This window comes from Streptomyces sp. NPDC046759 (assembly GCF_040645475.1).
Classification (GTDB): Bacteria; Actinomycetota; Actinomycetes; order Streptomycetales; family Streptomycetaceae; genus Streptomyces.
On sequence record NZ_JBEYYJ010000001.1, the window covers coordinates 284,222 to 395,852 of the forward strand.

Here is a 111,631-nt window from a genome sequence, read left to right on the forward strand (position 1 = left end):
AGGTGAGCGACCCGGCGATGGCCGAGGCCGAGCAGGTGCTCGGTGGCGAGCCGGGCTCCGCGCTCGTCGTCCCCGGCGACGACGTCCACGCCCTGCGGCCGGGGCTCGCGGGCGCCGGCCACGACCACCGGCATCCGGCGCGCCAGAGCGCCGAGACCGCCCGCGTCCGGGACCGTGCCGACGATCACCAGTCCGTCGACGCCGAGGTCCAGGAAGGGTTCGGCGAGGTCGTGCCCCATCCGCCGGTTCAGCCGGGCGTCGGCGAGCAGCATGTGCAGACCGGCGGCGTGCAGCGGGGAGTTGAGGCCGTCGAGGAGGTCGACGAACCACGGGTTGCGCAGATCGTCCAGGAGCACGCCGACGGTGCGGGTGCGCTGTTCGCTCAGGCTGCGGGCGGCCGCGTTCGGCCGGTAGCCGAGGTCGCGCACGGCTCGCAGCACCGCCTCCCGCTTGCCGGGACTGACCGGTCCGGAGCCGCGCAGCACGAGCGAGACCAGCGACTTGGACACCCCGGCCCGTTCGGCCACGTCACGGATGGTCGGCGGTCTCATGGCATGGACCGTTCCATGCGGCGTGCCGCGCTGTCAAAGGGTTGACACGCCAGCCATGTCCGCACAAAGGTGACCAGGCGAGAACATGGACCGGTCCAAGTAGCCCGGGAGGGCTGTCATGGTGGATGAGCTGGGCGTCGCCGTCGTCGGGTTCGGCTGGATGGGCCGGGTGCACGCCCAGGCGTACGCCCGTCTGCCGCACCACTATCCGCGGCTCCCGCTGCGCCCCCGGCTGGTCGCGGTCGCCGAGGAGGTGCCGGGGCGGGCGGAGGCGGCCGCGGAGCAGTTCGGGTTCGCCTCCGCCACCCGCGACTGGCGCGAGGTGGCCGCCGACCCGCGTGTGCGGGCCGTCAGCATCACCGCCCCGAACTTCCTGCACCGGGAGATCGGCGTGGCGATGGCCGAGGCCGGCAAGCACATCTGGATCGAGAAGCCGGTCGGACTGACCGTCGCGGACGCCCGCGCGGTCGCCGACGCGGTCGCCGAGGCCGGCGTGCAGGGCACGGTCGGCTTCAACTACCGCAACGCGCCCGCCGTGGAGTCCGCCCGCGATCTGATCGCCTCCGGCGAGATCGGCGCGGTGACCCACGTCCGCATCCGGCTGTTCAGCGACTACGCGGCCCATCCGGACGGCGCCCTGACCTGGCGGTACGAGCGGGCGCGCGGCGGCAGCGGGGTGCTCGGCGACCTGGCCTCGCACGGCGCGGACCTGGCCCGCTTCCTGCTCGGCGGCATCGTCTCGCTCACCGCCGACACCGCGGTCTTCCTGCCCGAGCGTGCCCGGCCGGACGGCGCCACCGCCGGCCACGCCCTGGCCTCCGGCGGCGAGCCGGGCCCGGTCGAGAACGAGGACTACGTCAACTGTCTGCTGCGCTTCGCCTCCGGTGCCCGCGGGGTGCTGGAGGCCTGCCGGGTCTCGGTCGGCGAGCAGAACAACTACGGCTTCGAGGTGCACGGCACGAAGGGAGCCGTCTTCTGGGACTTCCGGCGGATGAACGAGCTGGCGGTGAGCCGGGGTTCGACGTACCAGGACCAGCCGGTGAGCACGGTGTACGTCGGGCCCGGGGCCGGTGAGTTCGCGGCGTTCCAGCCGGGTGCGGCGAACGCGATGGGGTACGACGACCTGAAGGTGATCGAGGCGTACCGGTTCGTGCGGTCGGTCGCGGAGCGGGTGCCGTACGGCACGACGCTCGCCGACGCGGTGCAAAGTGCGGCCGTGCTCGACGCGATGACGCGGTCGGCCCGGACGGGTTCCTGGGTCGAGGTCGAGGGTGGCTGAGGGCTCCCCCAGGGGCAGGAGCCGTCGTCATGCGTCCGCTGCGGCGTCGTGACCGGCCGCGCCCACACGGCGGCGGCCGCACGTCAGCACAGCCCCGCGCTCCTGAGGGATGCTGTCCTGCCCAGCGCTTCGACGCCCGCCGCCAGCGCGTCGGCCACCCGCCCCGGTGGGTTGTCCGTACCGCCGCTCGTGCGAGCCGGGAGGGGAAGTTCCACCTGGACTCCGCCGAGCGGGGTCAGGTTGACCGGGTTTCTGGGGTGCACGCCGCGCAGACCGGAGGGGATCGCCGTCAGGTCGGTGACGGCCGGGAAGCGCGGGGCGTGGGCGGTGAGCGCCTCGGCGAGGACCTGGGCCGCCTCCCGGTGACGTCCGCCGAGGAAGACGGAGTGCGGCGCCTCGGGCCGCATGTGGCCGTGCAGGGACACGGTGAGACGGACCCGTTCGAGGAACTCCCGCAGCAGAACGCAGTCGTCGGCCGCCATGCGCGGCGACGGGATGTGTACGGGCCGCCGGGCGCCCGGCTGGGTGAAGACCAGACTGGTGGCACCGCAGCGACGGGCCACCGTCTCGGCGAGCTGGGCCGTGCCCCCTTCATTACTGCCGTGCAGGGCGAGCAGCCCGATGCCGCCGCGGCCCGGTACGAGGGTCGCCACCATCGGCACCCCCTCGATCTCCACTTCTTCGGTGCGGGTCATCGCTCCCCCTCAGACGTCCGTCGGCGCGGGCATGTTGTACGGCGTGACGACCTGGATCGCCGACGGCAGCAGCGGACCGGCGGGCGGCAGGGCGCCGTGGAAGCGCATCACGGCGTGACAGGCCTCGCGTAGATCATGCCGCAGGTCGTGGTGGAGCACGGCGGACAGGCGGTGTGCGCGCAGCAGGCGGGTGTTGTCGTGGTCGAGGTCGTGGGCGATGAACACCGCGCACTCCCGGCCGAGGTCGGCGAAGGCCCGCAGGGTGGCGTCGTTGCCCCCGCCGATGGAGTACACGGCCCTGATCTCCGGGTCCCGTTGCAGGGCGGCGCGGACGAGGTCGTACTGGGTGGCGTCCAGGCCCTGCCCCTCGGTGATCTCCACCAGGGTGCGCTCGGGGTGCCGGGCGCGCATCACGCTCCTGAATCCCATCTCGCGCTCCTCCTCGTTGCGGAAGAAGCCGCTGCTGAGGCTGGTGAGGACGTTGCCGGGCCGGTCGCCGAGCCACTGGCCCATGAGATACGCGGCGGTGGCGCCGGCGGCCCGGTTGTCGCTGCCGACGCAGCCGATCCGGCCGCTGGCGGGCAGGTCGGTGACCAGGGTGACGACCGGGATGCCCGCCGCGGTGAGCCGGGCCACGGCGGCGGTGACCTCGGGGACGTCCGGCGCCTTGAGGATCACGCCCTGCGAACCGCGCCGGGCGATCCGGTCCAGGGTCCGCACCTGCTCGGGTGCCGGGCCGGTCTCCCGGAAGTGGAAGCGCGAGCGGACCACCGCCGGACGCAGCCCGGGCAACTCGGCCTCCAGGGCGGCGCGTACGGACGTGGTGAACCGCTCGGGCGCCTGCACCACGATGTCGACCATGAACGTACGGCCGACCAGTCGCACCTGGGTGCGCTGCCGGTCGAGGTCGGCGATGGCCCGGTGCACCTCCTCGGCGGTGCTCTGGCGCACCCCTCCCCTGCCGTTCAGCACACGGTCCACCGTGGCCTCGCTCAGACCCGCCTGACGTGCGATCTCCCGGATCGGGAAGGGATGACCCATGGACCGGCTCCTTGAGGGGTTTTTGATGGCCTCATGCTGGTTGTTCGAGGGGTTTGTACTGACAAGAATGACAGGGCCGCGTCGCTCGTGTGGGCTGAAAGCCCGTGATCGAAAGAGGGACACCGATGTCCGTCGCCTCCGTGCCAGGCCGCGCCTGGCTGTCCGAACAGGACTGCGACCTGGACGCCTTCCGCGCCCTGATCGACCGCACGACTCACCTCGCGGACTACCCGCACGCCGCCTCGGTGACGGGAAACGTCCTGGTGTACGAGGGCGAGCGGCTGCGCACCGCCGGGGACCGCGACGCCCTGCGGGCCGAGCTGGTGCGGGCGTTCGCCGACGGCCCCGGCATCGTCGTGATCAAGGGCGCCTGCCCGGACCCGTCCGTGGTCGACCGGCTCACGGCCGTGTTCGAGGCGCTGATCGCCGAGCAGCGGGCCTCGCGGGCCACCACCGGCGACCACTTCGCGAAGCCGGGCGCCAACGACCGGGTGTGGAACGCGCTCGAGAAGACGGCCCTGTACGACCCGGAGGCGTTCGCCGACTACTACGCGAACGACGTCCTGGCCCTGGTCTGCGCGGCCTGGCTGGGCCCCGGCTACCAGGTGACCTCACAGGTGAACGTGGTCAACCCGGGCGGCGCCGGCCAGACCGCGCACCGGGACTACCACCTCGGCTTCCTGAGCAACGCGGCCGCGGCGGCCTGGCCGGCCCATGTGCACCGGCTCTCGCCGGCACTCACCCTGCAGGGCACGGTCGCCCACTGCGACATGCCCGTGGAGTCGGGCCCGACGCGGTATCTGCCGTACTCGCAGCTGTACGAGCCGGGCTACCTGGCCTGGCGGCTCCCGGAGTTCCAGGCCTACTTCGAGGCACAGCACGCACAGCTCCCGCTGGCCAAGGGCGACGCGGCCTTCTTCAACCCGGCGCTGTTCCACGCCGCCGGCACCAACCGCACGGCGGACGTGCGGCGTACGGCGAACCTGCTCCAGGTGTCCTCCGCCTTCGGGCGCGCGATGGAGACGGTGGACCGGGAAGCCGTGGCGAACGCGGTGTTCCCGGTGCTGCTGCGGCGCGCGGCCGAGGGTGCCGGCACCGAGTGGCTGGAGAACGTGATCGCGGCGAGTGCCGAGGGCTACCCCTTCCCGACCGACCTCGACAGCGACCCGCCGGTCGACGGTCTGGCCCCGCCGGCGCAGGCGGACGTGGTGCGGTGCGCGGTGCGCGAGGAGTGGACCCCGCAGCGGCTGCGCGCGGAGCTGCGGGCCGGCACCGAACGCCGCGAGAGCTGAGGGAGGCCGGGGACGGGTCATGGAACTTCACGGCGGACTGCTTCGGGAAAAGATCGTCCTGGTCAACGGCGGCAGTCAGGGGATCGGTGCCTCGATCGCGCGGGCAGCCGTCCGGGAGGGCGCCGTCGTGGCGGTCACCGGCCGCCGTACGGAACCGGGTGAGGCGCTGGTCGCCGAGCTGGCGTCGGCCGGGGGCAGGGCGATGTTCGTACGCGCCGATCTGGCGGACGCCGGGCAGGCCGGGGCGGCCGTCGCCGAGGTGGTCGACGTCTGGGACCGGATCGACTGCCTGGTGAACTCGGCGGGACTGACTGCCCGGGGGACCCTGCTGGACACGACGCCGGAGCTGTTCGACGCGCACATCGCCATCAATCTCAAGGGGCCGTTCTTCGCGATGCAGGCGGCGGTGGCCGACATGGTGGCCCGCAAGGCACCCGGCACGATCGTCAACATCATCACCTCGTCGGCGCACGGCGGCCAGCCGTTCCTGGTGCCGTACGTCGCCGCGAAGGCAGGCCTGGCAGGCCTGACCCGCAATGCGGCGCACGCCCACCGCTGGGACCGGATCCGGATCAACGGCCTGAACATCGGCTGGACCGCCACGGAGGGCGAGGACGCCACCCAGCGCGCCTTCCACGGCGCCGGCGACGACTGGCGGGAGCAGGCCGCGGCGAAGCTGCCGATGGGCAGACTGGGCCGGCCGGACGAGATCGCCGACTTCGTGGTGTTCCTGCTGTCCGACCGGTCCGGGGTGGTCACCGGGTCGGTGATCGACTGGGACCAGAACGTTCTCGGCGGACTCGACTGAAAGGAACCAGCCCGCCGTCCGGCGATGCAGGACGAGCCCGAAGGACGAACGGGTCCGGGGCGGAGCCCCGGCAACAGAAACCTCGCACAAGGAGCTGCGGAGCACATGCGCATCGGAATCCTCGGCCTCGGCCGCATCGGCGCCTTCCACGCCGAGACCCTCTCCGGACTCGACGCCGTCGAGTCCCTCGTCGTCGCCGACCCGTTCGCGGACGCGGCCAAGGCCGCCGCCGAGCGGTTCGGCGCCGAGGTCGCGGACTCCGCGGAGGCGCTGCTGGCGGCCGGGGTGGACGGCCTGGTCGTCGCGGCGGCCACCGACGCCCACCCCGCGCTGATCCGGGCCGGCGTAGAGGCCGGCGTCCCCGTCTTCTGCGAGAAGCCGGTCGCCCGCAGCATGACCGAGGGCGTCGAGGTGCTGCGGGCCGTGCAGAACAGCGGCGTGCCGATCCAGATCGGCTACAACCGCCGCTTCGACGCGGGGTTCATCGCCGCGCGGGCCGCCGTCCGGGCGGGCGAGCTGGGCGCGCTGCACACGGTCCGCTGCACCACTTTGGACCCGGCGCCGCCGCCGGCCGCGTACATCGCCGCTTCCGGGGGCATCTTCCGCGACTGTTCCGTGCACGACTTCGACATCATCCGCTGGGTGACGGGACGTGAGGTCACCGAGGTGTACGCGGTCGGCGGCAACCGGGGCGCCGACTACATCAGGGCGGCGGGGGACGCCGACACCACCGGCGCGATCCTCACGCTGGACGACGGCACCCTCGCGGTGGTCTCCAACTCCCGTCACAACGCCCGGGGTTACGACGTGCGCATGGAACTCCACGGCTTCGCGGACTCGATCGCGGTCGGGCTGGACGACAAGCTTCCGCTGCGCTCGGTCGAACCCGGCGTCACCTTCCCGGCGGGCATCCCGCACGACTTCTTCATGGACCGCTTCGCAGAGGCCTACCGCGCCGAACTCACCGCGTTCACCGAGGTCGTCGCCGGCACTCGCCCCTCCCCCTGCACCGTCGAGGACGCCCTGGAGGCGGGCTGGATCGCCGAGGCCTGCACCCTGTCCCTCCGGGAGCACCGCCCGGTGACGCCGGCGGAGGTCCGGCAGGGGTGAACGGCCGAAGAGGCGCCGGGCGTGCGCCCGGCGCCTCACGCGTGTCTCAGCCGCAGTACCGGATCAGCCACTCGTCCGGGTTGTAGGTGTCCCGGGCCGGGTCGGGTGTGGTGGCCGGGCGGGTCTCCACCGTGTCCTCCGGGCGTATGCGCTTTGGCAGCGAGCCGAAGCGGGCGCGGCGAAGGACCGCCGCCTCCGCCGTGTCCTGCGCACTCTCGCGGGGTTCCCTGCGCTGCGTCATCTCGTCCTCCCGTCTCCGCGGGCGTCCCCCGTCATCACCGACAACGCCGCGTGCCCCCGGTTGGTTCCCGGCCACCCCGGATCCGAATCCGTCGTGGTTGCGCAGGAACCCGGGGGCACGCGCCGGGGTGTCAGGCCCCGCAGGACCGCAGGAACCGCCGTGTCCGCACGGCGATCGGCAGCGGCTCGTCCGGCTCGCACGGGTACATGTCCTGCTCGACGATCGCGAACAGCTCCACACCCAGCCGCTGTGCCGCCTCCAGGACGGGTCCCAACTCGGGCACCCCGGCGGGCGGTTCGCACATCACTCCGCGCTGCACCGCCGGCCCGAACGGCACCTCGTGCGCGATCACCTCGGCGAGGACGTCCGGGTCGACCTGCTTGAGGTGCAGATAGCCGATGCGCTCGCCGTAGGTCTCGATGAGCTTGACGCTGTCCCCGCCGCAGTAGGCGTAGTGCCCGGTGTCCAGGCACAGGTTGACCAGCTCGGTGTCGGTCGAGTCCAGGAAGCGTTCGACGTGTTCCTCGGTGTCGATGTGGGTGTCGGCGTGCGGGTGGACCACGATGTCCAGGCCGTACGTCTCCTTGACCTCGTGGCCCAGCCGTTCCATGCCCTTGGTCAGGTGTGCCCACTGCTCGGCGGTCAGCTCCGGCGGCTCCAGGATCTCGGCGGTCTTGTCGTCCCGCCAGAAGGAGGGGATGACCACCAGGTGCCCGGCGCCCGTCGCCCGGGTGAGTGCGGCGACCCGGCTGACGTGGGCCCAGGTCTCCTCCCAGACGGACGGGCCGCGGTGCATGCCGGTGAAGACGGTGCCCGCCGAGACCCTCAGGTTCCGCCGGGCCACCTCGTCCCGCAGGCGCGCCGGGTCGGTGGGGAGGTAGCCGTAGGGGCCGAGTTCGATCCACTCGTAGCCGGCCTCGCCGACCTCGTCGAGGAAGCGTTCCCAGGGCACCTGCCGCGGGTCGTCGGGGAACCAGACGCCCCAGGAGTCCGGGGCCGAGCCGACCCGGATGCGGTCCAGCGGGGTGGGGGTGGCCATGGTCAGGGCGTCCCTTCCGCAGAGGGAGCGACCGGTGCGGTGAGGTCGCTCTCTTCCGGGAGTTCCTCGGTGTCGACGCCGCGAACCTGGGCCAGTTCGTGCTTGAGGGCGGCGAGTTCGGCTCCGCCGGCCATGTGATTGGTCAGTTCCTCCAGGCTGACCTCGCTGCGCGAGGCGGACAGCTCGAGGGTGCCCAGGCGCAGGACGCTGAAGTGGTCGCCGACCATGTAGGCGTGGTGGGGGTTGTGGGTGATGAAGATGACGCCGAGACCGCGGTCGCGGGCGGCGGCGATGTACTTCAGCACCACACCGGACTGCTTGACGCCCAGGGCCGCGGTGGGCTCGTCCAGGATCAGGACGCGGGCGCCGAAGTAGACGGCGCGGGCGATCGCCACGCACTGGCGCTGGCCGCCGGAGAGGGTGCCGATGGGCTGTTCCAGGTCGTCCAGGACGATGCCCATGTTGCGGAGCTCCTCGTCGGCCGTGGCCTTCATCCGGGCGATGTCCAGCCGGCGGACCGGCCAGGGGCCCTTCGTCATCTCCGAGCCGAGGAAGAAGTTGCGCCACACCGGCATCAGCGGGACGGTGGCCAGGTCCTGGTAGACGGTGGCGATGCCGCGGTCGAGGGCCTGGCGCGGGCTGGAGAAGCGCACCGCGGTGCCGTCGACGAGGAACTCGCCCTCGGTGTGCTGGTGCAGCCCGGAGATGATCTTGATGAGGGTGGACTTGCCCGCGCCGTTGTCACCGAGGACGCAGGTGACCTGGCCGGCATGGACCTTCAGGTCCACGCCGTGCAGGGCGCGGATGTTGCCGTAGGACTTGCCCGCCGCGCACAGCTCGACCAGCAGCCCGTCCGGGGCGGGCGGCGTGTCCTGCACGACGGTGCCGTGGGTGTGGTTGTCGGTCATCGCTCTACCTCCGGGTCGCCGTGCGCTGGACCCACAGATTGATCAGGACGGCGCCGAGGAGCATCACGCCGAGGAAGGCCTTGAACCAGTCGGGGTTCCAGCCGGCGTAGACGATGCCCTGGTTGACCATGCCGAACATGAACGCGCCGAAGACCGGGCCGATCGCGGAGCCGTAGCCGCCGGTGAGCAGGCAGCCGCCGATCACGGCCGCGGCGATGTAGATCAGCTCCTGGCCCACGCCCTCACCGGACTGCACGGTGTTGAAGGAGAACAGGTTGTGCATGCCGACGAACCAGGCCCCGAAGCCGACCAGCATGAACAGCGAGATCTTGGTGAAGGTCACCGGGACACCCACCGCCCGCGCGGACTCCTTGTCGCCGCCCACGGCGAAGATCCAGTTGCCGTACTTGGTGCGCAGCAGCACCCAGGTGGCCAGGGCGGCGAACACCAGCCACCACACCACCGTGATCTTCACCTGCACCCCGCCGACGTCGAAGGACGACGCGAAGATCTTCTTCGCCTGGTCGAAGCCGTCCATGTCGCTGATGTCGTCGGTGGCGACATTGCCGGTGACCCACTTGGTCACGGCCAGGTTCACGCCCTGCAGGATCAGGAAGGTCCCGAGGGTGATCAGGAAGCTGGGCAGCCCGGTCCTGACCACCATCCAGCCGTTGAAGAATCCGATCGCGAGGGACACGACCAGGGCGACGATCACGCCGGTCCACACGTTCAGGGTCAGCTGGTAGCTGACCATGCTCGCGGTGAGCGCGGAGGTGATCACCGCGACGCCCGCGGACAGGTCGAACTCGCCGCCGATCATCAGCAGCGCGACCGGCAGGGCCATGATCCCGATGGTCGAGGACTGGTAGAGGATCGTGGCCATCGAGCTGCCCTGGCGGACCGAGGGCGCGACGATCAGGAAGAAGATCAGTACGGCGGCGGCACCGAGGAAGACACCCACCTCGGGGCGGGCCAGCAGCCGCAGCGCCAGCGGGCGCCGCGCGGTGCGGCCGTCGGTCTCCTTGGTGCCGGACGCCGGCGGCCCGCCGAGGGCCGGCTCAGCCTGCTGGGCCATGCTCATCACCGGGTCCCCTTCGCGGCGAACTCGGCGATCTTGTCGACGTTGGACTTGTCGACGAAAGCCGGGCCGGTCAGCACCGGCTGCTCGCCGCCGCCGCTGAAGTTGCCGTTGTACTTGTAGAGCCAGAGGGAGTCGACGGCGAGGTAGCCCTGGAGGTAGGGCTGCTGATCGACGGCGAACTCGATCGAGCCGTTCTGGACGGCCTTCACCAGGTCCTTGTTCAGGTCGAAGGTGGCCACCTTGGCCTTGCTGCCCGCATCGCCCACCGACTGCACCGCGGTCAGCGCGAAGGGGGCGCCGAGGGTGACGACGGTGTCGATGGAGCTGTCCTGCTTCAGCTTGGCCGTGATGGTGGACCTCACCGACGGCATGTCGGTGCCGTTCACGTACAGCGTCTCAGTGGTGCCCTTGAACGTCTTCCGCACGCCGTCGCAGCGTTGTGTGAGGCCCACGTTGCCCTGCTCCTGGATGACACAGGCGATCTTCTTGGCACCGGTGGTGTTCAGCTTGTTGCCGAAGGCCTCGCCGGCCACGCTCTCGTCCTGCCCGAAGAACTCCAGGAGGCCGAGCCTCTTCCAGTCGCTCAGGCCGGAGTTCAGGCCCACCACCGGTATGCCGCCCTGCTCCGCCTTGCCGATGACGCCTTTCATCGCGTCGGGCTTGGCCAGGGTGACCGCGATGCCGTCGACCTTCTGGTCGATCGCGTTCTGCACCAGGTTGGCCTGGTTGCCCGCGTTGGGGTCGGCGGAGTAGACGAGCTTGATGTTGTCCTTGGCCGCGGCGGCCTCGGCGCCCTTGCGGACGGTGTCCCAGAAGGTGTCACCGGGCGCCTGGTGCGTGACCAGGGCGACGGTCATGCGAGGGGTGTTGGCCCTGCCCGCCGAGGCGTTCTGTGCCGCCTCCTCGGCCTTCTTGCCGCCGTGGCTGCTGGCGCAGCCGGCGAGAGTCAGGGCCGCCGCGGCGGCCACCGCCACGGCCGGGGCCAGCCTGCGGAAGCGGTAGGGAGAAGAGCGGTCCATCTTTCCTGCACCTCACTGTGCGTGCGACGGGGGAAGGGACGCTGTTGCGTTGGGACGGGATCCAAGTCCCTGACGGGCCCACTGTCAATACTTTGTTAAGACATCATTTCACAAGCAGGTTCGAATGTAAGTACAAACCATTGACACCTGCACCGTCCCGGACCTACACCTGAGAGGCATGAGCCCAGTACACCGCACCCCACGGCGAACGGCACCGGGTGATCGTGCGCTCGACTCCCTCGCCTTCACACTGGACCGCACCAGCCCGGTACCGCTCTACCACCAGTTCGCCCGGCAACTGGAGGCGGCCATCGAACGCGGCGGGCTGGCCCCGGGCGATCTCCTGGGCAACGAGGTCGACCTGTCCGTACGACTCGGCCTGTCCCGGCCCACCGTGCGCCAGGCGATCCAGTCCCTGGTCGACAAGGGTCTGTTGGTGCGCCGGCGCGGAGTGGGGACCCAGGTCGTCCACAGCAAGGTCAGGCGACCGCTGGAGCTCAGCAGCCTCTACGACGACCTGGAGTCGGCGGGACAGGCGCCGACCACCCGGGTACTGCGCAACGAACGGATCCCGGCCGACGCCGAGGTGGCGGCGGCCCTCGGCGTGGCGGAGGGCAGCGAGGTCGTCGTACTGGAGCGGCTGCGCCGCACGCACGGCCGGCCCGTGGCGTTCCTGTGCAACCACCTCCCGGCCGCCCTGCTCGAACTCCCCACGGACCGGCTGGAGTCGACGGGTCTGTACCGCATGATGCGGTCCGCCGGGATCGTCCTGCACAGCGCCCGTCAGTCCATCGGCGCCCGCAGCGCGACGGCCGAGGAGGGCGCCCTGCTGGACGAGGAGGAGGGCGCGGCCCTGCTCACCATGCGGCGCACCGCGTACGACGTCACGGGCCGGCCGGTGGAGTACGGCAGCCACGTGTACCGGGCCTCGCGGTACGCCTTCGACTTCCAACTGCTGGTCCGCACCTGAATCGCTGGTCAGAACCCGAAGCGGAACCACCCGTGTTCACACAGCCCCCGCGGCCGTCCGTGCCGTGGGGGCTGTCGGCTTCACGCCGGGGCGAACACGCAGGTAACGATGACGATTACGTTTCGGGCAAGAGAGAGCCCAGTGAGGACCGACCTATTGACGCATGAGCGGAGTTGGGGCTGTTATTACGCCACGATGTTCGGTCGAGTTGGTTTCTGATCGGTTTCGAAAACCTTTCGGCGATCAACTCATCCCCTTGACCGAGCCCTGTATTCCTCAGGAGCCGCCATGCGCCTCTCCCCCTCCGGTCTTTCCCTCCCGGGTCCCAGCCGTCGTTCCCTCCTGCGCACAGCGGGCGGTGCCGCCCTGCTCGCCGGTGCCGGCATACCCCTGCTGTCCGCCTGCGGTGGCAGCGGTTCCTCCTCCGACCCGAAGACCGTCACGCTCGGCTCCAACGCCTCGGACGCCGTGCCGAAGAAGGCGTTCGCGAGCGTGTACGCGCAGTTCAAGCAGCAGTCCGGCATCACGGTCGATGTGAACACGAAGGACCACAACACCTTCCAGGAGCAGATCAACTCGTATCTGCAGGGCACGCCGGACGACGTGTTCAACTGGTTCGCCGGCTACCGCATGCAGTTCTTCGCGGCCAAGGGTCTGGCCTCGCCGATCGACGACGTGTGGCAGAAGATCGGGGACAACTTCCCCGACGCGATGAAGAAGCTCAGCAAGGGCGAGGACGGCAAGTACTACTTCGTGCCGTTGACCACGTACCCCTGGGCGATCTTCTACCGCAAGAGCGTCTTCCAGCAGCACGGTTACAAGATCCCCGCCGGCTGGGACGAACTGGTCGCCCTGTGCAAGCAGATGAAGAAGGACGGCCTGGTCCCGATGGCCTTCGGCGACAAGGACGCCTGGCCGGCGATGGGCACCTTCGACCAGATCAACTTCCGCCTCAACGGCTACGACTTCCACGTCCAGCTGATGGCCGGCAAGGCCTCCTGGACCGACGCCAAGGTGAAGGCCGTCTTCGACCACTGGAGCGAGATCCTCCCCTACCACCAGGACGGCTTCATGGGCCGTACCTGGCAGGACGCCGCGCAGGGCCTGGTGTCCAAGAAGGCCGGCATGTACCTCCTCGGCTCCTTCGTGGCCCAGCAGTTCACCAACAAGGCCGACCTGGACGACCTCGACTTCTTCCCCTTCCCGGAGATCAACTCCGCCTACGGCCAGGACACCGTCGAGGCGCCGACGGACGGCTTCATGGTGAGCAAGTCCCCGAAGAACCACGACGGTGTGCTGAAACTGCTGGAGTACCTGGGCACCCCGGCTGCCGAGGAGCTGTACCTGAAGACCGACCCCAGCGTGGTCGCCGCCTCCAGCAAGGCGAGCACCTCCGCCTATTCGGCGCTGCAGAAGAAGGCGTTCGACATGATCGGCAACGCCAAGACGCTCACCCAGTTCATGGACCGCGACTCCCGGCCCGACTTCACCTCCACGGTGATGCAGCCGGGCCTGCAGAAGTTCCTGCAGAACCCCAAGGGCGTGGACAGCCTGCTGTCGTCCATCGAACGCCAGAAGAAGCAGATCTTCGCGTCCCAGTGAGCGGCCCGATGACGACCGATACGACGACGAAGACCCCGGAGGCGGCCGCCGTGCCGCCTCCGGGGCCCGCGCTCGATAAGAAGCGGGCCACGCGTGGCCACCGGCGCCTGCTGACCCGCCGCGACCGCATCACGCTCGCCGTGATGGCCGGCGTGCCGACGATCCTGCACGTGCTCCTGGTGTGGGTCACCGCCATCGCCTCGATCTTCCTCGCCTTCACCACCTGGGACGGCATCGGGTTCGACTCGATCAAGTGGGTGGGCCTGGACAACTTCAAGCAACTCTTCAGCGACAACCCGCAGTTCTGGCCGGCCGTCCAGCACAACGTCATCTGGTTCGTCGTCCTGATCCTGATCCCCACGCCGTTCGGCCTGTTCCTGGCCGTGCAGCTGGACAAGCGGATCCGCTTCAGCCGGGTCTACCAGACCGCGTTCTTCCTGCCGGTGGTCATCTCGATGGCCTGCATCGGCTTCGTCTGGCAGCTGGTCTACAACCCGGACACCGGACTGATCAACAGCATCATCGGGGCCAACAAGCCCGGCCACTACATCGACTGGATCGGCGACCCCCACCTGAATCTGTGGGCGGTCCTCATCGCCGCGTCCTGGCGGCACACCGGCTACATGATGATCCTGTACCTGGCGGGCCTGAAGAGCGTCGACCCCTCGCTCAGGGAGGCCGCCGCACTGGACGGCGCCAACGAGTGGCAGACGTTCAAGAGCGTCATCTTCCCGACCCTGCGCCCGACCAACACGGTCGTCCTGGTCGTCACCATCATCGAGGCGCTGCGCGCCTTCGACCTGGTCTTCGTCTTCAACAAGGGCGCCCAGGGCACCGAGTTGCTGTCGATCCTGGTCACCAACAACATCATCGGCGAGTCCAGCCGCATCGGTTACGGCTCCGCCATCGCCGTCGTCCTCCTGGTGATCTCCCTCGCCGTGATCATCCCGTACCTGATCGCCACCTTCCGGAAGGAGCGGCGCGCATGAGCAGCACCACCCTGCCGCTGAAGCGGCGCGCCCCGATCCGCCCGGCCCGGATCGTGCTGCACGTCTTCCTCTCCGGCACGGCGCTGGCCTGGCTGGCGCCGCTGCTGTGGGCGGTCTTCTCGGCGCTGCGGCCGTACGGCGAGACCAGCGCCAAGGGCTACGTCTCCTGGCCGGACAAGCTGACCTTCGAGAACTTCACGAACGCGTACCAGCAGTCGGACATGCTGCACTACTTCGGCAACACGCTGATCATCTCGGTGCCGGCCGTACTGCTGACCCTGTTCCTGTCCTCCTGCGTGGCGTTCTACGTCGCCCGGTTCGACTTCCGGCTCAACCTGGCGCTGCTGCTGGTCTTCACGGCCGGCAACCTGCTCCCGCAGCAGGTCATCATCACCCCGCTGTACCGGCTGTACCTGCTGACGAACCTGCCCGGCATCACGCAGAGCGGCAAGCTGTACGACTCCGCCCTGGGTCTGGTCCTCATCCATGTGGCGTTCCAGTCGGGGTTCTGCGCGTTCGTGCTGAGCAACTACATGCGTTCGCTGCCGCACGAGCTGACGGAGGCCGCGCTGGTCGACGGCGCCTCGGTGTGGCGGCTGTACTGGCAGATCACGCTGCCGCTGTGCAAGCCGGCGATGGCGGCGCTGGCGACCCTGCTGTCGATCTGGATCTACAACGACTTCTTCTGGGCGCTGGTGCTGATCTCGACCGGTCAGAACATGCCGATCACCTCGGCCCTGAACAACCTGTCGGGCCAGTACTTCACCGACCCCAACCTGGTCGCCGCGGGCTCCCTGCTGACCGCGATCCCGACCCTGGTCGTCTACTTCGCGCTCCAGCGCCAGTTCGTCAGCGGTCTGACCCTGGGCTCCAACAAGGGCTGAGACGCCCGCCCAGTGGTGGCAGTGGCAGGCGGGTGCCGAGCAGTGGCACTCGGCGACGGTGCCGCACGCGGGCCCCGGCAGCCGGGTCCGGCAGGGAGCCCGCGGCCGACGGTGTGCGCATGCCGACGACGGTCCCGGGATGGCGGAAAGGCCGCTTCGGATGTCTCCGAAGCGGCCTTGACCTGCGCATTCGCAAGTCGGGACGACAGGATTTGAACCTGCGACCCCTTGACCCCCAGTCAAGTGCGCTACCAAGCTGCGCCACGTCCCGATGCGCTCACTCACGGTGACCCGCGTGATCGCGCGAACAGCACTTTACCCCACGTCCGTGAGTGTGCCGAAGAGGGCCCGGGCAGATCCGGGGACAATCGGTCGTATGACGAACGCGGGTGCATCGGACGCGAGGGACCGGGACGCCGACGGGCGGGCGCGCAACGCACGGCCCCGGGACGGCCTCGGCCGGCCGCTGCCCTACGGTGCCGAGGGCGTCCCACGGCAGCCGGAGGGTGTCGTGCGGGCCCCGCGGGAGACGGTCGTGGAGGCGCAGGCCCTGCTGGACGCGGGCAGGCCGTTCCACGCGCACGAGGTGTTCGAGGACGCCTGGAAGGCCGGCCCGGAGGACGAGCGTCCGCTGTGGCGGGGACTGGCCCAGCTGGCCGTGGGGCTCACGCACGCGGCGCGCGGGAACGCCGTCGGCGGAGCGCGGCTGCTGCGGCGGGGGGCGGGGGCGCTCGGCACTTGGGAGACGCAGCAGGGCGAGGACCGGCCGTACGGGATCGATCTCGCCGGGCTGGTCCGGTGGGCTGGGGAGCTGGCGGGGCGGGTGGAGGGCGGTGAGCGGCCCGTCGACGCCCGGGACGAGGCGCCCCTGCTCCGTTCCTGACGGTGCCTCGGTGCCGCCCGGCGCGGGGCCCGGGCGGCCGGTGCGCCCGCTGTCGGTGGCATGCGGCAGACTCGGGGCGTGCGAAAGATTCATGTCATCGGTATCGGCGCGGGCGACCCCGAGCAGCTGACCCTGCAGGCCGTCAGGGCGCTGCGCGGCACGGACGTGTTCTTCCTGCTGGACAAGGGCGAGGTGAAGAGCGATCTCACCCAGCTCCGCCGGGACATGCTGGACGCGCATCTGCCCGAGGGGGCGTACCGGGTGGTGGAGGTCCGTGACCCGGAGCGGGACCGGGAGGCGGGCGGGGCGGCGTATTCGCCGGCGGTGGAGGACTGGCGCGGCGCCCGGGCCGGTATCTACGAGCGGCTGATCGCCGAGGAGCTGGGCGAGGACGGCACCGGCGCCTTCCTGGTGTGGGGCGATCCGGCGCTGTACGACAGCACGCTCGGGATTCTGCAGGAGGTGTCGGCGCGCGGGGCGGTGGCGTTCGAGTACGACGTCGTGCCGGGCATCAGCAGTGTCTCCGCCCTGGTCGCCCGGCACCGTACGGGACTGAACCGGGTGGCCCGGCCGGTGCAGATCACCACCGGACGGCGGCTCGCCGAGGGCTTCCCGGAGGGCGTCGACGACGTGGTCGTGATGCTGGACGCGCACCAGGCCTTCCGGCGGTACGCCGAGGAGGACATCGACATCTACTGGGGGGCGTACGTCGGCACCCCGGACGAGATACTCGTCTCCGGCCCGATCGCCGAGGCCGGTCCGCGGATCGAGCGGGTGCGGGCCGAGGCGCGCGAGCGCAAGGGCTGGATCATGGACACGTACCTGCTGCGCAGAAACCCCGGGGACCGGTAGCGCCCGAAGGGGCGCGGCGCTGTACCGGCAGGCGGCTCCGGCGCGCGGGCGCGGCCACTTCCTATCCCAGCCGCTCCAGGACGCCGGCCACGTCGGGCACCGCTGCCATCCCCGGCGGCAGCGGCGGCCGGCGTACGACGACCACGGGCACGGCGAGTTCGCGTGCCGCCGTCAGTTTCGGGGCCGTGGCCTCGCCTCCGCTGTCCTTGGTCACGAGGACCTCGATCCGGTGGGCGCGGAGCAGTTCCGTCTCCTCGGCCACGGTGAACGGTCCACGGGCGAGGACGACTTCGGTGGCCGGTGGCACGGGTGGTTCGGGCGGGTCGACCGAGCGGACGAGGAAGTGCAGGTCCGTCAGGTGGGCGAAGGCGGCGAGACCGAGGCGTCCGGTGGTCAGGAAGACCCGGCGGCCGAGGGCGGGCAGCGCGTCCGCGGCCGCGGCCAGGGACGGGACGTCGTACCAGCGGTCGCCGGGGCCCGGTCGCCAGCCGGGGCGGCGCAGCACCACCGCCGGCACTCCCGTGGCCGCCGCCGCGCGGGCGGCGTTCGCGGTGATGGCCTCGGCGAAGGGATGGGTGGCGTCGACCAGGGCGTCCACGTGGTGGGTGCGCAGCCAGTCGGCGAGGCCCTGCGCCCCGCCGAAGCCGCCGGTCCGTACCTCGCCCGCCACCGCCGCCGGCCGCGCGACCCGGCCGGCCAGGGACGTGGTGACCCGGGTGCCGGGCCGGGCGGCGAGAACGGCGGCGAGGCGGCGGGCCTCGGTGGTGCCGCCGAGGATGAGGACGTGCGCGGGCATAGGAGTGAGCGTACGAGGTGCTACGGGGCCGTCCGGCGTCCGGGCCGCTACGGTCGGTGCATGGAGTCCGTGCGTGCCGTGCTGATCGACATCGACGGTGTCCTCACCGTCTCCTGGAAGCCGCTGCCCGGTGCGGTGGAGGCGCTGCGCAGGATCCGCGCGGCCGGGCTCGGTGTGGCGCTGGTGACGAACACGACTTCCCGGACGCGGGCGTCGATCGCGAAGACGCTGAGCGGGGCCGGGTTGGAGGTGAGCGCCGGGGAGGTCCTCACCGCGCCCTCCGTGACCGCCGCCCACCTGGCCGAGCACTTCCCGGGCGCCCGCTGCGCGCTGCTCAACAGTGGGGACATCGCGGAGGACCTGGATGGGGTCACGCTGGTGGACGACGATCCCGAGGTGGTCGTGTTCGGCGGCGCCGGGCCGGAGTTCGACTACGCGGCGCTCAACCGGGTGTTCGGGTTCGTGCAGCGGGGCGCGCGGCTGGTCGCCATGCACCGGAACCTGTACTGGCGGACCGACGCCGGGCTGCAGCTGGACTCCGGTGCCTTTCTGCTCGGGCTCGAGCAGGCGGCCCGGGTCGAGGCGGAGGTGACGGGCAAGCCGTCCCGTGCGTTCTTCGGGGCGGCGCTGGCCCGGCTGGGGGTGGGCGCCGGACGGGCGCTGATGGTGGGCGACGACGTGGAGTCGGACGTGCTCGCGGCCCAACGGGCCGGCCTCACCGGGGTGCTGGTGCGGACGGGGAAGTTCCAGCAGGAGACGCTGGACGGTGCGAGCGGCACACCGGACCACGTGCTGGACTCCTTCGCGGACCTCCCTGCCTTGCTGGGGCTAGCGCAGTAGCAGTTGCACTCCGCCCACGATCGTGGCCGCGATCACGAGTTGTTCGAAGAGCCGCTGGTTGATCCTGTGCACGGCCCACTTGCCGAACAGCGCACCGGGTACCACGAACACCGCGAGCGCGGTGTCGAGGAGCAGCGAGCGCCCGTCGATCAGGCCGAGGGCCGCGCTGAACGGCAGCTTCGAGACGTTCACGACGAGGAAGAAGAACGCCGACGTGCCGAGGAAGCCCAGCTTCCGGAAGCCCGCCGACAGCAGATACATGGACATCACCGGGCCGCCCGCGTTGGCGACCATCGTGGTGAACCCGCCGAGGACGCCGTAGGAGCGGGCCTTGGCGCGGCCCGCCCGGGTGGTCACCGCGTCCGGTGCCGCCCCGGCCCCGGTCCGGCGCCGCCGCCCCACGGTCACCCCGGCCATCAGCAGCAGGATGGCGCCGATCGAGGTCCGTACGATCCCGTCGTCGGCCCACATCAGGAACAGGGTGCCCAGGACGACTCCCGCCGCGACGGCCGGGAACAGCCGCCACAGGGTGGGCCAGTGGGCGTGCCGCCGGTAGGTGAGGACGGCGAGCACGTCGCCGGCGATCAGGACGGGCAGCAGGATGCCGGTGGAGGCGCGGGCCGGGAGGACCGCCGCGAAGACCGCGAGGCTCACCGTGTTGGCCCCGCTCACGGCGGTCTTGGAGAAGCCGACGAGCAGGGCCGCGCAGGCGAGCGCCGCGAACCCCCAGCCGGATATGTGCCAGAGCGTCATCGTGTTCATGCGGAGACCGATGCTATGTCCGGACAACCCTCCGGCGTAAGGACTGTCTCGCCCGGTGACCCCTGCCGCCCGCTACGACCGGTCGGCGTAGTGCGCCCGGAGTTCTCGCTTGAGCACCTTCATGCTGGGCCCGAGCGGCATCGCGTCGGTGAACTCCACGCGCCGCGGGTACTTGTGCCGGCCGAGGTGCTCCTTGGACCACTCGGTGATCGCCGCCGCGTCTGCAGCGGCCCCCGGCGCCGGTACGACGACGGCGCAGACCTCCTCGCCGTGCAGTTCGTCGGGCAGGCCGATGACCGCGACCTGGGCGATGCCGGGGTGGCGCATCAGGACCTCCTCGACCTCCCTCGGGTAGACGTTGTAGCCACCGCGGATGATGACGTCCTTCTTGCGGTCCACGATCCGCAGGAAGCCGTCGTCGTCCTTGGTGCCGAGGTCGCCGGTGCGGAACCAGCCGTCGACCAGGGCCTCGGCGGTGGCCTCGGGCCGGCCCAGATAGCCGGAGAAGACGTTGTGGCCGCGAATGACGACCTCGCCCAGCCGGCCGGGCGGCAGCAGCTCGATGCGGCCCTCCACCTCGGCGCGGGCGATCTCCACGTCGATGCCCCACAGCGGATGGCCGATGGTCCCGGCCCTGGTGCCGAAGACGGGCTGGTTGACGGTGGCCGTCGGCGAGGTCTCCGACAGCCCGTAGCCCTCGTAGACCTTCGCCCCGAAGGCGTCCTCGAACCGATCCAGTACGGCGACCGGGAGCGAGGCCCCGCCGGAGACGCACACGCGCAGGGCGGGCAGCGCGGCGGCGTCCGCCGCGGCCGCCGCGAGGGCGACGAACATGGTCGGCACGCCGTGGAAGGTGTTCACGCCCTCCCGCACCATCAGCTCGATGGCGCGGGCCGCGTCGAAGCGGGGCAGCAGCACGAGCGTGGCACCCGCCCGCCAGGTGGAGTTGAGCGACACCGTCTGACCGAAGGCGTGGAAGAGCGGCAGCGCGCCGAGGGCGATGTCGTCGGCGCGGATGTCGTTGGCGTCGAAGGCGTTGACGGTCGCGTTCATCACGAGGTTGAAGTGGCTGAGCACCGCGCCCTTCGGCACGCCGGTGGTCCCGCTCGTGTAGAAGACCACCGCCGGGTCGTCGACGTCCCGGGTGACGTACGACGGCAGCGGCTCGGCGTCGGCCGTCAGCTTCTCGAACTCCTCGCCGAGCACGGCCACTTGGATGCCGGTGGCCTCGGCGGCGGCGCGCCCGGTGGCCGCCTGCCCGGGGTGGACGAGCAGCAGGTTCGCCCCGCTGTCGCGCAGGACGTGCTCGACCTCGCCGGCCGACAGCAGCAGATGAACGGGGACGACGACTCCGCCCGCCGCGGCGATGGCGTAGTAGGCGACCGGGAACTCGGCGGTGTTGGGTGCCATGAGGGCGACCCGGTCACCCGGCCGCACGCCGAGGCCGGTGAGCGCGCCCGCCTGGGCCAGCGCCTTCTGCCACACCTCGGCGAAGGTGAGCCGCAGTTCGCCCTCGACCAGGGCGGTCTTGCCGGGGCGACGCCGGGCGTTCTCGGCGAGGATGGCGGCGACGGACAGGGTTGCCATGGAGTGCTGCTCCGTTTCCTTGCTGCGGCTCGACTGACCAGATCCCCCCGTGGGAAAAGCGCTAGTGCCTCTCGACCAGCACCGCGCTCCCCTGCCCCACGCCCACGCACATGGTCGCCAGGCCCCGCTCGGCGCCGGTGCGCCGCATCCGGTGCAGCAGCGTGGTCAGGATGCGGGCGCCGGAGCAGCCGAGGGGGTGGCCGAGGGCGATGGCGCCGCCGGTGGGGTTGACCAGGTCGGGGTCGATGCCGAGCTGGTCGACGCAGGCCAGGGCCTGTGCGGCGAACGCCTCGTTGAACTCGGCCTCCTGGACGTGTCCGATGTCCCAGCCGACCCGGGCGAGCGCCTTGCGGGTGGCGGGGACCGGGCCGATGCCCATCACATCGGGGTGGACCCCGACGGAGGCGCCCGCCACATAGCGGCCCAGGGACTCCAGACCCAGTTCGTTCAGGGCCTCCTCGCCGACCAGCAGCAGCCCGGCCGCACCGTCGTTCATCGGCGAGGCGTTGCCCGCCGTCACCGTGCCGCCCGGGCGGAAGACCGGCTTCAGCCGTGACAGCTTCTCCAGCGAGGTGTCCTCGCGGACGCACTCGTCCTGCTCGACCACGATCCCGTCCGGGCGCTCCACGGCGAGGAGTTCGTCGTCGAAGTGCCCGTTCTTGCGTGCGGCGGCGGCGAGCCGGTGGCTGCGCAGCGCGAAGGCGTCCTGCCGGTCACGGGAGACGCCGTACCGCTCGGCGACCTCCTCCGCGGTCTCGCCCATGGACAGCAGACCGTGCAGGTCCTTCATCGCCGGGTTGACCAGGCGCCAGCCGAGCCGGGTGTCGTGGGTCTCGATGCGCTGCGGCAGGCCCTCGTCGGGCCGGGGCAGCACGAAGGGGGCACGGCTCATGGATTCGGAGCCGCCCGCGATCACGATGTCGGCCTCGCCGGCGGCGATGGTGCGGGCGGCGGCGGTGACCGCTTCGAGGCCGGAGGCGCACAGCCGGTTGACGGTGGCGCCCGGCACGGACTCGGGCAGGCCCGCGAGCAGGGCGGCCATGCGGGCGACGTTGCGGTTGTCCTCGCCGGCCTGGTTGGCCGCGCCCCAGTAGACGTCGTCGATGCGGGCCGGGTCCAGGGCGGGCACGTCGGCCACCAGGTGGCGGATCACGGTCGCCGCCAGGTCGTCGGGCCGCACGCCGGACAGGGCTCCGCGCAGCTTGCCGATGGGGGTGCGGCGGGCGGCCGCGAAATGGACGGGACGCACGGCTTCGACTCCTGACCTATGACTGGCCTACGACGCTGTCGGCCAGCGGACCACACAGACACTTAATTAGCACTGCTAGTTTTCGACTATAGACCTCCGACCCGCCCGCTGGGAAGATCCCCCGAGGCCCTACCACGTCACCCGGAGGAGACATGCCCCACGTCCGCGAGCACACCCTGGACGGCACCCACGGCCTCGTCGCCGTGCGTGAGTGGCCGCATCCGGCACCCAGGTACCTGGCCCTGGTGGTGCACGGATACGGCGAGCACGCGGGCCGGTACGACGAGCTGGCCGCCGTCCTCACCGGGCACGGGGCGGCCGTGTACGGGCCCGATCACACGGGCCACGGCCGCTCGGCCGGGGAACGGGCACTGATCGAGGACTTCGAGGACGTCGTCACCGATGTGCACGCGGCGGCGGACCTGGCCCGGGCCGCGCACCCCGGCCTGCCGCTCGTCCTGGCCGGACACTCCATGGGCGGGCTGATCGCTGCCCGCTACGCGCAGCGGTACGGCGCCGAACTGAGCGCACTGATCCTGTCCGGCCCGGTGATCGGCGCCTGGGAGCTGCCCGCCCGGCTGCTGGCCCTTCCGGAGATCCCGGACACCCCGGTCAGCCCGGCCGCGCTCTCCCGGGACCCGGCCGTCGGCGCCGCCTACGCCGCCGACCCGCTGGTGTGGCACGGGCCGATGAAACGGCCGACGGTGGAGGCGTTCGCGCGGACCCTCCGGACCGTCGAACAGGGCGGTGACGTCGGCCCGCTGCCGCTGCTGTGGCTGCACGGGGACGACGACCGGCTGGTGCCGCTGTCCGGCAGCCGGACCGGCGTCGAGCGGCTGGCCGGCTCCCGGCTGACCGAGCGCATCTTCCCCGGGGCACGCCACGAGGTGTTCCACGAGACGGACAGGAAAGAGGTCTTCGCGGAGGTGATCCGCTTCCTGGACCGGTCGCTGTTCCGCTGATCAGGGCTGTTTTGTTCGCCCGGGCGCGGGGCACCCGCCCTTTCGGACACGACGTACGCACCGGACGGAAGACGTACGCACCTGACGGAAGGGGACGGACACAGCATGACGGTGGTGAGGAGCACGCTGCCCGAGGAGGCGCTCGGTGTCACCGGGACCGCCCTGCAGGAGACCCTGGTCGACCTGCTCGGACTGTCGCTGGTCGGAAAGCAGGCGCACTGGAACATCGTGGGCCCGCGGTTCCGGTCGATCCACCTCCAGCTCGACGAGGTGGTCGCGGCGGCCCGCGCACACTCCGACACGGTCGCCGAGCGCGCCGCCGCGCTGGGCGTGCCCCCGGACGGCCGGCCCGAGACCGTCGCCGCGACCTTCGCGCTGCCCGGCGCCAAGGAGGGCTGGCTGCGCGACAACGAGGTGGTGGAGCTGATCGTCTCGGCGCTCGACGCGGCCGTCGGCCGGCTGCGCGAGCGGATCGCGGCCACGGAGAAGCCCGACCCGGTCACCCAGGACCTGCTGATCTCCATCACCGCGGACCTGGAGAAGCAGCGCTGGATGTTCGAGGCCGAGAACCACCCGGGCGACAACGCCTCCAGCTAGAACGACACCCCCGCACGGAAGGGGAAACCATGGCCGACGCCCTCGAACTCGACGCGCTGTGGGAGGACTTCCACCGCGTGGTGAACATGACCTCGGCGGAGCTCGCGGCCTGGCTCAGGGTCCGCGACGCCCACGAGCAGACCGAACCCCTGCCCGAGGACGCGGGCACGCCGACCGGACAGCATGTTCTCGCGATCCTCCAGAAGCGCCGCACCGACCTCACCGACGACGACGTCCGCCTGATGCACAGGGTCGTCGACACGGTCGCAGACCTGGTGGACATGGAGAACGAACCGGAGCCGGAGACGGCGCCCAAGGACACCCGGCGCCGGCACCGGCTGATGACGCTGGGCCACGATCCGCTCAAGCCGTAGCCGTGAACCGCGACGAACGGGTCCTGCACGAGCTGCTGTCCGCGCACGGGCAGACCTACGCCGAGGAGGCGGGCATCCGCCTCAAGGACGCCCCGCAGCCGTTGTACCGGCTGCTCGTGCTGGCCCTGCTGCTCAGCGCCCGGATCCGGGCCTCGGTCGCGGTGGCCGCCGCGCGGGAGCTGCACGAGGACCACCTCGACAGCCCGCGCCGCATGGCCGACGCCGACTGGCAGCAGCGGGTGGACGCGCTCGGCCGCGGCGGCTACCGGCGCTACGACGAGCGCACCGCCACCCAGCTCGGCGACGGGGCGGAGCTGTTGCTGGACCGCTGGGCCGGGGACCTGCGCCGGCTGCACGCGGAGGCGCACGGCGACACCGGCGAACTCAGGCGGCTCCTCCAGGAAGAACCGGGCATCGGCCCGGCCGGCGCCGACATCTTCCTGCGCGAGGTCCAGCGGGTGTGGCCCGAACTCGCGCCCCGCCTGGACGACAAGGCGCTCTCCGGGGCGCAGCGGCTCGGGCTGCCGAAGGACCCGGAGAAACTGACGCGGCTCGCCGGGAGGACCGAACCGGCCGTCCTGGCCGCCGCGTTGGTGCGCGCCGCGCTCGACAAGGGGGTGGTCGACGACTGTCTGCGCCGCGCGGCATGATCGTGTCAGACTGCCGCCCGCACGTCCCGGACGACCACCGGGACCAGCCGAGCGGAGGAGCAGCACGTGACGGGGACCGGGCCGGCCGCACAGCACATCGACACCACACGGCCGCATCCGGCCAGGGTGTACGACTGGTTCCTCGGCGGCAAGGACAACTACCCCGTCGACGAGCAACTGGGCCGCAGCATCACCGCGATCGACCAGGGAGCCGCACGGGCGGCGCGCGCCAACCGGGCGTTCATGCACCGCGCCACGCGCGCCCTCACCGAGGAGGGCATCCACCAGTTCCTGGACATCGGCACCGGCATTCCGACCGAGCCGAACCTGCACCAGATCGACCAGTCCGCGACGCCCGGCGCGCGAGTGGTCTACGTCGACAACGACCCGATCGTGCTGGCGCACGCGGGCGCGCTGCTGCGCGGCACACCCGAAGGCGTGACGGAGTACGTGCAGGCCGATGCCCGCGACCCGCGAGCCATCCTCGAACAGGCCGCCCACGTCCTGGACTTCGGCCGTCCGGTGGCCCTCTCGCTGATCGCGCTGCTGCACTTCGTCGCCGACGAGGACGGCGCCCACGAGCTCGTCTCGACGCTGGTCGACGCGCTGGCGCCGGGCAGCTTCCTGGTGCTGTCGACGATGACGGGCGACTTCGAACCGGAGAACGTCGAGAAGGGCATCGCCGCGTACGCCGCGGACGGAGTGACCCTGGTCGCGCGTTCCCGGGACGAGGTGGCCGCCTTCTTCCGGGGACTCCACCTCCTGGAGCCGGGTGTCGTGCCGGTGGACACCTGGCGCCACGAGGTCCCGGACGGCGCGGGACCGGTCTCGCTGTACGGCGCGGTGGGCCGCAAGCCCTGACAGCGGCCCCCGCCCTACAGGCCGAGGACGCGCGAGATGGTGCGCAGCACCCCGTTGTCGTTGTTGGACGGGGCGAGGTGGCGGGCCCGGCGGACGACCTCGGGATGGGCGTTGGCCATGGCGAAGGACCAGTCGGCGGCGTCGAGCATCTCCAGGTCGTTGAGGTAGTCGCCGAAGACCATGGTCTGCGCGGGCGTGATGCCGAGCGCCCGCTGCAGGCCGCGCAGCGCGGTGCCCTTGTCTGCGGTGCGGTTCATGACGTCCACCCAGTGCTCGCCGGAGACGACGACCCGGTGGGTGCCGGCGTACTCCGCGAGGGCCGGGGCGGTGGAGTGCTCGGCGGGCCCGAAGTCGAACAGCGCGACCTTGATCACATCGTCGTCGACGGCGGTGACGTCCTCGACGATCCGGTGCTCGACGTAGTACTTGCGCACCTCCGCCAGGAACGCCTCGTCATGGCGCTCGACGTACGCAGCCCGCTTGCCGCACACCACCGCGCCGACGTCCACGCCGTCCGCCGCCAGCCGCCGTACCGTCCGCGCGATCCCCGCGGCCACGGCCGGCCGGAGGGTGTCGCAGCTCAGCTCCACGCCGTCGCGGACCACATAGGTGCCGTTCTCCGCGATGAACACCATGCCCTCGGCGACCTCGGCGAACTGCCGGGCCAGGGTGGCGTACTGGCGGCCGCTGGCCGGGCTGAACAGCACTCCGCGCCGGCGCAGTTCCGCGAGCATCGGCCACAGGCCCTCGGGGATCCGCTTGGCGTCGTCCAGCAGCGTGCCGTCCATGTCGGTGACGATCAGCCGGATGTCGGCGGAGCCGGGGGGCGGGCTGGAAGGGGTCAGGAGGGGCGCGGGCGTGGCGGGCATGTGCTGCTTCCGGTCGGGGACGGCGTACCGGCCCAGTGTTCCTCATGCACGGATACGTCCTGAAGCCGCCCCGAACCGCCCACGGTGTGCGTTTCCCGGGACAGCGCGATCAGCCGGCGGCACAATGGCGGCGGAGGACCGCAACCTCAGAAGGGCGGCGACGTGACCGAGGGCCACACCCCGGCGGCCGGACCGGAGAAGCTCAACACCTCCGTGGCGCACAACGCCCGGGTCTGGAACTACTGGATCGGCGGCAAGGACAACTACGAGGTCGACCAGCGGGTCGGTGACCACGTCGCCGGGATGTTCCCGGTGATCCGGGCGGTGGCCCGCGCGGACCGGGAGTTCCTGGCCCGGACGGTCCGGTTCCTGACCGCCGAGCGCGGGTTGCGGCAGTTCCTGGACATCGGCACCGGACTGCCGACCGAGAACAACACCCACGAGGTCGCGCAGCGGATCGCTCCCGCGTCACGGATCGTGTACGTCGACAACGACCCGATCGTGCTGGTGCACGCCCGGTCGCTGCTCACCAGCTCCCCCGAGGGCGTCACGGACTACGTCGACGCCGATGTGCACGACCCGGACGGCATCCTGCTGCGCGCCGCCGAGACCCTGGACCTGAGCCGGCCGGTCGCGCTGATGATGCTGGGCATCCTCAACTTCGTCCTGGACACCGCCGAGGCCGGGGACATCGTGCGGCGGCTCATGACGGCGCTGCCCCCGGGCAGCCATCTCGTCCTCACCCACCCGACCTACGACGCCGACGTGGGCGGCGAGGGCAACATTGCGGCGATGGAGTTCTGGAACGCCAACGCCACCCCGCCGATCACCGCGCGCAGCCGCGCGGAGATCGCCGGCTTCCTGGCCGGCCTGGAGCTGGTCGAGCCGGGTCTGGTGCCCTGCTCGCAGTGGCGCGCCGGGCCGGCGTCCGCCGCCGCGGTGCCGCAGTTCGGCGCGGTGGCCGTGAAACCCTGACGCCCGGACCGGGCGGCCCGACGCCGACGACGACGTATGGCCGAGGAGGACGCATGGCCGAGGAGGACGCATGACCACCCTTGCCGACCCCGTGCCCGGCGGGCGCCCGGAGGATCTGCGCCGGGTCGCCGGACTCGTGGCGCGCCTCGCCGAGAAGAGCGTGCTCGGGATCGTGCTGGCCCACGTGGACACCGCGGGCGTCTGCCGGGTGAAGACGATCCCCACGGGACGGCTGGAGGCGGCCGTGTCCGGGGGTGTCGGCATGTCCCCGGTGTTCGACACCTTCCTCGCCGACGACTCGATCGTCACCACCGACGTCCTCGGCTCCCCCGACGGCGATCTCAGGCTCTATCCGGACCTTGACCAGCTGGTCACGCTGGCCGGGCAGCCGGGCTGGGCGTGGGCGCCGGTGGACCGGATCACCCAGGAGGGAGAGAGGCACCCCGGCTGTGCCCGGACCTTTCTGCGCCGGATCGCCGCCGATGCGGCCGAACGGCACGGCCTCGCCTTCAAGGCGGCGATCGAGGTCGAGTGGGCGGTCGGGCTCGGCTCGGCGCCCCCCGGCGAGTTCGTGCCGGCGGTGTCCGGCCCGGCGTACGGAGCGATCCGCCAGGTCGAGCTGAGCGACTACGCGGCCGATCTGCTGGCCGCGTTCGCCGCCCAGGAGGTGCACGTCGACCAGCTCCACCCCGAGTACGCTGCCGGGCAGTTCGAGGTGTCGACGAGCGCGCTGGACCCGGTGGCGGCGGCCGACCGCAGCGTGCTGGTCCGGCAGACGATCCGGGCGGTCGCCCAGCGGCACGGCCTGCGGGTGTCGTTCTCGCCGGCGGTGTTCGCCGAGGGCGTCGGCAACGGCGGCCACGTCCACCTGTCCTGCTGGCGCGACGGAGTGAACCTGCACGCCGGCGGCGAGCGCCGCTACGGAATGACCGCCGGGGCGGAATCGTTCGCGGCCGGGATCCTGGCACGCCTCCCCGCGCTGACCGCGGTCACCGCACCGAGTCCGGCCAGCTATCTGCGGCTCAAACCCTCCCAGTGGGCGGGGGTCTTCACCGCCTGGGGCCACGAAACCCGCGAGAGCGCGCTGCGGATGATCACCGGTACGGCGGGCCGCCAGGGGCAGGAGGCCAACCTGGAGGTGAAACCGGTCGACCTGGCCGCCAACCCCTACCTGGCCCTCGGCTGCCTCATCGCCGCCGGGCTCGACGGGCTCGAGTCGTCCCTCGTCCTGCCGGAGGAGATCACCGGCGACCCTGCGCGGTACGGCCCGGACGAAGCGGCGGCCCTCGGCGTGCGGCGGCTGCCGCGGTCGCTGCCGGAGGCTGCCCGGGAGTTCCGGGCCGACCAGGTGCTGCGGGCGGCGCTGGGCCCGGTCCTCGCGGACGCGGTGTCCGCCGTACGGCTCGGCGAGGCGGCGGCCGTCGAGGGTCTGGACGACGCACGGGTGGCGGCGGCCTACCGCTGGGTGTACTGACATGACCGCTCCGGGACCGGTCCACGAGGCCCTGGCCGGGCTGAGGCTGGTGGACCACCACTGCCACGGCGCCGTGACGGTCGACCTCGCGCCCGAGGAGTTCGCCGCCCTGCTGACCGAGGGCGCGTCCTGGCCCGGCGTCTCGCCCTTCGACACCCCCGCCGGCGTGGCGGTACGCCGCCACTGCGCACCCCTGCTGGACCTGCCCCGGCACGCGCCGCCGGCCGATTACGCGGCCCGCCGCTCGGCCCTCGGCCCGCAGGAGGTCAACCGCCGCTTCCTGCGCGCCGCGGGAGCCGGGGCGTTCCTCGTGGACACCGGCTATGCGCCGCACCCGCTGACCTCCCCCGCCGAGCTGGCGGAGGCCTCGGGGGCGGCCGCCCACGAGGTGGTCCGCCTGGAGCAGGTGGCGGAGGCGGTGGCCGGGCGGGGGGTCGAGCCGGGCGAGTACGCGGCCGCGTTCCGTACGGCCGCGCAGGAGGCCGTACGCCGGCCGGACGTGGTGGCGGTCAAGTCGGTGGCCGCCTACCGCACCGGCTTCGCCCTCGACCCGGCGCGCCCGGCGGACGCCGAGGTGACCGAGGCCGCCCGGCACTGGCTCGCGGACGGCGGACGCCTCACCGATCCGGTCCTGGTACGGCATCTGCTGTGGACCGCCGTGGACCTCGGCCTCCCCCTGCAGCTGCACACCGGCTTCGGCGACGCCGACCTGTGGCTGCACCACGCCGATCCGGCCCTGCTCACCGACTGGCTGCGCCTGGTCTCCGGCACGGTCCCGGTCCTGCTGCTGCACTGCTGGCCCTACCACCGCCAGGCCGCCTACCTGGCCGCGGTGTTCGAGCGGGTGTACCTGGACGTGGGCCTCGCCCTGCACCACACGGGCCCGGCCCGTTGCCGGGCGGTGCTGGAGGAGGCGCTGGAGATCACCCCGTTCCGGAAGCTGCTGTACAGCTCCGACGCCTACGGGGTGGCCGAATTCCACCACCTCGGCGCCCTGTGCTTCCGGCAGGGGATGGCCGATCTGCTGCAGGCGCGCGTCGACGCCGACGAGCTGAGCCTGCCCGACGCCCTGCGGATCGCCGCCTGGACCGGCCGCGACAACGCCCTGCGCCTTTACGGTCCGCCCGTATCCCATCCGGCCCGCGACCCCAGCGCGCGCCCCGCCCGGAAAGTATGATCAAGCAATGTCTGACATGACCGAGACGACGCCCGGCTGGCTGACCACGGACGAGCTGGAAATGGCCAGGGCCCGGATGCCGATCCTGTACGTCGAGGCCGTACCCGTGCGCGTGGACGACAGCGGTGAAGTCACCAGCATCGGACTGCTGCTGCGGATGGGCCCGGAGGGGACGGTCAGCCGGACGCTGGTCTCCGGCCGCGTGCTGCACCACGAGCGGGTCCGCGACGCGCTGCTGCGGCACCTGGAGAAGGACCTCGGCCCGGTCGCGCTTCCCCGGGTCCCGCCGTCCCTTCAGCCGTTCACCGTCGCGGAGTACTTCCCGACGGCCGGGATCACGCCGTTCCACGACCCGCGGCAGCACGCGGTGTCCCTCGCCTACATCGTCCCGGTCACGGGCGACTGCCGCCCCCGGCAGGACGCGCTGGACCTGGTCTGGTTCAGCCCGCAGGAGGCCGGCTCCCCGGCCGTGCAGAGCGAGATGCCGGGCGGGCACGGGATGCTGCTGAAGCAGGCCCTGGCACACGTGGGTCTGGCGTTCTGACGCCGGCGGCCGCCTGACCCGCCTGTCTATCGGGCCGGTCAGGCCGCCGACCAGGGGTTTCCGTGATGTGTTCAGGTTGTGTTCAGGTTCACGGCGACCCATGGCAACAGCTGCACCAGAAGCCCCAAAACAATGGCAAAGGGGGCTGGGGCTGCGACAGTTGGGCGTGCGAGGGTGCGAGCCATGAGCACAGAGCACGTCCTGGACGACCGGCCCAGCGCGCAAGCCCGCGCGCGCATACGCGAGAGCGCGAACAAGGTGCCGGAGGTCACCGTCTATTTCTGGATCATCAAGGTCCTCACCACCGGCATGGGCGAGACCGCCTCCGACTTCCTGGGCCATACGCTGGGCCCGATCCCGGCGGTCGGCCTCGGCGGTCTCGCGTTCGCGGCGTCGCTCGTGCTCCAGTTCGCGGTCCGCAAGTACGTGCCCTGGATCTACTGGACGGCGATCGTCATGGTCAGCGTGTTCGGCACGATGGCCGCGGATGCGCTCCACGTCATCCTCGGCGTCCCGTACACGCTGTCCACCCCGCTGTTCATGATCGCCCTGGCCGCCGTCTTCGCGCTCTGGTACGCGTCCGAGCGCACCCTGTCCATCCACTCCATCCGCACCCGGCGCCGCGAGTTCTTCTACTGGGCGGCCGTCCTCGCGACCTTCGCGCTGGGCACCGCCGCCGGTGACCTCACCGCGACGATCGGCCTCGGCTACCTGGGCTCCGTCGTCCTGTTCGCCGTGGCGATCTGCGTCCCGGCCGTCACCCACCGCACCGGCCTGCTGGGCGCGGTGACCGCGTTCTGGACGGCGTACGTCATCACCCGCCCGCTCGGCGCGTCCCTCGCCGACTGGATGGCCCTGCCGGCGAGGCGCGGCGGCCTGGCCTGGGGGCTGGGACCGGTGACGCTGTCCTGGACCGTGGCGATCGTCGGCTTCGTGGCGTTCCTGGCGGTGTCGCGGCGGGACGTGCGCACCGTCTGAAGCCCCCTGCGACGGGCGGCCGCCTCGCCGGCCAGCGCCGGCGAGGCGGCCGCCGCGGTCTCCCCGGGTGGCGGGCGGCCGTGGAGTGGTGGACGTTTGTGCTGACGGGCCGTGTCACGCCGTCGTCTCGTGACGGGCCGCGTCAGGAGGCCGCCATGGCCGGACAGAAGGCGGGCGGACGGCCGAGTCGGCCGTACCCCCCCGACCTGCACATGCGCCTGCGTTCCGAGCTGGGCCGGATCGACGACCAGCTGCGCTCCCTGCTGTCCTCCATGGACCGGCTGCAGGGCCTGCTGGATGCGGTGGTGGCCATCAGCCGGGAGGTGGAACTGCCCGCGGTGCTGCACCGTATCGTGACGACCGCCATGGACCTGGTCGGCGCCCGCTACGGGGCCCTCGGCGTGCTCGACGAGTCCGCGGAACGGCTGGAGCAGTTCATCGCGGCCGGACTGTCCGACCCCGAACGCGATGCTCTGACGAAGGCCGGACTGCCGCGTGGGCTGGGTGTCCTCGGCCACCTGATCCGCTACCCCGAACCCCTGCGGATCGACGACATCCAGTCCCATCCCGCCTCCGCCGGTTTCCCGGCCGGCCACCCGTACATGCGCACCCTGCTCGGTGTCGCCATCACCGTGCGCGGCGAGATCTACGGTGACCTCTACCTCTCCGAGCGGCACGACGGACAGCCGTTCGACGTCCACGACGAGAACGTCGTCATCGCCCTGGCCAGCGCCGCCGGCATCGCGATCGAGAACGTCCGCCTGTTCGAACGAATTCGTGTGGGAGCCGAGCAGTTCCAGCGGCTGCTGCTCCCGACACTGCCCGACCTGCGGCCGTTCACCGCCGCCGCCATCTACCGGCCCGCCGCCGAGCCCAGTCAGCTCGGCGGGGACTGGTACGACGCCATCCCCCTGCCCGACGACGTCGTGGCGGTCGTCATCGGCGACGTGGGCGGCCACGATCTGCATGCCGCGGCCACCATGGCCGCCACCCGCAACATGATGCGCGCTCTCGTGTTCGACCAGAGCAGTCCGCCCGGCGCGGTCCTGGCCCAGCTCGACCAGACCCTGGAGACGGTCAGCAACAGCCGCGTCACGACCACCACGCTCGCCCGCATCGAACCCCAGGCCCCGGGTTGGCGGCTGCGCTGGAGCACCGCGGGCCACGTCCCGCCCCTGCTGGTCACCCGCGAGCGTCACGTCGTCTATCTGCTCGCCGAGCCCGGACTGCCGCTCGGCGTCGACACCAGCCAGCCCCGCCCGGACCACTCCCGCTTCCTGCCCCCGGGCGCCACCGTCGTCTTCTTCACCGACGGTCTGATCGAGCATCCCGCCCACCCCATCGACGAGAGCCTGAACGAGCTCGCCGCTCTCGCCGCCGTCCATGCCGCCCTCCCGCTCCCCGAGTTCGTGTCGGCACTGGCGGATCACCATCCCAGCGACGGTCACGACGACATGGCCATCCTCGCCCTGCGCACCCCGCCCCCCTGACCCCCGAGACGTCCCATCCCCCGCCGCTGAGCCGCCGGGTGCCGTCACCCCCGGGGCTCAGCCGGCCGCGGAGGGGCGTCCCCGCTCAGCGGTGCCGTGGAGGATCCGGGGAATCCGGCGGATGATGGGTGCGGGGCGATGTCGGTACGGAGGTCGCCCGATGGCTGTGGCGCGGCATCAAGGACTCCGGCGCAGTGGACCGGCGGTCCTGGAGATGTGTGCCCTCGCCGCGCTGTACTACGGCTCGGCCCGGCTGGGCCTGCTCCAGCAGCTGGTCCGCGGCCAGGTCACCCCGCTGTGGCCGCCGAGCGGCATCGCGGTGGCGGGCCTGCTCCTGCGCGGCCCCCGGATCTGGCCCGGCATCGCGCTCGGCGCGTTCCTGGTGAACATCGCGCTGGGGCCGTCGCTCCCGGCCGTGCTCGCCATCGCGGCGGGAAACACCCTCGCGCCCGTCTGTTCCTACCTGCTGCTCCGCCGTGCGGGCTTCCGCGAGCAGCTGGACCGGCTGTGGGACGCGCTCGCACTGATCTTCCTCGGCGCGTTCACCGGAATGCTGGTCAGCGCGACGACGGGCACCGGGACGCTGGCCCTCGCCGGAGTGCTGCGCCCCGGCGACTTCTGGCCGACGTGGTCGGTCTGGTGGACCGGAGACGCGATGGGCGTCCTGGTGGTCACGCCGGTGCTGCTCGTCCTCCGCACGGCACACCGGCCGAAGAACGCGCCCCCGTACCGGTGGGCGGAAGCGTTGCTGCTGGCGGCTGGCACGGCCGCGGTGGGACTCCTCGTGACCAGCCACATTCCGCTGCTGTTCATCGGTTTCCCGCTGCTGATCTGGGCGGCCTTCCGCTTCCAGCTGGCCGGGGCCGCGCCCTGCGCGCTGGCCGTGTCGATCTTCGCCGTCATCGCCGGTGGCGAGAGATCGGGACCGTTCGCCGGTCACGACCTGCTCACCGAAATGATCACCCTGCAGGCCTTCAACGGTTCGACCGCGCTGACCGCACTGCTGCTGTCGTCCGTGGTCAGCGAGCGGAACGAGGCGCAGCGGGAGATCGCGCGGGCCTGCGGGCAGCTCGCGGCGATGGCCGCGAGGATCGCCACCGGCGACCACCGCCCGATGCTTGCGCACGCGGAGCGCGAGCAGGACGGCGATGCCGCGCAGACGCGAGAAAGGCCGTCCCCTCATCCTGAGAAGACGGCCTCCGACCGGCAATGAAGCTGGTCGGGACGACAGGATTTGAACCTGCGACCCCTTGACCCCCAGTCAAGTGCGCTACCAAGCTGCGCCACGTCCCGGTGCGGTTTGACCTGGGGTTTCCCCGGTCGAAACGCGCAGAGAAACCATACCGCACTCCGCTCGGTGATCGCGCACCACTTTCCCCGTTGACCTCAAGTTCGGTTGAGGTTGCACGCTCTTTCCCATGAAGATCGCAGCGGACGAAAGCCGCACGTACGGGTACGCCGACCTGCCCGGCCTGATGGGGCTCATGACCGGCGACGAGAAGCACGGCCCGGCGGCCACCTCCACCCTCGACGTGCTGTGGGTGCTCTACGACCGGGTGCTCCGGGTGACGCCGGACCGGCGGGACGATCCGGCCCGGGACCGGTTCCTGCTGAGCAAGGGGCACGGGCCCATGGCGTACTACGCGGTGCTGGCCGCGAAGGGCTTCGTGCCGGTGGACTGGCTGCCCGGCTTCGGGTCGTACGACTCCCCGCTCGGACACCACCCCGACCGGGTGCTGGTGCCGGGCGCCGAGATCGGCAGCGGCTCGCTCGGGCACGGGCTGCCGATCGCGGTGGGCAGCGCGCTGGGGCTGCGGGCGCAGGGCCTGCACGATCCGGCGGTCTGGGTGCTGACCGGGGACGCCGAGCTGGACGAGGGCAGCAACCACGAGGCGATCGCCTTCGCCGGACCGGCCGGCCTGGAACGGCTGCACACCGTCGTCGTCGACAACTCCTCCGCCAGTCACGCCCTGCCCGGCGGGATCGCCGCCCGGTTCGAGGCGGCGGGCTGGTCGGCGGTCACCGTCGACGGGCGCGACCACGAGGCCCTGTACGCCGCGTTCACCGCTCCTCACCCGGGACGGCCGCACGTCGTCGTGGCCCGCGTCGAACCGAAGACCGCCTGACGCCTCCCCTGCCCTCCCTCCCCCACATCCGACTGGAAAGGGTCCTTTGTCGTGGACACCATGCGTGACCGTTTCGCCCCCGTCGTCTCCCGGCTGCTGGACGAGGACCCGCGCGTCGCGGTGGTCCTCGCCGAGATCGGCAAGGACGGCTTCCGCGAGGCCATGGCCCGGCATCCCGACCGTGTCGTCAACGTCGGCATCCGCGAGCAGCTCCTGGTCGGGGCGGCGGCGGGACTGGCACTGACCGGAATGCGGCCCGTGGTGCACACCTTCGCCAGCTTCCTCGTGGAGCGGCCGTTCGAGCAGGTCAAGCTGGATCTCGGGCATCAGAACGCCGGGGCGGTGCTGGTGAGCGCGGCCGCCTCCTTCGACTGGCCGGCCGGCGGCTACACGCACATGTCCCCGGGTGATGTGGCGCTCCTCGACACCCTGGACGGCTGGACCGTGCATGTGCCCGGGCACCCCGACGAGGCCGAGACCCTGCTGCACCACGCGGTCGCCGCCGGCGACGACAAGGTCTACGTCCGGCTGTCCGTACAGGCCAACCGGCAGGGGCGGGTGATCGACGGCAAGCACTTCGTCACCCTCCGCGAGGGCCGCCGCGGTGTGGTCGTCGCCGTGGGCCCGATGCTGGAGGCGGTCCTCGACGCCACCGAGGGCCTGGACGTGACCGTGCTGTACGCGACGACCGTACGGCCCTTCGACGCGGCGGGACTGCGCCGGGCCACGGAGGCGTCGGGCACCGACGTCGTCCTGGTCGAGCCGTATCTCGCGGGCACCTCGGGGACCGAGGTGAGCAAGGCGCTCTCGGACCTGCCGCACCGGGTGCTGGCCCTCGGCGTGGGCCGCCGCGAGCTGCGCCGCTACGGGACGATCGAGGAGCACGCGGCCGCGCACGGGCTGGACCCGGCGGCCCTGCGGGAACGGATCACGCGGTTCGTGGCGCCCACCCGCCGGGCCGATTGAGCGCCGTGCGCGACTGCCGGATGCACAAGGGCTGATCGCACAGTTGCCCGCGCCCCTGGGCACAGGCGGCAACCCGCCGTCGTCGGCAGGCCTCCCCCCGCCCGCCACCAGCACGGGCCGTGCAGCAACACAGGGGAGCGGCACAGAACACCTGGACAGGGCACCCGGACGGGCGCCGCCGTCAGTGCGCGGGCGTGCTCGCGTCGGCGCGCACCAGATTCCGTATCGCGGGCACCGCGAGCAGGGCCACGGCGACGGCCAGGCTGGTCGCGGCGGAGATCAGCAGGACGTGACCGGCGCCGAGCGCTCCGGCCGCCGGGCCCGCGAGGGCCTGGCCCACCGGCATCATGGCGAGGGAGCCCGCCACGTCGTAGGCGTGGATGCGGTTGAGGACGTCGGGCGTGACCTGGGTCTGCACGCTGGTCGCCCACAGGTGGCGGCGTGCGCGGCGAACAGAACACCCCGCCGGGCGAGGCGAAGCCCATCAGGAGGCCGGCGACGGCCGGGCCGGCGAGCTGGGCGGCTGACTCGGCGATCCGGATCGCGCCGTTGGCGCCCTGGATGTCGGCGGCCAGCCGGGGCACCGTCCTGGCCACGCCCGGCTGGAACACCGCTCCCGCCACACCGTTGAGGAATCCGATCGCGCAGATCTGCCACAGCACCACATGCCCGGCGAAGAACAGGCTCGCGGCGAGGGACTGGGTGACGAGCCGGACCAGATCGGCGCCGGTCATCAGCCGGCGGGTGCTGAACCGGTCGGCGACGACCCCGCCGAAGACGGCGAGACCGGCGAACGCCGCCGCCGTGGAAGCCATCGCGAGACCGACCGCGCCCGCACCGTACCCGTGCTCCAGCAGCCCGGCGGCGAGGGCCACGGGCAGCATGGTGTCGCCGAGGCGGGCGACGGCCCGGGCCACGAAGAACAGGGCGAAGCCGCGGGACCAGACGGCCCGCGCGCCGGCCTCGGCCGTGCTCCTGCCCTGTGGGGCGGTGTCCCGCCGTGCGCCGGTTCCCGTCATCGCCGATGCCCCTCCCCGCCGCCCCACCGTGCCACGTCCCTCCCGCGCCGCGCGGGATCATGCCACGCCCGCGGCCGCGCGGGGGAAGTGTTCACTCCGCGGGCGGCACCCCCAACTCGGGGTGGGCGTCCAGGAGCCGGGGCGGGGCGGCCTGCCGCCAGGAATCGGCGAGGATGTCACACAGCTCGTCCTCGTCCTCCAGCGCGGCGAGCCGTGCTCTGACCCATGCGAACTGGGACTCGTGGTCGGCGATCCAGAACTTCTCCGGCTCGGCCGCCACCAGTTCGTCGCGCTCCTCCTTGGGACAGCGCACGGCGATGGACGTCTCCTCCTCGGGCAGGGTCGCGAACATCTTCCCGGCCACCCGGAACGTGGGCATGCTCCAGGCGATCTTCTCCGTGGTGTCCGGCAGGGACAGCGCGATACGGCGTACGTCTTCGGCATCCGGCATGCAACGCACCGTAGCCCGTGCCACTGACAGCCGGCCGCCGAGCCGCTCGCAGGAGAGCGTCGTCGGCCTCGGCTCCCCTGCGTCACTCGCCGCGTCGTCAGGAGGCGGCGGCCGACGCCTGCGCGGCCTCGTCCAGCGCCTGCAGCACCGGGCGGATCAGCGGGTGCCCCTCCGCCCCGCGCCGTACGGCGGCGAAGACACGGCGGGTCGGGGCCACCCCGTCGACGGGCCGTACGACGACACCGGTGAGGTCCATCCCGTTCAGCGCGGAGCGCGGTACGAGGGCCACGCCCGCGTCGGCCGAGGCGAGGGCGACGACGGCGCGGAAGTCGTCGGAGGAGTGTTCCAGCCGGGGCTGGAAGCCGGCGTTCTCGCAGGCCAGGACGACCACGTCATGGCAGGGGTTGCCGGGGTAAGGGCCGATCCAGGGGTCCTTGGCGAGCTCGGCGAGGGGGACCTCGGCGGCGTCGGCGAGGCGGTGCCCGACGGGTACCACGGCGTCGAACGGCTCGGCGTAGAGCGGGACATGGGTGAGCCGGGGGTCGTCGGCGGACGGGGCGCCCCGGTACTCCACGGCGACCGCCACGTCGACCTGCCGGTCCAGCACCATGGGCAGGCTCTCGTCGCCCTCGGCGTCCTGGACCCGGATGCGGATGCCCGGTGCGGTCTCCGCGAGCCGGGCCACGGCCGGCGCGACGACCTGGGCGATGCCGGTCGCGAAAGCGGCCACGGTGACGGTGCCCGCCTCGCCCGAGCCGTAGGCGGCCAGCTCCGCCTCGGCCCGCTCCAGCTGGGCGAGGACCACGTTGGTGTGGCTGAGCAGGATCTCACCGGCCGCGGTGAGCCGTACGCCCTTGGCGCCGCGCTCGACCAGCCGGTGGCCGGTCTCCTGCTCCAGGGCCGTCAGCTGCTGGGAGACGGCCGAGGGGGTGAGATAGAGCGCGGCGGCTGCCGCCGTGACCGTGCGGTGGTCGGCCACCGCACGGAGGATGTGGAGCCGCCGTGCCTCGATCATGCGGTCAAGTATCTCAAGCCGTCGGGGCTGGTCAGGCCTCCAGCTCGGCGCGGGCCGCGACGAACGCGTCGACGGCGCGGTCGACGTCGGCCGTGGAGTGCGCGGCGGACAGCTGGACGCGGATGCGCGCCTGGCCCTGCGGGACGACCGGGTAGGAGAAACCGATCACGTAGACCCCGCGCTCCAGCAGCAGTTCGGCCATCCGGCCCGCCTTCGAGGCGTCACCGATCATGACGGGCGCGATGGCGTGGTCGCCGGGGAGGACGTCGAAGCCCTCCTCGGTCATCCGGCGGCGGAACAGCGCGGTGTTCTCGCCCAGCCGGACGCGCAGGTCGTCGGCGGACTCCAGCAGGTCGAGGACCTTCAGGGAGGCGGCGGCGATCACCGGGGCGAGGGTGTTGGAGAACAGGTACGGGCGCGAGCGCTGGCGCAGCAGGGCGACGATCTCGGCGCGGGCGGCCACGTAGCCGCCGGAGGCGCCGCCGAGGGCCTTGCCCAGGGTGCCGGTGACGATGTCGACGCGGTCCATGACGCCGTGCAGCTCGGGCGTGCCGCGGCCGGTGGGGCCGACGAAGCCGACGGCGTGCGAGTCGTCGACCATGACCATCGCGTCGTAGCGGTCGGCGACGTCGCAGATCTCGCGCAGCGGGGCCACGTAGCCGTCCATGGAGAACACGCCGTCGGTGACGATCAGCTTGCGCCGGGCGCCGCCCTCGGTGGCCTCCTTGAGCCTGGCCTCCAGGTCCGCGAGGTCGCGGTTGGCGTAGCGGAGGCGGCGGGCCTTGGACAGGCGGATGCCGTCGATGATGGAGGCGTGGTTGAGGGCGTCGGAGATGACCGCGTCCTGCTCGCCGAGCAGGGTCTCGAAGACACCGCCGTTGGCGTCGAAGCAGGAGGAGTACAGGATCGTGTCCTCCTGGCCGAGGAACGCCGAGAGGCGGCCCTCCAGCTCCTTGTGGACCTCCTGGGTGCCGCAGATGAAGCGGACCGAGGCCATGCCGTAGCCCCAGCGGTCCAGGGCCTCGTGGGCGGCGGCGATCACCTCGGGGTGGTCGGCGAGGCCCAGGTAGTTGTTGGCGCAGAAGTTGAGGACCTCGCCGGGGCGGCCGCCGGAGGTGACGTTGACGGTCGCGGACTGCGGGGTGCCGATGACCCGCTCGGGCTTGTGCAGGCCGGCGGCGCGGATCTCGTCGAGGGTGGCGCGCAGGTCGTCGCGGACGGTGTCGAACATGGGGGCTCTCCTGAAAGTGCTGACGGTACGAGGGAGTTGCGCGTCCGGCTTATGCGGTCCAGTCCAGGATGACCTTGCCGCCCTTGCCGCTCGCCGCGTCGTCGAACGCGGCCTCGAAGTCGCGGTAGCCGTACCGCCCGGTGATCACGGGGGCGAGGTCCAGGCCGCTCTCCAGCAGCACCGACATCGCGTACCAGGTCTCGAACATCTCGCGGCCGTAGATGCCCTTGATCGTGATCATGGAGGTGACGATCCGGGCCCAGTCGACCGCGAACTCCTGCGCCGGCAGGCCCAGCATGGCGATACGGCCGCCGTGCGTCATGTTAGCGATCATGTCCCGCATGGCCTCGGGCCGGCCGGACATCTCCAGACCGATGTCGAAGCCCTCGCGCAGCCCCAGCTCGCGCTGGCCGTCGGCGATGGTGGTCTCGGCGACGTTCAGGGCGAGGCTCACCCCTGTCTTGCGGGCCAGCTCCAGGCGCTCCTCGCTGACGTCGGTGATGACGACGTTGCGGGCGCCCGCGTGCCGCGCCACGGCGGCGGCCATCAGGCCGATCGGCCCGGCACCGGTGATCAGGACGTCCTCGCCGACCAGCGGGAAGGACAGCGCGGTGTGCACGGCGTTGCCGAAGGGGTCGAAGATCGCGGCGACGTCGAGGTCGACGGGGACGCGGTGGACCCACACGTTGCTCGCGGGGAGGGCGACGTACTCGGCGAAGGCGCCGTCGCGTCCGACACCGAGGCCGACGGTGGCCCGGCACAGGTGCCGGCGGCCGGCCAGACAGTTGCGGCACTTGCCGCACACCAGATGCCCCTCGCCGCTGACCCGGTCCCCGATGCGGATGTCGGTCACGTCGCGCCCGGTCTCCACGACCTGTCCGACGAACTCGTGCCCGACCACGAGCGGGGTGCTGATCGCCTGCTGCGCCCAGCCGTCCCAGGCCCGGATGTGCAGGTCGGTGCCGCAGATACCGGTCCGCATGACCTTGATCAGTACGTCACCGGGCCCGATCTCCGGCTCCGGGACGTCCGTCAGCCAGAGTCCCGGCTCCGCCTTCTCCTTGACCAGCGCCTTCAACGCTTCGGCTCCTGTGGGGTGAGGTCCCGGCCCGCGGGCAGACGTAAGGAGCCCGCACCGGGTCAGAGGGGTGGAATCACCCTGCAATCTGCCGTATGCGTGGGCCGCGGGTCCATCGAGCTTTTCTTAACCACCGCCACAGCTTTGCTTCACGCCCCTTGTGCCGCCTGGGCGAGCGGGCTGTCGCACGTCACAGCGGCAATCCGTCCTCGGCGCTTCGTTCGAGGCGTACGACGAGGTCGGCGGCCAGCGCCTTGATCGTGTCCAGACCCGACCGGCCCCAGGCCCGGGGTTCGGTGTCGGCAGCGCACACGGTGCCGAGCGCCATGCCGTAGCTGTCGATGAGGGGGGCGCCGAGGTAGGAGCGGATGCCGTACTCGTCCACGACCGGATTCCCGGCGAACCGCGGATAGTCGCGGACGTCCTCGAGCACCAGCGCCTTGCGGCGGACCACCACATGGGGGCAGAACCCGTGCTCCCGCGGCAGGGCCCGGCCGAACTCCGCCCTGCTGCCGTCCTCCCGGAGCAGCGGCACGGCGGGCACCCGCAGGCCCGCGAAGAACTGGTGGTCCTCGCCGATGAAGTTGACCATGGTGTACGCCGCGCCGGTGAGCTGGGCCAGATGGTCCGCGAAGGCGTCCAGCGCGGGGTCGGGACGGTCCACGAGACCGAGCAGGCGCAGTCGGTGGACCCGGGCCGGGGCCTCCTTGTCCTCGGGGGTGAGCAGCAGACCCCGGACCGGCCGGGGCGGCTCGTAGGTCATGGCCTGGCTCCAGCGCTGTGGGCGTGCCTCATATAGGGACTCCGTGGGCGGTAGTGCGGGATCACATGTGGGCGCCATGGCTCGGCGCGGGCGCCGGGGCGTGGGCGAGGAGGTGGCGTACGAGAGTGAGCAGCGTCTGCACGCCGGAGCTGGAGATCCGGGCGTCGCACCGGACGACGGGGACCTCCGGGTCCAGGTCGATGGCGGCACGCACCTCCTCGGGGTCGTAGCGGTAGCCGCCGTCGAAATCGTTGATGGCGACGATGAAGGCGAGTCCGCGTTCCTCGAAGAAGTCCACGGCCGCGAAGCAGTCCTGCAGGCGGCGGGTGTCGGCGAGGATCACCGCGCCGAGTGCGCCCTCGGACAGTTCGTCCCACATGAACCAGAACCGCTCCTGCCCCGGCGTGCCGAACAGGTACAGCACATGCTCCGGATCGAGGGTGATCCGGCCGAAGTCCATGGCGACCGTCGTCTCCATCTTGTTCTCGACGCCGTCGAGACTGTCCGTGCCGATGCTGACCGTGGTGAGCAGCTCCTCCGTGCTGAGCGGCGCGATCTCGCTGACCGCGCCCACGAAGGTCGTCTTGCCGACCCCGAACCCGCCGGCCACCAGGATCTTCAGCGCGGTGGGGAACGGGTCAGAGCTGTCGTCGTAGTCCATCGAGCACTGCCTCCAGCAGAGACCGGTCAGTGGGTGTGTGGTGGAAAGCGGGGGGCTTGGTGGTCAGCGCCCCGCAGTCGACGAGGTCCGAGAGCAGCACCTTGGTGACCACCGCGGGCAGTTTCAGTTGCGCGGCGAGCTCGGCGACCGAGACGGGGCCCCGGCTCAGGCCGAGCGCCTGGGCGTGCTCGGGCCCGAGATAGCCGAGTGGGGTCACGCCGGTGGCCATCACCTGCGACATCAGGTCCAGTGCAACGCTGGGCTTGGTACGTCCGTTGCTGACCGTGAACGGGCGCACCAGCCGTCCGGCCGCGTCGTCCAGCCAGGGGCCGTCGCCGGCTGCGGCCACGCTCAAGGCCTCGTCGCCGTGGGTTCGACGGGGTGCTGCCGTGGCGCGGTCACCAGGTACGGCCGGACGCTCTTGACGAGCATCGCCATCTCGTAGCCGAGCACGGCGGCGTCGGCCTCGCGCCCCGCGAGCACGGCGAGACAGGTGCCGGAGCCGGCGGTGGTGACGAACAGCAGGGTCGAGTCGAGCTCGACGACGACCTGGCGGACGTCGCCGCCGTCACCGAACCGGACGCCCGCGCTGCGGCCGAGCGAGTACAGGCCGGAGGCCAGGGCCGCCATGTGGTCGGCGCTGTCGATGTCGAGTCCGTGCACGGACTTCACCAGCCCGTCGCAGGACAGCAGCACCGCGCTGGTGGTGTGCGGGACGCGCTGCACTAGGCCGCTCAGCAGCCAGTCGAGGTCGGATGCATGGGCGGTCGGCGCATCGCTCGCCATGGTGGATCGACTCCTTGGGGTCCGAAGGTCTGAAGGAGCGCTGATTGGGGGGTGAGTGGTCGGTGGTGGTGGTGGGGGGTGGACACGGTGCGGGCGGTCAGCCGGCCGGGGCGCTCCCGTCGGGCCGGCCGGCGCCACGGGCGCCGTCTGATGCGGGCGTGTGAGCGCGCCCCTGAGATATGGGGGTGGGGTCCGTGTGGGTCGGGCTCATGTGGTCCGAGCCCATGTGGCCCGCGCTCGTCTGATCTGCGCCCACGGGGTCGGACTGCGGACGCGAAGGACGGGGGAACTCCGGTACAGCGGGCCGGAGGTGATGGCTCGGCAGGTCGACGGCATGAGCGGAGTCCATATGGGCTGGCTCCATGTGGGCTGGCTCCACGTGGTTCGCATCCATTTGGGCCGGATCCATGTGGGGTGAGCCCATGTGCGCGGGCTCCGGTCGGCCGGAACCCAGGGGGACGGAACCCAGCGGGGCGGAGCCCGGTTGGGCGGGCTCCTCGCTCTCCAGGTGCTGCTGCGCCTCGGCCAGCCCGATCCCGCGCTGGAAGGCTGCCATCAGCCCAGGGTCGTGGCCCCGGACGGTGTCGCCGTCCTGGCGGGGTGCGGGGCCGCCGCGCAGCTGGGGGACGATGTGCTGCTGGGCGCGGCGGCGGGGCAGCTGGGGCTTGGCCATGGTGCCGCGCACGATGTCGGCCCGCGGGGTGGGCAGGAACCCGGCGTGCGACTCGACCGCCGCCCGGTCCCCGGCGCTGATGCCGGGTACGGCCTCGGCGGGGGTGGGCCGGTCCTGCCGGGCACCCCGCACGGGAAGCGGCGCGGGGGCACCGCCGCTCCGCCCGTCGTCACCGCTCTCCGCGGCGCGGTGCCCGGCACCACTCTCCGCGCCGCGCCGCCCGCTCCCACGCTGGGCATGCCGCCGCCGGCCGGTCACCGGGGCCTGCCCGTCACCGGAGCCGGCCTCGCCCGCGGAGGCGGCTGGGGCGCCTGCTCCGGTTTCAAGTCCCGACCGGGACGGCGCTCCGGCCGCCGGGCCGCTCCAGCCGTGTGCGGTGCTCAGGTCGCCTCCGCCGGACCGGGCACCCGGCACGGTCTGCCGCACCTGTCCCGGTCCGTGCCCATACCCGTGTTCGTGCTCTTGTCCCTGCTGCCGTACCTGCGGCGACGCACCGGTGTCCGCCGGCTGCTGCGGCTGGGGCACGCCGGTCCCGGCGGCGGCGCCGGACACCCCCGGGGCCGTACCCAACAAGGCCTGCGGGACGACGAGTACGGCTTGGACGCCGCCGTAGATGTTGGTCTGCAGCCGCACGTGAATGCCGTGCCGCCGGGCGAGCTGCGAGACCACGTAGAGGCCGATGCGGCCGTCGGCCAGCAGGCTGGCGACGTTGACCTGGTCGGGGTCGGCGAGCAGGGCGTTCATCCGGTTCTGTTCGCCGACGGGCATGCCGAGCCCGCGGTCCTCGACCTCCACGGCGAGCCCGGAGGTGACGAGGTTGGCGCGGAGCAGGACCTGGGTGTGCGGGGCGGAGAACACCGAGGCGTTCTCGATGAGTTCGGCGAGCAGATGGATGACGTCGGCGACGGCGTGGCCTCGCAGTTCGCCGTCGATCGGCGGCACCAGCTTGATCCGGGAGTACTGCTCGACCTCGGCGATGGCGGAGCGCAGCACCTCCGTCATGCTGACCGGGTTGCTCCACTGGCGCCGGGAGACGGCACCGCCGAGCACGGCGAGGTTCTCGGCGTGCCGCCGGATGCGGGTGGCCAGGTGGTCGACGTGGAAGAGGCCCTTGAGCAGGTCGGGGTCCTCGATCTCGTTCTCCAGCTCGTCGAGGATCGAGATCTCCCGGTGCACGAGGGACTGAAGCCGGCGCGCGAGGTTGACGAAGACCTCGAGCTTCTGTTCGTTGCCCGCCTGGCTGGAGAGCTGGGCCGCGCGCACGACGGCGGTGACGGCGCCGTCGTGCGCACGGGCCAGGTCGGCGGCGAGCAGTTCGAAGTCGTCGGCGTCCTCGGGCGTTCGGCGGCGCGAGGTGCGCTGCGGCGGGGTCTCGCCCTGACGCAGGGCGTCGACCAGGGCGTGCAGGTCGGCCTCGCCGCGCGCGGCGGTGCGGCGCAGCGCGTCGACGCGGTCGGAGACCGAGCGGGCGGCCCGGTCGGCGGCCACGGCGGCGATGAGGATGCCGGCGACGGTCACGGCGACCGCCCCGGCGAGCACGGTCCAGAGCGTGGGGCCGGTGCGCGCCCCGGTGGAGCGGATGCTGAAGAGGACCGCGGCGGTGGCGCTGAGCGCGACCGCGAGGGGTGGCAGCACGGCGAGCCGCATGAGCTGTGGCCGTATGTGCGCTTCGGGCAGTGCGGGAGCGGGTCGGGCGACCGGCCGCCCGTGCCGGCCGCCCTCTCGGCGGTCGGCACGGGCGGCCGGTGCTCGGAGGTCAGACATCTGCGTCCTCGTACTGGTCCGTCGGGCCTCTTCCTCGCGCGGGGCGCGAGGCGGGCATGCGTCATCGCGGTGTCGGCCCGCGGGTCGGCGAACCCGGCCTCGCGAGGCGACGGACACTCACAGTAGTCGCGTGCGCATCATGTGCGGTGGGCAGTTGACAAAGTCCCCCGTGGAGCGTCCCGCTCTGGTATGAAGCGTCGTACGACAGACCGATAACCCGGTCGCACACCCTCCGATCGGAACGTAAAGAACGGTATGACCTGATCAAAAGCGGTCAGGAGAGAAAGCGAGGGGCGGTGGACCCCATTGGTCCACCGCCCCGTCGGACATCTTTTCCGTAAGCGGCAACGTGCCCGCGGGCGCCGGAGGCCCGGCCCTCCCTGGAGCCGCCGCCACCCACTGAACTTCACGGAAAGTGACAGCATTGGCCTTGGTTGCCGCGTGGGCTCAGCCCCGCTTCGGCGGCTCCGCGACGAACGCCCCGACCGAGCGCCAGGTGCGCCGGACCTCCCCCGAAACACCGCGCCACCATGCTTCGGCCGGGAGCTTGCCCGCCGGCTCGAAGGGCTCTCCCGGGCGGGGCAGGGCCACCGCCTGGCCGGCCTCCTCGGCCGCCTCCTTCGTCCACTCGCCCGGCTCGGCCCAGGGATGCGGGGCGAGGTTGAAGGTGCCCCAGTGGATCGGCAGCAGCGCGCCGTGCGGTGCCCCGCCCTGCAGGTCGAGGTGGGCACGCAGGCCCTCCTCGGGGGTCATGTGGATGTCCGGCCAGAACTCGCTGTACGCGCCGATCTGGATCATCGTGGCGTCGAAGGGGCCGTGCTCCGCGCCGATGTCGCTGAAGCCCTCGAAGTAGCCCGTGTCCCCGCTGTGGTAGATCCGGTGCTCCTCGCCGGACACCACCCAGGACGCCCACAGGGTGTGCTGGGTGTTGCGCAGGCCGCGGCCGCAGAAGTGGCGGGCGGGCGTCGTGGTGAGGGTGAGGCCGCCGACCCGCGTCGACTCGTGCCAGTCCAGCTCGCGCAGCCGGTCCGCGGAGACGCCCCAGTGCTCGAGGTGGGCGCCGACGCCGAGCGGCACGGCGAACACGGTGTCCGTGCCGGCCAGCGCTTTGACGGTGGGCAGGTCCAGGTGGTCGTAGTGATCGTGCGAGATGACCACCACGTCGACCTCGCCGAGCACGGCCAGCGGCAGCGGCACGGGGTGCAGCCGCCTGGGCCCGGCGAAGGGGAACGGGGAGCAGCGCTCTCCCCAGACGGGGTCGAACAGCACCCGGTGGCCGTCGATCTCCGCGAGGACGCTGGAGTGCCCCATCCAGGTCAGCCGCAGCCCGGTGACGGGCGGCTTGGCGAGGTCGGCGAAGGTGGTGGGATGCACCGGGACCGTGCCCTTCGGGGCGCGCAGGGGCCGGGTCTCCTTGTCGAGGAACACCTTCGCCAGGTCCAGCGTGGAACCGGAGGGCCGGGTGCGCGCCGCACCGCCCGGGTTCTGGAAGACCCCGTCCTTGAAGTGGGGGGAGCGGCGGATGCGTGCCAGGCGCTCGCCTCCCGGGTCCGCGCCGAAGGCCGCAGGCCGCAGCGCGCGGAGCCCTGAGCTCGAGGAACGCAGTCCGGTCACGGTACCTCCCGGTGGAGTGGGTGAGGTTCCCCATTATGGTCGGCCCCTGCGACAAGCCGGCCCCGCCGGGGTGCAGCGGCGGAACCGACCGCCGCTACTGAACCTTCGTTCAGCACGTTGACAGGGCGCCGACCCGCTCCCGATACTGACTCGCGATTCAGTAAAGCGCTGCCCGGCGCCCTGCGCCGACCATCGTCCGCGGCCGCCTTGGAGGCACCATGTCCGACCTCCCCGCCGAGCTGGTCCCGCTCCGTCCCGAACAGCACGACGTCGTCGATCTCGCGCGCGCCTTCGCCCGCGAGGAGATCCGGCCACGCGCGCGTGCCGTGGACGAGGCCGACGTGGAGACACCCTGGGACCTGTGGCGCAAGGCCGCCACGGTCGGCATCACCGGCTTCATGCTGCCGAAGGAGTACGGCGGGGGCGGCTTCACGGACGTCTTCACCCAGTGCCTGGTCCAGGAGGAGCTGTGCGTGGGCGACCTGGGCATCGGCAACCTGCTGTGCTCCAACGGCTTCTTCGCCGACCCGGTGCTGGAGCTCGGCACCGAGGAGCAGAAACAGCAGTGGCTCACACCCCTCACCGGCCCCGGCACCCCGATGACGGCGCTGGCGACGACCGAGCCCGGCGCCGGCTCCGACGCCGCCTCGATCGTCACCACCGCGCACCGCACGGCGGGCGGCTACCGGCTGGGCGGCCAGAAGGCGTGGATCTCGAACGCGGGCGAGTCCGAGCAGTACGTGGTCTTCGCCAAGACCGATCCCACCCGGCGCTCGCGCGGGGTCAGCGCGTTCCTGCTGCGCAGGGGCACCGACGGCATGACCTTCGGCGAGCCGATGCGCAAGATGGGGCAGCGGGCGATCGTCTGCCGGGAGATCTTCTTCGAGGACGCGTTCGTGCCCGAGGAACACCGGCTCGGCGCCGAGGGCGAGGGATTCCACGGGCCGATGCGGACTTTCGACGTCTCCCGTACGGTGCTGGGCGCGGCGGCGACGGGAGTGGCCCGGTCGGCATACGAGTACGCGCGCGACTACGCCCGTGAGCGGCGGGAGTTCGGCAAGCCGATCATCGAGCACCAGGCCGTCGCCTTCCGTCTCGCCGACATGCGCACGCGCGTGGAGCAGGCGCGGCTGATGACCTGGCGGGCCGCCCGCCGTCTGGACGCGGGCCTGGACGCCACGGCGGAGGCCGCGATGGCCAAGCTCACGGCGTCGGAGACGGCCGCGTACTGCACCTGGGCGGCCGTGCAGACCCTCGGCGGCTGGGGCTACTCGCGGGAGTTCCCGGTGGAGCAGTGGATGCGGGACGCCAAGCTGGAGGAGATCGAGGAAGGCACCTCCGACATCATGCGGCTCCTCATCGCGCGGAGCCTGTGATGCGCGGACCTGCCGAGCCGGTGGCCCAGGGCGGCCCCGATCGCGCCACGACCGGCGGTGAAGCCCTCGTACGGGCCCTGCGGGCGCACGGCGTGACCCGGGTCTTCGGCATCCCGGGCACCCACAACCTGGAGGTGTACCGGCACCTGCAGGCCTACGGCATCGCACATGTGACGACCCGTCACGAGCAGGGTGCCGGGTACGCCGCCGACGGGTACGCACGCGTGACGGGCCGTCCGGGCGTCGTGCTGACCACGACCGGGCCCGCTCTGCTGAACGCGGCGGCCGCCGTCGGTGAGGCCTACGCGGACAGCGTGCCGCTGCTGGTCCTGTCGCCGGGTATGCCGCTCGGCCATCCCCGGCTGCCGACCGGCGCGCTGCACGAGATGCGCAGCCAGACCGACGCCCTGCGCGGGGTCGCCGCGTTCAGTCACCGGGTGTCGTCGGTCGGCGAGATCGACGCTGCCGTGGCCCGGGCCTTCACCCTGTTCCGGACGCGGCGCCCGCGGCCCGCGCACATCGAGGTGCCGCTGGACCTGCTGACGGCCGTGGGGGCGCCGGGTCCCGTCCGGTGCGCCCCGTGGCCCCCGCGGCCGGCACCCGACCCGGAGGCCGTGGGGCGGGCCGTCACGGTCCTCGGGGGTGCCCGCCGGCCCGCCCTGGTGCTCGGCGGCGGCGCCGTCGGCGCGAAGGCGCTGAGCCGCGCCCTCGCCGAGCGGCTGGGCGCGCCCGTCCTGACCACGGCGGCCGGCAAGGGCACCGTCGCGGAGACCCATCCGCTCTCCCTCGGCGTGTCCCTGCACAGTCCCGCCGTGCAGAAATGGCTCGCCACGCGCGACGTCGTCCTCGCCGTCGGCACCGAACTGTCCGAGTCCGATTTCTGGACCGCCCCGCCACCGCTGGACGGCACACTGGTGCGCATCGACCTCGATCCGGACCAGATGTACGCGGCCGCGGCGGCGGACGTGCCGCTCGTGGCGGACGCACGGCTCGCCCTGGAGGCGCTGCTGGCCGGCCTTCCGGAGCACCGGCAGGCGCACGGGCCCCGGAAAGCCACGCCCCCAGGGGCGAGCGCGGTCCCCGAGGCCGACCGCATGGGCGTGGCCGGATCCGCCGACAACCCCTGCGCGCGCGTGGCCGACGAGGTCGCCGCGTTGCGCGTCGCGCGGGATGCCGGGACGGCCGCGCGGGACGCCCGCTGGATCCCGTACCTGCGGGCGGTGCGGGAGGTGCTGGCCGAGGACGCCGTCATCACCTCCGACAGCGCCCAGTGCTGCTACTACGGCGCCCTCCCCCACCTCCCCGTCGGCCCGGAGGGCCGGTATCTGCATCCCACCGGCTTCGGCACGCTCGGTTACGCGCTGCCCGCCGCGCTGGGCGCCAAGGTCGCCGAGCCGCACCGGCAGGTGCTCGCGCTGAGCGGGGACGGCGGGCTGCAGTTCACGGTGCAGGAACTGGCGACCGCCGTGCAGCTCCGGCTCCCGCTGCCCGTCGTGGTGTTCGACAACGGCGGCTACGGCGAGATCCGCGACGAGATGCGGGCGCGCGGCGACGCACCCACCGCGGTGGATCTGCCGCCGGTCGACCTGCCCGCACTGGCCCGCGCCTACGGAGGACACGGCACGCGCGCGTGCGGCCCTGCCGCGCTGGCGCGCGCCCTGGCCGAGGCGCTGGACCGGCCCGGTCCCACCGTGATCACCGTCCCCGAGGAGACCCCATGACCGCCCCCGCTCCCCTGATGTCGCTCGTCTGGACGGACCACGTCACCGGCCGCCAGGGCTTCCTGGTCGTGGACCGGCTGGTGCGGGGCGTGGCCAGCGGCGGCCTGCGGATGCGCCCCGGCTGCACGCTCGAGGAGGTGGCGGGGCTCGCCCGCGGCATGACCATGAAGGAGGCCCTGCACTACGACCCCGAGGCCCGCTATGTCCCCCTCGGCGGCGCCAAGGGCGGCATCGACTGCGATCCCCAGGACCCGGGGGCGTACGGCCTGCTGGTGCGCTATCTGCGTGCGATGCGGCCGTACATCGAGAGCTTCTGGACCACCGGCGAGGACCTCGGTCTGACCCAGGGTCTGGTCGACCGGGCGGCGGCCGAGGCGGGCCTGGTCTCGTCCGTCCAGGCGGTGTACCCGCTGCTGGACGACGAGGCGGCGGCCCGCAGGCGGCTCGCGGACGCCTTCGCGGTCGAGGTGGACGGCATCGGCCTGGACGAGCTGGCCGGCGGCTGTGGCGTCGCCGAGTCACTGCTCGCGGCGCTGGACCGGGCGGGCGTGCCGTACCAGGGCACCCGGGTGGCCGTGCAGGGACTCGGCACGATGGGCGGGGCCACCGCGCGGTTCCTCGCGCGCGCGGGGCTGACGGTGGTGGCGGTCGCCGACATCAAGGGCACGATCGCCAATCCGGTCGGGCTCGACGTCGAGGCGCTGCTGGCCGCGCGGGACGGCTACGGCGCCGTCGACCGCCGGGTGCTGCGTCCCGGTGACCTCGAACTGCCCGGTGACGCCTGGCTGTCCGCCGATGCGGAGGTCCTCGTGCCGGCGGCCGTGTCGTACGCGATCGACACCGGCAACCAGGAGCGGATCCGTGCCCGCTGGATCGTGGAGGCCGCCAACATGCCGGTGCTGCCGGAGGCGGAGGAGCTGCTGGCCGCGCGCGGGATCACCGTGCTGCCGGACGTGGTGGTCAACTCCGGTACGAACGCCTGGTGGTGGTGGACCCTGTTCGGTGACATCGGCGCCGACGCGGAGGAGGCCTTCCGGTACATCAGGCGCTCGATGCGTGCCCTCGTCCGGCTGATGCTCGACCGCGCGGACGCCGACGGCACGTCACCGCGTGCCGCCGCCCACGCGGTGGTCACCGACCGGCTGCCGGTGATCGCGGACCGCTTCGGGTGGTACCGGTGAGGGGCCGGGGCCGGCCGCCTTCCCCCGCCGGTACCGGTGGACCGCGCTCCGACGTGCTCTTCGACCCCGCCTCGGTCGCCGTCGTCGGTGCCTCGGCGCAGCCCGGGAAGTGGGGCTACTGGCTGGCCAAGGGGGCGCTGGCGGGACGGGGGCGACGGGAGGTGCACCTGGTGAACCGGCGGGGCGGCAGCCTGGACGGCGTGCCGTTCCGGGCGGGACTGGCCGGGCTCGCCTGCGAGCACGTCGTGGTGGCGGTACCGCTCGCGCACGTGCGGCCCGTGGTCGCCGAGGGGCTGGCGGCCGGTGCCCGCCACTTCACCGTCGTGACCTCCGGCGGGGACCCGGCCGAGGAGCGGGCGCTGGCCCGCGAGGTGATCTCCCGGGGCGCCCGGCTGCTGGGGCCCAATTGCATGGGCCTGGTCGACACGGGCAGCGAACTGCGGCTCAGCTGGGGCGAGTTCCCGGCGGGCGCGGTGGGGCTGGTGTCGCAGAGCGGGAACCTGGCGCTGGAGATCGGGCGACTGCTCGCCCGCGCGGGACAGGGCTTCTCCCGGTTCGTCTCGCTCGGCAACCAGCGCGACATCGACGCGGCGGAGGCCTTGGAGGCGCTCGTCGGCCATGTGCCCACCCGGGTGCTCGCCGCCTATGTGGAGGACTTCCGCGACGGCCGCCGGCTGGCCCGGGTGCTGAACGCCGCCCATGCGGCGGGCAAACCGGTGCTGCTGCTCACGGTCGGCCGCAGTCCCGCCGCAGCGGGTGCGGCAGCCTCCCACACCGGCGCGCTGGTCAGCCCGTACGACACGGTGGCGGCCGTCTGCCGGGACAGCGGCGCGCTGCTGCTGGACTCGGCGGGCGAACTGGTGGACACGGCGCTGTGTCTGCTGGCCGCGCCGTCTCGTCGGCCGACGGCACAGCCGGTTCCCCGTGTCGCGGTCGTGGGGGACAGCGGCGGCCAGGGAGCCCTCGCCGCCGACGCGTTCGCGGTACGCGGGGCCGGGGTGCCGGAGCTGTCGGCCGCCACGGCACGCCGCGTGGCCGAGGCGCTGCCGCCCGGCGCCGGCTGCCACAACCCCGTGGACCTGGCGGGGGCCGGCGAGGCGGACCTCGGCAGCTACGCGCGCGTGGCGGGAACGCTGCTGGACAGCGGGGAGGCCGACGCCGTCGTCCTGACCGGCTACTTCGGCGACTACGCGAGCGCCGGCCCGCAGCGCACGGCCCACGAGTGCGAGGTGGCCGGCGCGCTCGCCGACGCCGCCGCCCGTGCCGGGCGACCGCTGATCGTGCACACCATGGCCCGCGACACCCCTGCCCTCGCCGTCCTGCGCGGGCGTGGGACACCGGTGTACGAGCGCATCGAGCAGGCGGCCACGGCCCTGACCGGTGCCGTACGGCTCGCCGCCGCGACCCCGGTGGCCCCGCCCGCTCTGCCCCGCCCCGAGCCACCCGTCGCCGGCCGGCCGTGAGTCGCCCGAAGGCCAGCCGGGTCCACACGTACGGGCCGCCCTGCACCGGGAAGGCCGCGCCGAGTTCGGCGACGAGCAGGCCGTACGGCAGGAAGAACGCGAGCGCGAGGATCGCCATCCAGGTCAGGCCCTGTGGGCCCTGGGCGGCCACCGAGCCGATGGTGTCCAGGCCGACGAGCGTGCAGATGAGGAAGAACAGCACGTCGGGCCGGCGCAGGTCCTTGCCCAGCCGGGTGCGCTGCTCGCCCCAGCCCGCGGAGAGAGCGGGCGCGTCGGAGCCTTGTGCGTGCGCGGAGGTGGTCGGGGCGTGGGTCACGGGCGAACTCCTGCGATCGCGGGCTGACTCCTACGGCGGCGGGGGGTGGCGATGGCACAGTGGCCGCCTGTCGCAGCGGGACCACTTACTGACTGAACGAGCAGTCAGTAGTGCGGCACTGTGGCCCCGGCCGCACAGGGGTGTCAAGACGCCGTCGGCGCTTGTCCGGGCGGCTGTGTAGGGTGAGCGCGTGGCGAGAGTGCGGTTGAGCGTGGCCGAGCGGCGGGAGGAGCTGCTGCGGGCCGCCATCGGGCAGATCGAGGCGCGGGGCGTGGCGGCGGTCAGGATCGCCGACGTGGCCGCGGCGCTCGGGGTGAGCAACGCGCTGGTGCTGTACCACTTCTCGACGAAGGAGAAGCTGGTCGCCGACGCGTTCGCCTACGCGGCCGAGGACGATCTCTCGCATCTGCGCAAGCTGCTGGGCCGTCGGACGTCAGCGCTGCGCCGGCTGCGGGCGGCGGTGCGCTGGTACGCGCCGACCGGGCAGGCCAAGGGCTGGCGGCTGTGGATCGAGGGCTGGTCCGTTTCCCTGCGCGAGCCGGCCCTGCGGGAGGTCACCCGCGATCTGGACAAGCAGTGGAAGGCCGCGATCGCCGGCGTCATCGCCGAGGGCGTGGCGGCGGGCGAGTTCGCCTGCGCCGACCCGGCGGGCGCCGCGCTGCGGCTGACCGCGCTCCTGGACGGACTCGCCGTCCAGCTGACGTCGTACCCCGGAGCGGTGCCGAGGGCCCGCGCCCAGGAGTGGGTCGACGACGCGCTGGCCCGGGAACTCGGCCTCGACCGAAGCGCCCTGACCGACCGCTAGTCACCGCCTCCGGACCGCTCGTCGGCGGCCTCCCCGTCCCGGGGGACGGCACCGGTCCGGACGCACCGTGCCCCGCGCCGCGAGGTACGCGGGGCGGGGCACGGGGTGCGCGTCAGGCCACGGAGGCGATCCGCATCTTGATGTCGTCGGGCGAGAGGGTGCCCTTCGCGGTGACGTGGTCGCCGGAGGACTCGCCGCGCAGTCGGCGGCCGATCCACGGGACGAGGTACTCGCGGGCCCAGTGGACGTCGTCGCGGCGGATCTCCAGGGTGCCCCGGGGCGGCTGCGGTGGCCACGGCTGCTCCGGGTCGGCCGGGACCTCCAGGCCGAGGACCTGGCCGGCGCGCAGGGCCACGCGCGTGTGCCCTTCGGGCGAGAGGTGCAGCCGGTCGTTGTCCCAGGCCCTGCGGTCCTGCACGGACTTGAGGGACCACAGGTCGAGCACGGGGCAGCCGTACCGGTCGGCGATGGCACGGACATGCCCGTTGTACGTGGCGATCTTGCCGCGCAGATGCTTGAGCACCGGAACGCCGCGGGTGTCGAAGCCGGTCGTCACCAGGACGGTGCCCGCCGCCTCGGCCAGCCGGGACACGGCCCGCTCGAAGCGCTCGGCCACCTCGTCCGGGTCGGTGCCGGGGCGGATGATGTCGTTGCCGCCCGCACAGAAGGAGACCAGGTCCGGGGCGAGTTCGACGGCCTGCGGGAGCTGGTCCTGCATGATCTGGTCGAGCAGTTTCCCGCGTACCGCGAGATTGGTGTACTTGAAGTCGCCCTCGGGCCGCCGGTCGGCGAGCAGTACCGCGAACCGGTCGGCCCAGCCCACGAACGCCCCGTCCGGCCCGGGGTCGCCGACGCCCTCGGTGAAGCTGTCCCCCACCGCCACGTACGACCCGATCACTGATCTGCTGTCATTCTTCGAATCGTCTGCCACGTCGGACCATGATTCACCTTCGGATGTGACCTACGCGACCGTAAGGAGGGGTTGACGAACGGTGACATGTGACACCCTTAAATAGTTTGCCAACCGGGAATAGGCCTGGTCCCGGGCGCGTTGAGTGCGTAGCCCAGGGCGGGAGGATCACATGCGGCGCAGGCGGAGAACCGTCGCGTCCAAGTCGCCCTCGAGTCCGGTGCGCAGCCCGTGGTGCAACAGGACCGCCCCACGGTGGACTTCGCCCGTTTCAGGGCGTTCGTACAGCGCCGTCGGATCCAGTCCGCGCAGGCGCAGCGCCGGCACCGGCTCGCCGTAGCTCTGCGCCTGGAGCCAGGCGAGAACCACCGTCTCCTCCCCCAGGACGTACTGGACGGCGCTCAACCCGCCGGCCGGGGGCCGCAACCGGTACAGCTCTCCATGCTGGACGACCGCACGGATCTCCTTGTAGAGCTCCACCCATTGCCGCGCCTCGGCCAGTTCCTCCGCTGACCACTCGGTGAGGTCCCCGCCGACCCCGAGAACGCCCGCCATCGCGCTGACGAAGCGGAAGCGCAGGGTGCTGACCCGACCGTTGAGCTGGGTGTTCGGGCTGTCCGTGACCCACGCGGCCATGACCCGGGCGGGGTGGATCTGGCTGAAGCCGTGCTGGATGGCCAGCCGGTCGAGCGGGTCGGTGTTGTCGGAGGTCCACACCTGGTCGGTACGGCTCAGCACCCCGAGGTCGATCCGGCCGCCCCCGCCCGAGCAGGACTCGAAGGCGACCCCCGGGTGGGCCGCGCGCAGCCGGTCCAGCAGGGCGTACAGGGCACGGACGTGGTCGACCCACAGGCGCTGAGGGTACGGATCGCCGGGCCAGCCGGCGTCGGTGAAGCAGCGGTTGAAGTCCCACTTCACATAGTCGATCGGGGCGCTGGAGAGCAGGCCGTCCAGCTGCGCCCAGAGGTACTCCCGGACGTCCTCGCGGGCGAGGTTGAGAACGAGCTGGTTGCGCAGTTCCGTCCGCTTTCGGCCCGGTTGGTACTGCACCCAGTCGGGGTGCGCGCGGTACAGGTCGCTGTCGGGGTTCACCATCTCGGGCTCGACCCAGATGCCGAACTGCATGCCGAGGCCGTGCACCTGGTCGGCGAGAGGCTTCAGGCCCTGCGGGAAGCGGCCGGGGTTGGGCGTCCAGTCGCCGAGCCCGGCGCGGTCGCTGGTGCGCGCGCCGAACCAGCCGTCGTCCACCACGAACAGCTCCACGCCGATCTCGGCGGCCCGGCGGGCGAGAGCCAGCTGCTGCTCCTCGGAGATGTCGAAGTTGGTGGCCTCCCAGGAGTTGAACAGCACCGGACGGCCCCGGCCGGCGTCCGGGATCACGTACGCGCGCTGGTAGGCGTGCCACGCGCGGCTCGCGCCGCCGAATCCGCCGTCGCTCCACAGTCCGGCGAAGACGGGGGTGGTGTACGACTCCCCCGGCTGCAGGAGCAGCAGGCCCGAGTCGTCGTAACCGGCGCCGCCGGTGATCTGTACGCGCGCGTCGGGGAGTTGGGCGACCGCGATGCGCCAGGAGCCGGACCAGCCGAGCGCGCAGCCGTAGACCTCGCCGCGCTCCTCGGTGGCGTCGGTGTCGAGCGCCACCCAGGGCAGGTGCTGGTGGCCGGTGTGGCCGCGGCGGCTACCGATCACCTTCTCGCCGTGGGTGAGCGGGGCGGCGGTCAGACGGGATTCGGCGGCCCAGCGGCCGTGCAGCTGGGACAGGCGCCAGCCCTCGCGGTCGGGCAGGGTCCAGGTGGCCGCGTCGGCCCGCAGCAGCTCCACGCGCGCGTGGGTGCCGTTCGCCACGGTGACCCAGCGCTCGACGACATCGCCGCACATCCGGTAGTGCAGGGTGATGGCGAGGCCGTCGTCCTCGAAGCGCAGCCGCAGCTCGTCGCCGTCCGTCTCATGCGCCCGGAAGCTCCACTCCGTCCCGCGGCGCTCGTCGGTGCGCACGGACAGCGCCGGGCGGACGAAGCGGGGGCCGCCCTCGACGGGATACTCCTCGCGGCCGTCGAGCGGGGACTCGAAGGGCCAGTACCCGGGCAGCGGGTCCTCGGCCAGGGCCTCGGCGTCGGCGAGGGCGACGCGAGGCCCCCAGTGCAGGTGCAGCAGCTCGTCCGCGCCGGTGAGATGCAGGGCGTAGCTGCTGGTGGGCCCCGAGAGGAGCCAGGTACGACCGTCTTCGGCGATGTCCACCACGTAAGACCTCACAGGTGCCAACAGATCCGCTCAAGTGCCAACATCATTAGGCTCCGGGGCCCTCCGTGACAATGCCTGTGGACAACTCCTTGCCCGAGGAAACCGATGTCGTATGGTCGACGGAGCGCCCGTCGGCGAGACACGACGGCGGGTCCGAGCCGTGAGGAGCCCCCGTGACGCAGCAGGTCCCGTCGACCGAGCCGGAACTGGCCGGAGTGCGCAATTTCCGTGACGTGGGCGGGCTGCCGACCGTGGACGGACTGCGGGTGCGCCACGGCGTGCTGTTCCGCAGCGGACACCTCGCGCACGCCACGGAGGACGACGCGGCCTTCCTCGCGTCCCTGGGCCTGCACACGATCTTCGACTTCCGCAACGCGGCCGATCAGAAGCTGGAGGGCCCGGACGTCGAGCTGCCCGGCGTGCGGAACGTGAACCTGCCGTTGAGCGACCCGGCGGACGGCGCCGAGTTCTGGGAGATGGTCCGCAACGGCGACCTCGACCAGCTGCGCGGGATCCTCGCCGACGGCAAGGGCGCTGCCCGGATGATCGCTTCGTACCGGACGATCGTCAGGGAGCGCACCGCCGAGCACTCCCAGGTGCTGCGCGCGCTCGCCGAGGACAGCGTGCCCGCTCTGATGCACTGCGCGGCGGGCAAGGACCGCGCCGGCATCTCCATGGCGATCACGCTCCTCGCCCTGGGCGTGGAGCGCGAGGCGATCGTCGCCGACTATCTGGAGTCCAACGCCAAGCACCGGCGCTACAAGGTCCGCCGCAACGGCAGCGCGGACACGGCGTACACCCCGGAGGTGATGGAACTGCTCAGCCCGCTCTTCGACGCCCGCGCCGAGTACCTCCAGGCGGCGTTCACGACCATCGAGGAGACCTGGGGCGGGGTGGACACCTACCTGGAGCAGGGCCTCGGGCTCACCGCGCAGGCCCGGGACGGGCTGCGCGAGCGCCTGCTGGACTGACCGGGCCGAACCGCCCCGGACCGTCAGTTCTTGGCGCCGAGCGCGAACAGCATGAAGAGGAAGGCGGCCAGGAGATGGCCGGCGGCGATGTAGATGATCAGGCGGACCCACAGGGCGCGGGGGAACTTCGTCTCGTGATCGCTCATGGCAGCTCTCCGGTCAGCGGGCCCAGGCACAGCGTCGCCGTGGGGCTCTGCAGCAGGGTGTGGACGAACAGGAGCTCGACGCCGTCGTGATCCTCGGCGGCGAGCCGGTGCGGGGTGAGGGAATCGAAGTGCGCGCTGTCGCCGGGCGCGAGCAGATGCACGGTGTCACCGAGGCGCAGCCGCAACCGGCCCCGGAGGACGTAGAGCCACTCCTCGCCCGGGTGGACGCGCTCGATGTCGCCCTGCGTGCCGTACGGCACGCGGACGCGCAGGGCCTGCATGCCACGGCCGGGCGCCCCGGCCTGGAAATAGGTCCAGCCGCCCGCCCGGGTCGGTTCCATGTCCCCGGCCCGTACGATCGCGTCCCGGTCGGCGACCGTCTCGCCGAGGAGTTCCGAGACCGTCGTACCGTAGATACGGGCGAGGGAGAGCAGCATCGGCAGCGACGGCTGCCGATGCCCGGTCTCCAGCCGGGACAGATGGGCGGGTGAGAGCCCGGCGGAGCGGGCCGCGGCCTCCAGGGTGAGGCCGGCGCGGCGGCGCAGCGAGCGCAGCTGTGGTGCGACGGCGGGCAGCTCGTCGCCGTGACCCGCCGGGGGTCCGGCGTCTGAGGCGTTCATGTCTCCATTCAGCCCCTTTTTTGCCCGAGCGGCAATTTCTTTGCCTCTCAGGCAAAAGTGGCAGCCCACCCGACGACGGCCCGCTTCTTGCTACGCTCTCCCCAGAACTTGAACACGTTCAAAAAGAGGGGGACTCGTATCATGACCGCATCCGGCTCAGCCGACCCGGGTGACTCACCCGCCACCGCGCTCGGTCCGCTCGCACTCGTCCTCGGGGCCGTCGCCGCCGTGAGCGCCTGGCCCACCCTCACGTTCCTCCTGTTCCCCTGGTCGCTCCTCGCGGGCGGCTTCGCCGTCACCTTCGGCGCGATGGCCGTCCACTACGCCGCGCACGGCATCGGCCGGCTGTGGACCGCCGTCGCGGCGACGGTCCTGGGCGCCGTCGGTCTCACGGACCTCTTCCTCCTCTTCGTGGTCCTTCCCGGCTAGGACCGGTCAGCGGTTCGCCACCGCCTGCTTGATCAGGGTCTTGCCGAAGTCCCACATCAGGCCGCCGCCGCTGTGGGCGTCGTCCATGACGGCGGTGAAGGCGGTCACGAACCGGTCCACGTCCGCCTCGTCGATGATCAGCGGCGGGATCAGCTTGATCACCTCCAGGTGGTCGCCCGAGACCTGGGTGAGGATCCGGTGCCGCTGCAGCAGCGGTACGACGACCATCTGCGCGAACAGGCCCTTGCGGGCGGCCTGCAGCATGGTCCAGCGGCTGCGCAGCTTCAGCGAGGTGGGCCTGCCGAACTCGATCCCGATCATCAGGCCCCGCCCGCGGACGTCGGCGAGCAGCTCGTACCTGTCGATCAGCGCGGTGAGCCGGGACTTCAGCAGCTCGCCGGTCCTGCGCACGCCCGCGACGATCTGGTCGTTCTCCATGACCGAGAGCACGGCCAGTCCGCAGGCCATGGCCTGGGCGCCGGAGCCGAAGCTCGCCGAGTGGACCAGAACGCGGTCCATGGAGGAGTAGACCTTCTTGAAGATCCAGTCCTTGCCGAGGGTGGCGCCCACCGGGACGTACCCGCCGGACAGCGCCTTGGCCACGCACACCAGGTCGGGTTCCACGCCGTCCTCGTGCTGGTAGGCGTAGAAGTCGCCGGTGCGGCCCAGGCCGGTCTGCACCTCGTCGGCGATGAGCAGCGCCTTGTACCGGTGCAGCAGCTCCTGGGCGGCGCGCAGATAGCCGGGCGGGGCCTCGTGCACCCCCTTGCCCTGGATCGACTCCACGATCAGAGCGGCCACGTCGCCCTTCTTCAGCTCCCGTGCGAGGGCGTCGAGATCGCCGAGGGGGACGGCGGTGTCGGGCAGCAGCGGGCCGAAGCCGTCACGGAAGCCGCCCTCGCCGTTGACCGACAGGGAGCCGGTGGTCAGGCCGTGGAAGGCGTGGTCGCAGTAGAGGATCCGGGGCCTGCCGGTGGCGTACCGGGCGAACTTCAGGGCCGTCTCCACGGCCTCCGTACCGCTGTTGCCGAAGAACACCCGGTCCAGGTGGGGGCTGCGGTCCAGGAGCCGTTCGGCGAGCAGTCCGGGCAGCGGCTGGCAGTCGAACCGGGTGAGGTCGGCGAGGTCCAGGTCGAGCACGTCGTGCAGCGCCTTGCGGACGACCGGATGGTGGCGGCCGAGCCCCATCACCCCGAACCCGGCGAGCATGTCCAGGTAGTCGTTGCCGTCCGTGTCGAAGAAGTGGGCGCCCTCGGCCCGCTCGTAGACCTTGTCGAAGCCGATGGTGTGCAGCATGCGCGGGAGCTGCGGGTTGAGGTACTTCGTGTGCAGCTCGTAGCGTTCGGCTCCGCGCTCGGCGAGCAGGGCGCCGAGGTCGAACTCCGTGCTCATTCAATCTCCTTGGCTGTGCCGCCCGCATCCTTGACGGCCAGGCTCGCACTGATCCGCCCGGCGATCTCGACGGGCGTGAGACCGATGTCGGCCAGCACCTCGCCGCGCTTGGCGTGCGCGAGGAACTGCTCCGGAATGCCGAACCGGCGCACGGGCACGTCCACGTCGGCGTCGCCGAGGGCCAGCGCCACGGCCGAACCGACGCCCGCGGAGCGACTGTTGTCCTCCACCACGGCCACGAGCCGGTGCTCGGCGGCGAGTCCCGGCAGCGAGGGGTCGACGGGCTTGACCCAGCGTGGGTCCACGACCGTGCAGTTGATGCCACGGGCCTGCAGCAGTTCGGCGGCCTGCAGGCACACCGGGGCCATCACGCCGACCGCGACCAGCAGCACCTCGGGGCGCTCGGCACGGTGCAGGACGTCCATGCCGCCCACATGGCCGACCGCCGGGACGTCCGGGCCCACCGACTCCTTCGGGAAGCGGACCAGGGTGGGGGCGTCGTCGACGGCGACGGCCTCGCGCAGCTGGGCGCGCAGCTGGCCGGCGTCGCGCGGGGCGGCGATCCTGAGGCCGGGGACGACCTGGAGGATCGACATGTCCCACATGCCGTTGTGGGAGGCTCCGTCGACGCCCGTGACACCGGCCCGGTCCAGGACGAAGGTGACCCCGCAGCGGTGCAGGGCGACGTCCATCAGCAGCTGGTCGAAGGCACGGTTGAGAAAGGTGGCGTAGACGGCGACGACCGGGTGCAGCCCACCGGTGGCGAGGCCGGCCGCGGACACGGCCGCGTGCTGCTCGGCGATGCCCACGTCCCAGACGCGGCCGGGGAAGCGCTCGGCGAACTTGCCGAGCCCGACCGGGTGCAGCATCGCCGCCGTGATGGCGACGACGTCGTCGCGTTCTGCGCCGATCTTCACGATCTCGTCGCCGAACACCGAGGTCCAGGAAGGGCCGTTGGACGGCGCGAGGGGCTCACAGGTGCGCGGGTCCATCGCGCCGACGGTGTGGAAGTGGTCCTCCTCATCGGCGAGGGCGGGCTCGTAGCCGCGCCCCTTCTCGGTGAGGCAGTGGACCAGGACCGGGCCGTGGAACCGTTTCGCCCGGCGCAGCGCCGACTCGACGGCGGCGACGTCGTGGCCGTCGATCGGACCGACGTACTTCAGGCCAAGGTCCTCGAACATGCCCTGCGGGGCGAAGGCGTCCTTGAAGCCCTTCTTCGCGCCGTGCAGGGACTCGTAGATGGTGTTGCCGACGACCGGGGTGCGCAGCAGTACGTCCTTGCCCCAGGCGAGGACCTTCTCGTAGCCGTCGGTGGTGCGCAGGGTGGCCAGGTGGTTGGCGAGGCCGCCGATGGTCGGGGCGTAGGAGCGTTCGTTGTCGTTCACGACGACGATGAGCGGGCGGTCCTTGGCGGCCGCGATGTTGTTCAGCGCCTCCCAGGCCATGCCCCCGGTCAGTGCGCCGTCCCCGATGACGGCGACCACATGGGCCTTCTCCCCCTGCACCTGGTTGGCCTTGGCGAGGCCGTCGGCCCAGCCGAGCGCGGTGGAGGCGTGGCTGTTCTCGATGACGTCGTGCTCGGACTCCTCGCGCGAGGGGTAGCCGGACAGTCCGCCCTTGCCGCGCAGTTTGGAGAAGTCCTGACGCCCCGTCAGCAGCTTGTGGACGTAGGACTGGTGGCCGGTGTCCCACAGAATGCGGTCGGCCGGCGACTCGAAGACCCGGTGGAGCGCGATGGACAGTTCCACCACCCCCAGATTGGGTCCGAGGTGACCGCCGGTCCGCGACACCGCGTGGATCAGGAACTCACGTATCTCCTCGGCCAGTTCACCGAGTTCCGCCTCGGACAGCGCCTTCAGGTCGCGTGGTCCCCGGATCGTCTCCAGAATGGTCACGCTGGGCCCCCTCTCGGTACGTGCCGTGCTGTGCTCAACTCGCCTCGTCCGCCGGGCTCGTCCGCTCGGCGAGCTTCATGGCCTCCTCGATGAGGGTCTCCACGATCTTCGACTCGGGTACGGTCTTGACGACCTCGCCCTTCACGAAGATCTGTCCCTTTCCGTTGCCCGAGGCAACTCCGATGTCGGCCTCGCGGGCCTCTCCGGGACCGTTCACCACACACCCCATCACCGCGACCCTGAGCGGCACCTCCATGCCGTCCAGTCCCGCCGTGACCTCCTCCGCGAGCTTGTAGACATCGACCTGCGCGCGGCCGCAGGACGGGCAGGAGACGATCTCCAGACGCCGCTGTCTGAGGCCCAGCGACTGGAGGATCTGGATGCCGACCTTGACCTCCTCGGCCGGCGGCGCGCTCAGGGAGACGCGGATCGTGTCACCGATGCCCCGGGACAGCAGTGCCCCGAACGCCACGGCCGACTTGATCGTGCCCTGGAAGGCCGGACCGGCCTCGGTCACGCCCAGGTGCAGGGGATAGTCGCACTGCTCGGCGAGCTGACGGTAGGCCTCGATCATCACGACCGGGTCGTTGTGCTTGACGGAGATCTTGATGTCCCGGAAGTCGTGCTCCTCGAAGAGGGACGCCTCCCACAGGGCGCTCTCGACCAGCGCCTCCGGGGTGGCCCTGCCGTACTTCTGCAGCAGCCGCTTGTCGAGGGATCCGGCGTTCACGCCGATCCGGACCGGCGTGCCGTGGTCCTTGGCGGCACGCGCGATCTCCTTCACCTGGTCGTCGAACTTCTTGATGTTGCCCGGGTTCACGCGGACCGCCGCACAGCCGGCCTCGATGGCCGCGAAGACGTACTTCGGCTGGAAGTGGATGTCCGCGATCACCGGGATCTGCGACTTGCGGGCGATGGTCGCGAGGGCGTCCGCGTCGTCCTGCGTGGGGCAGGCGACGCGGACGATCTGGCAGCCGGACGCGGTGAGTTCCGCGATCTGCTGCAGGGTGGCGCCGACGTCCGACGTACGGGTCGTCGTCATCGACTGCACCGACACCGGGGCCCCGCCCCCGACCGCCACCGGTCCGACGTGGATCTGCCGCGACCGGCGCCGCGGTGCGACCGGCCGGGCCGGTACCCCGGGAACGCCCAAGGGGACGGCGGTCATGGCATCAGTCCTGCTTCCCGCTCGTCATCGTCTCGCGCGCGGCCCGCAGCGACTCCTTCAGGGAGCCCATCGTCGCGAGCACGGCCGTCGGCTCGTAGCCGCAGTGCGCCATGCAGTTGGCGCAGCGCGGGTCCTTGCCGCGGCCGTACTTGTCCCAGTCGGTCTCCTCGACGAGTTCGCGGTACGTCGGCACGTAGCCGTCGCTCATCAGGTAGCAGGGGCGCTGCCAGCCGAAGAGGGAGTAGCTCGGGATCGCCCACGCCGTGCACGGGAAGTCGACCTTGCCCTCGAGGAAGTCCAGGAAGAGCGGGCTCTGGTTGAGCCGCCACCGCCTGCGGTTGCCGCCGGCGAACGCCTTCTTGAACAGCTCGCGCGTCTGCTGAACACCGAGGAAGTGCTCCTGGTCGGGCGCCTTCTCGTAGGCGTAGGCGGGCGAGAGCATCATCTCGTCCACCTGCAGGTCGTCGTTGAGGTAGTTGAGCACCTCCACGACGGTCTGCGGGGTGTCGGTGTTGAAGAAGGTCGAGTTGGTGGTGACCCGGAAACCGCGCCGCTTGGCCTCCTTGATGGCCTCGACCGCCTCGTCGAAGGTGCCCTCCTTCGCCACCGAGGCGTCGTGCCGCTCGCGCAGCCCGTCGATGTGCACGGCCCACGCGAAGTACGGCGAGGGCTTGAACTTGTCCATCTTCTTGCGCATGAGAAGGGCGTTCGTGCACAGGAACACGAACTTCCTCCTGGCCACCAACTGCCGTACGATCTCGTCGATCTGCGGGTGCATCAACGGCTCCCCGCCGGCGATGGACACCATCGGCGCACCGGATTCCAGCACCGCGCCCACGGCCTGGGCGACCGGCATGCGCTGCTTGAGGACACCGGCCGGATGCTGGATCTTGCCGCAGCCCTCGCACTTGAGGTTGCACGCGAACAGCGGCTCCAACTCCACGAGCAGGGCGAACTTGTCCCTCTTCTTGAGCTTCTGTTCGAGCAGATAGGTAGCGACCTTGACGGTCTGGCGCAACGGCATGGCCATCTGGCTCACCTCCGGGGGAGCAGCAAAGAACGGTGCCATTCGAAAAATGCGGGAAGGACGGATCGAAGAACGCGGAAGGCCGATATGCCACCGCGCAGCGTGCCGATCCGGACGAGTTCGTGTTCGGGGGCGTCCACGACCACGCGCACGGCCGCGACCGGGCGCTCACCGCCGCGGACGGCAGCGAGGAGCGTGGCCGCCGACTCCATGTCGACCGCGATCGCTCCGGTGGCGAGCAGGTCGGACCGCTCGTGGCCACGCACGACGTGGTCGGAGCCGGTGAGCGGGCCGGTGTGGACCGTGCGTCCGGGCAGGATGCGCACGAGTTCCTTGACGAGCAGTTCGATGCCCGCGCAGGCGACGGTGCCGCGCCGGTCACGGGTCTCCTCGGCGACCACCAGGTCGCCGGGGTGCATGCCGGGGGCGAGCCCGGCGCAGAAGCCGGTGGCCAGGACGGCGGCCTCGGCGAGGGCCGGAACCGCCAGCCGGCCTGTGATGGACCGTTCCGCCGCGCGCGGGCCCATGCCCGTACGGACGAAGGTCACCGGCCCGTCCGCCCCGCCCCTGTCCCCGGTGCGCAGGGCCAGGCTCTCGATGCCGAGCGCGCAGGCGATCAGCAGCGGGGCCGGTGCGGGCTGGGCGCTCAAGTCAGCTCCTCTTCGCCTCGGAGAGCGGTTTCCCGGCGAGGAGGCCGCGCTCGAAGGGGTCGCCGTGCAGGTACCGGCCGAGCGCGGTGAGCGGGAAGACCTGCCGGTACAGGTGGTAGTTGATGGAGAAGTCCCAGGGGAAGCCGGTGCCGGTGAAGTACGGCTCGTCCCAGGTGCCGTCCTCCCGCTGGGTGTCGGCCAGCCACTGGATGCCGCGCTCGACGGCCTTGGAGCCCTTCTCCCCCGCCGCGAGCAGCGCCATCAGCGCCCAGGCGGTCTGCGAGGCGGTGGAGGCGCCCCGGCCGCTCCATTCCTTGACGTACTTGTAGGAGCGCAGGTCCTCGCCCCAGCCGCCGTCGTCGTTCTGCACGCTCTCCAGCCAGGCCACGGCCCGCCGGATCGCCGGGTGCGAGCCGGGCAGTCCGGCGGCGGTCAGCGCCGGTACGACGGACCCGGTGCCGTAGATGTAGTTGACGCCCCAGCGGCCGAACCACGAGCCGTCCGCCTCCTGTTCGGCGAGCAGCCAGCCGATGCCCCGGCGGGTGCGCGGGTCGTGCGCCAGTCCCTCGGCGGCGAGCATCTCCACGACGTGCGCGGTGACGTCGGCGGACGGCGGGTCGATGACCTCGCCGAAGTCGCAGAACGGCAGCCGGTTCGGGAACGGGCTGGTGTTGTCCACGTCGAAGGCGCCCCAGGCACCGTTCTTCGACTGCATCCCGAGGTTCCAGCGCACGGCACGGCCGATCGCGTGCTCCACCCGCTCCGGGTCGTGGTGCCTGACCCGGCGCAGCGCCAGGGAGACCTCGGCGGTGTCGTCGATGTCGGGGTAGTTGTCGTTGTGGAACTCGAACGCCCACCCGCCCGGCGGGAGCCCGGGACGCCGTACGGCCCAGTCGCCGGGCCGGACGATCTCCTCGCCGAGCATCCAGTCGGCGGCCTTGACCAGTTGCGGGTGGTCGGCCGGGAGCCCGGCGTCGGCGAGCGCGATGGTGGCGAGGCAGGTGTCCCAGACCGGGGACTGGCAGGCTTCGATCATCCGCGCGCCGTCGTCGCGCCATACGGCGAAACGGTCCAGCGAGGCGAGGCCCTCGCGCAGCACGGGGTGTTCCAGGTCGTAGCCGAGCAGATGCAGGGCGATGACCGAGTACACGGCCGGGGGCTGGATGCCGCCCCAGCAGCCGTCGTTCTCCTGCCGCTCGATGATCCAGCGGGCCGCCGAGTTCATCGCGGCCTTGCGGAGTCTGCGCACGGCGACCTTGCGGTAGCCGCGGACAACCTTGTCGAGCCGCTGGAAGAGCCCGTCCCAGCTCGCCACGGGGGCCAGCGGCTGGGCCGGGTTGGGGTCGGCCGGATCGGTGTGCAGTTCGTCCAGCGGGAACGGCGCGGGACGCACCGGGCGCTTGGCGGAGACGATGGTGAGCGGCACGATCGTCTGCCGCGCCCAGCAGCCGAAGTTGTAGATGTTCAGCGGGAACCAGGTGGGGAAGTAGATCAGCTCCGGCGGGAGTTCGGGCAGGTCCTCCCACTTCCACCAGCCGAACAGGGCCAGCCAGATCCGGGTGAAGACCCGGGCGGCGGCGATTCCGCCGCGCTCGCGGATCCAGGCGGAGGCCTTCGCCATGTGCGGGTCGTCCGGCGCGTCGCCGGCCAGACGCAGGGCGACGTAGGCCTCGACGGTGGTGGAGAGTTCACCGGGCCCGCCGTAGAAGGTGGCCCAGGTGCCGTTTTCGCGCTGCTCGCCGCGGATGAACTTGGCGGCGGCCTGCGTGGTCTTCTCGTCCAGGATTCCCAGGAACTGACGGAGCAGCAGGTCCTCGGCGTCCATGGTGACGTTGGTCTCCAGGTCGCCCTTCCACCAGCCCTGGGCGTCCTGCCGCGCGAGCAGGAAGTCCGTGGCGCGCCGTGCGGCGAATGCGGCGGCTTCTTGTACCCCGGCCGCCACGGGGGTGGTGATGGCGGTGTCGCTGGCCGCGGCAGCGCGGGACGGCAAGGTGGCCCCGGTGCTTCCGTCGGTCGTCGCTGTCATGGCTTCCCCTTCGTGCAGTCGTGCGAGTCGTGCTGCTGTGGGTCCGCCGTCGGCCGGTGTCGCACGCATCCTTGCGGCACCGGCCGGCGACTACGCGAGGCGTCTTCGAGCGATATTGATCATCTCTTCCGCACGACGACGAAGTCGGCGAGCGCCGTGAAGGCGTCGCGTACCCGGGCGGGCATGTCGACGGCGTCGAGGGCTTCGATGGCGATGGTGTGCTGACGGCGCGCTTCCTCGGCCGTCCATTCGCGGCCGCCGGACTGCTCGATGAGGGCCGCGCGAGCCGCGAACTCCTCCTCGGAGAAGTTCTCGAAGTCGCTGCTCTTGGCGTCCGCGGCGAGGATCTCGCCGAGCTGCTCGGAGGCGGGGCCGCCGGCCGCGAGGGCGGCGACGACCGGCAGGGACTTCTTGCGCTGGCGCAGGTCGCTCCAGGTCTGCTTGCCGGTGGCCACCGGATCGCCCCAGATGCCGAGCAGGTCGTCGACGGCCTGGAAGGCGAGGCCGAGGTGGTAGCCGTACCGCTCCAGCGCGTCGGCGGTGGCATCGTCCGCGCCGCCGAGGACCGCGCCGATGGAGCTGGAGGCGGCGAGCAGCGCGCCGGTCTTGTTGCCCTCCATCTCCAGGCACTCCTCGACGGTGACCCGGTCGCGGTGCTCGTAGGAGATGTCCTGCGCCTGACCGTCGATCAGGGCGCGCGTGGCGGTGGTCAGCCGGCGCGTCGCGCGGCCGGCCTCGACGGTGCCGAGTTCCAGCAGGATCTCGTTGGCGAGGGCGAACAGGGCGTCGCCGACGAGGATCGCCTGGGCGGGACCGTGCACCTTCCAGACGGTGTCCCGGTGCCGGCGCTGTTCGTCGCCGTCCATCAGGTCGTCGTGCAGCAGCGAGAAGTTGTGGACCAGTTCCACGGCGACGGCACCCGGGATGCCCACCTCGGGCGCGGCCCCGGTGACCTCCGCGGAGAGGACAGCGAGCGCGGGACGCACGGCCTTGCCGCCGTCGCCGTCGGCCGGGTTTCCGGCGGCGTCGATCCAGCCGAAGTGGTAGGCGGCGACGGTGTCCATGGGAGACGCCAGCCGGTCGACGGCCGCACGCAGGACGGGAGTGGCCAGGGTCCGGCCGCGCTCCAGCAGCGCGGTCACGTCCACCGCGGCCCGTGGGACGGGCGTCGAAGCCGGGGGCACAGTGGGCACAGTCTCTCCTCTTGTTGCGGTACCGGAGGTGCGGGGGCCTGCCGCCGGCTCCTGATCGGGCATCAGGCCGCCTCCTCGAACTCGAAGAGGTGGCGGGGGCGGGGCCGGCCCAGGGCGCCGAGCGCGGCGTCGGCCGCACTCACTCCGCTGCGGACCGCACTCTCCATGGTCGCGGGCCACCCTGTGGCGGTCCACGCTCCGGCCAGGTACAGGCCGGTGGCCTTGGTGCGGGCGCCGGGCCGAAGGCGCCCGACGCCGGGGGTGGGCGCGAACGTGGCCGTGCGCTCCCGGGTCACGAAGAAGTCCTGCACCACGGCGCCCCGCGTACCCGGAATCAGACGCTCCAGCTCCGGCAGGTAGCGCTCGCGCAGTTCGGCGACCGGCAGGTCGATGTCCCCGTGGGCGGCCGACTGGGACAGCGCGAGGTACTGGCCCTCGGCGAGACCTGAGGAGTCGGTGCGGTCGAAGACCCACTGCACGGGGGTGCCGAGGGCCGCGAAGAACGGGCGGGCCAGCACCTGGCGGTCGTAGACGACATGGACGTTGAGGATGGGTGCGGTACCGATCCGCAGCAGCTGCTCGGGGGCGTCGAGGGCGCCGGGCGGCAGCAGGTCATGAGCCTCGCGCTGGGGTACGGCGAGGACGACGATGCCGGTCTCGAGCGCCTCGCCGGGAACCTGAACGCTCCAACTCCCGTTTTCGTTGAGGGAGATGGAGGTGACGCGTGTACGGAGCTCGGTACGCACGCCCGCGGAGTCGAGCGCCTTGCGGGCCAGCCGGTCGTGCAGTTCGCCCAGCGGGACGCGGGCCCAGCCGATGTCGGCCGCGCCCGGGTCGGACAGCAGACCGGTTTTGAACACCATCGCGGCGAGCCCCAGTGAGGCGTCGCCCGCGACCGCGTTGAGGGTGGCGACCCCGACCAGGTCCCACAGGGCCTCGATGGCGCGCCCCGACTGGCCGTGTGCGGCCAGCCAGCTGCCGAAGTCCTGGTTGTCCAGGGCCGGATCGGCCAGGTCGAGCCCCTTCAGCGCGAGCGCGGCGCGCCCGACCGAGGCGCGCTCGGCGAGCGAGAGGTGTGGATAGGCGGCCAGGCTGCGCCCCAGATGGAGGGGGACGGGCAGCGGGTCGCGCCGCAGCCTGCCGAGCCGCCTGCCCTCAGGCTTGGCGACGTCGACGACGGGCACATCCAGACGGTCCTGCAGCGGGGCCAGTGCCGCGCCCTCGATCCGGTCGAGGAACCAGCGGTAGGCGGTGCAGCACCGCAGATACACGTGCTGGCCGTTGTCGACGGTCAGGTCGCCGCGCTGGAAGGAGAAGGCGAGGCCGCCCAGCCTGGGCCTGCCTTCGAGCAGGGTGACGCGGACACCGGCGTCGGCGAGAGCGAGCGCCGCGGTGATGCCGGCGAGTCCGCCGCCGATCACGACGGCACTGCGGCCTGCCGCGCCCTCGTCTCCCCCGGGGCCGTGCGCCTGTGCGGGACGTGCGCCGTCGCTCATCGTGCGTCCTTCCCTGCGTGCCGAGCGTGCAGGTTGAACGGTGCACGGTCGGCCGTCGCAGTCTGGGACGCCACGCCGCAGCGGAGGGTTGCCTGCCGCGTGTCTCCTGGTTCGGTGAGGTCCATCAGGCGCGCCTCCTGACGGAACGCGGCGCGACATGGCGGGTCACGTGCCGGGTGTCCAGGCCGGACAGACCGCGTACGGCGACATAGGCCTTCTCGCGTCCGGGCAGCGAGACCCGGCCGCGCAGCACGGCCTGCGGATCGCGCTCGATGCGGTCCAGCAGCCGGCGGTAGATGCCGGCCATGGCGGCCACGCAGGCGCCACTGCGCCGGTCGAGCATGGGGAGCAGCCGGTAGCCCTCGGCGAAAAGGGCGCGGGCCCGTCGCACTTCGAAGTGCACGAGGCCCGCGAAGTCGGCGCCCTCCGGTGGCGTCGGCCCGTCGAATCCGGCCGAGCAGCCGAACTTGGCGAGGTCGTCGGCGGGCAGATAGGTACGGCCGCCGGCCGCGTCCTCGCGGACGTCTCTGAGAATGTTGGTCAGCTGCAGGGCGAGGCCGAGCGTGTCGGCGTACTCGGATGCGCGTTCGACGCCGCGCGCGCCCGGTTCGGTGCCGAACACGCCGAGCGAGAGCCGGCCGATGGCACCGGCGACACACCGGCAGTAGACCTTCAGGTCGTCCCAGGTCTCGTAGGCCTCACCGCGTACGTCCATCTGGACGCCGTCGATCAGCTCGTCGAGGCCGCCGAGCGGGATCGGGAAGGCACGCGCGGCATGGGCGAGGGCGACGGCGACCGGATCGGTGTCGTCCTCCCCGACCTCGCCCTCCCGGACCCGGGCGAGCAGCGCCCTGGTGTCCTCGAGCCGCTTCAGCTTCACCTCGTCGGCCAGATCGCCGTCGCCGATGTCGTCCACGCGCCGGGAGAACGCGTACAGCGCCGACATGGCGCGGCGCTTGGGCGCGGGCAGCAGCCGGATGCCGTAGGCGAAGTTGCGCGCCTGCTGCCCGGTGACCGTCTCGCAGTAGCTGTAGGCGGCGAGTACCGGTGCGGACACGTGCGACGGAGAATCCACGGTCCGGATCACCCCTCTCCTCGCAGGATCACGCCCGCCTCACGCAGCAACTGGACCTTGCCGGGTTTGGGCGGGCCGGGAAGTACGTCGTATTCGGCGGCGGCGATCGCCCGGATCGCCGCCCTCCCCCCCGCCACGAACCCCGCGAGCAGCAGCTTCAACCTGCCGTGGACGCTACCCACCAGGGGGGCGCCTTCATTCAGCAGATCGCGGGCGCGTTGTGCTTCGTATGCAACCAGGGCGCGCACCGATGCGCTCGCGGTTTTTGCGCCAAGATCCGCTTCTTGCACGTGAAAGCGCTTCATGTCCGCGGCCGGCAGATAGATCCGGTCACGGCCGAGGTCCTCGGCGACGTCCTGGAGATGTTCCACGATCTGCAGCGCGGTGCAGATCGCGTCGGACAGCCGGATCCGCTCGGGGGTCGAGGTGCCGGTGACGGCGAGGACGAGACGGCCGACGGGGTTGGCGGACAGTTCGCAGTAGGCGAGGAGGTCGTCGTAGGTCTCGTACCGGGCGACGAGCTGGTCCTGGCGGTTGGCGGCGACGAGGCCGAGGAAGGGCTCGGGAGTCAGGGAACGGCGGCGGACGGTGGGCTGCAGCCGGCGCAGCAGCGGATGACGCGGGGTGCCGTCGAAGACCCGGCGCAGGTCGGCCTCGAACGCGTCGAGGAGGACCAGACGGTCCGCCGCCCGGGCGGGCGACACGCCGAGCATCCGGGCGTCGGCGCCACCGGGCGCGAGGTCGCCGTCGCCGATGTCGTCGACCAGACGGGCGAAGCCGTAGACCGCCATGAGGTCGTCGCGCCAGTCCTTGGGCAGGAAGAAGGGGGCCACGGGAAAGTTCTCGCTCGTGGCCTTGTCCAGGGTGGCGCGCTCCGGGTCCGGCGCCGTCTCGGTAGCCGTCATCGCACACTGCCCGGCGCGGGGACGGCACATGCTCCGTTGAGCTGGGGAGTTTCCGTAGCCATTGCCGTCACATCTCCCGTTCTACACTGCCGACCCAACACACACTATTTCGGACACGCCAACCGGCAATGCGCGGGGGTCGCCGTGGCGCAGGGTCTCGCGCATTATCGCCCCACTTGCCGCTTTCCGGCACCGGTACAGCTTACGTTGTACAACGCGGCTCGGTCCGTCGGGGTGTCCTGCACATCACAACAACACACCGATTGGCTCCAAGATTCCCGGCAGAAACCGGAGTTGACGGTTCCTTTGCAGCCGCAGGGCCCCGCCGGACGATTACCGTCGGGGCCCTGGCCGAAACCAGCTACTTGCCCGAGAACTTCTCGTACTCCTTCAGCACCTCTTCGGTCGGTCCGTCCATGCGCAGCTCGCCGCGCTCCAGCCACAGGACGCGGTTGCAGGTGTCGCGGATCGACTTGTTGTTGTGACTGACCAGAAACACCGTCCCGGCCTCCTTGCGCAGTTCCCGGATGCGTTCCTCGGAACGTTTCTGGAAGTTGCGGTCACCGGTGGCGAGGGCCTCGTCGATCATGAGGACGTCGTGATCCTTGGCGGCGGCGATGGAGAACCGCAGCCGGGCCGCCATGCCGGAGGAGTACGTGCGCATCGGCAGGGTGATGAAGTCGCCCTTCTCGTTGATGCCCGAGAAGTTGACGATGTCCTGATAGCGCTCCTTGATCTGCTCCCGGGACATGCCCATGGCGAGACCGCCCAGGATGACGTTGCGCTCACCGGTGAGGTCGTTCATCAGGGCCGCGTTCACACCGAGCAGCGAGGGCTGGCCGTCGGTGTAGACCTTGCCCTTCTCGGCGGGCAGCAGACCGGCGATGGCACGCAGCAGCGTGGACTTGCCGGAGCCGTTGGAGCCGATCAGGCCGATGGCCTCGCCTCGGTAGGCGACGAAGGACACCCCGCGCACGGCGTGCACCTTGCGTACGCCGCGTTCCCCGCCGCGCTTCAGGATGCGGCTCAGGGCGGCGGTCGCGCTCCCCTTGCCGGTCTTCGCGCCGTTGACGCGGTAGACGATGTGCAGGTCGTCCGCGACGACCGTCGGGCGGCGGTCCTCGCGGTCCGGTGTGTTCAGCTCAGCCACGGCCGTACCTCTCCTCCGCCTTCCAGAAGTACACGAAGCCGCCGACGAAGACGACCACGGCCCAGAACAGCGCGATGGCCCACACGTGCGGCGGGAGGTTCGAGGCGCCGTAGCCGTCGATCAGCGCGTAGCGCATGAGGTCCATGTAGACGGCGGCCGGGTTGACCTGGAGCAGCCGGACGGCGATCTCGGAGCGGCCCTCCATCATCTTGTTGATGGAGAACATGACGCCGGAGGTGTACATCCAGGTGCGCAGGATGAACGGCATCAGCTGGGCGAGGTCCGGCGTCTTGGCGCCCATGCGGGCCACGATCAGCGCGAGACCGGTGTTGAACAGGAACTGCAGCAGCAGGACCGGCACGATCAGCAGCCAGGCGAGGCTCGGGTAGCTGCCGAACCCGATCGCCACGACGAACATCACGATCATCGAGAACAGCAGCTGCTGGAGCTGCTGCAGCGAGAAGGAGATGGGCAGCGAGGCGCGTGGGAAGTGCAGGGCCCGCACCAGCCCCAGATTGCCGGAGATCGCCCGGACGCCCGACATGACCGAGCTCTGGGTGAAGGTGAACACGAACACGCCCGTGACCAGGAACGGGATGTACACGTCCTGGGACAGGCCGCGGCTCGCGTGCAGGATGACGCCGAAGATGAAGTAGTACACGCCCGCGTTCAGCAGCGGCGTGGCCACCTGCCACAGCTGGCCGAGCTTGGCCTGGCTGTACTGCGCCGTCAGCTTCGCCTGGGAGAAGGCGAGGACGAAGTGGCGCCGTCCCCACAGCTGGCGGACGTACTCGGGCAGCGAGGGCCGGGCGCCGCTCACGGCGAGCCCGTACTTGGCGGCCAGCTGCGCCGCAGTCAGCCCCTCGTCGGGCGACGGTATCGCGCTCACCGCGACACCGCCGTCATGGGTTGTGTGACTCACGAGTGGAAATCCGGACTCTCTTGGTAAGAAGCTTGCTCTCTTCAGGTAAGAGCAAGCTTCTCAGATCACCGGAGGACGGCCCAGCCGGGTCAGCCGCCACACCGTGCGCCACTTCATCGGGCGGCGCGGACCGCACGCTGTGGTCCAGCCCTCCTTGAACCCGCCGAACCAGGCCCGCAGCGCCGGACGGGAGGGGCGGCGGACCAGGGTGAGCAGCATCCAGACCCCGAGGTAGACGGGGACCAGGAGCGCGGGAAGGTTGCGGCGGGCCAGCCACACGCGGTTGCGGGCGACCATGCGGTGGTAGACGGCGTGCCGCGAGGGGGCGGTCGTCGGGTGGTACAGCACCATGTCGGACCGGTAGTCGATCATCCAGCCGGCGTCGAGCGCCCGCCAGGCGAGGTCGGTCTCCTCATGGGCGTAGAAGAACTCGTCCGGCAGGCCGCCGACCTCGGAGAACACCCGGGTGCGGACGGCGTTGGCGCCGCCGAGGAAGGTGGTGACGCGCGAGGAGCGCATCGGGTCGGAGGCGCGCAGCCGGGGCACGTGGCGGCGCTGGGTCTCGCCCGTCTCCGGGTCGGCGATGCGGAAGCTGATGATGCCGAGCTCCGGATCGGCGGCGAACGCCTCGCGGCACAGCTCGGCGGTGTCGTGGCGGGCGAGCAGGCCGTCGTCGTCGAGAAAGAGCAATATGTCGACATCGCGGCCGCCGGGGCCGAAGGCCTCTATGCCCACGTTGCGCCCGCCGGGGATGCCCAGGTTCTCGGGCAGCTCGACGGTCCGTACGCCGTCGGGGACGTCCGGGACGGGCGAGCCGTTGCCGACGACGACCACCTCGACGCGGTCGCCGTCCTGCTTGGCGACCGAGTCGAGCAGCGCCCTGAGCTCCTCCGGCCGGTTGCCCATGGTGATAATGACGGCGCCGACCCGCATGCCCGTGCTCACTTCAGCCTGCTGGAGGCGAGGATGGACACCAGGTGCAGCAGGGTCTGCAGCAACGCGATGCCGGCCAGCACCGCGACACCCAGCCGCGAGAAGAACAGGTCGCCGCGCACCTGGTCGACGATCGCCAGGACCAGGATCAGCAGGGACGCCTCGATGCCGAGGATCAGCCGGTGGAACTTCAGGGCGGCCGCGGCCCGGCGGGCCAGTGCCATGCCGGAGGAGCGCATCTCGGCGGCGGTCTCCTGCACCGGCGGCTTGCCGGCCTGGTGGCGGGCGACGCCGACCAGGTCGGTCTCGGCCTTGATGAGGATCGCGCCGAGCGCGGCCAGCGTGCCGAGGAAGGCCCACAGCCAGTCGATACGGCCGCCGCTCCACAGGTCGGCGGCGCGCAGGCCGAAGCCGGTGAGCACGGCGGCGTCGGTCAGATAGGCACCGACCCGGTCCAGGTAGACGCCGTTCAGCGAGAACTGCTTCTTCCAGCGCGCGATCTCACCGTCGACGCAGTCCAGCAGCAGGTACATCTGGACGCACACCACGCCGAGCACGGCGCCCGGGATCCCCGGCACCAGCAGTGCCGGGGCCGCGAGCACGCCGAAGACGGTCATCAGGTAGGTGAGCTGGTTGGGCGTGACCCTGGTGTTGACCAGGTAGCGGTCGACCCGCAGGGACACCTCGCGCATGTAGAGGCGTCCCATCCAGTGCTCACCGCTGCGCCGGTCCTTCACCCCCGCGGGGTGGACGACCGGACGGAGTTCAGCTACCGATGGCCTTGACATAGTCGGCGTAGATGTCCTTGATCTGGTTCGGCTTGAGGTCGAGGTGTTCGAGGATCGTGTAGCGGCCGGGGCGGGTCTCCGGGGCGAACTCCACCACGCGTACGAACTCGTCCACGGTGAAGCCGATCTCCTCCGGCAGCACGGGCAGTCCGTGCCCCCGCAGCACCCCGGCCGTGTGGACCGCCTCCTCGTGCGCCCCGCGCAGGTACATCGCGAAGGCCGCACCCAAGCCGCACTGCTCGCCGTGGGCGGCCGCCCGCTTGGGGAACAGCAGGTCGAAGGCGTGGTTGATCTCGTGGCAGGAGCCGGAGGACGGCCGGGAGTCGCCGGAGATCGACATCGAGATGCCGCTGAGGACCAGCGCCTCGGCGAGCACCTGGAGGAAGTCGTTGTCGCCGATGCCACCGGGGTGCCGCAGGACCGCCTCGCCCGCCTGGCGGGCCATGGCCGCGGCGAGACCGTCGATCTTCTCGCCGTTGACCCGGTTCGACAGCTCCCAGTCCGCGACCGCGTTGATGTTGGAGATCGCGTCGCCGATCCCGGCCCGGACGAAGCGGGCCGGGGCCTCGCGGATCACGTCCAGGTCGATGACGACCGCGATCGGGTTCGGCACCCCGTAGGAGCCGCGCCCGGCGTCGTTGTCGAGCGTCGCGACCGGCGAGCACAGGCCGTCGTGCGCGAGGTTCGTCGGCACGGCGACCAGGGGCAGACCGACGCGGGCCGCGGCGAACTTCGCACAGTCGATGATCTTGCCGCCGCCGAGCCCGACGACCGCGTCGTAGTGGCCGGACTTCATCTCGCCGGCCAGCCGGATCGCGTCGTCGAGGGTGCCGCCGCCGACCTCGTACCAGGAGGCACCCGGCAGCGAGGGGGCGATGCGTTCGCGCAGCTTGGCGCCGGAGCCGCCGCTGACGGCGATGGCGAGCCGGCCGGACTGCGCGATGCGCTCGTCGGCGAGGACGCCGGCCAGGTCGTCCAGGGCACCCGGGCGGATGTCCACGACGACCGGCGAGGGGATCAGCCGGGTCAGTAGCGGCACGAGATCTCCCGTCCCTTGGCGAGGTCGTCGTGGTTGTCGATCTCGACCCACGGGACGTCGCCGATCGGCGCCACGTCGATCCGGAAGCCACGGTTGACCAGCTCCTGGTAACCGTGCTCGTAGAACTGCTGCGGGTCGGTCTCCCACACGGTCTGCAGCGCGTCGGCCAGCTCGAGGGCGGCGTCGCCCTCGATCAGCGTGACGCCGATGTACTCGCCGGTGGCCTCGGCGGGGTCCATCAGCTTGGTGATCTTCGTCATGCCCTTCTCGGGGTCGACGACGACCTTCATCTCCTCGTCGGCGAGGGACTTCACGGTGTCCAGGGCGAGGATGATCCGCTTGCCCTCGCCACGCGCCGCGAGCAGGGTCTTCTCGACGGAGACCGGGTGGACGGTGTCACCGTTGGCGAGGATCACGCCGTCCTTGAGGGCGTCCCGGCCGCACCACAGGGAGTAGGCGTTGTTCCACTCCTCGGCCTTGTCGTTGTCGATGAGGGTGAGCTTCAGGCCGTACTTCTGCTCCAGGGCCGCCTTGCGTTCGTACACGGCCTCCTTGCGGTAGCCGACGATGATCGCGACCTCGGTCAGGCCGACCTCGGCGAAGTTGGCGAGCGTGAGGTCCAGCACGGTCGACTCGCCTTCCACGCCCGCGGGCCCCACCGGCACCAACGCCTTGGGCAGGGTGTCGGTGTAGGGGCGCAGACGCCGTCCGGCGCCGGCTGCCAGCACGAGGCCGATCATGCGGGTTCTCCTTCATCGTGTACGGCGGGCGCCCCAGCGGACACCCAGAAGCGGATGCTCTCGACGAGCACCACGAGGGTTACGGCCACGGCCAGGACCGTGAGCGCGACGGTGAACTGCGCTGCGGTGAGCAGCGCGGCCAGGACGGTGACGAGCAGCGTCCGCCCCTCGTGCCCCCCTATGGCGCGCACCAGCCAGGCCGGGGGCGCTCCGGCGCTGCCGCGGATGCGGTACACCGTGTCGTAGTGATGGTAGGCGACGGCGGCCACCAGCCCGAAAGCCGCCGGAAGGGCGCCGTTCACCCCGGCTTTGGCCGCGAGGGCGAGCACGGTGCCGTACTCGGCGGCCCGGAAGAAGGGCGGGACCAGCCAGTCGAGGGCTCCCTTGAGGGGGCGGGCGACGGCGAGTGCCGAGGTGAGGACGTAGACCAGGGCGCCGATCACCGGCAGCACCGCGCCGAAGCCGGTCAGAGCCGAGCAGGCGACGACCGCGGCGCCGCCCGCGAACGCGACGGCGGGCACCGCCAGGCCGGGCAGGCCCCGCTCGGCCACGCGCCGCACGGCCTCGGCGAGCGGGCCGGAGTCGGCGAGGTCCGCCAGCGCCTGAGCGGCCCGGTCGGTGCGCCGCGCCTTGCGGGTCAGGGACCGCAGCACACGCCCCGCCGTGGTGTACGTCGCCGCGAAGGCACAGCCGATGAGCAGCACGTAGAAGGTGATGCGGGGGGTCGTGGCCGCGGTCAGGACCGCTATCAGCGCCCAGCGCTCGCCGATCGGCAGCACGATCATCCGGCGCACCCACACCGTCCAGCCGACACTGTCCAGCTTGTCGGAGAGGGCGGCGGTGGGGCTGGTGTTGGCGGTGGCGTCGTGGTTGGCCTCGTTGAAGGAGAAGTCGACCACGTGCCGGCAGGTCTGCAGGATCATCGCGCCGAGGGCGAGGGCCCATACGTCGTCATGGCCGCCGCGGGCCGCTCCGAGGGCGAGGCCCGCGTAGTAGGCGTACTCCTTGGCCCGGTCGAAGGTGGCGTCCAGCCAGGCGCCGAGCGTGGAGTACTTCAGGGCGTAGCGGGCGAGCTGGCCGTCGGTGCAGTCCAGCACGAAGGAGGCGATCAGCAGCACGCCGGCCGCGACGAAGCCGCCCCGGGTGCCGGTCGCCGCGCAGCCCGCCGCGATCAGGGCGGTGAGCAGCGAGGCCGTGGTGACCTGGTTCGGGGTCAGGCCCCGGCGGGCGCACCAGCGGGCGAGGTAGCGCGAGTAGGGGCTGATGAAGAAGGTGGTGAAGAAGCCGTCGCGGGACTTCACGGCCGACTTCAGGCGTACGGCCTCGTCGTCGACGGCGGCGACGGCCTGCCGTGCCTCGTTGCGGGCCTGCGGGTCGGCGGGGACCGCGGCGACCAGGCTGCCCAGCTCGGGCCGGTGCACCTCGCGGCCGTCGGCGTCCAGGGCGGTGACGATGCGGTCGGCGAGGCTGTCCACGGCCAGCGCCGTGCCGCCGCCGGTGGAGGTCTCCCGGGCCACGGCGCAGGTCAGCGCCTGCCGGGCCTCCGGCTGGGCGGTGACGGCGCCGGTGATCGCGGAGAGCGGGAAGCGCGGGTCGGTCAGGCCCAGGCGCAGCGCGTGGACGTGGCCGACGAAGCGGGCGTCGACCAGGGCCACGCGGTCACCGGCCCGAGCGGCGGCCAGCAGGGTCTCGGTCTCGGCGGCGTCCGTTGCCACCCGGACGTCGAAGCCGAGGGACCGCAGATCGTTCTCGAGGGTCGATCCGGGGACCGGCTGACCGGTGACGATGGCGGTCGGCAACCGAACTCACTCCCTGGGTGCCGGCGCGCGGCGCCGGTCTCTTACGTGGTGGGGCGCCCTGCCAGCGGCACCCGGGCGGCATGTCGGCAGAGGCTATCGGATGGACCGGAGTCCTTGTTCACCGGCCGTTCACAGCCCGGTCCACAGGGGCTGCCCCGGCCTTTGCCACGATCATCATCGGGGATCCGGAGCCCGCCCCACAAACCTGACGGCGCAGACCCGGGCGAAGCGGCCCGAAGGGGCGCGGGAGACTGCGCGATCGGCCACACGTGGCCCGCACCCGGCACACGACATCGCCCCCTCGGGCTCTTTCGCGCTTAGGCTCAACCACCATGACGTGGCTGATCACCGGCGGAGCCGGATACATCGGGGCGCATGTGGCACGGGCCATGGCCGACGCCGGGGAGAGCGTCGTGGCGCTGGACGACCTGTCGGCGGCGGTGCCCGAGCGGCTCCCGGCCGACGTCCCGCTCGTCCGGGGCTCGACGCTGGACGGCGAGCTGCTCGAGCGCGTCTTCGCCGGCCACGGCATCACGGGCGTCGTCCATCTCGCGGCGCGCAAGCAGGTGGCCGAGTCGGTGGCCGAACCCACCCGTTACTACCGCGAGAACGTGGGCGGCCTCGCCACGCTGCTGGACGCGGTCGCGGGGGCCGGGATCCGGCGGCTGGTGTTCTCCTCGTCGGCGGCGGTGTACGGCAACCCGGACGTCGACCTGATCACCGAGGACACCCCGTGCGCGCCAGTCAACCCGTACGGCGAGACCAAGCTGGCCGGTGAGTGGCTGGTGCGGGCGGCCGGAAAGGCGCACGGGATCTCCACGGTGTGCCTGCGCTATTTCAACGTGGCGGGCGCGGCCGCGCCGGAGCTCGCGGACACGGGTGTGTTCAACATCGTGCCGATGGTCTTCGACCGGCTCACCCGCGACGAGGCCCCGCGGATCTTCGGCGCCGACTATCCGACGCCGGACGGCACCTGCATCCGTGACTACATCCACGTGGCCGACCTCGCCGAGGCCCACCTCGCGGCGGCACGCCGGCTCGCCGACGGCGCCCCGTCCGGCGATCTGACGCTGAACATCGGGCGGGGCGAGGGCGTCTCGGTGCGCGAGCTGATCACGGTCATCGGGGAGGTCACCGGGGACCGCCGGGAGCCGGTGGTGGAGGAGCGCCGGCCGGGGGACGCCCCGCGTGCGGTGGCCTCGGCCGAGCGGGCCGCCGAGCAGCTGGGCTGGCGGGCCGGGCGCGGGGTGCGGGAGATGGTGGACTCGGCCTGGCGGGGCTGGCGGCTGCACCACGGCGGGTGAGCGGCGCCGGGCACCCGTACCCACCCTCACCCGTCGTACCCACCCTGACCTGCGGAACGTTTCCGCAGGTCAGGGCACATGACAACGGTGTTCAGTACCGCGTTGCCCGATACCCCCCGCCCGTAGTTCACTGGCCTTCGGCACGCATACCGAAGGGCGGTTTCGATGGGGGCAGGGCACGACCACGGGCACGCGCACAGCCATGCGCCGCCCACGGGCACGGCCGCGGCCGCGTACCTGGGCCGGCTGCGGGTCGCACTGGGCATCACGCTCACGATCATGGTGGTCGAGATCGTCGGCGGCCTGGTCGCGGACTCGCTCGCACTGGTCGCGGACGCGGCGCACATGGCGACCGATGCCGTGGGCCTCGGCATGTCGCTGCTCGCGATCCACTTCGCGAACCGCCCGCCGAGCACCAACCGCACCTTCGGCTACGCGCGCGCCGAGATCCTGGCCGCGCTGGCCAACTGCCTGCTGCTGCTCTGCGTCGGCGGCTACGTCCTGTTCGAGGCGGTCCAGCGGTTCGTCACACCCGCGAACACGCACGGCGGCCTGATGATCGTGTTCGGTCTGATCGGACTGGCCGGCAACTCCGTCTCGCTCGTCCTGCTGATGCGCGGGCAGAAGGAGAGCCTGAACGTGCGCGGCGCCTTCCTCGAGGTCGCCGCGGACGCGCTGGGCTCGGTCGCCGTGATCGTCTCGGCCGCGGTGATCCTGGCCACCGGCTGGCAGGCCGCCGACCCCGTCGCCTCGCTGCTCATCGGCCTGATGATCGTGCCGAGGACACTGAAGCTGCTGCGCGAGACGCTGGACGTGCTGCTGGAGGCCGCTCCGAAGAACGTCGACATGGCCGAGGTACGGGCGCACATCCTGGCGCTGGACGGCGTGGAGGACGTACACGACCTGCACGCCTGGACGATCACCTCGGGCATGCCGGTGCTGTCGGCGCACGTGGTGGTCAGCTCGGACGTGCTCAGCGCCATCGGCCACGAGAAGCTGCTGCACGAGCTGCAGTGCTGCCTCGGTGACCACTTCGACGTGGAGCACTGCACCTTCCAGCTGGAGCCGGGCGGACACGCGGAGCACGAGGCCCGGCTGTGCCATTGACCGCCCGTACAGAGGTTCGATACCCGCCCCGGACGGTTCCGTGATCGCCTGACCGGGCACGATGACCTACCGGATCCGCCTTCCGGTGCCGCGCCGCGCGGGGACGTGCGGGGAAGTGCCGGGAGTGCCGGATTCGTACGGCAGACTTGGGGTGCGAAGACCGAGGCGAAGGATGGGTATGCCGATCACACCTGCCAGCGCGACGCACAGCTCGTCGAATGGCACCGCAGAGGCGATTTTGCTGGAACTGGTCGACGAGAAGGGTGTGACGATCGGCACGGCGGAGAAGCTCGCCGCCCACCAGCCGCCGGGGCAGCTGCACCGGGCCTTTTCGGTGTTCCTCTTCGACGAGCAGGGGCGGCTGCTGCTCCAGCAGCGGGCACTCGGCAAGTACCACTCCCCCGGTGTGTGGTCCAACACGTGCTGCGGCCACCCGTACCCGGGCGAGGCGCCCTTCGCGGCCGCGGCCCGGCGCACGTTCGAGGAGCTGGGCGTGTCCCCCTCGCTGCTGGCGGAGGCCGGCACGGTCCGCTACAACCACCCGGACCCGGCCTCCGGCCTCGTCGAGCAGGAGTACAACCACCTGTTCGTCGGCATGGTGCAGACACCGCTCGCGCCGGACGCGGCGGAGGTCGCACAGACCGCGTTCGTGACGGCGGCCGAACTGGCGGACCGGCACGCGCGCGACCCGTTCTCGACCTGGTTCATGACCGTCCTGGACGCGGCCCGTCCGGCGATCAGGGAACTGACGGGCCCGTCCGCGGGCTGGTGAGCGGCTCCACGACAGCACCGCGAGCCCGTGCCTCGACGGCCTCCCGGAGCTGCGGATCGCCGGCCGCGTCGCCGACCGGCGGTTCACCGACAGCACCGGCGGCCGAAGGTCCCCCGGCCGCTGCGCAGACCGGCGGTTCTGCAGCGGCGTCACGATCCTGCGGCGCGGCAGCTTCGCATGCCGCTTCTCCTCCTGCAGCTTCGCCGGCGCGCCGCTCCACGACAGCATCGCGAGCCCACGCCTCGACGGCCTCCGAGGAGCTGCGGCTCGTCGGCCCTGTCGCCGGCCGGCGGTTCTCCCGTGGTGTCGCGCGCCGGGCGAGCTACGGCAACGTCGCCGGCTTGAGTGGCAGGGCGGCCCAGATCACCTTGCCGCCGCTCGCCGTGTGCTCCACGTCGACCGTCCCGCCCGCCTCCCGCGCCACCTCGCGGACCAGGAGCAGGCCCCGGCCGCCGGTCTGGCCGTGGTCGGCCTCCAGGGCGGTGGGGCGGTAGGGATGGTTGTCCTCCACGGACACCCGCACCCACTCGGCCCCGACGGCGACCTCCACCGCCAGCATCGGCGAGAGAAGTGCAGCGTGCTTCACGGCGTTCGTGACCAGCTCGGACACGATCAGCAACAGGCCGTACACCAGCTCGTCGGAGACCGGCACGCCCTGGCGCAGCAGCAGGTCCCGTACGGCGTGCCGGGCCTGCGGGACCGAGGCGTCCACCGCGGCGGCGGTGAAGCGCCAGACGCCCTCGTACGGCAGTGGGCCGGGCGGCCGCACGGCGCCCCCCGCTGGGCGCGGGCCGTCCCCGCGCCCGTGGTTGTCCATCGTCCAGTCGCCACCCTCGCGCTCGATTGTCACCACACGTCGAGTGTTGGTAACGACGCGCACCACTCCGGATGCCTGAACACAAGTCAGCGACTATCGAGCGGTTTCTGACCGAGTGCGTATGACAGGGTCACGTGTGGGACTGTTCCTGTCGCCCGGACGCCGGTTCGCGAACTAATCAGGTCGTAGGCGTTTCGGCATCGAGGTGAGCGGGGTGACCGCGGCCGGCCGGCTGGTCCCGTGCCCCGGGCCGGACGGGCCCCCGATACGATCCGCGCATGGAGCCCCAGCTGTCGCACCACGTGGAAGGCGCTGTCGCCACCGTGGTCATCCGCAACCCGGCCAAGCGCAACGCCATGACGGCGCAGATGTGGCGGCAGCTTCCGCCGCTGCTGGAGTCGTTCGCGGGTGACCCGGGAGTGCGGGCCCTGGTGCTGACCGGGGAGGGTGGGACCTTCTGCGCGGGCGCCGACATCAGCACGCTGCAGGGTTCTCCGGCCCAGGCGCAGGCGCTCGCGGTGGCGGCCGAGGAGGCGCTCACGGCGTTCCCCAAGCCCGCCGTGGCGGCAGTGCGCGGGCACTGCGTGGGCGGCGGGGCCCAGCTGGCGGCGGCCTGCGATCTGCGTCTGGCGGAGGAGGGCGCACTGTTCGGGGTGACACCGGCGCGACTCGGCATCGTCTACCCGGCCTCCTCGACCCGGCGCCTGGTGTCGCTGGTGGGCCCGGCCACAGCCAAGTATCTGCTGTTCACTGCCGAGTTGATCGACGCCGGACGGGCGCTCGCCACCGGGCTGGTGGACGAGATCCTGCCGGAGGGGGAGCTGGACAAGCGGGTCGCGGAGCTGACCCGGATCCTGGTGTCCCGCTCGCAGCTCACCCAGGCCGCCGCGAAGGAGTTCACGGACGGCCGTACCGACCGGGACGCCCACTGGGCCGAGCGGGCGGCCGCCGGCCCCGACACCGCGGAAGGGGTCGCCGCCTTCCTGGAGCGCCGGCAGCCGCGCTTCACCTGGAGCGTGCCTACCTCAGTGCCTACCTCAGGATGAACCTGCTGCCCGCGCGCAGCTCCTCGACCGCAGACGCCGTCGCCACGGTGGTCACGCTGCCGCTCCGGGCGCTCGCCCGGCTGTCCGGCGGGGCCTCGTCGACCGCGCGCGGGAGCCGAGCCTGAGAGAAGGCCCGGCGCCCCGCCGGAGTACCGCCCTGATCCCCGGTTGTCGGTGTCACCTGCCACAATTGCCGCGCAACCTCAGTGGAGAAGGCGGTACGGGATCGTGACGACACCCGGATCCATCGAAGCAGGATCCATCGAAGGCAGGATCGCCGAGGAACTCGGCGTACGGGAGCGGCAGGTGAAGGCCGCGGTGGAACTGCTCGACGGCGGTTCGACCGTGCCCTTCATCGCCCGCTACCGCAAGGAAGCGACCGAGATGCTCGACGACGCGCAGCTGCGCACGATCGAGGAGCGGCTGCGCTACCTGCGGGAGCTGGAGGAGCGGCGTACCGCGATCCTGGAGTCGGTGCGCGAGCAGGGCAAGCTCACCGACGAGCTCGAGGCGCGTATCCGCGGCGCCGAGACCAAGGCGCGGCTGGAGGACATCTACCTCCCGTACAAGCCCAAGCGGCGCACGAAGGCGCAGATCGCGCGCGAGGCGGGTCTGGAACCGCTGGCCGAGGGGCTGCTCGGCGACCCGACGGTGGAGCCGATCGCCGCCGCCGCCGCGTTCGTGGACGCCGACAAGGGCGTCGCCGATCCGCAGGCCGCCCTGGAGGGGGCCCGGGCGATCCTCACCGAGCGGTTCTCGGAGGACGCCGACCTGATCGGCGAGCTGCGCGAGCGCATGTGGGTGCGTGGGCGACTGGCCGCGAAGGTCCGGGAGGGCAAGGAGGAGGCGGGCGCCAAGTTCGCCGACTACTTCGACTTCGCCGAGCCGTTCACCGAACTGCCCTCGCATCGGATCCTCGCGATGCTGCGCGGCGAGAAGGAGGAGGTGCTGGACCTCGTCCTGGAGCCGGAGGAGCCCCGGGAGGGCCCGTCGTCGTACGAGGGCATCGTCGCCGGCCGTTTCGGTGTCGCCGACCGGGGCCGCCCGGCCGACAAGTGGCTGACGGACACGGTCCGCTGGGCCTGGCGCACCCGGATCCTCGTCCACCTGGGCATCGACCTGCGCCTGCGCCTGCGGACGGCCGCCGAGGACGAGGCGGTGAACGTCTTCGCCGCAAACCTGCGCGACCTGCTGCTGGCCGCCCCGGCCGGCACGCGCGCGACGCTGGGCCTGGACCCCGGTTTCCGTACGGGTGTGAAGGTCGCGGTGGTCGACGCGACCGGCAAGGTCGTCGCCACGGACGTGATCCACCCGCACGTCCCGGCCAACAAGTGGGACGAGGCGATCGCCAAGCTGGCCCGGCTCGCCGCGGAGCACGCCGTCGAGCTGGTCGCGATCGGCAACGGCACCGCCTCCCGCGAGACCGACAAGCTCGCCGGCGAACTCATCGCCAGGCACCCGGAGTTGAAGCTCACCAAGGTGATGGTGTCCGAGGCGGGCGCGTCGGTGTACTCGGCCTCGGAGTACGCCTCGCGGGAGTTTCCCGAGATGGACGTCTCGCTGCGCGGCGCGGTCTCCATCGCGCGGCGCCTGCAGGATCCGCTGGCCGAGCTGGTGAAGATCGACCCGAAGTCGATCGGCGTCGGCCAGTACCAGCACGACCTGTCCGAGGTGAAGCTGTCCCGGTCGCTGGACGCGGTGGTGGAGGACTGTGTGAACGGCGTCGGCGTCGACGTCAACACGGCGTCGGTGCCGCTGCTCTCGCGCGTGTCGGGCATCTCCTCCGGTCTCGCCGAGAACATCGTGGCGCACCGGGACGCGAACGGCCCGTTCACGTCCCGTTCGGCTCTGAAGAAGGTGGCTCGGCTCGGCCCGAAGGCGTACGAGCAGTGCGCGGGCTTCCTGCGCATCCGCGGCGGCGACGACCCGCTGGACGCCTCCAGCGTCCACCCCGAGGCCTATCCGGTCGTCCGTCGCATGGTGAAGACCACCGGCCAGGAGGTCGCCTCCCTCATCGGCAACACCGGTGTGCTGCGCTCGCTGAAGCCTGCCGACTTCGTGGACGACACGTTCGGCCTGCCGACCGTGACCGACATTCTCAAGGAGCTGGAGAAGCCGGGCCGCGACCCGCGTCCCGCGTTCAGGACGGCCACCTTCAAGGAAGGCGTGGAGAAGATCTCCGACCTGTCCGCCGGGATGATCCTGGAGGGCGTGGTGACGAACGTGGCCGCGTTCGGCGCCTTCGTGGACGTCGGCGTCCACCAGGACGGCCTGGTGCACGTCTCGGCGATGTCGAAGACGTTCGTCAAGGACCCGCGCGATGTCGCCAAGCCCGGTGACATCGTCAAGGTCAAGGTCCTCGACGTGGACATCCCGCGCAAGCGGATCGCGCTCACCCTTCGTCTGGACGACGAGGCCGCGCCGCAGGGGCAGGGCGGCGGCCGGCAGCAGCGCGGCGGCGGCGCACGGCCGCCGCAGCAGCGGCAGGGCGGACAGGGCCGGCGCGAGGGCCGCGGCGGTGACCGCGGCGGGCGCCAGGCGCCGGCACCGGGCAACAGCGCGATGGCGGACGCGCTGCGCCGCGCGGGCCTGCTGGACCCGAAGAAGCGCTGACCTGCGGGGCTTCGGCCGCGTCCCCGGGGGCTACGCCCCGTGGACCCGCGCCCGCCCGGCGGTCCGGGTCGGCCGACGGGGCACCCTCCTCTCCGGAGGGTGCCCCGCTCTGCCCGGGAAAATCGGTGGACCGTGATCACCCGGTCGGCAGACTGGGCCCATGACGGACCCCAAGGAAGACCTGCGGGTATACCTCCAGGACGCCCGCGACGTCCTGCTGTGGAAGCTGGACGGCCTGCCGGAGTACGACATCCGGCGTCCCCTGACGCCCACGGGCACGAACCTGCTGGGCCTGGTCAAGCACCTGGCCGGCGCGGAGGCGCTGTACTTCGGCGCGGCCTTCGGCCGGCCCTTCGCGGCCACGCCCTTGTCGTTCACCGGCGACGCCGAGCCGGACGCGGACCTGTGGGCGCGGGCCGACGAGACTCGTGAGGACATCGTCGGCCTGTACCGGCGGGCCTGCGCCCACTCGGACCGGACCATCACGGCGCTGCCCCTGGACGCGGTCGGACGGGTGCCGGGTGCACCGCAGCAGATGACGCTGCACCGGATCCTGACGCACATGACCGCCGAGACCCAGCGGCACGCCGGACACGCCGACATCGTGCGGGAGCTGATCGACGGAGAGGTGGGGCAGCGGCCGGACGGCCGCAACACGGCCCCGTTCGATCCCGAGCACCACGGCCGGGTGGAGCGGGCGGCGAAGGAGGCCGAGCGGAGCGTACGGCCTCCTTCGCCCTGATCACCCGGCTCCGGTCCCGAGGATGCGCTCCAGATCGCGCAGGTCCTTGCCGATGGACGAGCGGACCTTTCTGGCCATGAGCGGAGCGGCCGGCCGGTAGAGGGGCCCGGGGTCGCCCCGGACCCGGATGCGGGCCAGGGTGCCTCGTGGGTGCGGGTCGAACGAGTAGGTGACGTGCATCGGCATGGGCCCTGCCACGGACACCATGTCCAGCAGCCGTGGCGGATCGTACGCGGCGACCCGCAGGACGTAGTCGATGCGTCTGCCGAGGAAGTGGGCGGTGCGGGTGACCTCTGCGCCGACGCCGAAGCCGCCCCCGGGTGCCTCCCGGGTCAGTTCCGCCGTGCGGATGCCCTGGGTCCACACCGGGTCGTGCCGCCAGTCCATGGCGTACTCCGCCACCCGCTCGGGCGGCAGCCCGATGACACGCTCCGCCGTCTCGTCGATCGTCATGCCCGCTCACCCTTTCCCCGGGGCTCCGCCCTGGCGGGCTCTCAGCCGTTCCATCCAGGATTGCGCCCACTGCGGCCGAGGGCCCGGCGGAAGGCCGGTTCGTCGTCGCCCACCGGTACGGCCGGACCGAAGACGCCGTTGCTCCGGGCCTGCTCGGCGACCTGCTCGACCACGCCGAGCGTGAGCCGCCCGGTCTCCTCGCCGGGCGCGAACGGCCGGCCGGTGGCCCGTGCCAGGTCCCAGGCGTGCAGGGCCATCTCCTGGAGCGTGAGGGAGGCGGCGAAGGCGGCCGGCATCTCCCCCACGACGAACTCGGTCGTCCCTTCGTAGGCGGCCGGGTCGGACCAGGCCGCCGCGACGAGCTGCGCGGAGCCGGCCAGTTCCCGCGGGGACACGCCCGCGGCGGCGTCCGCGCCGGGCTCGCCCTCCTTGCGGGCGGCCCGCACCGAGGACCGCAGGACCTCGGTGAAGTGGCCGACGAGTTCGGCGACGGTGAACTTCTCGCAGGGGGTGCGGTTCTGGAGCTGGTCGTCCCGGATGCCGGAGGCGATCACGGCGATGGCCTCGGCGCACTCGCGGATGGCGGGGTTCAGTGTGCTGTGCTGGGTGGTCATGGCGTCTGTCTCCTGGTGAATCGGTTCGGCACGGTGCCGGGTCAGCAGGTGAAGAAGGGCGTGGGCTCACCGGTCTCGGCGTAGCTCTTGAGCTGGACGAATTTGGTCGCCCAGCCGTAGGTGAAGTCGCGGTAGGCGTCGTCGACGGCGGGGAAGCCGCTGTGGGTGAAGTTCAGGGTGACGCCGCCCTCGGCGCGGCTGCTGATCTCGTAGGTCTGCTCGGTGCCGGCCCATGGACCGTTCAGGCCGGCGAGGACGAGCCGCTTGCCCGGCTCCGCCCCGGTGACGCGCAGCCGCCACGGCTCGGGCACGCCCGGGAACGACAGCTCGTGCAGGCTGCCGAGTCCTTCGCCGGCGACGGCCGTCGCGGTGAACCAGCCGTGGATGCCGTCGGTCGTGGAGACGGCCCTGTAGACGGTGTCCGGGCCGGCCTCGACGGCCAGCCGCATCGCGATGTCGGGCATGACGGGTGCTCCTTCTCAAGTTCTCCAGTCCTCGTTTTAGTACACACTAAAATGATGCCGCCCGGATGGCAAACTCAAGTGGTGACTAAAATGAGGTCCATGGATGCGGTAAGGGCGGTCGCCGAACCCCGGCGGCGCGAGATCCTGCGCCTGGTGTGGGACGCGGAGCTGTCCGCGGGCGAGATCGCCGAGCGGTTCGACGTCACCTTCGGGGCGGTGTCCCAGCACCTCAAGGTGCTCCGGGACTCCGGCCTGGTCACGCTGCGCCAGGACGGCAAGAAGCGCTTCTACCGGGCCGACCGCGAGGCCCTCGGCCCGCTGGCCGCGTATCTGCAGTCCATGTGGGCGGCCAAGCTGGACACGCTCGCCGAACTCTCCGAGGCGGCGGAGCGGGAGGAACTGCCCGCGCAGCCGGAAGCTCCTGAAAGGACCAACCCGTGAGCAGCAACGCGGTCACTGTGCAACGGCTCATCGCAGCCCGGCCGGAGACGGTGTTCTCCTTCTTCACCGATCGGGACAGGTGGCTGTCCTGGATGGGCCAGGACGGCGAGTTCAGCTTCGAGCCCGGTGGGGCCTACCGGACGAGGGTGACGGGCGAGAACGTCGCCGAGGGCCGCTTCGTCGAGATCGACCCGCCCAAGCGCGTCGTCTTCACCTGGGGCTGGGTCGACGGCGAGATGCCCGTGCCGCCCGGCTCCACCACGGTCGAGATCACCCTGGAACCGGTCCCCGAGGGCACGCTCCTGCGGCTGGTCCACCGTGGTCTGCCCTCGCCAAAGGCCTGTGCGGCGCACGAGGAGGGATGGACGCACTACGTCGGGCGGCTCTCCGTGGTGGCGGCGGGCGGCGACCCGGGGCCCGACGTCTGGATGTGAGCCGCCTGCCCGGACGGCCCTTCATGTGCGCCCCGAGTGCGCCCCGCCAAGGCCCTGGGACCTTTCCCCCGGATCGTGCCGTGGCCTCGGGGTCCTAGCGCTCGGTCACCTTGCCGTCCGCCACCTCCAGGCGGCGGGTCACCCGGACCGCGTCCAGCATGCGCCGGTCGTGGGTGACGAGCAGCAGGGTGCCCGTATAGGAGTCGAGGGCGGACTCGAGCTGTTCGATGGCGGGCAGGTCGAGGTGGTTGGTGGGCTCGTCCAGGATCAGGAGGTTGACGCCGCGGCCCTGGAGGAGGGCCAGGGCGGCGCGGGTACGTTCGCCCGGGGAGAGGGTCTCGGCCGGGCGCAGCACATGATCGGACTTGAGGCCGAACTTGGCGAGCAGGGTGCGGACCTCGACCGGATCGGTGTCGGGGACGGCCACGCGGAAGGTGTCCAGCAGGGTCTCGGGGCCGTGGAACAGCCGGCGGGCCTGGTCGACCTCTCCGACCAGGACGCCCGAGCCGAGCACGGCGTGCCCCGAGTCGAGCGGTACACGGCCGAGCAGCGCGCCGAGCAGGGTCGACTTGCCGGCGCCGTTGGCCCCGGTGACCGCCACCCGGTCCGCCCAGTCGATCTGCAGCGACACCGGGCCGAAGGTGAAGTCGCCGCGCCGCACCTCGGCGTCACGCAGGGTCGCCACGACCGCCCCCGAACGCGGGGCCGCGGCGATCTCCATGCGCAGTTCCCACTCCTTGCGCGGCTCCTCGACCACGTCCAGGCGCTCGATCATGCGCTGGGTCTGCCGCGCCTTGGCGGCCTGCTTCTCGCTGGCCTCGCTGCGGAACTTGCGGCCGATCTTGTCGTTGTCGTTGCCGGCCTTGCGGCGGGCGTTCTTCACACCCTTGTCCATCCAGGCCCGCTGCATCTGCGCGCGCTCCTGGAGGGCGGCCTTCTTGTCGGCGTACTCCTCGTACTCCTCACGGGCGTGCCGGCGGCCCACCTCGCGCTCCTCCAGGTACGCCTGGTAGCCGCCGCCGTAGAGGTTGATCTGCCACTGGGCCAGGTCGAGTTCGAGGACCTGGGTGACCGTGCGGGTGAGGAACTCGCGGTCGTGACTGACGACGACCGTGCCCGCGCGCAGCCCGGCGACGAAGCGTTCCAGCCGTTCCAGGCCGTCGAGGTCGAGGTCGTTGGTGGGCTCGTCCAGGAGGAAGACGTCGTACCGGGACAGGAGCAGGGAGGCGAGGCCGGCGCGGGCCGCCTGGCCGCCGGACAGGGAGGTCATCGGCTGGTCCAGGTCGACGGCCAGGCCGAGGGAGTCGGCGGTCTCCGCCGCGCGCTCCTCCAGGTCGGCGCCGCCGAGGCCGAGCCAGCGCTCCAGGGCGGTCGCGTAGGCGTCGTCGGCGCCGGGCGCGCCGTCCACGAGTGCCTGAGTGGCCTCGTCCATGACGCGCTGGGCCTCGGCGACACCCGTGCGGCGGGCCAGGAACCGGCTGACGGTCTCGCCCGGCCTGCGCTCCGGCTCCTGCGGCAGATGGCCGACGGTCGCGGTCGGCGGGGAGAGCCGCAGCTCACCCTGCTCGGGCCGGATCAGGCCGGCGAGCATCCGCAGCAGCGTGGACTTGCCCGCGCCGTTGGCACCGACGAGACCGATCACGTCACCGGGCGCCACGACGAGGTCGAGCCCGGAGAAGAGGGAACGGTCGCCGTGGCCGGCGGCGAGGTTCTTGGCGACGAGGGTGGCAGTCATCAGGCGCCGATCCTAATGCGCCGGGCGCCGGGCGCTCAGCCCGGTTCCTGCCGGGTGACCTGTGTGGCGAGCACGCCTCCGGTGGTGCGGGCGACGACGTACGCCTCCCCCTTCACCGCCTGCGGGTCCAGCGGGATCCGGTGCCGGCCGGCTTCCAGCACGCCGTCGAACACCTCCCGGGTGTGGGTGCGGTAGAGCCGGTCCAGGCGGTAGGCGGTGATCCGCACCCGGCACGCCGAGGCCACCTCGACCTCCGCAGCACCCCGGGGGAACCCTCGGCTCGCTTCACAGGTGGCGGTCAGGCCGGCGAGCCGGCGCCGGGTGAGCGGGTTGCGGTCCAGAGCCTGCTCGACCTGGGCGACGAGCAGCGGCACGATCGGGGCCAGGCCGTCCACGCGGGCGACGTCGACCCCGGCACGCTCGAAGGCCTGCAGCACGGCGGCCCGGTCGGCCGCACCGACCGCGCGGCCGAAGGCGACCGCGCCGTAGCTCCGCAGTTCCTCGGCGGGGACGGCCCGGGCGTCCTGGGTGATGTCGGCGCCGATGCCGATGGTGCGCAGCGCGGCCGCCAGCTTGGCCAGGACCGCGACCCGGGCGCCGATCAGCAGCACCCGCCGGCGGGGCGTGGAGGTGCCCTCCGTCAGGGCGCCGAGTGCGGCGCGGTACTCGGCGCCCTCGAAGCGGAACGGCCCTATGCCGTGGTAGCCGTTCAGCTCCAGGTCGGCGTGTTCTCCGGTCTGCCAGGCGAAATCCCGCCAGACGTAGTCCTCGCCGTCGCGTTCGATGACGGCGGTGACCGCACCGCAGGCCAGGTCCGCGCACTCGGGGCAGCCGTAGATGACGAACCGGCCGTCCGGGAGCGGCGGTTCGGCCTCCAGCAGCAGCGCGCGCACCTGCGCGGTGAAGATGGCGGGCGGGACGTCGGAGGCGAGCGGGGAGACGGCGTCCAGGTCGGACAGCCGGAACAGCAGCGGACGGCCGTCCACGACGAAGTCCACGAAGTCGCGGTGGACCTGGTAGCCGCCGTCGGCGAGCACACCGCCGGCGCGCGTCGCCGGTGTCAGGCCGAAGGTCGCGTATGCGGCAGACATGCTGTGAGTATCCCCACACCGAAACCGATGTGAGCGCGGCATGACGGAGTCGGCCGGAGCGGGCCTATCGTCCTGGCGTGAGCAGCGAGCCGAGTGACGAAGTGATCGTGGTCGGGAGCGGGATCGCCGGGCTGACGACGGCCGTGGTGCTCGCGGAGGCCGGGCGCCGGGTACGGGTGTGGGCGCGGGACTTTGCCGAGCGTACGACGTCGGCGGTCGCCGGCGGTCTGTGGTGGCCGTACCGCATCGAGCCGGAGCCGTTGGCCGGCGCGTGGGCGCTCGCGTCCCTTGCCGTGTACGAGGACCTGGCGGACCGGCCGGAGGAGACGGGCGTACGCCTGGTCGACGGCGTCCACCGGGGGGCCCGGCTGGACGAACTGGGCGAGTGGGCGGCCCGGGTGCCGGGCCTGCGCGCCGAGGCCGACGGCCTCGCGGCACGGCTGCCGGTGATCGACATGCCGGTGCATCTGGCGTGGCTGCGGGGGCGGCTCACGAGGGCGGGCGGCGTGGTGGAGGCGCGGGAGGTGACCGACCTGACCGCGGTGCCCGCCGGTGTCGTCGTCAACTGCACGGGGCTGGGCGCGCGTTCGCTGGTTCCGGACCCGGCGGTGCGCCCGGTGCGCGGGCAGCTGGTGGTGGTGGAGAACCCGGGAATCACCACCTGGTTCACGTGTGTCGGCCACACCTCCGCCGCCTCCACGTACCTCGTTCCGCAGCCGGGCCGGCTGCTGCTCGGTGGTACCGCGGAGGAGGACGACTGGTCCCTGGAACCGGACCCGGCCACCGCCGCGGCGATCGTCGCCCGGTGTGCCGCGGTCCGGCCGGAGATCTCCGGCGCGCGGATCCTGGCCCACCGCGTGGGCCTGCGGCCGGCCCGCCAGGCGGTACGGCTGGAGCGTCAGCCCCTGCCGGACGGCCGCGCCCTGGTGCACAACTACGGGCACGGCGGGGCCGGGATCACCGTGGCGTGGGGGTGTGCCCGGGAGGCGGCCGGGTTGGTATCTCCGGCCGCCTGACAGGCCACCCGGGCGGCGGGCGTCCGCCGCCGGGCGGGTGCAACCCCCTGAAGGGCGCGGGAACCTGCGCGACCGGCCACGGCCATCCCGCGCCCGGCGGGCGGTCGGAGCCTCGCTGCGACTACTCCGGGACGTGCCGGGTCGCGTTGGGCGCGCGGACGCCGGTCAGCGTCCGCGGCGCGGGAGTCGTCGCCGAGCTGCCGGAGGTGGCCAGGGCGAACGCCGGCGTGCCGCCGACCAGCGGGAGACCCGCCGTCGTACGGGACAGATCGACCGTCAGGGTCGGCCTGGTGGCGGGCGGGTCGATGAGGTCCTTGTCCGTGCCGGCGATGACCAGCGCCAGGCGGTGCCCCTTGGGGACGACGTGGTCGGTCGCCGCCAGCCGGAGAGTCATCGTGTAGGCCTTGCCCGGGGTGAGCGGGACGCCCCGGGCGAGGGAGGCGTAGTGGCCGAGGTCGCCCCAGCCGCGGCTGAACACGGTGTAGTCGACCTTGGCCGTCTTGGCCCTGGTCTCCTTGAAGCAGGCGCTGTCCCCGGCCGTGCTCTCGCCCCAGCAGGTGCGGTTGTCGAGGGTGGTGATGCCTTCGGCGGCGTCCGCGTAGTCGCGGATGGTGTCCGGGCCGAGGTCGACCAGGACGGCGGACAGGTGGGCGGAGGCGGTGGTCGCGGTGGCGGTCACCGTCACCGTGGACGAGCCGGACAGACGCAGGTCGTGGGCGAGTGGCGCGGTCAGGAACCCCGCCTTCTCCGGGGTCGGGGTGGTGAGGTGGGCCGCCCAGTCCGTCTCGCTCAGCTTCGGGTCGTCGGTGAAGGTCTCGGTGCCGGCGGCCCGGCGCAGGCCGAGCGTGCCGACGCCTGCCCCGGTGCCGGCGGCCGGGTGCAGCACGGCGGTGCGGGTGGTCCGCGGGGGCCAGACGGGTGAGGTGACCCACTGGTCGGGGTGGCGCTCGATGTCGGCCATCGGCTCGCGGTCGACGCCGTTGTCGTAGCCGAGGAGTTCGTGGTCGAACCAGCGGTGCAGGGTGTCCACCCAGGCGCCGCGCCGGTAGTCGAAGGGATCGACGTGGCCGGTCTGGGACAGCCAGATCTTGCGGTGGACACCGTGCTTCGCCAGGGCGTCCCACCACTGGCCGAAGTGCTTGGTACGGACGTTGAGGTCCTGCATGCCGTGCACCAGGAACACGCTGGCGCGCACCTTGGCCGCGTCCTTGACGTAGTCCCTCTGTGTCCACAGCCCGGTCCAGTCGCCGCTGCGCGGGCTGCCGTCGGCGAGTTCCTTCTGCACGGCCGCGCAGTGGGCGTGCGCCGCGTCGCTCTCGACGTAACCGGCCAGTTCGTCGGGGCCGCCGTCGTACAGCGGGGCGCCCTGCGCGAAGTAGTAGTCGTACCAGGAGGAGATGCCGCTGATCGGCACGATGGTCTTCAGGCCCCTGACGCCGGTGGCGGCGACGCCGTTGGCGATCGTGGCGTCCCAGCTCTTGCCGATCATGCCCGCGCGGCCGTTGGTCCAGGTGGCCTTGACCGTCTGCGCCCCGGTCCGGCTCGTGTATGCCCTGGCGCGGCCGTTCAGCCAGTCGATGACGGCCTTCGCGGACTGGATGTCGGAGCGGCCGCCGACGTCGACGCAGCCGTCGGAGCGGTTGGTTCCGGCGAGGTCGACGCCCACGAAGGCATAGCCGCGGGGCACGAAAAAGTTGTCGTAGAAGAGCGGCATCCGGACGACGTGTCCGTGCGCGTCGTACGTCTTCACCTGGCTCTCGTTGCCGCGTCCGCAGCAGGAGTAGTAGGGGCTCGCGTCCATGATGACGGGCACCTTGCGGCCCTGGCGTGCGGGTTCGGCGGGCCGGACGATGTCGGCGGCGACGCGGTCGGTGTGGCCGTCGCCGTCCTCGTCCAGCCCCGTGTCCACCCACACGGACTCGCGGATGGCATGGGCGTAGGAGTAGACGGGCCCGCTCTCGCGGATCGGCCGCCCGGTACGGGTCGCGGCCTGCGCGGCGGCAGGGGTGAGGAGGGCGGCCGTCAGGATGGCGACGACCACGGTCGCGAGCGCTCTCCAGGTCGTGGAGCGCCGGCGGATCAGGGTGCGAATCGGCATGCGCGGACGGTACTCCGGTGAACTCCCGTGCAGAAGAGAGATTTGCGGCCACCCCGGGGCGTGTGTCGGCCGAATGGCGATCGTGTGACAGCAGGGACCATGGACAGGTCAGGGGCCACAGGGACTGAATAGGCTCCGAACGGAGTTCACGGAACGGACTCTGCGAACGGACCTGCAGTCCCGACGACTTGGAGCTGACGTGCACCGCAGAATCATCGCGCCGGGCGCACTGGCGGCGGCCTCCCTCCTGCTGGCGATCCCGGCATCGGCCGCGAGCTACTCCCCCGGCGCGCCGGGCATCGGCGACCCCTACTACCCGTACTACGGCAACGGCGGCTACGACGTCTCGCACTACGACCTGAGGCTGCAGTACCAGCCGACGACGGACGAGTTGCAGGGCACGGCGACGATCCTCGCGAGGACCACGCAGGACCTGTCGAGCTTCGACCTCGACTTCCTGCTGGATGTGAGCGAGGTGCGGGTCAACGGCGCCAAGGCCGCGTTCACGCACGCCCAGCAGCACGAGCTGGTCATCACACCCAGGACACCGCTGGCCAAGGGCACGCCGATCACGGTCGTCGTCCGCTACAGCGGGGTGCCGTCGACGAAGACCGCGTACGGCTTCGGCACCTGGCACCGCACGCCCGACGGGGCGGTCGCCGCCGACGAGCCCGAGGCCGCCTGGTGGTGGTTCCCGAGCAACGACCACCCGAGCGACAAGGCCACCTACGACGTGTCGGTGGCCGTGCCGGACGGCACGCAGGCCATTTCCAACGGCACACTCCAGTCGACCAGTTCGAAGCTCGGCTGGACCCGCTACAGCTGGCGGGAGAACAAGCCGCAGGCGACCTATCTGGCCACACTCGCCATCGGCAAGTTCGACATCACGACCGGCACCTCCGACGGCGGTGTGCCGGTCGTCAACGCCTACAGCAAGGACCTCGGCGACAACGACGGGGCCGCGCGGGCCAGCGTGGAGCGCACCGGGGAGATCGTCGACTGGCTGAGCGGCTACTTCGGGCCGTATCCGTTCAGCTCGGCCGGCGGGTACGTGCCGAACACCACCACCGGGTACGCGCTGGAGACGCAGACCCGCGTCTACTACAGCCCGAAGCAGTTCGCGAAGGGCTCCAACGCCTCCGTGGTCGTGCACGAGCTGGCCCACCAGTGGTACGGCGACGACGTGTCGCTGAAGGGCTGGAAGGACATCTGGCTCAACGAGGGCTTCGCGACGTACGCGCAGTGGCTGTGGTCCGAGCACGAGGGCGAGGGCACCACACAGCAGCTCGCCGACTACGTGTACGCCTCCCATCCGGCCGACGACACCTTCTGGACCGTCGAGCCCGGTGACCCGGGCCCGGACAACCAGTTCGACGGCGCCGTCTACGACCGGGGCGCGCTCGCCATCCAGGCCCTGCGCAACGCGGTCGGCGACGACGCCTTCTTCCGCATCCTGAAGGGCTGGCCGAAGGAGCACGCGTACGGCAACGCCTCGGTGGCCGACTTCCAGAAGTACGCCGAGCAGGTGTCCGGCAAGCCCCTCGCGGCGCTGTTCGACACCTGGCTGTTCCAGCCGTCGAAGCCGGCCGCACCCGCGGCGCGCGCCGCGTCCCTGGCGAAGGCCGGCACGGCGGTGGCCCAGCCTAGGTCCTGGAAGAAGATCGAGGCGGCGCGGGGCGGCCACGGGCACTGACCCGAGCGGCTAGGGTCTCGGCCCGGCCGCTCGCTCGAGCAGCTCGTCCCGGCCTATCGACTCCGCTCGGGAGGCCGGGACCGTGCAGGCGTACGCGCCCGCGACCGCGCCGTAGCGGGCGCACGTCTGCGGCGGCTCGCCGCGGAGCCGGCCGTAGAGGAACGCGGCGGCGAAGGCGTCGCCCGCGCCGTTGGAGTCCACCACCGACGCGGGTGGCACCGCGGGGGGCACCCGGGTCAGCTCGCCGTCGGACAGCAGATGGGCGCCTTCGGCTCCGGCGGTGGCGACGACCACGGCGGCCTTGCCCCGCTCCGCGATGCGCCGCATGGTCCGCTCGACATCGGTGAGGGCGGCGGCCGACAGGAAGACGACGTCGGCCGCGTACGCGAACGGCTCGTGGTACGGGTTCTCGCCGTCCCAGTCGTGCAGGTCCGTGGAGAGGGGAAGCCCGGTCGCGGTCAACACCGGCAGGGCCTCGGCGCAGGGCTGGGTGATGGTCACGTGCACGTGCCGGCTCGCTCCCGCGAGCATCCGCAGCGTCTCAGGGGGGAACCGGTCGCCGGGGCGGGCGCGGCTGGTGTCGTACAGGGACAGGCGTCGGCCGTCCGGGCCGACGAGGTTGACCGCCCGTCTGGTGCCCGCGGGCTGTGGCAGTGCGGTCAGCCCGATGCCGTGGTCGCGGTGCAGGGCGCGCACGAGGTCGCCCTCGGGGTCGTCACCGATCAGGTCGAGGTGGTGGGTGCGCAGGCCGAGAGCGGCGAGCCCCAGTGCGACGAAGTCGCCGGTCTGGCCGGCCCGGGTGCGGATCCCGGAGTCGATCATGTAGCTGTCGGCGTACGGGAGAGGCAGTTCCGGCACACCGATGATCGTGTCCACACCGGCTCCACCCAGCACCAGGACGTCCGCCGCGGGGGTGTGTGAGCTCATCCGCGGGCCTCTGCGCGGTCGCACACGGTCATGGCCGTCCCGCTCCGCCGCGCGGGCCGTCCCCGGCAGACGGCACGGTGGCGTCACCCCGCACATACGTGATCTCCGACATGACGCCACCGTAGGCGATGCCACTGACAGTGGCCTCGGGTTTTCCCGGCTGCTACTTCGTGAGCTCGGACAGCTCCTGGTCGGTGGTCTGAGACACCCGGCGGCGCACGCCGAACCAGCCGGCGACCAGCATGACGGCGATCACCGGAATCAGCAGGACGGTCTTGCGGCCGACGTCGGGGTCGTTCCACATCATGCCGAGGCAGACCAGCAGGAACACGATCGTGGCGATCTCGGCGACCGGGCTGAACTTCAGCTGGAAGTGCGGCCGGGTCGCCAGTCCGGCCCGGGCGCGGCGGACGAAGATCATGTGGCAGACCATGATGATCACCCACGTGCTGATGATGCCGAGGGAGGCGACGTTCAGCACGATCTCGAAGGCCTGGCTGGGCACCAGGTAGTTCAGGCCGACGCCGAGGACGCAGACCGCGCAGGTCAGCAGGATGCCGCCGTAGGGGACCTGGCTGCGGTTCATGCGGGCGGTGAACTTCGGGGCGGAGCCCGCCATGGCCATGGAGCGCAGGATGCGGCCCGTGGAGTACAGGCCGGAGTTCAGCGAGGACATGGCGGCGGTCAGCACGACCAGGTTCATCACGTCGCCGGCAGCCGGAACACCGATCTTGGACAGCACGGTGACGAACGGGCTCTGGTCCGCGGAGTACACCGAGCCCGGCAGCAGCAGCGCCAGCAGGACGACCGAGCCGACGTAGAACAGGCCCACCCGCCACATGATCGAGTTCACCGCGCGCGGGACGACCTTCTCGGGCTCGGCGGTCTCACCGGCGGCCACGCCGACCAGTTCCAGGGCGGCGTAGGCGAAGATCACGCCCTGCATGACCAGGACGACCGGCATCACGCCGTGCGGGAAGAGTCCGCCATGGTCGGTGATGACGCTCAGGCCGGGGGTGTGGCCGCCGACCTTGTGCTGGGTGGCGAGCAGGAAAATGCTGATCAGCATGAAGCCGACGATGGTGGCGACCTTGATGATCGCGAACCAGAACTCCATCTCGCCGAAGATCTTCACCGAGATCAGGTTCACGGCCAGGACCACCGCGAGGGCGATCAGTGCCAGCACCCACTGCGGGATCGAGGTGAAGAAGCTCCAGTAGTGCGTGTAGAGCGCGATCGCGGTGATGTCGGCGATGCCGGTGGTCGACCAGTTCAGGAAGTACATCCAGCCGGCGACGTAGGCGCCCTTCTCACCGAGGAACTCCCGGGCGTAGGACACGAAGGACCCGGAGGACGGCCGGTACAGGACCAGCTCGCCCAGGGCCCGGACGACGAAGAAGGCGAAGACGCCGCAGACCAGGTAGGCCAGGGCGAGCGCCGGGCCCGCGTTGTGCAGGCGACCGCCGGCGCCCAGGAGGAGTCCGGTGCCGATGGCGCCACCGATGGCGATCATGTTGACGTGGCGGGCCTTGAGGTCCTTGCTGTACCCGGCGTCGCCCGCGTCCGCGGGCGTCTGCGCCGCCTGGGCCTCATGGGTGCGGGTGGCGGCCTGTGCCGCATGCACGGCGTCCTTGCTCACGGGTGGTTCACTTCCTGGTGCGCCCGGACCTCGTGGGACCGGGGGTCGTGCAGGGATCGGCCCGCACCACCCTGTGGAGTCGCGGCACAGACCAAGGCAGCAGCTTCCCAGAAGGATCCGCCGGTACGCGGTGGCCCACGTCACAGAGCGTTACTTCTCACACGATCAACCCGGAGTACACATGATGTTCACCGGAGGTTTCACACCATTGGTGAGACAGCGATACTGCTGCACATGACGACCGAGGCTGCGGACACACCCCTCACCATCGACGAGCTGGCTGCCCGGGCGGGCGTCACGGTGCGCACCGTCCGCTTCTACGGCAGCAAGGGGCTGCTGCCCCCTCCGGTGATCGGCCCCCGCCGGGTGGGGCACTACGGGCCGGACCATCTGGCGCGGCTGGCCCTGATCGAGGAGTTGCAGCAGCAGGGCATGACCCTGGCGGCGATCGAGCGATACCTCAGGCAGCTGCCTGCCGGCCTCAGCCCGCACGACCTGGCCATCCACCGCGCGGTGGTCGCCTCCTGGGCGCCGGACGCGGTCGACACGGTGTCCCGGGAGGAGCTGGAGCGCCGGGCGGGGCGGCCGCTCGACGCGGAGGACCTGGAGCGGCTGGCGGCGATGAACGTCGTCGTGGACGCGGAGGGCGACACCTTCCGGGTCGATGCGGGGCTGCTCCGGCTCGGTGTGCAGCTGCTCGACGTGCCGCTGTCGCACGAGGTGATCCTCGCGGCGCGCAAGGTGCTCGTCGAGCACTCGCGCGCCGCGGCTCACGAACTCTCCCAGCTCTTCCGCGGCGAGGTGGCGGAGCGTGACGCCCGGGACGTGAAGTCCCTGTCGGCGCACATGCACCCCTTGGTGGTGCAGGCGCTGCTGACGACGTTCCAGCGCTCGCTGCGGGAAGAGCTGAGCGAGTGGGTCACCTGGTCAGGAACGGACTGAGCCGCTGAACGGCTCCCCCTTCTCGGCCTTCTCCACCAGCAGCGCGGGCGGGGCGAAGCGCTCACCGTAGGCCTCGGCGAGTTCCCGCGCGCGGGCCACGAAGCCGGGCAGGCCTCCTTCGTAGCCGTCGATGTACTGCAGGACGCCGCCGGTCCAGCCCGGGAAGCCGATGCCGAGGATCGAGCCGATGTTGGCGTCGGCGACCGAGGTCAGGACGCCCTCCTCGAGGAGGCGTACGGTGTCGAGCGCCTCGGCGAAGAGCATCCGCTCCTGCATGTCCCGGAACGGGATCTCGTACCCCGGCTTGGTGAAGTGCTCGCGCAGGCCCGGCCACAGCAGGGCCCGCTTGCCGTCCTCGGTGTAGTCGTAGAAGCCGGCGCCGCCGCTGCGGCCGGGGCGGCCGAACTCGTCGACCATGCGGTCGATGACCGCCTCCGCCGGGTGCGGCGCCCAGGTGCCGCCCGCCTCCTCCACGGCACGCTTCGTCTCGTTGCGGATCTTGCGCGGGAGGGTGAGCGTCAGTTCGTCCATCAGGGAGAGGACCTTGGCCGGATAGCCGGCCTGGGCGGCGGCCTGCTCCACCGAGGCGGGCTCGAGGCCCTCGCCGACCATGGCGACGCCCTCGTTGATGAAGTGGCCGATCACCCGGGAGGTGAAGAAGCCGCGCGAGTCGTTGACGACGATCGGCGTCTTGTTGATCTGCCGGACCAGGTCGAAGGCCCGGGCGAGGGCCTCGTCGCCGGTCCGGGCGCCCTTGATGATCTCCACCAGCGGCATCTTGTCGACGGGCGAGAAGAAGTGCAGCCCGATGAAGTCGGCCTGGCGCTCCACGCCCTCGGCGAGGGTGGTGATGGGCAGGGTGGAGGTGTTGGAGCACAGCAGCGCGTCGGGGGCGACGACGGACTCGATCTCCTGGAACACCTTGTGCTTGACCGCGGTGTCCTCGAAGACGGCCTCGATCACCGCGTCACAGCCCGCGAGGTCGGACACCTCGGCGGTGGGCGTGATCCGGCCGAGCAGCGCGTCGGCCTTCTCCTGGCTGGTACGGCCCTTGGCGACGGCCTTGGCGCACAGCTTCTCGGAGTAGCCCTTGCCCTTGACGGCGGCTTCCAGCGACACGTCCTTCAGGACGACCTCGATGCCCGCGCGGGCGCAGGAGTAGGCGATGCCGGCGCCCATCATGCCGGCGCCGAGTACGGCGACCTTGCGGACCTGGCGGGGCTCGATGCCCTTCGGCCGGTTGGCGCCGGAGTTGACGGCCTGGAGGTCGAAGAAGAAGGCCTGGATCATGTTCTTCGAGGTCTGTCCGGCGGCCAGCTCCACGAAGTAGCGGGCCTCGATGACCTGGGCGGTCTCGAAGTCCACCTGCGAGCCCTCGACGGCTGCGGCGAGGATGTTGCGGGGAGCCGGGTAGGGCGCGCCGTTCGTCTGCTTGCGCAGGGTGGCCGGGAAGGCCGGCAGGTTGGCCGCGAACTTCGGGTTGGCGGGGGTACCGCCGGGGATCTTGTAGCCGGGCCTGTCCCAGGGCTGCCGGGACTCGGGGTTGGCGTCGATGAAGGCGCGGGCCTTGGCGAGAAGTTCCTCGGGCGTGGCTGCGACCTCGTGGACGAGGCCGTTCTCCTGGGCGCGCCGTGCGTTGTACTGCTGCCCCTGCAGGAGCACCTTCAGCAGCGCGTCCGCGATGCCCAGCAGCCGTACGGTGCGGACGACTCCGCCGCCGCCGGGGAGCAGGCCGAGGGTGACCTCGGGGCAGCCGATCTTCGTGCCGGAGGTGTCGAGGGCCACCCGGTGGTGGCAGGCGAGTGCCAGCTCGAAACCGCCGCCCAGGGCGGCGCCGTTGATCGCCGCGACGACCGGCTTGCCCAGGGTCTCGATCCGGCGCAGGTTGCGCTTGATGGCGAGCCCGGCGTCGAACAGGTCCTGGGCGGTCTCGGGCGTCACCCGGATCAGGTCGCGCAGGTCGCCGCCGGCGAAGAAGGTCTTCTTCGCGGAGGCGAAGATGATGCCCCGGATGGAGTCCTTCTCGGCCTCCAGACGGTCGGTGATCGCGGCCAGGGAGTCGCGGAACGCCTGGTTCATGGTGTTCGCGGACTGGTTCGGGTCGTCCAGGACGAGGGTGACGACACCGGTGTCGTCCTGCTCCCAGCGGATGGTGGTGCTCTCGGTCATGACAGTCGTCTCCGTTGAAGTCTGGGGGTTCCGCAGGGAGTTCAGATGCGCTCGACGATGGTGGCGATACCCATGCCGCCGCCGACGCACAGGGTGGCGAGGCCGCGGCGCTTGTCCTGGCGCTCCAGTTCGTCCACGAGGGTGCCGAGGATCATCGCGCCGGTCGCGCCGAGCGGGTGGCCGAGGGCGATGGCGCCGCCGTTGACGTTGACCTTGTCCAGGGTGAGGCCCATGTCCTTGACGAAGCGCAGCACGACCGCGGCGAACGCCTCGTTGATCTCGACCAGGTCGATGTCGTCGATGGTGAGGCCGGCCTTCGCCAGGGCCTTGCGGGCGGCGGGGGCCGGTCCGGTCAGCATGATCGTGGGCTCGGAGCCGGAGACCGCCGCGGAGACGATCCGCGCGCGGGGGGTGAGGCCGTAGCGCTCGCCGACCTCCCTGGAGCCGATCGCGACCAGTGAGGCGCCGTCGACGATGCCGGAGGAGTTGCCCGCGTGGTGGACGTGGTCGATCTTCTCCACCCAGTGGTACTTCTGCAGCGCGACGGCGTCGAAGCCGCCCAGCTCTCCGATGTCCGCGAACGACGGCTTGAGCTTGGCGAGGGAGTCGGCGGTGGTGCCGGGGCGCAGGTGCTCGTCGTGGTCGAGCACGACCAGGCCGCTGCGGTCCTTCACGGGGACGACCGAGCGGTCGAAGCGGCCTTCCTTCCAGGCGGTGGCGGCGCGCTCCTGGGACAGGGCCGCGTACTCGTCGACGTCGCGGCGGGAGAAGCCTTCGATGGTGGCGATCAGGTCGGCGCCGATGCCCTGCGGGACGAAGTTGACGGCGAGGTTGGTCATCGGGTCGTTGAACCAGGCGCCGCCGTCGGAGGCCATCGGAACCCGGGACATGGACTCGACACCGCCGGCGAGGACCAGGTCCTCCCAGCCGGAACGGACCTTGACGGCGGCGAGGTTGACGGCCTCCAGACCTGACGCACAGAAGCGGTTCTCCTGCACGCCCGCGACCGTGTCGGGCAGTCCGGCGGCGATCGCTGCGATCCGGGCGATGTCGGAGCCCTGGTCGCCCACCGGTCCGACGACACCGAGCACGATGTCGTCGATGGCGGCCGGGTCGAGGCCGGGGAAGCGGTTGCGGATCTCGTGGATGAGTCCGACGACCAGGTCGATGGGCTTGGTGCCGTGCAGGGCGCCGTTCGCCTTGCCGCGGCCGCGCGGGGTGCGGATCGCGTCGTACACGTACGCTTCGGTGCTCACTGGTGTGCCTTTCGGGAGGGTGGGCCGAGCAGGGTGGGCGGGGTCAGTCGGCGGCGGTGACCGGGCCGTCCGTCACGGGTGCGGGTATCCCCCAGTCCCGCACGACCGCCTGCGTGTCCGCGCCCGGCAGGGCGGGGCCGGTGCGCACCGAGGTGGGGGTGGCGGAGAAGCGGGGGGCGGGGGCGGGCTGGGTGATGCCGGCGTGGTCGGTGAAGGTGCCGCGGGCGGCCAGGTGCGGATGGTGCGGGGCCTCGCGCAGGGACAGCACGGGGGCCACACAGGCGTCGGTCCCCTCGAAGACGGCCGTCCACTCGTCCCGGGTGCGGGACCGGAAGCGGGCGGCGACGCGCTCGCGCAGCTCGCCCCAGCGGGTCCAGTCCTTGTGGGCCGGTTCCAGGTCGTCCAGGCCGAGCAGGCGCAGGAACTCCGCGTAGAACCGCCCCTCCAGGGCGCCGACCGCCATGTGCTTGCCGTCGGCGGTCTCGTAGGTGCCGTAGTAGGGGCAGCCGCCGTCGAGGAGGTTGGCCGCCCGGCGGTCCTGCCAGCCGCCGGCCGCGAGCATGCCGTGGATCATCGCGGACAGGTGGGCCGCGCCGTCGACGATGGCGGCGTCGACGACCTGTCCGGTGCCGGTCGCGCGCGCGTGGTGGAGGGCGGCGAGGACTCCGACGGCCAGGTAGAGGGCACCGCCCGCGTAGTCGCCGAGGAGGTTGGCGGGGAAGACCGGCGGCTCGTCCGGGCGGCCGGTCATGCCGAGGGTGCCGGTGAGCGCGATGTAGGCCACGTCGTGGCCGGCACGGTCGGCCAGGGGGCCGTCCTGGCCCCAGCCGGTCATGCGGCCGTAGACGAGGCGGGGGTTGCGGGCGTGGCAGTCCTCGGGGCCGACGCCGAGCCGCTCGGCGACGCCCGGGCGGTAGCCCTCGACGAGGATGTCGGCCCGCTCTGCGAGGTCCAGCACGCGCGCGGGGCCGTCCGGCGCCTTGAGGTCGACGACGATCGAGCGCTTGTTGCGGTTGGTGACGTCGTACGCGGGGTCGATCCCGAGGCCGGGGCCGCCCGGCCGGTCCACCCGGACCACGTCGGCCCCCAGGTCCGCGAGGAGCATGGCGGCGAACGGTCCCGGTCCGATGCCGGCCAGTTCGACCACGCGCACGCCGGAGAGCGGACCGCTGCCCGGCGTCGCCGGCGTCTTTGCCGTCGTCATGCGTCCAGCTCCCAAGCGTGTGTGACACAACTGATGTAACACCGGTGATGCTAAGAACGTGTTCCACCGGACACAAGGCCCAACGAGCAAGCGCTTAGCCAAGTGCCCGGGACGGCGCGGATCACCCAGGAGAGTGAGAGGGGGGCGCGCCGGGCCGGCCGCCGGGCACGCTGGGGGTCCAGCCCACCCTGCCCGGCCCGTGACCGGCGCGCCGGACGCCGCAGACGGTCGGCGCGTGGGCGGACGGGAACTCCCCGGTGGCGCCGCCCGGCAGACGGAGAGCGAACCCGCACACTTTCTCCCGCTTGGTCACGGCATTCCTGGCTGCGGCCACCACTGCCTCCGGGCTGGTCGTCGTCCCTCGCACTCCTCACGCTAGCCTCAGCCACCGACAGCGGCGCGGGCTGCGGGACGAAGGGGTGTCATGAGCAGGATGAAAAGGACGGATCGTCCCTATGACCTCGTGCTTTTCGGAGCCACCGGCTTCGTCGGCACGCTCACGGCGGAGTACCTGGCCGCGCACGCGCCCGAGGACCTGCGCTGGGCGGTGGCCGGCCGCGACGAACGGAAGCTGGAGCGGCTGCGCCGGCGCCTGCCCGGCGGGACGGGCATCGGCGTGCTGCGGGCCGACGTGACCGATCCCGCGAGTCTGCGCGCCCTCGCCGGGCACGCGCGCGTGGTGGCCACGACCGTCGGGCCGTACGTGCTCCACGGCGAGGAACTGGTCGCCGCCTGCGCGGACACCGGGACCGACTACCTGGACCTGACCGGCGAGCCGGAGTTCGTGGACCTGATGTACGTCCGGCACGACACGCGCGCGCGGGAGACGGGCGCGCGCCTGGTGCACGCCTGCGGCTTCGACTCCGTCCCCCACGACCTGGGGGTGTACTTCACCGTCCGGCAGCTGCCGGAGGGCGTACCGCTGACGGTGGACGGATACGTGACCGCCGACGCCGCCTTCTCCGGCGGCACCCTGGCCTCGGCGCTCAACCAGTTCTCCCGTGCTCGGCAGCTGCTGGCCGCCGCGCGCGAACGGGGCCGACACGAACCCCGGCTGATGGCGCGCCGGGTCGCGGCACCGACGGGCCTGCCCCGGTTCGCCCCGGAGGTCGGCGCGTGGGCGCTGCCGCTGCCGACCGTCGACCCGCAGATCGTGCGCCGCTCGGCGAAGGCACTGGAGCGGTACGGCCCCGATTTCCGCTACCGGCACTACGCGGCGGTGCGGCGCCTGCCGGTCGCCGTCGGCGGGGTCGCCGCCGTCGGCGCGGTGCTGGCGGCCGCCCAGCTGCCGCCCGCGCGGCGCTGGCTGTCGGGCCGGCTGCAGCCGGGGGACGGCCCGAGCGCGGAGCGGCGGGCGAGGAGCCGGTTCTCGGTGCGCTTCGTCGGCGAGGGCGGCGGGCGGCGCGTGTTCACGGAGGTCGCGGGCGGCGACCCCGGCTACGACGAGACGGCGAAGATGTTCGCAGAGGCGGCCCTCAGCCTGGCCTTCGACGACCTGCCGTCCACGTCCGGGCAGGTCACCACCGCGCAGGCCATGGGCGACGCCCTGACCGAGCGGTTGCGTGCCGCGGGGATCGTCTTCCGGGTGGCGGCCGTCGACCCGGACATCTCCTCCGCCCTTTGAGACTTTCACGCACCCGAGTCCCGGCTTGCCTGGGCCACCGCAGCAGAAGTCGTACCCGGTCCTCCAATGAAACGACGGAGGCAGACTGGGCGGGAGCTTTGCCACTACGCCCTCGAACCCGGAGACGGCCCGGCCCACGACTCGGCGTATCAGGAGGTCGGCGCCTGGCGCGTCGTCGCTTCCCGGGCTCCCCCTGCGACGCCTCGTGCGGCCTCCCTCAGCGCCCGGCGGCACAGGGCGTCCGCACGGCGCGTGGTCTCCGGCAGCCGGTAGTGCGGAGTCAGGGCCAGGGTGTGGGCGAGAGCGTTGTCCAGGCTCACCCGGTGGCCGGCGGAGACGAAGACCGGCTTGACGCCGTCCCGGGTGCGCAGCGCGCGTCCGACCTCCTCGCTTCCGGCGAGCAGCGGGGCACAGCGGCCCCGCTCCCGGCCGGGGTCGCCATAGGTGAAGGTGAAGGGGTTCTTGGCGACACCGAAGACCGGCAGTCCGGTGAGCACACCGAGGTGGCTCGCGAGGCCGAAGCGACGCGGATGGGCCAGGCCGTACCCGTCGCAGACGACCACGCCGGGCGGGCACGGCAGCCGCTCCAGGGCGGCCCGGACGGTGGGGATCTCACGGAAGGCGAGGAGGCCGGGCACGTACGGGAAGGAGACCCGGCCGACGGCCGTCGCCTCGGCCACCACCTCCAGGGTGGCGGCGTCCAGCACGACGGCCGCCGCGGCGACCAGGTCGAGGCCGTCGTCGTAGGCGACGTCGACCCCGGTGACATGACCCGTGCCCGGCTCCGGTCCCCGCTCGTCGAGCACCACCCGCCCGCGCAGCTCGTCCTGTACCGCGCGGGCCTCTTCCTCGGTCGCGGGCCAGCCCGCGGGTACGCCTACGGTCGTCATGGTGAGGTCGACTGTACGGAACCGCGCCGGACCGCCGGAGCACAGGGGTAGGCTCATGATCATGTTCGTACTGGAGCTGACGTACACCGCACCTCTCGACGCCGTCGACGCGCTGCTGCCGGACCACGTGGCATGGCTCGAGGAGCAGTACGAGAAGGGCTTGTTCCTGGCGTCCGGGCGCAAGAGCCCCCGGGACGGCGGGGTGATCCTCGCCGTCGCCGAGGACCGCGCCCGGATCGAGGAGATCGTCGCGGGCGATCCGTTCCACGTCGGCGGCGTGTGCACCTATCGCGTCACGGAGTTCCTCGCCACGAAGACGGTTCCGGAGCTGGCCCGCCACCGGCAGACGCCGGAGTGACGGTCGCCGCTCATCCCTTCTCTGCGTTGAGCGCGCGCTGCAGCTCGTCCTTGTTCATGTGCGAACGGCCTTCGATGCCGCGCTGCTTCGCCTCGTTGTAGAGCTGATCGCGGGTCGGGCCCTGGGAGCCGACCCGGTTGCCGGACCGCTGACCGCCGCGCTTGCTCGACGACATGTCCTGCGTCGAGCTGCGGCTCGCGGTCTTGGACTCGCCGGAGCGGGCGCGTTCCTTGTTGACCGTCCGTGCGGCGATCTCCTTGGCGCGTCCCGCGCTCTCGCCCCGATCCTGTGCGCTCTTCTTGATGTGCTCGTACTGACGCTCGCGCTTGGCGCTGGAGCCGGCCGGCATGATCGCTCCCTTCATCTGTGGCGGACCTTCGCGAGAGCTCTCGCGAAGGCCCTGTTCGGCGGGACACGAGTACCCCGGGTTCCGGGCGCCTACCTCAGCGTTCCAGGCGTGCCACCCTCCCCTGCTCACCGGCCGCCCAGCAGCTGAGGTCGGGCGTGCAGGCCACCGTGTCGTACGAGCCGCTGTCGATGGTGCGCCAGGTGCGTCCGGCGTCGGTGGTGAGGTCGGTGCCGGTGGGGCCGACCGCGAGCGCGGCGGTGCGGCTGTGCGGCAGCCAGGCGGCCCCCGAACGGTAGGCGGGCGGGGGCGTGGCGGCCGAGGTCCAGGTGCGGCCGCCGTCGGCCGTGACCGCCGCGGCCTGCGGCGAGGGCTGGTCGGGGCGGTAGTCGCCGCCCACGGCGAGGCCGTGGGCGCGGTCGCGGAACGCGAGGGCGAAGACGCCCCTGGCCGGATCGCCGGCCGGGACCGGTGTCTCCGCGGCCGTCCAGGTCAGTCCGCGGTCGGCGGAGTGCAGCACGCGCGCGTGGGCGCCGCCGCCGGTGGCCAGCCAGACGTCCTCGGGGCCCGAGGTGACCAGGCACTGGCCGCTCGCGGCGAAGCCCGCCTCGCCGTCCAGGGCGGGCGGCATGCCGGCCGAGGGCAGTACCCGCCAGGAGCGGCCGCCGTCGCTCGTGGACAGGATGCGGAACCTTCCGTCCACGGGGTCGCTCATCGCGAGGCCGTGCCGCCGGTCGAAGAAGGCGAGACAGTCGTAGAACGCCTTCGGGTCGGTGTTGCGGAAGGACTCCGTCCAGGTCGCCCCGCCGTCGGCGGTGCGGTACACGCGGGACGCCTCGCCCTCGCCGATGGCCAGCACCACCGCGCGCCGCGCGTCGAACGCCTCGACGTCGCGGAACTGCAGGTCTCCCGCGCCCGCCGGGGAGACGTTTCGCCAGCTCGTCCCGCCGTCCGTGGTGCGCAGCACCGTGCCGCCGGTGCCGGCCAGCCAGGCGGTGCGCCGGTCGACGGCGGCGAGGCCGCGGAAACGCACCTGCGGGGTGCCCGGGTCCTTCGGCGTCCAGTGCGGACGCCCCTGCCCGAGGGGCCCGGCCTCGGCCGACGGCACCGTCAGCGCGGCCAGCGCCGCCCCGCACGCCGCCCCCGCCGCCACCAGCCTGCCCATGCGTCCTCTGCGTCGCGTGCTCCCCAAGCGCCTCATGGCGGGCGAAGCTAGCCGACCGGCCCGCCGCCGTCCAGAGCCCAACTGCCCGGCTTCGCGGGCGAAAACGACTGGTGTCCCGGTGTGCATGAAGGCGGTGACCGAGGTCACTCGTGATGCGTGTGCACGGATCGGCCGGATCCGTCGTCTCTTCCATTGCCGGGTGCCGCACACCCGGACGTAGTCCAGCCGTCACGAGGGAGCAAGGCGTTGTCCACCGTCATCGAGCAGCCCGTAGAGGCCCGGCTCGTCGCCGCCGCACCGCGCATGCCGAGCATTCCCGCCACGCTGCGCTACGACCGGCGCGATCCGTTCGCCGTCGTCATGACCTTCCCGGCCCCGGCCACCCTCGAAGGGGTCGACGTGTGCTGGACCTTCTCCCGCGAGCTGCTCACGGCCGGGCTGCACGGACCCGAGGGCCACGGGGACGTCCGGGTGCGGCCGTACGGCTACGACCGCACCGTGCTGGAGTTCCACGCCCCCGAGGGCACCGCGGTCGTGCACGTGCGCTCGGGCGAGATCCGGCACTTCCTGGAGGCCTCCAACGAACTCGTGCCCGTCGGCCTCGAACACCTCCAGCTCGACCTGGACCACGACCTGGCCGAGCTGATGGGGGACGCCTGCTGAACGCCACGCGCGCGTGAAGCCGCACACCCGGCCGGGTACGCCGCCTCACGCGCGC

General features: G+C 71.9%; 106 protein-coding genes, 2 tRNA genes and 3 pseudogenes (1 of these 111 only partly in view). 47 read left to right on the forward strand and 64 right to left on the reverse strand.

What is annotated here, in order from left to right:
- A protein-coding gene (locus ABZ919_RS01285) for a LacI family DNA-binding transcriptional regulator (RefSeq protein WP_361240941.1) crosses the window boundary here: on the reverse strand, positions 1–551 show its 5' portion. It extends 466 nt beyond the left edge of the window; 551 of the gene's 1,017 nt are visible here — the first part of the coding sequence; the start codon lies at positions 549–551; its stop codon lies off the left edge, out of view.
- Positions 552–669: 118 nt separating this feature from the next.
- Here ABZ919_RS01285 and ABZ919_RS01290 point away from each other — a divergent pair, with 118 nt between their 5' ends.
- Positions 670–1,830, forward strand: a complete 1,161-nt coding sequence (locus ABZ919_RS01290) for a Gfo/Idh/MocA family oxidoreductase (RefSeq protein WP_361240944.1) — start codon at positions 670–672, stop codon at positions 1,828–1,830.
- 83 nt (positions 1,831–1,913) lie between these two features.
- Here the strand turns inward: ABZ919_RS01290 and ABZ919_RS01295 are convergent, their stop codons facing one another.
- Together ABZ919_RS01295 and ABZ919_RS01300 are read right to left on the reverse strand one after the other, a co-directional pair.
- Entirely contained in the window at positions 1,914–2,525 is a 612-nt protein-coding gene (locus ABZ919_RS01295; protein WP_361240947.1) for a poly-gamma-glutamate hydrolase family protein, read from the reverse strand.
- A 9-nt stretch (positions 2,526–2,534) separates the two neighbouring features.
- Positions 2,535–3,566, reverse strand: coding sequence for a LacI family DNA-binding transcriptional regulator (locus tag ABZ919_RS01300; protein ID WP_361240949.1), 1,032 nt, complete (start codon positions 3,564–3,566; stop codon positions 2,535–2,537).
- A gap of 125 nt (positions 3,567–3,691) precedes the next feature.
- On the opposite strand from ABZ919_RS01300, the gene ABZ919_RS01305 reads away from it, so the two are divergent.
- From ABZ919_RS01305 to ABZ919_RS01315, 3 genes are all read left to right on the forward strand, one after another.
- Positions 3,692–4,858, forward strand: a complete 1,167-nt coding sequence (locus ABZ919_RS01305; protein ID WP_361240952.1) for a phytanoyl-CoA dioxygenase family protein — start codon at positions 3,692–3,694, stop codon at positions 4,856–4,858.
- A 19-nt stretch (positions 4,859–4,877) separates the two neighbouring features.
- On the forward strand, positions 4,878–5,666 hold the full coding sequence (locus ABZ919_RS01310) for an SDR family oxidoreductase (RefSeq protein WP_361240955.1): 789 nt from the start codon (positions 4,878–4,880) through the stop codon (positions 5,664–5,666).
- 105 nt (positions 5,667–5,771) lie between these two features.
- A complete protein-coding gene (locus ABZ919_RS01315; protein WP_361240958.1) occupies positions 5,772–6,776 on the forward strand; it encodes a Gfo/Idh/MocA family oxidoreductase in 1,005 nt (334 codons plus the stop codon).
- 46 nt (positions 6,777–6,822) lie between these two features.
- Here the strand turns inward: ABZ919_RS01315 and ABZ919_RS01320 are convergent, their stop codons facing one another.
- From ABZ919_RS01320 to ABZ919_RS01340, 5 genes are all read right to left on the reverse strand, one after another.
- Positions 6,823–7,017 (reverse strand): hypothetical protein, encoded by a 195-nt coding sequence (locus ABZ919_RS01320; RefSeq protein WP_361240961.1) that lies wholly within the window; start codon positions 7,015–7,017, stop codon positions 6,823–6,825.
- 130 nt (positions 7,018–7,147) lie between these two features.
- The gene (locus ABZ919_RS01325) at positions 7,148–8,056 is read right to left on the reverse strand and encodes a sugar phosphate isomerase/epimerase (protein WP_361240964.1); all 909 of its coding nucleotides are present in this window, start codon (positions 8,054–8,056) and stop codon (positions 7,148–7,150) included.
- A gap of 2 nt (positions 8,057–8,058) precedes the next feature.
- The gene (locus tag ABZ919_RS01330) at positions 8,059–8,964 is read right to left on the reverse strand and encodes an ATP-binding cassette domain-containing protein (protein WP_361240967.1); all 906 of its coding nucleotides are present in this window, start codon (positions 8,962–8,964) and stop codon (positions 8,059–8,061) included.
- 4 nt (positions 8,965–8,968) lie between these two features.
- Positions 8,969–10,045 (reverse strand): ABC transporter permease, encoded by a 1,077-nt coding sequence (locus ABZ919_RS01335; protein WP_361240970.1) that lies wholly within the window; start codon positions 10,043–10,045, stop codon positions 8,969–8,971.
- Positions 10,045–11,064, reverse strand: a complete 1,020-nt coding sequence (locus ABZ919_RS01340) for a sugar ABC transporter substrate-binding protein (protein ID WP_361240972.1) — start codon at positions 11,062–11,064, stop codon at positions 10,045–10,047. Before ABZ919_RS01340 ends, ABZ919_RS01335 begins: the two co-directional genes overlap by 1 nt.
- 178 nt (positions 11,065–11,242) lie before the next feature.
- On the opposite strand from ABZ919_RS01340, the gene ABZ919_RS01345 reads away from it, so the two are divergent.
- The 4 genes from ABZ919_RS01345 (at position 11,243) to ABZ919_RS01360 (ending at position 15,509) form a co-directional block, all read left to right on the forward strand.
- The gene (locus tag ABZ919_RS01345) at positions 11,243–12,034 is read left to right on the forward strand and encodes a GntR family transcriptional regulator (RefSeq protein ID WP_361240975.1); all 792 of its coding nucleotides are present in this window, start codon (positions 11,243–11,245) and stop codon (positions 12,032–12,034) included.
- Between the two features lie 288 nt (positions 12,035–12,322).
- A complete protein-coding gene (locus ABZ919_RS01350) occupies positions 12,323–13,636 on the forward strand; it encodes an ABC transporter substrate-binding protein (protein WP_361240979.1) in 1,314 nt (437 codons plus the stop codon).
- Positions 13,637–13,644: 8 nt separating this feature from the next.
- Positions 13,645–14,625, forward strand: coding sequence for a sugar ABC transporter permease (locus tag ABZ919_RS01355; protein ID WP_361240982.1), 981 nt, complete (start codon positions 13,645–13,647; stop codon positions 14,623–14,625).
- Entirely contained in the window at positions 14,622–15,509 is an 888-nt protein-coding gene (locus ABZ919_RS01360; RefSeq protein ID WP_361240985.1) for a carbohydrate ABC transporter permease, read from the forward strand. The genes ABZ919_RS01355 and ABZ919_RS01360 overlap by 4 nt, the downstream gene beginning before the upstream one ends.
- Positions 15,510–15,706: 197 nt before the next feature.
- Here the strand turns inward: ABZ919_RS01360 and ABZ919_RS01365 are convergent.
- Positions 15,707–15,780 (reverse strand) — tRNA-Pro (locus ABZ919_RS01365).
- 105 nt (positions 15,781–15,885) lie between these two features.
- Here ABZ919_RS01365 and ABZ919_RS01370 point away from each other — a divergent pair.
- Positions 15,886–16,392 carry a DUF309 domain-containing protein gene (locus ABZ919_RS01370; protein ID WP_361240988.1) on the forward strand — a complete coding sequence of 169 codons (507 nt, stop codon included), beginning with the start codon at positions 15,886–15,888 and terminating at the stop codon, positions 16,390–16,392.
- Between the two features lie 78 nt (positions 16,393–16,470).
- A complete protein-coding gene (gene cobF, locus ABZ919_RS01375; RefSeq protein ID WP_361240991.1) occupies positions 16,471–17,244 on the forward strand; it encodes a precorrin-6A synthase (deacetylating) in 774 nt (257 codons plus the stop codon).
- A gap of 61 nt (positions 17,245–17,305) precedes the next feature.
- Here the strand turns inward: cobF and ABZ919_RS01380 are convergent, their stop codons facing one another.
- The gene (locus tag ABZ919_RS01380) at positions 17,306–18,040 is read right to left on the reverse strand and encodes a cobalt-precorrin-6A reductase (RefSeq protein WP_361240994.1); all 735 of its coding nucleotides are present in this window, start codon (positions 18,038–18,040) and stop codon (positions 17,306–17,308) included.
- A 60-nt stretch (positions 18,041–18,100) separates the two neighbouring features.
- Between ABZ919_RS01380 and ABZ919_RS01385 the strand changes: the two genes are divergently transcribed.
- Positions 18,101–18,880 carry an HAD-IIA family hydrolase gene (locus ABZ919_RS01385; RefSeq protein WP_361240997.1) on the forward strand — a complete coding sequence of 260 codons (780 nt, stop codon included), beginning with the start codon at positions 18,101–18,103 and terminating at the stop codon, positions 18,878–18,880.
- On the opposite strand, the gene ABZ919_RS01390 is transcribed toward ABZ919_RS01385, so the two are convergent.
- From ABZ919_RS01390 to ABZ919_RS01400, 3 genes are all read right to left on the reverse strand, one after another.
- Entirely contained in the window at positions 18,869–19,642 is a 774-nt protein-coding gene (locus ABZ919_RS01390; RefSeq protein ID WP_361241000.1) for a sulfite exporter TauE/SafE family protein, read from the reverse strand. The genes ABZ919_RS01385 and ABZ919_RS01390 overlap by 12 nt on opposite strands.
- Before the next feature lie 72 nt (positions 19,643–19,714).
- Complete coding sequence (locus ABZ919_RS01395) at positions 19,715–21,229, reverse strand: long-chain fatty acid--CoA ligase (protein WP_361241002.1); 1,515 nt, start codon at positions 21,227–21,229, stop codon at positions 19,715–19,717.
- Between the two features lie 61 nt (positions 21,230–21,290).
- On the reverse strand, positions 21,291–22,478 hold the full coding sequence (locus ABZ919_RS01400) for a thiolase family protein (RefSeq protein WP_361241005.1): 1,188 nt from the start codon (positions 22,476–22,478) through the stop codon (positions 21,291–21,293).
- Between the two features lie 152 nt (positions 22,479–22,630).
- On the opposite strand from ABZ919_RS01400, the gene ABZ919_RS01405 reads away from it, so the two are divergent.
- From ABZ919_RS01405 to ABZ919_RS01425, 5 genes are all read left to right on the forward strand, one after another.
- Positions 22,631–23,440 (forward strand): lysophospholipase, encoded by an 810-nt coding sequence (locus ABZ919_RS01405; protein ID WP_361241008.1) that lies wholly within the window; start codon positions 22,631–22,633, stop codon positions 23,438–23,440.
- 105 nt (positions 23,441–23,545) lie between these two features.
- Positions 23,546–24,037, forward strand: a complete 492-nt coding sequence (locus ABZ919_RS01410; RefSeq protein WP_361241011.1) for a DNA starvation/stationary phase protection protein — start codon at positions 23,546–23,548, stop codon at positions 24,035–24,037.
- A 29-nt stretch (positions 24,038–24,066) separates the two neighbouring features.
- The gene (locus tag ABZ919_RS01415; protein ID WP_361241014.1) at positions 24,067–24,411 is read left to right on the forward strand and encodes a DUF3140 domain-containing protein; all 345 of its coding nucleotides are present in this window, start codon (positions 24,067–24,069) and stop codon (positions 24,409–24,411) included.
- A 2-nt stretch (positions 24,412–24,413) separates the two neighbouring features.
- Positions 24,414–25,061 (forward strand): endonuclease, encoded by a 648-nt coding sequence (locus tag ABZ919_RS01420; RefSeq protein WP_361241017.1) that lies wholly within the window; start codon positions 24,414–24,416, stop codon positions 25,059–25,061.
- Between the two features lie 66 nt (positions 25,062–25,127).
- A complete protein-coding gene (locus ABZ919_RS01425) occupies positions 25,128–25,922 on the forward strand; it encodes an SAM-dependent methyltransferase (RefSeq protein WP_361241020.1) in 795 nt (264 codons plus the stop codon).
- Positions 25,923–25,936: 14 nt separating this feature from the next.
- Here the strand turns inward: ABZ919_RS01425 and ABZ919_RS01430 are convergent, their stop codons facing one another.
- Entirely contained in the window at positions 25,937–26,791 is an 855-nt protein-coding gene (locus ABZ919_RS01430) for a Cof-type HAD-IIB family hydrolase (protein WP_361241023.1), read from the reverse strand.
- A 162-nt stretch (positions 26,792–26,953) separates the two neighbouring features.
- Between ABZ919_RS01430 and ABZ919_RS01435 the strand changes: the two genes are divergently transcribed.
- The 7 genes from ABZ919_RS01435 (at position 26,954) to ABZ919_RS01465 (ending at position 34,642) form a co-directional block, all read left to right on the forward strand.
- Positions 26,954–27,766, forward strand: coding sequence for an SAM-dependent methyltransferase (locus ABZ919_RS01435; RefSeq protein WP_361241026.1), 813 nt, complete (start codon positions 26,954–26,956; stop codon positions 27,764–27,766).
- A 70-nt stretch (positions 27,767–27,836) separates the two neighbouring features.
- Positions 27,837–29,240: a glutamine synthetase family protein gene (locus tag ABZ919_RS01440; protein ID WP_361241028.1), complete on the forward strand. Its 1,404-nt coding sequence runs from the start codon at positions 27,837–27,839 to the stop codon at positions 29,238–29,240.
- Between the two features lies 1 nt (position 29,241).
- Entirely contained in the window at positions 29,242–30,417 is a 1,176-nt protein-coding gene (locus ABZ919_RS01445; RefSeq protein ID WP_361241031.1) for an amidohydrolase family protein, read from the forward strand.
- A gap of 16 nt (positions 30,418–30,433) precedes the next feature.
- Positions 30,434–30,961 (forward strand): NUDIX hydrolase family protein, encoded by a 528-nt coding sequence (locus tag ABZ919_RS01450; RefSeq protein WP_361241784.1) that lies wholly within the window; start codon positions 30,434–30,436, stop codon positions 30,959–30,961.
- Between the two features lie 183 nt (positions 30,962–31,144).
- Positions 31,145–31,939: a hypothetical protein gene (locus ABZ919_RS01455; protein WP_361241034.1), complete on the forward strand. Its 795-nt coding sequence runs from the start codon at positions 31,145–31,147 to the stop codon at positions 31,937–31,939.
- Positions 31,940–32,151: 212 nt separating this feature from the next.
- A complete protein-coding gene (locus tag ABZ919_RS01460) occupies positions 32,152–33,429 on the forward strand; it encodes a GAF domain-containing SpoIIE family protein phosphatase (protein WP_361241786.1) in 1,278 nt (425 codons plus the stop codon).
- Positions 33,430–33,589: 160 nt separating this feature from the next.
- Positions 33,590–34,642: an MASE1 domain-containing protein gene (locus ABZ919_RS01465; RefSeq protein ID WP_361241037.1), complete on the forward strand. Its 1,053-nt coding sequence runs from the start codon at positions 33,590–33,592 to the stop codon at positions 34,640–34,642.
- A 3-nt stretch (positions 34,643–34,645) separates the two neighbouring features.
- Here the strand turns inward: ABZ919_RS01465 and ABZ919_RS01470 are convergent.
- Positions 34,646–34,722: transfer RNA gene (locus ABZ919_RS01470), tRNA-Pro, on the reverse strand.
- 125 nt (positions 34,723–34,847) lie between these two features.
- On the opposite strand from ABZ919_RS01470, the gene ABZ919_RS01475 reads away from it, so the two are divergent.
- Positions 34,848–35,555 (forward strand): transketolase, encoded by a 708-nt coding sequence (locus ABZ919_RS01475; protein WP_361241040.1) that lies wholly within the window; start codon positions 34,848–34,850, stop codon positions 35,553–35,555.
- Between the two features lie 51 nt (positions 35,556–35,606).
- Complete coding sequence (locus ABZ919_RS01480) at positions 35,607–36,521, forward strand: transketolase C-terminal domain-containing protein (RefSeq protein ID WP_361241042.1); 915 nt, start codon at positions 35,607–35,609, stop codon at positions 36,519–36,521.
- Between the two features lie 181 nt (positions 36,522–36,702).
- Here the strand turns inward: ABZ919_RS01480 and ABZ919_RS01485 are convergent.
- The 11 genes and pseudogenes from ABZ919_RS01485 to ABZ919_RS01535 all read right to left on the reverse strand — a co-directional run bounded on the left by ABZ919_RS01485 (position 36,703) and on the right by ABZ919_RS01535 (position 47,576).
- A pseudogene (locus tag ABZ919_RS01485) lies at positions 36,703–37,540 on the reverse strand (MFS transporter).
- Positions 37,541–37,631: 91 nt separating this feature from the next.
- Complete coding sequence (locus ABZ919_RS01490; protein ID WP_361241045.1) at positions 37,632–37,991, reverse strand: MmcQ/YjbR family DNA-binding protein; 360 nt, start codon at positions 37,989–37,991, stop codon at positions 37,632–37,634.
- A 97-nt stretch (positions 37,992–38,088) separates the two neighbouring features.
- On the reverse strand, positions 38,089–39,006 hold the full coding sequence (locus ABZ919_RS01495; protein ID WP_361241048.1) for a LysR family transcriptional regulator: 918 nt from the start codon (positions 39,004–39,006) through the stop codon (positions 38,089–38,091).
- Between the two features lie 31 nt (positions 39,007–39,037).
- Entirely contained in the window at positions 39,038–40,237 is a 1,200-nt protein-coding gene (locus ABZ919_RS01500) for a glycine C-acetyltransferase (protein WP_361241051.1), read from the reverse strand.
- 49 nt (positions 40,238–40,286) lie between these two features.
- Positions 40,287–41,315, reverse strand: coding sequence for an L-threonine 3-dehydrogenase (tdh, locus tag ABZ919_RS01505; RefSeq protein ID WP_361241054.1), 1,029 nt, complete (start codon positions 41,313–41,315; stop codon positions 40,287–40,289).
- Positions 41,316–41,505: 190 nt separating this feature from the next.
- Complete coding sequence (locus ABZ919_RS01510) at positions 41,506–42,078, reverse strand: GAF domain-containing protein (protein ID WP_361241057.1); 573 nt, start codon at positions 42,076–42,078, stop codon at positions 41,506–41,508.
- 61 nt (positions 42,079–42,139) lie between these two features.
- Positions 42,140–42,739, reverse strand: a complete 600-nt coding sequence (locus tag ABZ919_RS01515; protein ID WP_361241060.1) for an ATP/GTP-binding protein — start codon at positions 42,737–42,739, stop codon at positions 42,140–42,142.
- Positions 42,717–43,088: a DUF742 domain-containing protein gene (locus ABZ919_RS01520; protein ID WP_361241063.1), complete on the reverse strand. Its 372-nt coding sequence runs from the start codon at positions 43,086–43,088 to the stop codon at positions 42,717–42,719. Before ABZ919_RS01520 ends, ABZ919_RS01515 begins: the two co-directional genes overlap by 23 nt.
- Before the next feature lie 2 nt (positions 43,089–43,090).
- Positions 43,091–43,525: a roadblock/LC7 domain-containing protein gene (locus tag ABZ919_RS01525; protein ID WP_361241066.1), complete on the reverse strand. Its 435-nt coding sequence runs from the start codon at positions 43,523–43,525 to the stop codon at positions 43,091–43,093.
- 97 nt (positions 43,526–43,622) lie between these two features.
- Positions 43,623–45,962, reverse strand: coding sequence for an ATP-binding protein (locus ABZ919_RS01530; RefSeq protein WP_361241069.1), 2,340 nt, complete (start codon positions 45,960–45,962; stop codon positions 43,623–43,625).
- Between the two features lie 447 nt (positions 45,963–46,409).
- Entirely contained in the window at positions 46,410–47,576 is a 1,167-nt protein-coding gene (locus ABZ919_RS01535) for an MBL fold metallo-hydrolase (RefSeq protein WP_361241071.1), read from the reverse strand.
- 218 nt (positions 47,577–47,794) lie between these two features.
- On the opposite strand from ABZ919_RS01535, the gene ABZ919_RS01540 reads away from it, so the two are divergent.
- The 4 genes from ABZ919_RS01540 to ABZ919_RS01555 are packed head-to-tail and all read left to right on the forward strand — an operon-like array spanning position 47,795 to position 53,317.
- Positions 47,795–48,952 carry an acyl-CoA dehydrogenase family protein gene (locus tag ABZ919_RS01540; protein WP_361241075.1) on the forward strand — a complete coding sequence of 386 codons (1,158 nt, stop codon included), beginning with the start codon at positions 47,795–47,797 and terminating at the stop codon, positions 48,950–48,952.
- Entirely contained in the window at positions 48,952–50,673 is a 1,722-nt protein-coding gene (locus ABZ919_RS01545; protein WP_361241078.1) for a thiamine pyrophosphate-dependent enzyme, read from the forward strand. The genes ABZ919_RS01540 and ABZ919_RS01545 overlap by 1 nt, the downstream gene beginning before the upstream one ends.
- Positions 50,670–51,854: a Glu/Leu/Phe/Val dehydrogenase dimerization domain-containing protein gene (locus tag ABZ919_RS01550; protein ID WP_361241081.1), complete on the forward strand. Its 1,185-nt coding sequence runs from the start codon at positions 50,670–50,672 to the stop codon at positions 51,852–51,854. Before ABZ919_RS01545 ends, ABZ919_RS01550 begins: the two co-directional genes overlap by 4 nt.
- A gap of 53 nt (positions 51,855–51,907) precedes the next feature.
- The gene (locus ABZ919_RS01555) at positions 51,908–53,317 is read left to right on the forward strand and encodes a CoA-binding protein (RefSeq protein ID WP_361241084.1); all 1,410 of its coding nucleotides are present in this window, start codon (positions 51,908–51,910) and stop codon (positions 53,315–53,317) included.
- Positions 53,318–53,372: 55 nt separating this feature from the next.
- Here the strand turns inward: ABZ919_RS01555 and ABZ919_RS01560 are convergent.
- Positions 53,373–53,633 (reverse strand): annotated as a pseudogene (locus ABZ919_RS01560) (APC family permease); the annotation flags it as partial.
- Between the two features lie 190 nt (positions 53,634–53,823).
- Here ABZ919_RS01560 and ABZ919_RS01565 point away from each other — a divergent pair.
- The gene (locus ABZ919_RS01565) at positions 53,824–54,438 is read left to right on the forward strand and encodes a TetR/AcrR family transcriptional regulator (RefSeq protein ID WP_361241087.1); all 615 of its coding nucleotides are present in this window, start codon (positions 53,824–53,826) and stop codon (positions 54,436–54,438) included.
- A gap of 112 nt (positions 54,439–54,550) precedes the next feature.
- Here the strand turns inward: ABZ919_RS01565 and ABZ919_RS01570 are convergent, their stop codons facing one another.
- Together ABZ919_RS01570 and ABZ919_RS01575 are read right to left on the reverse strand one after the other, a co-directional pair.
- Positions 54,551–55,336 carry an SGNH/GDSL hydrolase family protein gene (locus ABZ919_RS01570; protein WP_361241789.1) on the reverse strand — a complete coding sequence of 262 codons (786 nt, stop codon included), beginning with the start codon at positions 55,334–55,336 and terminating at the stop codon, positions 54,551–54,553.
- Positions 55,337–55,516: 180 nt separating this feature from the next.
- A complete protein-coding gene (locus ABZ919_RS01575; protein ID WP_361241792.1) occupies positions 55,517–57,589 on the reverse strand; it encodes an alpha-galactosidase in 2,073 nt (690 codons plus the stop codon).
- A 173-nt stretch (positions 57,590–57,762) separates the two neighbouring features.
- Here ABZ919_RS01575 and ABZ919_RS01580 point away from each other — a divergent pair, with 173 nt between their 5' ends.
- Positions 57,763–58,560: a tyrosine-protein phosphatase gene (locus tag ABZ919_RS01580; protein ID WP_361241090.1), complete on the forward strand. Its 798-nt coding sequence runs from the start codon at positions 57,763–57,765 to the stop codon at positions 58,558–58,560.
- A gap of 23 nt (positions 58,561–58,583) precedes the next feature.
- Here the strand turns inward: ABZ919_RS01580 and ABZ919_RS01585 are convergent, their stop codons facing one another.
- Together ABZ919_RS01585 and ABZ919_RS01590 are read right to left on the reverse strand one after the other, a co-directional pair.
- Positions 58,584–58,706, reverse strand: a complete 123-nt coding sequence (locus tag ABZ919_RS01585; RefSeq protein WP_361241093.1) for a DUF6126 family protein — start codon at positions 58,704–58,706, stop codon at positions 58,584–58,586.
- Positions 58,703–59,326: an XRE family transcriptional regulator gene (locus ABZ919_RS01590; protein WP_361241095.1), complete on the reverse strand. Its 624-nt coding sequence runs from the start codon at positions 59,324–59,326 to the stop codon at positions 58,703–58,705. The genes ABZ919_RS01585 and ABZ919_RS01590 overlap by 4 nt, the downstream gene beginning before the upstream one ends.
- Before the next feature lie 141 nt (positions 59,327–59,467).
- On the opposite strand from ABZ919_RS01590, the gene ABZ919_RS01595 reads away from it, so the two are divergent.
- Positions 59,468–59,755, forward strand: a complete 288-nt coding sequence (locus ABZ919_RS01595; RefSeq protein WP_361241098.1) for a hypothetical protein — start codon at positions 59,468–59,470, stop codon at positions 59,753–59,755.
- Between the two features lie 6 nt (positions 59,756–59,761).
- Here ABZ919_RS01595 and ABZ919_RS01600 read toward each other — a convergent pair whose 3' ends face one another.
- From ABZ919_RS01600 to ABZ919_RS01685, 18 genes and pseudogenes are all read right to left on the reverse strand, one after another.
- Positions 59,762–61,147, reverse strand: coding sequence for an aspartate aminotransferase family protein (locus ABZ919_RS01600; RefSeq protein WP_361241101.1), 1,386 nt, complete (start codon positions 61,145–61,147; stop codon positions 59,762–59,764).
- Positions 61,144–63,042 carry a 1-deoxy-D-xylulose-5-phosphate synthase gene (gene dxs / locus ABZ919_RS01605; RefSeq protein ID WP_361241104.1) on the reverse strand — a complete coding sequence of 633 codons (1,899 nt, stop codon included), beginning with the start codon at positions 63,040–63,042 and terminating at the stop codon, positions 61,144–61,146. Before dxs ends, ABZ919_RS01600 begins: the two co-directional genes overlap by 4 nt.
- A gap of 34 nt (positions 63,043–63,076) precedes the next feature.
- A complete protein-coding gene (ispG, locus tag ABZ919_RS01610) occupies positions 63,077–64,210 on the reverse strand; it encodes a flavodoxin-dependent (E)-4-hydroxy-3-methylbut-2-enyl-diphosphate synthase (protein ID WP_361241107.1) in 1,134 nt (377 codons plus the stop codon).
- A 4-nt stretch (positions 64,211–64,214) separates the two neighbouring features.
- Positions 64,215–65,240, reverse strand: a complete 1,026-nt coding sequence (gene hpnH / locus ABZ919_RS01615; protein ID WP_361241110.1) for an adenosyl-hopene transferase HpnH — start codon at positions 65,238–65,240, stop codon at positions 64,215–64,217.
- Between the two features lie 5 nt (positions 65,241–65,245).
- Positions 65,246–65,887, reverse strand: coding sequence for a 1-hydroxy-2-methyl-2-butenyl 4-diphosphate reductase (locus ABZ919_RS01620; protein ID WP_361241113.1), 642 nt, complete (start codon positions 65,885–65,887; stop codon positions 65,246–65,248).
- A 1-nt stretch (position 65,888) separates the two neighbouring features.
- On the reverse strand, positions 65,889–67,913 hold the full coding sequence (gene shc / locus ABZ919_RS01625; RefSeq protein WP_361241115.1) for a squalene--hopene cyclase: 2,025 nt from the start codon (positions 67,911–67,913) through the stop codon (positions 65,889–65,891).
- A gap of 119 nt (positions 67,914–68,032) precedes the next feature.
- Positions 68,033–69,169 (reverse strand): polyprenyl synthetase family protein, encoded by a 1,137-nt coding sequence (locus tag ABZ919_RS01630; RefSeq protein ID WP_361241118.1) that lies wholly within the window; start codon positions 69,167–69,169, stop codon positions 68,033–68,035.
- Positions 69,169–70,683, reverse strand: coding sequence for a hydroxysqualene dehydroxylase HpnE (gene hpnE / locus ABZ919_RS01635; protein WP_361241795.1), 1,515 nt, complete (start codon positions 70,681–70,683; stop codon positions 69,169–69,171). Before hpnE ends, ABZ919_RS01630 begins: the two co-directional genes overlap by 1 nt.
- Positions 70,653–70,727, reverse strand: a pseudogene (locus ABZ919_RS01640) (DUF6380 family protein); the annotation flags it as partial. The pseudogene ABZ919_RS01640 and the gene hpnE, both read right to left, overlap by 31 nt.
- A complete protein-coding gene (gene hpnD, locus ABZ919_RS01645; protein WP_361241121.1) occupies positions 70,727–71,689 on the reverse strand; it encodes a presqualene diphosphate synthase HpnD in 963 nt (320 codons plus the stop codon). The gene hpnD and the pseudogene ABZ919_RS01640, both read right to left, overlap by 1 nt.
- Positions 71,686–72,582 carry a squalene synthase HpnC gene (gene hpnC / locus ABZ919_RS01650; protein WP_361241124.1) on the reverse strand — a complete coding sequence of 299 codons (897 nt, stop codon included), beginning with the start codon at positions 72,580–72,582 and terminating at the stop codon, positions 71,686–71,688. Before hpnC ends, hpnD begins: the two co-directional genes overlap by 4 nt.
- A gap of 361 nt (positions 72,583–72,943) precedes the next feature.
- A complete protein-coding gene (locus tag ABZ919_RS01655) occupies positions 72,944–73,732 on the reverse strand; it encodes an ABC transporter ATP-binding protein (RefSeq protein ID WP_361241127.1) in 789 nt (262 codons plus the stop codon).
- Positions 73,725–74,654, reverse strand: a complete 930-nt coding sequence (locus ABZ919_RS01660) for an ABC transporter permease (protein WP_361241130.1) — start codon at positions 74,652–74,654, stop codon at positions 73,725–73,727. Before ABZ919_RS01660 ends, ABZ919_RS01655 begins: the two co-directional genes overlap by 8 nt.
- A 60-nt stretch (positions 74,655–74,714) precedes the next feature.
- Complete coding sequence (locus tag ABZ919_RS01665) at positions 74,715–75,599, reverse strand: glycosyltransferase (RefSeq protein ID WP_361241133.1); 885 nt, start codon at positions 75,597–75,599, stop codon at positions 74,715–74,717.
- Positions 75,596–76,375, reverse strand: coding sequence for a CDP-alcohol phosphatidyltransferase family protein (locus ABZ919_RS01670; RefSeq protein WP_361241135.1), 780 nt, complete (start codon positions 76,373–76,375; stop codon positions 75,596–75,598). Before ABZ919_RS01670 ends, ABZ919_RS01665 begins: the two co-directional genes overlap by 4 nt.
- Positions 76,353–77,414: an iron-containing alcohol dehydrogenase family protein gene (locus tag ABZ919_RS01675; RefSeq protein ID WP_361241138.1), complete on the reverse strand. Its 1,062-nt coding sequence runs from the start codon at positions 77,412–77,414 to the stop codon at positions 76,353–76,355. Before ABZ919_RS01675 ends, ABZ919_RS01670 begins: the two co-directional genes overlap by 23 nt.
- The gene (locus ABZ919_RS01680; RefSeq protein ID WP_361241141.1) at positions 77,402–78,154 is read right to left on the reverse strand and encodes a phosphocholine cytidylyltransferase family protein; all 753 of its coding nucleotides are present in this window, start codon (positions 78,152–78,154) and stop codon (positions 77,402–77,404) included. Before ABZ919_RS01680 ends, ABZ919_RS01675 begins: the two co-directional genes overlap by 13 nt.
- The gene (locus tag ABZ919_RS01685; RefSeq protein ID WP_361241143.1) at positions 78,151–79,953 is read right to left on the reverse strand and encodes a DUF5941 domain-containing protein; all 1,803 of its coding nucleotides are present in this window, start codon (positions 79,951–79,953) and stop codon (positions 78,151–78,153) included. The genes ABZ919_RS01680 and ABZ919_RS01685 overlap by 4 nt, the downstream gene beginning before the upstream one ends.
- Before the next feature lie 332 nt (positions 79,954–80,285).
- Here ABZ919_RS01685 and galE point away from each other — a divergent pair, with 332 nt between their 5' ends.
- The 3 genes from galE to idi all read left to right on the forward strand — a co-directional run bounded on the left by galE (position 80,286) and on the right by idi (position 83,136).
- Positions 80,286–81,257 (forward strand): UDP-glucose 4-epimerase GalE, encoded by a 972-nt coding sequence (galE, locus tag ABZ919_RS01690; RefSeq protein WP_361241146.1) that lies wholly within the window; start codon positions 80,286–80,288, stop codon positions 81,255–81,257.
- 165 nt (positions 81,258–81,422) lie between these two features.
- Positions 81,423–82,364, forward strand: coding sequence for a cation diffusion facilitator family transporter (locus ABZ919_RS01695; RefSeq protein ID WP_361241149.1), 942 nt, complete (start codon positions 81,423–81,425; stop codon positions 82,362–82,364).
- 178 nt (positions 82,365–82,542) lie between these two features.
- Complete coding sequence (gene idi / locus ABZ919_RS01700) at positions 82,543–83,136, forward strand: isopentenyl-diphosphate Delta-isomerase (protein ID WP_361241152.1); 594 nt, start codon at positions 82,543–82,545, stop codon at positions 83,134–83,136.
- Positions 83,137–83,458: 322 nt separating this feature from the next.
- On the opposite strand, the gene ABZ919_RS01705 is transcribed toward idi, so the two are convergent.
- Entirely contained in the window at positions 83,459–83,953 is a 495-nt protein-coding gene (locus ABZ919_RS01705) for an ATP-binding protein (protein ID WP_361241797.1), read from the reverse strand.
- A 278-nt stretch (positions 83,954–84,231) separates the two neighbouring features.
- On the opposite strand from ABZ919_RS01705, the gene ABZ919_RS01710 reads away from it, so the two are divergent.
- The 4 genes from ABZ919_RS01710 (at position 84,232) to ABZ919_RS01725 (ending at position 88,354) form a co-directional block, all read left to right on the forward strand.
- Positions 84,232–84,999 (forward strand): enoyl-CoA hydratase/isomerase family protein, encoded by a 768-nt coding sequence (locus tag ABZ919_RS01710; RefSeq protein ID WP_361241155.1) that lies wholly within the window; start codon positions 84,232–84,234, stop codon positions 84,997–84,999.
- Positions 84,996–85,124, forward strand: coding sequence for a hypothetical protein (locus ABZ919_RS01715; protein WP_361241157.1), 129 nt, complete (start codon positions 84,996–84,998; stop codon positions 85,122–85,124). The genes ABZ919_RS01710 and ABZ919_RS01715 overlap by 4 nt, the downstream gene beginning before the upstream one ends.
- A gap of 103 nt (positions 85,125–85,227) precedes the next feature.
- Positions 85,228–87,612 carry a Tex family protein gene (locus tag ABZ919_RS01720; RefSeq protein WP_361241160.1) on the forward strand — a complete coding sequence of 795 codons (2,385 nt, stop codon included), beginning with the start codon at positions 85,228–85,230 and terminating at the stop codon, positions 87,610–87,612.
- 160 nt (positions 87,613–87,772) lie between these two features.
- Positions 87,773–88,354 carry a DinB family protein gene (locus ABZ919_RS01725; protein WP_361241163.1) on the forward strand — a complete coding sequence of 194 codons (582 nt, stop codon included), beginning with the start codon at positions 87,773–87,775 and terminating at the stop codon, positions 88,352–88,354.
- Here ABZ919_RS01725 and ABZ919_RS01730 read toward each other — a convergent pair whose 3' ends face one another.
- From ABZ919_RS01730 to ABZ919_RS01740, 3 genes are read right to left on the reverse strand one after another with little or no spacing between them, the layout of a single operon-like run.
- Positions 88,355–88,807: an SRPBCC family protein gene (locus ABZ919_RS01730; protein ID WP_361241166.1), complete on the reverse strand. Its 453-nt coding sequence runs from the start codon at positions 88,805–88,807 to the stop codon at positions 88,355–88,357. It abuts the gene before it with no gap.
- A gap of 41 nt (positions 88,808–88,848) precedes the next feature.
- Positions 88,849–89,421: a TIGR03086 family metal-binding protein gene (locus ABZ919_RS01735; RefSeq protein ID WP_361241169.1), complete on the reverse strand. Its 573-nt coding sequence runs from the start codon at positions 89,419–89,421 to the stop codon at positions 88,849–88,851.
- A 41-nt stretch (positions 89,422–89,462) separates the two neighbouring features.
- Positions 89,463–89,885: an SRPBCC domain-containing protein gene (locus tag ABZ919_RS01740; protein ID WP_361241172.1), complete on the reverse strand. Its 423-nt coding sequence runs from the start codon at positions 89,883–89,885 to the stop codon at positions 89,463–89,465.
- A gap of 99 nt (positions 89,886–89,984) precedes the next feature.
- Here ABZ919_RS01740 and ABZ919_RS01745 point away from each other — a divergent pair, with 99 nt between their 5' ends.
- On the forward strand, positions 89,985–90,326 hold the full coding sequence (locus ABZ919_RS01745) for a metalloregulator ArsR/SmtB family transcription factor (RefSeq protein ID WP_361241175.1): 342 nt from the start codon (positions 89,985–89,987) through the stop codon (positions 90,324–90,326).
- The gene (locus ABZ919_RS01750; protein ID WP_361241178.1) at positions 90,323–90,760 is read left to right on the forward strand and encodes an SRPBCC domain-containing protein; all 438 of its coding nucleotides are present in this window, start codon (positions 90,323–90,325) and stop codon (positions 90,758–90,760) included. The genes ABZ919_RS01745 and ABZ919_RS01750 overlap by 4 nt, the downstream gene beginning before the upstream one ends.
- A 94-nt stretch (positions 90,761–90,854) precedes the next feature.
- On the opposite strand, the gene ABZ919_RS01755 is transcribed toward ABZ919_RS01750, so the two are convergent.
- Both ABZ919_RS01755 and ABZ919_RS01760 read right to left on the reverse strand, forming a co-directional pair.
- Positions 90,855–92,495, reverse strand: coding sequence for an ABC-F family ATP-binding cassette domain-containing protein (locus tag ABZ919_RS01755; protein ID WP_361241181.1), 1,641 nt, complete (start codon positions 92,493–92,495; stop codon positions 90,855–90,857).
- Positions 92,496–92,530: 35 nt separating this feature from the next.
- Positions 92,531–93,586, reverse strand: a complete 1,056-nt coding sequence (locus tag ABZ919_RS01760) for an oxidoreductase (RefSeq protein WP_361241184.1) — start codon at positions 93,584–93,586, stop codon at positions 92,531–92,533.
- 77 nt (positions 93,587–93,663) lie between these two features.
- Here ABZ919_RS01760 and ABZ919_RS01765 point away from each other — a divergent pair, with 77 nt between their 5' ends.
- Complete coding sequence (locus ABZ919_RS01765) at positions 93,664–94,602, forward strand: FAD-dependent oxidoreductase (RefSeq protein ID WP_361241186.1); 939 nt, start codon at positions 93,664–93,666, stop codon at positions 94,600–94,602.
- 121 nt (positions 94,603–94,723) lie between these two features.
- On the opposite strand, the gene ABZ919_RS01770 is transcribed toward ABZ919_RS01765, so the two are convergent.
- Complete coding sequence (locus ABZ919_RS01770; RefSeq protein ID WP_361241189.1) at positions 94,724–96,700, reverse strand: Xaa-Pro dipeptidyl-peptidase; 1,977 nt, start codon at positions 96,698–96,700, stop codon at positions 94,724–94,726.
- A 199-nt stretch (positions 96,701–96,899) separates the two neighbouring features.
- On the opposite strand from ABZ919_RS01770, the gene ABZ919_RS01775 reads away from it, so the two are divergent.
- Entirely contained in the window at positions 96,900–98,393 is a 1,494-nt protein-coding gene (locus ABZ919_RS01775) for a M1 family metallopeptidase (RefSeq protein WP_361241191.1), read from the forward strand.
- Between the two features lie 9 nt (positions 98,394–98,402).
- Here ABZ919_RS01775 and ABZ919_RS01780 read toward each other — a convergent pair whose 3' ends face one another.
- Entirely contained in the window at positions 98,403–99,320 is a 918-nt protein-coding gene (locus ABZ919_RS01780; protein ID WP_361241193.1) for a PfkB family carbohydrate kinase, read from the reverse strand.
- 163 nt (positions 99,321–99,483) lie between these two features.
- The gene (locus tag ABZ919_RS01785) at positions 99,484–100,959 is read right to left on the reverse strand and encodes an amino acid permease (protein ID WP_361241196.1); all 1,476 of its coding nucleotides are present in this window, start codon (positions 100,957–100,959) and stop codon (positions 99,484–99,486) included.
- A 234-nt stretch (positions 100,960–101,193) separates the two neighbouring features.
- Here ABZ919_RS01785 and ABZ919_RS01790 point away from each other — a divergent pair, with 234 nt between their 5' ends.
- Positions 101,194–101,901, forward strand: a complete 708-nt coding sequence (locus tag ABZ919_RS01790) for a MerR family transcriptional regulator (RefSeq protein WP_361241199.1) — start codon at positions 101,194–101,196, stop codon at positions 101,899–101,901.
- Here ABZ919_RS01790 and ABZ919_RS01795 read toward each other — a convergent pair.
- Genes ABZ919_RS01795 through ABZ919_RS01805 form a run of 3 tightly spaced genes read right to left on the reverse strand, consistent with a single transcriptional unit; the run spans position 101,887 to position 106,530 of the window.
- Positions 101,887–104,070, reverse strand: a complete 2,184-nt coding sequence (locus tag ABZ919_RS01795; RefSeq protein ID WP_361241202.1) for a 3-hydroxyacyl-CoA dehydrogenase NAD-binding domain-containing protein — start codon at positions 104,068–104,070, stop codon at positions 101,887–101,889. The two genes, ABZ919_RS01790 and ABZ919_RS01795, sit on opposite strands and share 15 nt — an antisense overlap.
- A gap of 41 nt (positions 104,071–104,111) precedes the next feature.
- Complete coding sequence (locus ABZ919_RS01800; RefSeq protein WP_361241205.1) at positions 104,112–105,326, reverse strand: acetyl-CoA C-acetyltransferase; 1,215 nt, start codon at positions 105,324–105,326, stop codon at positions 104,112–104,114.
- A 43-nt stretch (positions 105,327–105,369) separates the two neighbouring features.
- Positions 105,370–106,530: a CaiB/BaiF CoA-transferase family protein gene (locus ABZ919_RS01805; protein ID WP_361241208.1), complete on the reverse strand. Its 1,161-nt coding sequence runs from the start codon at positions 106,528–106,530 to the stop codon at positions 105,370–105,372.
- Positions 106,531–106,954: 424 nt separating this feature from the next.
- Here ABZ919_RS01805 and ABZ919_RS01810 point away from each other — a divergent pair, with 424 nt between their 5' ends.
- Positions 106,955–108,154, forward strand: coding sequence for a saccharopine dehydrogenase NADP-binding domain-containing protein (locus ABZ919_RS01810; protein ID WP_361241211.1), 1,200 nt, complete (start codon positions 106,955–106,957; stop codon positions 108,152–108,154).
- 149 nt (positions 108,155–108,303) lie between these two features.
- Here ABZ919_RS01810 and ABZ919_RS01815 read toward each other — a convergent pair whose 3' ends face one another.
- Positions 108,304–109,044 carry an endonuclease V gene (locus ABZ919_RS01815; protein WP_361241800.1) on the reverse strand — a complete coding sequence of 247 codons (741 nt, stop codon included), beginning with the start codon at positions 109,042–109,044 and terminating at the stop codon, positions 108,304–108,306.
- Between the two features lie 61 nt (positions 109,045–109,105).
- On the opposite strand from ABZ919_RS01815, the gene ABZ919_RS01820 reads away from it, so the two are divergent.
- Positions 109,106–109,402, forward strand: a complete 297-nt coding sequence (locus ABZ919_RS01820; protein ID WP_361241214.1) for a YciI family protein — start codon at positions 109,106–109,108, stop codon at positions 109,400–109,402.
- Between the two features lie 10 nt (positions 109,403–109,412).
- Here ABZ919_RS01820 and ABZ919_RS01825 read toward each other — a convergent pair whose 3' ends face one another.
- Together ABZ919_RS01825 and ABZ919_RS01830 are read right to left on the reverse strand one after the other, a co-directional pair.
- The gene (locus ABZ919_RS01825; RefSeq protein ID WP_361241803.1) at positions 109,413–109,751 is read right to left on the reverse strand and encodes a plasmid stabilization protein; all 339 of its coding nucleotides are present in this window, start codon (positions 109,749–109,751) and stop codon (positions 109,413–109,415) included.
- Between the two features lie 94 nt (positions 109,752–109,845).
- On the reverse strand, positions 109,846–110,913 hold the full coding sequence (locus ABZ919_RS01830) for an oxidoreductase (RefSeq protein WP_361241217.1): 1,068 nt from the start codon (positions 110,911–110,913) through the stop codon (positions 109,846–109,848).
- 246 nt (positions 110,914–111,159) lie between these two features.
- On the opposite strand from ABZ919_RS01830, the gene ABZ919_RS01835 reads away from it, so the two are divergent.
- Positions 111,160–111,576 carry an SsgA family sporulation/cell division regulator gene (locus tag ABZ919_RS01835; protein WP_361241220.1) on the forward strand — a complete coding sequence of 139 codons (417 nt, stop codon included), beginning with the start codon at positions 111,160–111,162 and terminating at the stop codon, positions 111,574–111,576.
- Positions 111,577–111,631 lie beyond the last annotated feature (55 nt).

Coding starts and splice junctions, on each gene's coding strand:
- ABZ919_RS01340 (WP_361240972.1), bottom strand. CDS start 11,064: ATGGACCGCTCTTCTCCCTACCGCTTCCGCAGGCTGGCCCCGGCCGTG.
- ABZ919_RS01820 (WP_361241214.1), top strand. CDS start 109,106: ATGTTCGTACTGGAGCTGACGTACACCGCACCTCTCGACGCCGTCGAC.
- ABZ919_RS01805 (WP_361241208.1), bottom strand. CDS start 106,530: ATGACGACGGCAAAGACGCCGGCGACGCCGGGCAGCGGTCCGCTCTCC.
- ABZ919_RS01795 (WP_361241202.1), bottom strand. CDS start 104,070: ATGACCGAGAGCACCACCATCCGCTGGGAGCAGGACGACACCGGTGTC.
- ABZ919_RS01770 (WP_361241189.1), bottom strand. CDS start 96,700: ATGCCGATTCGCACCCTGATCCGCCGGCGCTCCACGACCTGGAGAGCG.
- ABZ919_RS01320 (WP_361240961.1), bottom strand. CDS start 7,017: ATGACGCAGCGCAGGGAACCCCGCGAGAGTGCGCAGGACACGGCGGAG.
- ABZ919_RS01585 (WP_361241093.1), bottom strand. CDS start 58,706: ATGAGCGATCACGAGACGAAGTTCCCCCGCGCCCTGTGGGTCCGCCTG.
- ABZ919_RS01290 (WP_361240944.1), top strand. CDS start 670: ATGGTGGATGAGCTGGGCGTCGCCGTCGTCGGGTTCGGCTGGATGGGC.
- ABZ919_RS01385 (WP_361240997.1), top strand. CDS start 18,101: ATGGAGTCCGTGCGTGCCGTGCTGATCGACATCGACGGTGTCCTCACC.
- ABZ919_RS01545 (WP_361241078.1), top strand. CDS start 48,952: ATGCGCGGACCTGCCGAGCCGGTGGCCCAGGGCGGCCCCGATCGCGCC.
- ABZ919_RS01410 (WP_361241011.1), top strand. CDS start 23,546: ATGACGGTGGTGAGGAGCACGCTGCCCGAGGAGGCGCTCGGTGTCACC.
- ABZ919_RS01510 (WP_361241057.1), bottom strand. CDS start 42,078: ATGACCTACGAGCCGCCCCGGCCGGTCCGGGGTCTGCTGCTCACCCCC.
- idi (WP_361241152.1), top strand. CDS start 82,543: ATGCCGATCACACCTGCCAGCGCGACGCACAGCTCGTCGAATGGCACC.
- ABZ919_RS01735 (WP_361241169.1), bottom strand. CDS start 89,421: ATGACCACCCAGCACAGCACACTGAACCCCGCCATCCGCGAGTGCGCC.
- ABZ919_RS01550 (WP_361241081.1), top strand. CDS start 50,670: ATGACCGCCCCCGCTCCCCTGATGTCGCTCGTCTGGACGGACCACGTC.
- ABZ919_RS01465 (WP_361241037.1), top strand. CDS start 33,590: ATGGCTGTGGCGCGGCATCAAGGACTCCGGCGCAGTGGACCGGCGGTC.
- ABZ919_RS01350 (WP_361240979.1), top strand. CDS start 12,323: ATGCGCCTCTCCCCCTCCGGTCTTTCCCTCCCGGGTCCCAGCCGTCGT.
- galE (WP_361241146.1), top strand. CDS start 80,286: ATGACGTGGCTGATCACCGGCGGAGCCGGATACATCGGGGCGCATGTG.
- ABZ919_RS01705 (WP_361241797.1), bottom strand. CDS start 83,953: ATGGACAACCACGGGCGCGGGGACGGCCCGCGCCCAGCGGGGGGCGCC.
- ABZ919_RS01440 (WP_361241028.1), top strand. CDS start 27,837: ATGACCACCCTTGCCGACCCCGTGCCCGGCGGGCGCCCGGAGGATCTG.
- ispG (WP_361241107.1), bottom strand. CDS start 64,210: ATGACCGCCGTCCCCTTGGGCGTTCCCGGGGTACCGGCCCGGCCGGTC.
- ABZ919_RS01455 (WP_361241034.1), top strand. CDS start 31,145: ATGAGCACAGAGCACGTCCTGGACGACCGGCCCAGCGCGCAAGCCCGC.
- hpnH (WP_361241110.1), bottom strand. CDS start 65,240: ATGGCCATGCCGTTGCGCCAGACCGTCAAGGTCGCTACCTATCTGCTC.
- ABZ919_RS01305 (WP_361240952.1), top strand. CDS start 3,692: ATGTCCGTCGCCTCCGTGCCAGGCCGCGCCTGGCTGTCCGAACAGGAC.
- ABZ919_RS01680 (WP_361241141.1), bottom strand. CDS start 78,154: ATGATCGGCCTCGTGCTGGCAGCCGGCGCCGGACGGCGTCTGCGCCCC.
- ABZ919_RS01450 (WP_361241784.1), top strand. CDS start 30,434: ATGACCGAGACGACGCCCGGCTGGCTGACCACGGACGAGCTGGAAATG.
- ABZ919_RS01600 (WP_361241101.1), bottom strand. CDS start 61,147: ATGAGCACGGAGTTCGACCTCGGCGCCCTGCTCGCCGAGCGCGGAGCC.
- ABZ919_RS01395 (WP_361241002.1), bottom strand. CDS start 21,229: ATGGCAACCCTGTCCGTCGCCGCCATCCTCGCCGAGAACGCCCGGCGT.
- ABZ919_RS01815 (WP_361241800.1), bottom strand. CDS start 109,044: ATGACGACCGTAGGCGTACCCGCGGGCTGGCCCGCGACCGAGGAAGAG.
- ABZ919_RS01335 (WP_361240970.1), bottom strand. CDS start 10,045: ATGAGCATGGCCCAGCAGGCTGAGCCGGCCCTCGGCGGGCCGCCGGCG.
- ABZ919_RS01515 (WP_361241060.1), bottom strand. CDS start 42,739: ATGGACTACGACGACAGCTCTGACCCGTTCCCCACCGCGCTGAAGATC.
- ABZ919_RS01490 (WP_361241045.1), bottom strand. CDS start 37,991: ATGCCGGATGCCGAAGACGTACGCCGTATCGCGCTGTCCCTGCCGGAC.
- ABZ919_RS01715 (WP_361241157.1), top strand. CDS start 84,996: ATGAACCTGCTGCCCGCGCGCAGCTCCTCGACCGCAGACGCCGTCGCC.
- ABZ919_RS01445 (WP_361241031.1), top strand. CDS start 29,242: ATGACCGCTCCGGGACCGGTCCACGAGGCCCTGGCCGGGCTGAGGCTG.
- ABZ919_RS01475 (WP_361241040.1), top strand. CDS start 34,848: ATGAAGATCGCAGCGGACGAAAGCCGCACGTACGGGTACGCCGACCTG.
- ABZ919_RS01330 (WP_361240967.1), bottom strand. CDS start 8,964: ATGACCGACAACCACACCCACGGCACCGTCGTGCAGGACACGCCGCCC.
- ABZ919_RS01630 (WP_361241118.1), bottom strand. CDS start 69,169: ATGCCCGATCAGGAGCCGGCGGCAGGCCCCCGCACCTCCGGTACCGCA.
- ABZ919_RS01530 (WP_361241069.1), bottom strand. CDS start 45,962: ATGTCTGACCTCCGAGCACCGGCCGCCCGTGCCGACCGCCGAGAGGGC.
- ABZ919_RS01740 (WP_361241172.1), bottom strand. CDS start 89,885: ATGCCCGACATCGCGATGCGGCTGGCCGTCGAGGCCGGCCCGGACACC.
- ABZ919_RS01825 (WP_361241803.1), bottom strand. CDS start 109,751: ATGCCGGCCGGCTCCAGCGCCAAGCGCGAGCGTCAGTACGAGCACATC.
- ABZ919_RS01730 (WP_361241166.1), bottom strand. CDS start 88,807: ATGACGATCGACGAGACGGCGGAGCGTGTCATCGGGCTGCCGCCCGAG.
- ABZ919_RS01325 (WP_361240964.1), bottom strand. CDS start 8,056: ATGGCCACCCCCACCCCGCTGGACCGCATCCGGGTCGGCTCGGCCCCG.
- ABZ919_RS01830 (WP_361241217.1), bottom strand. CDS start 110,913: ATGGGCAGGCTGGTGGCGGCGGGGGCGGCGTGCGGGGCGGCGCTGGCC.
- ABZ919_RS01390 (WP_361241000.1), bottom strand. CDS start 19,642: ATGAACACGATGACGCTCTGGCACATATCCGGCTGGGGGTTCGCGGCG.
- ABZ919_RS01810 (WP_361241211.1), top strand. CDS start 106,955: ATGAGCAGGATGAAAAGGACGGATCGTCCCTATGACCTCGTGCTTTTC.
- ABZ919_RS01370 (WP_361240988.1), top strand. CDS start 15,886: ATGACGAACGCGGGTGCATCGGACGCGAGGGACCGGGACGCCGACGGG.
- ABZ919_RS01790 (WP_361241199.1), top strand. CDS start 101,194: ATGACGACCGAGGCTGCGGACACACCCCTCACCATCGACGAGCTGGCT.
- ABZ919_RS01525 (WP_361241066.1), bottom strand. CDS start 43,525: ATGGCGAGCGATGCGCCGACCGCCCATGCATCCGACCTCGACTGGCTG.
- ABZ919_RS01315 (WP_361240958.1), top strand. CDS start 5,772: ATGCGCATCGGAATCCTCGGCCTCGGCCGCATCGGCGCCTTCCACGCC.
- ABZ919_RS01710 (WP_361241155.1), top strand. CDS start 84,232: ATGGAGCCCCAGCTGTCGCACCACGTGGAAGGCGCTGTCGCCACCGTG.
- ABZ919_RS01500 (WP_361241051.1), bottom strand. CDS start 40,237: ATGTTCGACACCGTCCGCGACGACCTGCGCGCCACCCTCGACGAGATC.
- ABZ919_RS01430 (WP_361241023.1), bottom strand. CDS start 26,791: ATGCCCGCCACGCCCGCGCCCCTCCTGACCCCTTCCAGCCCGCCCCCC.
- shc (WP_361241115.1), bottom strand. CDS start 67,913: ATGACAGCGACGACCGACGGAAGCACCGGGGCCACCTTGCCGTCCCGC.
- ABZ919_RS01760 (WP_361241184.1), bottom strand. CDS start 93,586: ATGTCTGCCGCATACGCGACCTTCGGCCTGACACCGGCGACGCGCGCC.
- ABZ919_RS01590 (WP_361241095.1), bottom strand. CDS start 59,326: ATGAACGCCTCAGACGCCGGACCCCCGGCGGGTCACGGCGACGAGCTG.
- ABZ919_RS01415 (WP_361241014.1), top strand. CDS start 24,067: ATGGCCGACGCCCTCGAACTCGACGCGCTGTGGGAGGACTTCCACCGC.
- ABZ919_RS01595 (WP_361241098.1), top strand. CDS start 59,468: ATGACCGCATCCGGCTCAGCCGACCCGGGTGACTCACCCGCCACCGCG.
- ABZ919_RS01695 (WP_361241149.1), top strand. CDS start 81,423: ATGGGGGCAGGGCACGACCACGGGCACGCGCACAGCCATGCGCCGCCC.
- ABZ919_RS01745 (WP_361241175.1), top strand. CDS start 89,985: ATGGATGCGGTAAGGGCGGTCGCCGAACCCCGGCGGCGCGAGATCCTG.
- ABZ919_RS01295 (WP_361240947.1), bottom strand. CDS start 2,525: ATGACCCGCACCGAAGAAGTGGAGATCGAGGGGGTGCCGATGGTGGCG.
- ABZ919_RS01755 (WP_361241181.1), bottom strand. CDS start 92,495: ATGACTGCCACCCTCGTCGCCAAGAACCTCGCCGCCGGCCACGGCGAC.
- ABZ919_RS01540 (WP_361241075.1), top strand. CDS start 47,795: ATGTCCGACCTCCCCGCCGAGCTGGTCCCGCTCCGTCCCGAACAGCAC.
- ABZ919_RS01345 (WP_361240975.1), top strand. CDS start 11,243: ATGAGCCCAGTACACCGCACCCCACGGCGAACGGCACCGGGTGATCGT.
- ABZ919_RS01780 (WP_361241193.1), bottom strand. CDS start 99,320: ATGAGCTCACACACCCCCGCGGCGGACGTCCTGGTGCTGGGTGGAGCC.
- ABZ919_RS01495 (WP_361241048.1), bottom strand. CDS start 39,006: ATGATCGAGGCACGGCGGCTCCACATCCTCCGTGCGGTGGCCGACCAC.
- ABZ919_RS01300 (WP_361240949.1), bottom strand. CDS start 3,566: ATGGGTCATCCCTTCCCGATCCGGGAGATCGCACGTCAGGCGGGTCTG.
- ABZ919_RS01460 (WP_361241786.1), top strand. CDS start 32,152: ATGCGCCTGCGTTCCGAGCTGGGCCGGATCGACGACCAGCTGCGCTCC.
- hpnC (WP_361241124.1), bottom strand. CDS start 72,582: ATGACGGCTACCGAGACGGCGCCGGACCCGGAGCGCGCCACCCTGGAC.
- ABZ919_RS01355 (WP_361240982.1), top strand. CDS start 13,645: ATGACGACCGATACGACGACGAAGACCCCGGAGGCGGCCGCCGTGCCG.
- ABZ919_RS01725 (WP_361241163.1), top strand. CDS start 87,773: ATGACGGACCCCAAGGAAGACCTGCGGGTATACCTCCAGGACGCCCGC.
- ABZ919_RS01405 (WP_361241008.1), top strand. CDS start 22,631: ATGCCCCACGTCCGCGAGCACACCCTGGACGGCACCCACGGCCTCGTC.
- ABZ919_RS01670 (WP_361241135.1), bottom strand. CDS start 76,375: ATGTCAAGGCCATCGGTAGCTGAACTCCGTCCGGTCGTCCACCCCGCG.
- ABZ919_RS01360 (WP_361240985.1), top strand. CDS start 14,622: ATGAGCAGCACCACCCTGCCGCTGAAGCGGCGCGCCCCGATCCGCCCG.
- ABZ919_RS01380 (WP_361240994.1), bottom strand. CDS start 18,040: ATGCCCGCGCACGTCCTCATCCTCGGCGGCACCACCGAGGCCCGCCGC.
- ABZ919_RS01310 (WP_361240955.1), top strand. CDS start 4,878: ATGGAACTTCACGGCGGACTGCTTCGGGAAAAGATCGTCCTGGTCAAC.